The sequence below is a fragment of the Pseudomonas sp. JH-2 genome (genome assembly GCF_036231725.1).
Classification (GTDB): domain Bacteria; phylum Pseudomonadota; class Gammaproteobacteria; order Pseudomonadales; family Pseudomonadaceae; genus Pseudomonas; species Pseudomonas delhiensis.
This window is the reverse complement of record NZ_JAZAQP010000004.1, coordinates 111,823-209,655: the sequence shown is the minus strand read 5'-3', so window position 1 is coordinate 209,655 and position 97,833 is coordinate 111,823. Positions and strand designations below refer to the sequence as shown.

Annotated in this window: 87 protein-coding genes (1 of these 87 only partly in view); 31 read left to right on the top strand and 56 right to left on the bottom strand. The window is 66.8% G+C overall.

The features are described from left to right. The 3 genes from VV867_RS04855 to VV867_RS04845 all read left to right on the top strand — a co-directional run. Window positions 1-165: dTDP-4-dehydrorhamnose 3,5-epimerase family protein (locus VV867_RS04855; protein ID WP_328565754.1), on the top strand; the 165-nt coding region annotated here is incomplete at its 5' end. A 139-nt stretch (window positions 166-304) separates the two neighbouring features. Continuing rightward, entirely contained in the window at window positions 305-709 is a 405-nt protein-coding gene (locus VV867_RS04850; protein ID WP_328565751.1) for a YbaY family lipoprotein, read from the top strand. A 112-nt stretch (window positions 710-821) separates the two neighbouring features. After that, on the top strand, window positions 822-1,499 hold the full coding sequence (locus VV867_RS04845) for a DUF4197 domain-containing protein (protein ID WP_109934412.1): 678 nt from the start codon (window positions 822-824) through the stop codon (window positions 1,497-1,499). 373 nt (window positions 1,500-1,872) lie between these two features. Here VV867_RS04845 and VV867_RS04840 read toward each other — a convergent pair whose 3' ends face one another. Then, window positions 1,873-3,000, bottom strand: coding sequence for an aromatic ring-hydroxylating oxygenase subunit alpha (locus tag VV867_RS04840; protein ID WP_328565750.1), 1,128 nt, complete (start codon window positions 2,998-3,000; stop codon window positions 1,873-1,875). A 17-nt stretch (window positions 3,001-3,017) separates the two neighbouring features. Continuing rightward, window positions 3,018-3,617, bottom strand: a complete 600-nt coding sequence (locus VV867_RS04835) for a TetR/AcrR family transcriptional regulator (protein WP_109934414.1) — start codon at window positions 3,615-3,617, stop codon at window positions 3,018-3,020. Window positions 3,618-3,719: 102 nt separating this feature from the next. Between VV867_RS04835 and VV867_RS04830 the strand changes: the two genes are divergently transcribed. Next, a complete protein-coding gene (locus tag VV867_RS04830) occupies window positions 3,720-4,553 on the top strand; it encodes a crotonase/enoyl-CoA hydratase family protein (RefSeq protein WP_109934415.1) in 834 nt (277 codons plus the stop codon). A 585-nt stretch (window positions 4,554-5,138) separates the two neighbouring features. Here VV867_RS04830 and VV867_RS04825 read toward each other — a convergent pair. Both VV867_RS04825 and VV867_RS04820 read right to left on the bottom strand, forming a co-directional pair. Further along, window positions 5,139-8,210, bottom strand: a complete 3,072-nt coding sequence (locus tag VV867_RS04825; RefSeq protein ID WP_328565749.1) for an efflux RND transporter permease subunit — start codon at window positions 8,208-8,210, stop codon at window positions 5,139-5,141. 6 nt (window positions 8,211-8,216) lie between these two features. After that, the gene (locus tag VV867_RS04820; RefSeq protein WP_109934417.1) at window positions 8,217-9,320 is read right to left on the bottom strand and encodes an efflux RND transporter periplasmic adaptor subunit; all 1,104 of its coding nucleotides are present in this window, start codon (window positions 9,318-9,320) and stop codon (window positions 8,217-8,219) included. Between the two features lie 97 nt (window positions 9,321-9,417). On the opposite strand from VV867_RS04820, the gene VV867_RS04815 reads away from it, so the two are divergent. After that, window positions 9,418-10,050 (top strand): TetR/AcrR family transcriptional regulator, encoded by a 633-nt coding sequence (locus VV867_RS04815; protein ID WP_275628920.1) that lies wholly within the window; start codon window positions 9,418-9,420, stop codon window positions 10,048-10,050. Between the two features lie 449 nt (window positions 10,051-10,499). Here the strand turns inward: VV867_RS04815 and VV867_RS04810 are convergent, their stop codons facing one another. The 7 genes from VV867_RS04810 to ppc all read right to left on the bottom strand — a co-directional run bounded on the left by VV867_RS04810 (window position 10,500) and on the right by ppc (window position 17,689). Then, window positions 10,500-11,285 (bottom strand): class I SAM-dependent methyltransferase, encoded by a 786-nt coding sequence (locus VV867_RS04810; protein ID WP_328565748.1) that lies wholly within the window; start codon window positions 11,283-11,285, stop codon window positions 10,500-10,502. Between the two features lie 47 nt (window positions 11,286-11,332). After that, window positions 11,333-12,160: an isocitrate lyase/PEP mutase family protein gene (locus VV867_RS04805; protein ID WP_089391532.1), complete on the bottom strand. Its 828-nt coding sequence runs from the start codon at window positions 12,158-12,160 to the stop codon at window positions 11,333-11,335. Window positions 12,161-12,210: 50 nt separating this feature from the next. Further along, window positions 12,211-13,071, bottom strand: a complete 861-nt coding sequence (locus VV867_RS04800; protein ID WP_275630425.1) for a DUF72 domain-containing protein — start codon at window positions 13,069-13,071, stop codon at window positions 12,211-12,213. Next, window positions 13,068-13,418: a hypothetical protein gene (locus VV867_RS04795; protein ID WP_328565747.1), complete on the bottom strand. Its 351-nt coding sequence runs from the start codon at window positions 13,416-13,418 to the stop codon at window positions 13,068-13,070. Before VV867_RS04795 ends, VV867_RS04800 begins: the two co-directional genes overlap by 4 nt. A gap of 64 nt (window positions 13,419-13,482) precedes the next feature. Continuing rightward, on the bottom strand, window positions 13,483-14,157 hold the full coding sequence (tsaB, locus tag VV867_RS04790; RefSeq protein WP_328565746.1) for a tRNA (adenosine(37)-N6)-threonylcarbamoyltransferase complex dimerization subunit type 1 TsaB: 675 nt from the start codon (window positions 14,155-14,157) through the stop codon (window positions 13,483-13,485). Between the two features lie 87 nt (window positions 14,158-14,244). Then, window positions 14,245-14,892, bottom strand: coding sequence for an adenylate kinase (gene adk, locus VV867_RS04785; RefSeq protein WP_089391528.1), 648 nt, complete (start codon window positions 14,890-14,892; stop codon window positions 14,245-14,247). A gap of 160 nt (window positions 14,893-15,052) precedes the next feature. Beyond that, entirely contained in the window at window positions 15,053-17,689 is a 2,637-nt protein-coding gene (gene ppc / locus VV867_RS04780) for a phosphoenolpyruvate carboxylase (RefSeq protein WP_328565745.1), read from the bottom strand. A 194-nt stretch (window positions 17,690-17,883) separates the two neighbouring features. On the opposite strand from ppc, the gene VV867_RS04775 reads away from it, so the two are divergent. Further along, a complete protein-coding gene (locus tag VV867_RS04775) occupies window positions 17,884-18,231 on the top strand; it encodes a pilin assembly protein (protein WP_089391526.1) in 348 nt (115 codons plus the stop codon). A gap of 142 nt (window positions 18,232-18,373) precedes the next feature. Here the strand turns inward: VV867_RS04775 and cadR are convergent, their stop codons facing one another. Next, window positions 18,374-18,841 carry a Cd(II)/Pb(II)-responsive transcriptional regulator gene (gene cadR, locus VV867_RS04770; RefSeq protein WP_074985207.1) on the bottom strand — a complete coding sequence of 156 codons (468 nt, stop codon included), beginning with the start codon at window positions 18,839-18,841 and terminating at the stop codon, window positions 18,374-18,376. An 85-nt stretch (window positions 18,842-18,926) separates the two neighbouring features. Here cadR and VV867_RS04765 point away from each other — a divergent pair, with 85 nt between their 5' ends. The 3 genes from VV867_RS04765 to VV867_RS04755 all read left to right on the top strand — a co-directional run bounded on the left by VV867_RS04765 (window position 18,927) and on the right by VV867_RS04755 (window position 22,601). Next, entirely contained in the window at window positions 18,927-21,191 is a 2,265-nt protein-coding gene (locus VV867_RS04765) for a heavy metal translocating P-type ATPase (protein ID WP_328565744.1), read from the top strand. A gap of 183 nt (window positions 21,192-21,374) precedes the next feature. Then, window positions 21,375-21,776, top strand: a complete 402-nt coding sequence (locus VV867_RS04760; protein WP_328565743.1) for a DUF4398 domain-containing protein — start codon at window positions 21,375-21,377, stop codon at window positions 21,774-21,776. 45 nt (window positions 21,777-21,821) lie between these two features. Further along, the gene (locus VV867_RS04755; RefSeq protein WP_089391523.1) at window positions 21,822-22,601 is read left to right on the top strand and encodes an OmpA family protein; all 780 of its coding nucleotides are present in this window, start codon (window positions 21,822-21,824) and stop codon (window positions 22,599-22,601) included. A 343-nt stretch (window positions 22,602-22,944) separates the two neighbouring features. Here VV867_RS04755 and VV867_RS04750 read toward each other — a convergent pair whose 3' ends face one another. The 17 genes from VV867_RS04750 to VV867_RS04670 form a co-directional block, all read right to left on the bottom strand. Further along, window positions 22,945-23,463 carry an O-acetyl-ADP-ribose deacetylase gene (locus tag VV867_RS04750; RefSeq protein WP_328565742.1) on the bottom strand — a complete coding sequence of 173 codons (519 nt, stop codon included), beginning with the start codon at window positions 23,461-23,463 and terminating at the stop codon, window positions 22,945-22,947. 46 nt (window positions 23,464-23,509) lie between these two features. Further along, on the bottom strand, window positions 23,510-23,842 hold the full coding sequence (locus VV867_RS04745; protein WP_109935218.1) for a hypothetical protein: 333 nt from the start codon (window positions 23,840-23,842) through the stop codon (window positions 23,510-23,512). After that, on the bottom strand, window positions 23,839-24,759 hold the full coding sequence (locus VV867_RS04740) for an alpha/beta hydrolase (protein WP_328565741.1): 921 nt from the start codon (window positions 24,757-24,759) through the stop codon (window positions 23,839-23,841). Before VV867_RS04740 ends, VV867_RS04745 begins: the two co-directional genes overlap by 4 nt. 128 nt (window positions 24,760-24,887) lie before the next feature. Further along, on the bottom strand, window positions 24,888-26,192 hold the full coding sequence (locus tag VV867_RS04735; RefSeq protein WP_275628911.1) for a flavohemoglobin expression-modulating QEGLA motif protein: 1,305 nt from the start codon (window positions 26,190-26,192) through the stop codon (window positions 24,888-24,890). Beyond that, the gene (locus VV867_RS04730; protein WP_275628910.1) at window positions 26,189-26,752 is read right to left on the bottom strand and encodes a hypothetical protein; all 564 of its coding nucleotides are present in this window, start codon (window positions 26,750-26,752) and stop codon (window positions 26,189-26,191) included. The genes VV867_RS04735 and VV867_RS04730 overlap by 4 nt, the downstream gene beginning before the upstream one ends. A gap of 53 nt (window positions 26,753-26,805) precedes the next feature. Beyond that, window positions 26,806-27,519: a TetR/AcrR family transcriptional regulator gene (locus VV867_RS04725; RefSeq protein ID WP_089391517.1), complete on the bottom strand. Its 714-nt coding sequence runs from the start codon at window positions 27,517-27,519 to the stop codon at window positions 26,806-26,808. 599 nt (window positions 27,520-28,118) lie between these two features. Then, window positions 28,119-29,624, bottom strand: coding sequence for a lysine--tRNA ligase (gene lysS / locus VV867_RS04720; RefSeq protein WP_109935222.1), 1,506 nt, complete (start codon window positions 29,622-29,624; stop codon window positions 28,119-28,121). A gap of 81 nt (window positions 29,625-29,705) precedes the next feature. Further along, a protein-coding gene (gene prfB, locus VV867_RS04715) for a peptide chain release factor 2 (protein ID WP_109935223.1) occupies window positions 29,706-30,801 on the bottom strand; the annotation gives its coding sequence in 2 pieces (ribosomal slippage) (window positions 29,706-30,728 and window positions 30,730-30,801; 1,095 coding nt in all). Between the two features lie 78 nt (window positions 30,802-30,879). Then, entirely contained in the window at window positions 30,880-31,902 is a 1,023-nt protein-coding gene (locus VV867_RS04710; RefSeq protein ID WP_328565740.1) for a PleD family two-component system response regulator, read from the bottom strand. 36 nt (window positions 31,903-31,938) lie between these two features. Further along, complete coding sequence (locus VV867_RS04705; RefSeq protein ID WP_109935225.1) at window positions 31,939-32,946, bottom strand: chemotaxis response regulator protein-glutamate methylesterase; 1,008 nt, start codon at window positions 32,944-32,946, stop codon at window positions 31,939-31,941. Between the two features lie 267 nt (window positions 32,947-33,213). Then, entirely contained in the window at window positions 33,214-35,478 is a 2,265-nt protein-coding gene (locus VV867_RS04700) for a hybrid sensor histidine kinase/response regulator (RefSeq protein WP_328565739.1), read from the bottom strand. Beyond that, window positions 35,475-36,143: a chemotaxis protein CheW gene (locus tag VV867_RS04695; RefSeq protein WP_109935227.1), complete on the bottom strand. Its 669-nt coding sequence runs from the start codon at window positions 36,141-36,143 to the stop codon at window positions 35,475-35,477. Before VV867_RS04695 ends, VV867_RS04700 begins: the two co-directional genes overlap by 4 nt. Continuing rightward, window positions 36,136-37,377 (bottom strand): CheR family methyltransferase, encoded by a 1,242-nt coding sequence (locus VV867_RS04690; RefSeq protein WP_328565738.1) that lies wholly within the window; start codon window positions 37,375-37,377, stop codon window positions 36,136-36,138. The genes VV867_RS04695 and VV867_RS04690 overlap by 8 nt, the downstream gene beginning before the upstream one ends. Then, window positions 37,374-37,874 (bottom strand): chemotaxis protein CheW, encoded by a 501-nt coding sequence (locus VV867_RS04685; RefSeq protein WP_328565737.1) that lies wholly within the window; start codon window positions 37,872-37,874, stop codon window positions 37,374-37,376. Before VV867_RS04685 ends, VV867_RS04690 begins: the two co-directional genes overlap by 4 nt. Next, on the bottom strand, window positions 37,849-39,468 hold the full coding sequence (locus VV867_RS04680; protein WP_275628904.1) for a methyl-accepting chemotaxis protein: 1,620 nt from the start codon (window positions 39,466-39,468) through the stop codon (window positions 37,849-37,851). Before VV867_RS04680 ends, VV867_RS04685 begins: the two co-directional genes overlap by 26 nt. 173 nt (window positions 39,469-39,641) lie before the next feature. Then, the gene (locus VV867_RS04675; RefSeq protein ID WP_109935231.1) at window positions 39,642-40,385 is read right to left on the bottom strand and encodes a YkgJ family cysteine cluster protein; all 744 of its coding nucleotides are present in this window, start codon (window positions 40,383-40,385) and stop codon (window positions 39,642-39,644) included. 101 nt (window positions 40,386-40,486) lie between these two features. Beyond that, window positions 40,487-41,428, bottom strand: a complete 942-nt coding sequence (locus VV867_RS04670; RefSeq protein ID WP_275628903.1) for a class I SAM-dependent methyltransferase — start codon at window positions 41,426-41,428, stop codon at window positions 40,487-40,489. Window positions 41,429-41,641: 213 nt separating this feature from the next. Between VV867_RS04670 and VV867_RS04665 the strand changes: the two genes are divergently transcribed. Next, window positions 41,642-44,005 carry a DNA polymerase II gene (locus tag VV867_RS04665; protein WP_328565736.1) on the top strand — a complete coding sequence of 788 codons (2,364 nt, stop codon included), beginning with the start codon at window positions 41,642-41,644 and terminating at the stop codon, window positions 44,003-44,005. Window positions 44,006-44,065: 60 nt separating this feature from the next. On the opposite strand, the gene VV867_RS04660 is transcribed toward VV867_RS04665, so the two are convergent. The 9 genes from VV867_RS04660 to VV867_RS04620 all read right to left on the bottom strand — a co-directional run bounded on the left by VV867_RS04660 (window position 44,066) and on the right by VV867_RS04620 (window position 61,784). After that, window positions 44,066-51,139 carry a calcium-binding protein gene (locus tag VV867_RS04660; protein WP_328565735.1) on the bottom strand — a complete coding sequence of 2,358 codons (7,074 nt, stop codon included), beginning with the start codon at window positions 51,137-51,139 and terminating at the stop codon, window positions 44,066-44,068. Further along, window positions 51,132-51,653 (bottom strand): hypothetical protein, encoded by a 522-nt coding sequence (locus tag VV867_RS04655; protein WP_328565734.1) that lies wholly within the window; start codon window positions 51,651-51,653, stop codon window positions 51,132-51,134. Before VV867_RS04655 ends, VV867_RS04660 begins: the two co-directional genes overlap by 8 nt. 292 nt (window positions 51,654-51,945) lie before the next feature. Beyond that, window positions 51,946-52,464 (bottom strand): hypothetical protein, encoded by a 519-nt coding sequence (locus VV867_RS04650; RefSeq protein WP_146219622.1) that lies wholly within the window; start codon window positions 52,462-52,464, stop codon window positions 51,946-51,948. A 215-nt stretch (window positions 52,465-52,679) separates the two neighbouring features. Continuing rightward, window positions 52,680-53,192, bottom strand: a complete 513-nt coding sequence (locus tag VV867_RS04645; protein ID WP_328565733.1) for a hypothetical protein — start codon at window positions 53,190-53,192, stop codon at window positions 52,680-52,682. A gap of 77 nt (window positions 53,193-53,269) precedes the next feature. Then, window positions 53,270-54,685, bottom strand: coding sequence for an HlyD family type I secretion periplasmic adaptor subunit (locus tag VV867_RS04640; protein WP_109935235.1), 1,416 nt, complete (start codon window positions 54,683-54,685; stop codon window positions 53,270-53,272). Continuing rightward, window positions 54,682-56,838 (bottom strand): type I secretion system permease/ATPase, encoded by a 2,157-nt coding sequence (locus VV867_RS04635; RefSeq protein ID WP_328565732.1) that lies wholly within the window; start codon window positions 56,836-56,838, stop codon window positions 54,682-54,684. The genes VV867_RS04640 and VV867_RS04635 overlap by 4 nt, the downstream gene beginning before the upstream one ends. 39 nt (window positions 56,839-56,877) lie before the next feature. Then, window positions 56,878-58,101: a glycosyltransferase family 4 protein gene (locus tag VV867_RS04630; protein WP_328565731.1), complete on the bottom strand. Its 1,224-nt coding sequence runs from the start codon at window positions 58,099-58,101 to the stop codon at window positions 56,878-56,880. Between the two features lie 284 nt (window positions 58,102-58,385). After that, window positions 58,386-60,008, bottom strand: a complete 1,623-nt coding sequence (locus tag VV867_RS04625; RefSeq protein WP_328565730.1) for an MFS transporter — start codon at window positions 60,006-60,008, stop codon at window positions 58,386-58,388. Between the two features lie 117 nt (window positions 60,009-60,125). Next, complete coding sequence (locus VV867_RS04620) at window positions 60,126-61,784, bottom strand: GMC family oxidoreductase (RefSeq protein ID WP_328565729.1); 1,659 nt, start codon at window positions 61,782-61,784, stop codon at window positions 60,126-60,128. A gap of 116 nt (window positions 61,785-61,900) precedes the next feature. Here VV867_RS04620 and VV867_RS04615 point away from each other — a divergent pair, with 116 nt between their 5' ends. Then, window positions 61,901-62,809 (top strand): LysR family transcriptional regulator, encoded by a 909-nt coding sequence (locus VV867_RS04615; RefSeq protein WP_328565728.1) that lies wholly within the window; start codon window positions 61,901-61,903, stop codon window positions 62,807-62,809. Window positions 62,810-62,849: 40 nt separating this feature from the next. Here VV867_RS04615 and VV867_RS04610 read toward each other — a convergent pair whose 3' ends face one another. Beyond that, the gene (locus tag VV867_RS04610; protein WP_328565727.1) at window positions 62,850-63,428 is read right to left on the bottom strand and encodes a hypothetical protein; all 579 of its coding nucleotides are present in this window, start codon (window positions 63,426-63,428) and stop codon (window positions 62,850-62,852) included. Between the two features lie 167 nt (window positions 63,429-63,595). Between VV867_RS04610 and VV867_RS04605 the strand changes: the two genes are divergently transcribed. After that, entirely contained in the window at window positions 63,596-64,072 is a 477-nt protein-coding gene (locus VV867_RS04605; RefSeq protein WP_328565726.1) for a BRO-N domain-containing protein, read from the top strand. 355 nt (window positions 64,073-64,427) lie between these two features. Here VV867_RS04605 and VV867_RS04600 read toward each other — a convergent pair whose 3' ends face one another. The 4 genes from VV867_RS04600 to VV867_RS04585 all read right to left on the bottom strand — a co-directional run bounded on the left by VV867_RS04600 (window position 64,428) and on the right by VV867_RS04585 (window position 67,524). Then, on the bottom strand, window positions 64,428-64,970 hold the full coding sequence (locus VV867_RS04600; protein ID WP_328565725.1) for a topology modulation protein: 543 nt from the start codon (window positions 64,968-64,970) through the stop codon (window positions 64,428-64,430). A gap of 398 nt (window positions 64,971-65,368) precedes the next feature. Next, entirely contained in the window at window positions 65,369-65,851 is a 483-nt protein-coding gene (gene eco / locus VV867_RS04595; RefSeq protein ID WP_328565724.1) for a serine protease inhibitor ecotin, read from the bottom strand. Between the two features lie 129 nt (window positions 65,852-65,980). Next, window positions 65,981-66,706 (bottom strand): DUF533 domain-containing protein, encoded by a 726-nt coding sequence (locus VV867_RS04590; protein ID WP_328565723.1) that lies wholly within the window; start codon window positions 66,704-66,706, stop codon window positions 65,981-65,983. A 95-nt stretch (window positions 66,707-66,801) separates the two neighbouring features. Beyond that, window positions 66,802-67,524 carry a tellurite resistance TerB family protein gene (locus VV867_RS04585; RefSeq protein ID WP_328565722.1) on the bottom strand — a complete coding sequence of 241 codons (723 nt, stop codon included), beginning with the start codon at window positions 67,522-67,524 and terminating at the stop codon, window positions 66,802-66,804. A 353-nt stretch (window positions 67,525-67,877) separates the two neighbouring features. Here VV867_RS04585 and VV867_RS04580 point away from each other — a divergent pair, with 353 nt between their 5' ends. The 8 genes from VV867_RS04580 to VV867_RS04545 all read left to right on the top strand — a co-directional run bounded on the left by VV867_RS04580 (window position 67,878) and on the right by VV867_RS04545 (window position 76,878). Next, window positions 67,878-68,789: a LysR family transcriptional regulator gene (locus VV867_RS04580; RefSeq protein ID WP_089391497.1), complete on the top strand. Its 912-nt coding sequence runs from the start codon at window positions 67,878-67,880 to the stop codon at window positions 68,787-68,789. A gap of 164 nt (window positions 68,790-68,953) precedes the next feature. Next, window positions 68,954-70,420 (top strand): gamma-aminobutyraldehyde dehydrogenase, encoded by a 1,467-nt coding sequence (locus VV867_RS04575; protein ID WP_425343527.1) that lies wholly within the window; start codon window positions 68,954-68,956, stop codon window positions 70,418-70,420. A 119-nt stretch (window positions 70,421-70,539) separates the two neighbouring features. Next, the gene (ydcS, locus tag VV867_RS04570) at window positions 70,540-71,685 is read left to right on the top strand and encodes a putative ABC transporter substrate-binding protein YdcS (protein WP_328565720.1); all 1,146 of its coding nucleotides are present in this window, start codon (window positions 70,540-70,542) and stop codon (window positions 71,683-71,685) included. 143 nt (window positions 71,686-71,828) lie between these two features. After that, window positions 71,829-72,857 (top strand): ABC transporter ATP-binding protein, encoded by a 1,029-nt coding sequence (locus tag VV867_RS04565; protein WP_328565719.1) that lies wholly within the window; start codon window positions 71,829-71,831, stop codon window positions 72,855-72,857. Window position 72,858: 1 nt separating this feature from the next. Then, entirely contained in the window at window positions 72,859-73,809 is a 951-nt protein-coding gene (locus tag VV867_RS04560; protein ID WP_442965001.1) for an ABC transporter permease, read from the top strand. Continuing rightward, window positions 73,799-74,605 carry an ABC transporter permease gene (locus tag VV867_RS04555; protein WP_089391494.1) on the top strand — a complete coding sequence of 269 codons (807 nt, stop codon included), beginning with the start codon at window positions 73,799-73,801 and terminating at the stop codon, window positions 74,603-74,605. Before VV867_RS04560 ends, VV867_RS04555 begins: the two co-directional genes overlap by 11 nt. Window positions 74,606-74,884: 279 nt before the next feature. Continuing rightward, entirely contained in the window at window positions 74,885-76,309 is a 1,425-nt protein-coding gene (locus tag VV867_RS04550) for a gamma-aminobutyraldehyde dehydrogenase (protein WP_109935127.1), read from the top strand. Between the two features lie 92 nt (window positions 76,310-76,401). Further along, complete coding sequence (locus VV867_RS04545) at window positions 76,402-76,878, top strand: ester cyclase (protein ID WP_109935128.1); 477 nt, start codon at window positions 76,402-76,404, stop codon at window positions 76,876-76,878. A 261-nt stretch (window positions 76,879-77,139) separates the two neighbouring features. On the opposite strand, the gene VV867_RS04540 is transcribed toward VV867_RS04545, so the two are convergent. The 4 genes from VV867_RS04540 to VV867_RS04525 form a co-directional block, all read right to left on the bottom strand. Then, window positions 77,140-78,177: a zinc-dependent alcohol dehydrogenase family protein gene (locus VV867_RS04540; protein WP_328565718.1), complete on the bottom strand. Its 1,038-nt coding sequence runs from the start codon at window positions 78,175-78,177 to the stop codon at window positions 77,140-77,142. A 77-nt stretch (window positions 78,178-78,254) separates the two neighbouring features. Further along, a complete protein-coding gene (locus VV867_RS04535; RefSeq protein WP_109932211.1) occupies window positions 78,255-78,584 on the bottom strand; it encodes a hypothetical protein in 330 nt (109 codons plus the stop codon). 135 nt (window positions 78,585-78,719) lie between these two features. After that, window positions 78,720-79,826, bottom strand: a complete 1,107-nt coding sequence (locus tag VV867_RS04530) for an NADH:flavin oxidoreductase/NADH oxidase (RefSeq protein ID WP_089391489.1) — start codon at window positions 79,824-79,826, stop codon at window positions 78,720-78,722. Between the two features lie 96 nt (window positions 79,827-79,922). Beyond that, window positions 79,923-80,255, bottom strand: a complete 333-nt coding sequence (locus VV867_RS04525; RefSeq protein WP_275628891.1) for a ferric uptake regulator family protein — start codon at window positions 80,253-80,255, stop codon at window positions 79,923-79,925. A 197-nt stretch (window positions 80,256-80,452) separates the two neighbouring features. Between VV867_RS04525 and VV867_RS04520 the strand changes: the two genes are divergently transcribed. From VV867_RS04520 to VV867_RS04510, 3 genes are read left to right on the top strand one after another with little or no spacing between them, the layout of a single operon-like run. Next, window positions 80,453-81,622 carry a PepSY-associated TM helix domain-containing protein gene (locus tag VV867_RS04520; RefSeq protein ID WP_328565717.1) on the top strand — a complete coding sequence of 390 codons (1,170 nt, stop codon included), beginning with the start codon at window positions 80,453-80,455 and terminating at the stop codon, window positions 81,620-81,622. A gap of 5 nt (window positions 81,623-81,627) precedes the next feature. Next, entirely contained in the window at window positions 81,628-82,158 is a 531-nt protein-coding gene (locus VV867_RS04515) for a thiamine pyrophosphate-binding protein (protein WP_109932214.1), read from the top strand. Continuing rightward, window positions 82,155-82,463, top strand: a complete 309-nt coding sequence (locus VV867_RS04510) for a hypothetical protein (protein WP_328565716.1) — start codon at window positions 82,155-82,157, stop codon at window positions 82,461-82,463. The genes VV867_RS04515 and VV867_RS04510 overlap by 4 nt, the downstream gene beginning before the upstream one ends. A gap of 9 nt (window positions 82,464-82,472) precedes the next feature. On the opposite strand, the gene VV867_RS04505 is transcribed toward VV867_RS04510, so the two are convergent. Further along, a complete protein-coding gene (locus VV867_RS04505) occupies window positions 82,473-83,222 on the bottom strand; it encodes a helix-turn-helix transcriptional regulator (RefSeq protein WP_328565715.1) in 750 nt (249 codons plus the stop codon). 66 nt (window positions 83,223-83,288) lie between these two features. After that, window positions 83,289-84,179 (bottom strand): ATP-binding protein, encoded by an 891-nt coding sequence (locus tag VV867_RS04500; protein ID WP_328565714.1) that lies wholly within the window; start codon window positions 84,177-84,179, stop codon window positions 83,289-83,291. Window positions 84,180-84,260: 81 nt separating this feature from the next. Here VV867_RS04500 and VV867_RS04495 point away from each other — a divergent pair, with 81 nt between their 5' ends. The 8 genes from VV867_RS04495 (at window position 84,261) to cmoB (ending at window position 92,504) form a co-directional block, all read left to right on the top strand. Continuing rightward, window positions 84,261-85,067 (top strand): AraC family transcriptional regulator, encoded by an 807-nt coding sequence (locus VV867_RS04495; protein ID WP_275628887.1) that lies wholly within the window; start codon window positions 84,261-84,263, stop codon window positions 85,065-85,067. Between the two features lie 55 nt (window positions 85,068-85,122). Beyond that, window positions 85,123-87,522 (top strand): endopeptidase La, encoded by a 2,400-nt coding sequence (gene lon / locus VV867_RS04490; RefSeq protein WP_328565713.1) that lies wholly within the window; start codon window positions 85,123-85,125, stop codon window positions 87,520-87,522. A gap of 587 nt (window positions 87,523-88,109) precedes the next feature. Then, window positions 88,110-88,505 carry a protease inhibitor I42 family protein gene (locus VV867_RS04485; RefSeq protein WP_328565712.1) on the top strand — a complete coding sequence of 132 codons (396 nt, stop codon included), beginning with the start codon at window positions 88,110-88,112 and terminating at the stop codon, window positions 88,503-88,505. Between the two features lie 97 nt (window positions 88,506-88,602). Beyond that, window positions 88,603-89,265 (top strand): lysoplasmalogenase, encoded by a 663-nt coding sequence (locus VV867_RS04480; protein WP_328565711.1) that lies wholly within the window; start codon window positions 88,603-88,605, stop codon window positions 89,263-89,265. 7 nt (window positions 89,266-89,272) lie between these two features. Continuing rightward, window positions 89,273-90,022: a substrate-binding periplasmic protein gene (locus VV867_RS04475; RefSeq protein ID WP_328565710.1), complete on the top strand. Its 750-nt coding sequence runs from the start codon at window positions 89,273-89,275 to the stop codon at window positions 90,020-90,022. An 86-nt stretch (window positions 90,023-90,108) separates the two neighbouring features. Next, on the top strand, window positions 90,109-90,681 hold the full coding sequence (locus VV867_RS04470) for a hypothetical protein (protein ID WP_089391478.1): 573 nt from the start codon (window positions 90,109-90,111) through the stop codon (window positions 90,679-90,681). A gap of 117 nt (window positions 90,682-90,798) precedes the next feature. Continuing rightward, entirely contained in the window at window positions 90,799-91,539 is a 741-nt protein-coding gene (gene cmoA, locus VV867_RS04465) for a carboxy-S-adenosyl-L-methionine synthase CmoA (protein ID WP_328565709.1), read from the top strand. Then, on the top strand, window positions 91,536-92,504 hold the full coding sequence (gene cmoB / locus VV867_RS04460; RefSeq protein ID WP_328565708.1) for a tRNA 5-methoxyuridine(34)/uridine 5-oxyacetic acid(34) synthase CmoB: 969 nt from the start codon (window positions 91,536-91,538) through the stop codon (window positions 92,502-92,504). Before cmoA ends, cmoB begins: the two co-directional genes overlap by 4 nt. A gap of 365 nt (window positions 92,505-92,869) precedes the next feature. On the opposite strand, the gene pdxJ is transcribed toward cmoB, so the two are convergent. The 7 genes from pdxJ to lepA form a co-directional block, all read right to left on the bottom strand. Further along, the gene (gene pdxJ / locus VV867_RS04455) at window positions 92,870-93,613 is read right to left on the bottom strand and encodes a pyridoxine 5'-phosphate synthase (RefSeq protein WP_328565707.1); all 744 of its coding nucleotides are present in this window, start codon (window positions 93,611-93,613) and stop codon (window positions 92,870-92,872) included. Then, on the bottom strand, window positions 93,606-94,310 hold the full coding sequence (gene recO, locus VV867_RS04450) for a DNA repair protein RecO (protein WP_109936862.1): 705 nt from the start codon (window positions 94,308-94,310) through the stop codon (window positions 93,606-93,608). Before recO ends, pdxJ begins: the two co-directional genes overlap by 8 nt. Window positions 94,311-94,362: 52 nt before the next feature. Continuing rightward, entirely contained in the window at window positions 94,363-95,277 is a 915-nt protein-coding gene (era, locus tag VV867_RS04445) for a GTPase Era (RefSeq protein WP_371921190.1), read from the bottom strand. Further along, window positions 95,264-95,953, bottom strand: a complete 690-nt coding sequence (gene rnc, locus VV867_RS04440) for a ribonuclease III (RefSeq protein ID WP_009616452.1) — start codon at window positions 95,951-95,953, stop codon at window positions 95,264-95,266. Before rnc ends, era begins: the two co-directional genes overlap by 14 nt. Further along, window positions 95,950-96,327 (bottom strand): DUF4845 domain-containing protein, encoded by a 378-nt coding sequence (locus tag VV867_RS04435; RefSeq protein ID WP_089391471.1) that lies wholly within the window; start codon window positions 96,325-96,327, stop codon window positions 95,950-95,952. The genes rnc and VV867_RS04435 overlap by 4 nt, the downstream gene beginning before the upstream one ends. Before the next feature lie 138 nt (window positions 96,328-96,465). Continuing rightward, window positions 96,466-97,320 carry a signal peptidase I gene (lepB, locus tag VV867_RS04430; RefSeq protein ID WP_109936863.1) on the bottom strand — a complete coding sequence of 285 codons (855 nt, stop codon included), beginning with the start codon at window positions 97,318-97,320 and terminating at the stop codon, window positions 96,466-96,468. Window positions 97,321-97,325: 5 nt separating this feature from the next. Continuing rightward, window positions 97,326-97,833: the end of a translation elongation factor 4 gene (gene lepA / locus VV867_RS04425; RefSeq protein ID WP_109936864.1), read on the bottom strand. 1,292 nt of this gene lie beyond the right edge of the window; 508 of the gene's 1,800 nt are visible here — the last part of the coding sequence; the start codon falls outside the window, past its right edge; it ends in the stop codon at window positions 97,326-97,328.

Here is a 97,833-nt window from a genome sequence, read left to right as displayed (position 1 = left end):
AAGACCACCGATTATTACGCGCCGCAGCATGAGCGCTGCCTGGCCTGGAACGATGCCGAGGTGGGCGTGGACTGGATACTCGAGCGTCTCGATGGCATCGCTCCGCAGCTCTCGGCCAAGGACCAGGTCGGCAAGTCATTCAGCGACGCCGAATGCTACGACTGACCACTGGTTCCCCAAGCCCCGCCGCAACGGCGGGGCTGTTTGCCGCAAATCAGCGAAACCTGCGTTTACAACCCCCCTCGCAACCTTTGCGCCTAAGCTGTGTCGGATGACGCCCGTTCTATCCGGAAGGAATCCGCCGATGAAGCTCACCGCCCTCCCCCTCCTGCTCATGGCCGGCGTGCTCGCCGCCTGCGCTTCCAACTCGCCTTCGCAGCATGCTTCGCTCAATGGCGAGGTGTTCTACCTGCAGCGCATCGCGCTGCCGCCGGGTGCGCAGGTTTCGGTGAGCCTGCAGGATGTTTCCCTGGCCGATGCGCCGGCCGTGGAGCTGGCCTCGCAGACGCTGCCCGGCGGCCAGCAGGTGCCGGTTGCCTTCACGCTCGATTACGACCCGCAGCAGATCAAGCCTAGCCACAGCTATGCGGTCAGCGCGCGCATCGAGAATGCCGGCAGGCTGCTGTTCATCAGCACCGAGCGCCACGGCGTCAAGCTCGACGGCAGCGATCCGCAGCCGCTGCGCATCCGCGTCGACGCGGTGCGCTGATCCGTCGTCCCGCGGCCGGGTTCCGTTGCCGGCCTGGGCTCGCTAAGCTTGTCCCTTCGTCCTTCGCCGAGGCCCTCGGCGAAGGTTCCGCCCCGCCCCACAAGGAATCCCGATGCTGCGTTTCACCGCCCTGCTGGCCGGCGCCCTGCTGTCCGCCAATGCCTTCGCCCTGTCCCTCGCCAACCTCAGCCAGGCCGACGCCAGCGGCGGCCTCAAGGATGCCCTGAGCCAGGGCGCACAGATCGCCGTCAAGCAACTGGGCAAGCCCGGCGGCTTCACTAACGATCCGGCCGTGCGCATCGAGCTGCCGGGCAAGCTGGGCAAGGCCGCCAAGGTGATGAAGCAGTTCGGCATGGGCGCCCAGGTCGACCAGTTGGAAGCCAGCATGAACCAGGCCGCCGAGGCCGCCGTGCCGCAGGCCCAGGCGCTGCTGGTGGATGCGGTGAAGAAGATGACCGTGCAGGACGCCAAGGGCATCCTCGCCGGCGCCGACGATTCCGCCACCCAGTACCTGGAGCGCAGCAGCCGCGAACAGCTGCGCCAGCGCTTCCTGCCGATCGTCAAGCAGGCCACCGACAAGGTCGGCCTGGCTAAGCAGTACAACGCCTTCGCCAGCCAGGCCGCGGCCTTCGGCGTGGTCGATGCCAAGGATGCGAACGTCGAGGGCTACGTTACCGAGCAGGCGCTGGATGGGCTGTTCAAGGTGATCGCCCAGCAGGAGAAGGGGATTCGCGAGAATCCGGCGGGGGCGGCTACCAGTCTGGCGAAGAAGGTTTTCGGGGCGCTCTGAGGCCTGCAGAACTCGCGAAGGGTGTTTCCCGGTTGCATCGTCGTATCGGGTGGCTTCGCACCCTCTCCCCAACCCTCTCCCGCAAGCGGGAGAGGGGGCTGTCCTGAGCGGCCTGATAGACAGGCATCTATCCTGCTACAGCTGTGCGTCCCTGGAACCGTAGGAGCGGATTTATCCGCGATAGCCATGCACGGGCTCAGCCCATCGCGGACGGAGTCCGCTCCTACAGGTTGCCGGGAGGCGCGAGCGGACCTTGTCCGCGATAGCCAGACGTATCGGCGCGGATCGCGGATGAGATCCGCTCCTACGCTGCCCCACCCGCGCCATTCAAATGTAGGAGCGCGCCCTGCGCGCGAATCGCGGACAGTTGCTCCTACAAGCCCTGCTCCAGGCTCTGGTGGAACCACCGCAGCGCCACCTCGTAGGTCCCGTGCCACAGGCGTTCGCTGGCGCCGGCGCGGATGCCGTTCTGCACCCGCGTCGCCATGGCGAAGTCTTCTTCCAGGGCGGCGTAGAGGATTTCGTTGTTCTTCTCGAAATAGCGCCGCGCCTTCTCCGTCTGCGGCTCCTCCGGCAGCAGTGTGTGGCTGAGCACCCGCGTGGCCAGCGGGCCGTCGGGGAATACGCTGGAGAAGTCGATGTGGTCCGGCTCCACCAGCACCAGGGTGTTCGGCCACAGCAGGTACAGCAGGTTGCCGTGGCGGCGCAGGTCCCATTGCTCTTCCGGCTGCCCCTGCAGCTCGCGCAGGTTGCGTTTCACGTAGTAGTTGCGGATGTGCCGGCCGAAGCGCTCGAAGCTGCCCAGGTTGGGCCAGAACAGGTGGTCGATGGTGGCCTGGTGGGCCTTGGCCACGTGGTAGTTCTCCAGGAAGGTGTCCACCGTCAGCTTCCAGTTCACCGGGCGGCGGATGTCGCGCGGGTCGAAGAGCACGTGGTCGTCGATGGCGAAGCTGTCGAAGTCGGCGCACAGCGCTTCGCCGAAGAAGCTGTCCAGGTCCAGCGCCGGCCCGGGTGAAAGGCGCGCCCAGACCGCGCCGAAGCGCTCGGCCACCGGCAGTTCGGTGAGGTTCAGGCAGGCCCTGTCGACGCCTTCGAAGCCGTAGCCGTGGGGAATGCCGCGCAGTTGCCCGTCCGGGTTGTAGGCCCAGGCGTGGTAGGGGCAGACGAACACCCGGTTGCGCCCCGCCGCCTCGCCTACCAGTTGCGTGCCACGGTGCTTGCACACGTTCAGGAAGGCCCGCAGCCGCCCCTGCTCGTCGCGGGTCAGCAGCAGCGGCACCATCAGCTCGCGGGTGAGGAAGGCGCCCTTGGCGATCTCGCTGGAACGCGCCGCCAGCACCGGCTCGCGCAGCAGCACCTCGTCGCGTTCGCGACGGTAGCATTCCTCGTCCAGGTAGGCGGACACCGGTAGCGACGACGGCGCCGCCGCGCCATCGGAAACGCCCCGCTCGGCCAGGGCCAGGACCTTGCTCAACAGCTCCACCTGGGTTGCATGCTGCATGGAGCGACTCCTTCTGCTCAGTTCGACAGGGGCGCCAGCGCGCCGCGGATGAAATGCCACAGCTGCCGCGCCAGTTGCGCGGCCGGCGGCCGGGGCTGGCGCGCCAGGGCTTCCAGCAGGGCCTGGTGCAGGCCGCCGAGGATCATCGCCGAGACCAGTTGCGCATCCAGTTGTGCGTTGAGCTGCCCGGCGGCCTGGCCGCGGCGGATGTTGTCGGCGCCCTGGCGGATGTTCTCGGCGATGCGCTGGGCCTCCAGCGCGGCCACCTCGGGTTCGCGCGCCAGGCTGACCAGCACCAGCGGCGCCAGCGGTTCGGCATAGACGAACTCCACCGCGCGGCGCACCCGCTGCGCCTCGCGCTCGCTCCAGTCCTGGGCCTGGGGCAGCGGGTCGGCGGCCATCACCTGGGCCTGGTAGCGGTCGTAGAAGTCCTCCGCCACCGCCGCCAGCAGCCCGGCGCGGGAGGCGAAGTAGCGGTAGATCAGCCCCACCGAGACGCCGGCGCGCTCGGCCACCCGCCCCACTTCCAGGCCGCCGCCGAACTCCAGCAGTTCGGCGCGCGCGGCCTCCAGAAGGCTGGCGCGGGTTTTCAGGGCCTTGGCGGACAGGTCGGGCATGGCGGGGCTCATGGGGCTGGACAGAAAAAGTGAATTCAGTTTACTTATTTCTGCGAGCAAGCCAAGCCCCCATCCCAGGAAGCCACCACGAGAGCCCCGGCCATGAGCGAACCCTGCGTGCTGTACCGCGTCGACGGACGCGTCGCCACCCTCACCCTCAACCGCCCCGAGCGGCTCAACGCCATCGACGACCGCATGCCTGCAGAGCTGGAAGCGGCCGTGGCCCGCGCCAACGCCGACGACGCCGTGCACGTCATCGTCCTCACCGGCGCCGGGCGCGGCTTCTGCAGCGGCTACGACCTCAAGTTCTTCGCCGAGAACCCGCGCGGCGTCTACGGCAGCCAGGAAATGCCCTGGGATCCGATGCTCGACTACGCGCTGATGAAGCGGAACACCGAGCAGTTCATGAGCCTGTTCCGCAGCTACAAGCCGGTGATCGCCAAGGTCAACGGCCCGGCGGTGGCCGGCGGCAGCGACATCGCCCTGTGCTGCGACCTGATCGTCATGGCAGAGGAAGCGCAGATCGGCTACCCGCCGGCGCGCGTCTGGGGCTGCCCCACCACCGCCATGTGGGTCTACCGCCTGGGCCCGGAGAAGGCCAAGCGCATGCTGCTCACCGGCGACCTGGTCGATGGCCGCGAGGCCCAGCGCCTGGGGCTGGTCTACCAGAGCGTGCCGCTGGCCGAACTGGACGCCACGGTGGACGCCCTGGCCGCGCGCATGCAGGGCATCCCGAAGAACCAGTTGATGATGCAGAAGCTGATGATCAACCAGGCCTTCCACAACATGGGCCTGGAGACCACGCAGATGTTCGCCACCCTGTTCGACGGCATCACCCGCCACAGCCCCGAAGGCGTGCGCTTCAAGGCGCGTTGCGAGGAAGTGGGCTTCGCCCAGGCGGTGCGCGAGCGGGATTCGGGGGCGCCGATTCCCTGAGCCGCGACATCCCGCTCGTAGGGCGAATAACCGTTCGCGGTCATCCGCCGTCGGCCGTGCTACCGGGGCGCCCGGCGTGGCCGATGCCGATCGCGGACGGAGTCCTACAGGGAAATGCCACGCCTTCCGGCAACCTGTAGGAGCGAGCTTGCTCGCGAACGGACTCCGCAGCGGGGTTTATTCGCGAGCAAGCTCGCTCCTACGAAGAGCATTTCGGCGCGGGCCGCAAGACAGTCGCTCCTACGACCGTGCTTCCCAGGACCGTATCATCCGTCGTTGAAAACGGCGGATAACGTTTCCCGGTGACGTAGGCATTGGGGTCAAGAGCGCCCTCTCCCCAGCCCTCTCCCGCAAGCGGGAGAGGGGGCTGTCCTCTGCTGGAGGAAAGGCCGGCGTCAACCTCACACCTTCGCAATAGACAGTGCGTAGGGCGAATAACCGTTCGCGGTTATTCGCCGCTACACCGCGATCGACGGCCAACTCCACGGCCGAGCCCGAAGCGCCTCGCGATGGCGCTCCGAGGTCGATACCGAAGCGGCCTGGAGCCAAGGTCAATCGGCGTATGACCGCGAACGGTCATACGCCCTACGCAGGTTCCTTCTTGACCCTGAACCAGGCGGCGTAGAGCGCCGGCAGGAACAGCAAGGTCAGCGCCGTGGCGACGATCAGGCCGCCCATGATGGCCACCGCCATGGGCCCGAAGAACACGCTGCGCGACAGCGGGATCATCGCCAGCACCGCCGCCAGGGCGGTCAGCACGATGGGGCGGAAGCGCCGCACCGTGGCCTCGATGATGGCGTGCCAGCGGTCCAGGCCATGGGCGATGTCCTGCTCGATCTGGTCCACCAGGATCACCGAGTTGCGCATGATCATCCCGGCCAGGGCGATGGTGCCGAGCATGGCGACGAAGCCGAAGGGCTTCTGGAACACCAGCAGGAACAGGGTCACGCCGATCAGCCCCAGGGGCGCGGTGAGGAACACCATGGCCATGCGCGAGAAACTGCGCAGCTGGACCATCAGCAGGGTCATCACCACCACCAGGAACAGCGGGATGCCGGCGTTCACCGAATTCTGCCCCTTGGCCGAGTCCTCCACCGTGCCGCCCACCTCCAGCAGGTAGCCGTCGGGCAGCTGGGCGCGGACCGGATCGAGGGTCGGCGAGATCTGCTTCACCAGCGTCGCCGGCAGCGAGTCGTCATAGATGTCCGCGCGCACCGTCACCGTGGGCAGGCGGTTGCGCCGCCAGATGATGCCTTCCTCGAAACCGTACTCCAGGGTCGCCACCTGCGACAGCGCCACGCTGCGGCCGTTGTTGGTGGGGATGGCCAGGCTCGGCAGCTGCGACAGGTCCTGGCGCTCGCGGGCGTCGCCGCGCAGGAGGATCTCGATCAGCTCGTTGTCCTCGCGGTAGTAGCTGACGGTGGAGCCGGTCAGCGAACTCTGCAGGAACTGCGAGATGTCCCGGGTGCTCACGCCCAGGGCGCGGGCGCGGTCCTGGTCGACGTTGAGGAAGATCGCCTTGCTCGGCTCCTCCCAGTCCAGGTGCACGTTCACCACGTGGGGGTTCTCGCGCATCTTGTCCGCAACCTTGCGCGCCAGGGCGCGCACCTCGGCGAGGTGCTCGCCGGAAACGCGGAACTGCACCGGGTAGCCCACCGGCGGGCCGTTCTCCAGGCGGCTGATGCGGCTGCGCACCGTGGGGAAGTCCTCGGCCATGCGCTGGATCAGCCACTGGCGCACTTCCTCGCGGCTCTGCAGGTCCTTGGCCAGGACCACGAACTGGGCGAAGCTCGCCGCCGGCAACTGCTGGTCCAGCGGCAGGTAGAAGCGCGGCGAGCCGGTACCGACGTAGGCCACGTAGTTCTCGATGCCCGGGTGCCCGGCCAGCAGTTTCTCCAGGCGCTGGGCCTGCTCGGCGGTGGCGGACAGGGAGTCGCCCTCGGCCAGCTTCAGGTCCACCAGCAGCTCCAGCCGCGCCGACGGCGGGAAGAACTGCTGCGGCACCAGGCGGAAGGCGGCGATGGAGCCGACGAAGGCCAGCAGCGTCAGCACTATCACCGTCTTGCGGTAGCGCACGCACCACTCCACCAGGCGCCGGAAGCGCTGGTAGAAGGCCGTCGAGTAGGGGTCGTGGCCCTGGTCGCTGCCGCCGTGCTTCTCGGCGTAGCGCTTGGCCAGGTCCGGCAGCAGCTTGGCGCCCAGGTAGGGCACGAAGACCACCGCGGCGATCCAGGACACCAGCAGCGCAATGGTCACCACCTGGAACAGCGAGCGGGTGTACTCGCCGGTGCCCGACTGCGCGGTGGCGATGGGCAGGAAGCCGGCGGCGGTCACCAGGGTACCGGTGAGCATCGGGAAGGCCGTGCTGGTCCAGGCGAAGCTGGCCGCCTTGAGGCGGTCGTAGCCCTGCTCCATCTTCACCGCCATCATCTCCACGGCGATGATGGCGTCGTCCACCAGCAGGCCCAGCGCCAGCACCAGGGCGCCCAGGGAAATCTTGTGCAGGCCGATGTCGAAGTAGCGCATGCAGACGAAGGTCATAGCCAGCACCAGCGGGATCGACAGCGCCACCACCAGGCCGGTGCGCAGGCCCAGGGAGAAGAAGCTCACCAGCAACACGATGATCAGCGCCTCGGCCAGCACCCGGACGAACTCGCCCACGCCCTCGCGCACCGCCGCCGGCTGGTCCGACACCTTGCGCAGCTCCATGCCCGCCGGCAGGTTCTGCTGCAGGCGCTGGAACTCGTTCTCCAGGGCCTTGCCCAGGACCAGGATGTCGCCGCCGCTCTTCATCGACACGGCGATGCCGATGGCGTCCTCGCCCATGAAGCGCATGCGCGGCGCCGGCGGGTCATTGAAGCCGCGGTGCACCTCGGCCACGTCGCCGATGCGGAAGGTGCGGTCGCCCACGCGGATGGGGAACTGGCGGATGTCCTCCACCGAGTCGAAACGGCCGGTCACGCGCAGTTGCACGCGGTCGCTGGCGGTCTCGAAGAAGCCGGTGGCGCTCACCGCGTTCTGCTCCTCCAGGGCCTTCTGCACCGCGGCCAGGGGCAGGCCGAGGGTGGCCAGCTTGGTATTCGACAGGTCGATCCAGATCTTCTCGTCCTGCAGGCCGACCAGCTCGACCTTGCCGACGTCCTTGATGCGCTGCAGTTGCAGCTGGATGCGGTCGGCATAGTCCTTCAGCACCGCGTAGTCGAAGCCCTTGCCGGACAGCGCGTAGATGTTGCCGAAGGTGGTGCCGAACTCATCGTTGAAGAACGGCCCCTGGATGCCCTGCGGCAGGGTGTAGCGGATGTCGCCGACCTTCTTGCGGATCTGGTACCACAGCTCGGGGATGTCCCTGGACTTGAAGTCCTCGCGGGCGACGAAGGTCACCTGGGACTCGCCCGGGCGCGAGAAGGAGACGATGCGGTCGTAGTCGCCGGTCTCCATCAGCTTCTTCTCGATGCGCTCGGTGACCTGGCGCGAGACCTCCTCGGCGGTGGCGCCGGGCCAGTTGGTCTTGACCACCATGGCCTTGAAGGTGAAGGGCGGGTCCTCGCTCTGGCCGAGCTGGGTGTAGGACAACACCCCGGCGATGCCCAGCAGCAACATCAGGAAGAGTACGATCGGTCGGTTCTGCAGGGCCCAGGCGGAGAGGTTGAAGCGCATCCTGCGTCACTCCTTCGCCAGCAGCTTGACCGAACGGTTCTCGCGGTCGACCGGGCGTACCTGCTGGCCTTCGCGCAATACCTGGACGCCCGCGGCGACCACCCAGTCGTCGGGCTGCAGCCCTTCCAGCACCGGCACCCGGTCCTCGGTGTAGGGCCCGATGCGCACCGGCCGGCGGTGCAGGCTGGAATCCTTCGGGTCGACCACCCAGACGAACGGCTGGCCGCCCTCGGCGCTCACCGCCGCCAGCGGCACGGCCAGGGGCACGGCGCCCTCGTTGTGGATGTAGACGCGGGCGCTCTGGCCCAGTTCGGCCGGCACCTTGGCGTCGTCGAAGGCCACCCGCGCGGCGAAGGTGCGCGACTGCGGGTCGGCGGCCGGCGACAGCTCGCGGATGTGCCCGCTGAAGCGCTTGTCCGGCTGCGACCAGAGCTCGACGCTGACGCCCTCGCCGATGCGGAAGCGCTCGATGGCGTGCTCGGGGAAGCTGATCAGCACCTCGCGGTCGCCGTCGGCGGCAAGGGTGAAGACCGTCTGCCCGGCGGCCACCACCTGGCCCACCTCGACGCGCCGCGCCGAGATCACCCCGTCCTGCGACGCGCGCAGCACGGCGTAGTCGGCCTGGTTGCGCGCCACGTCGTACTCGGCGCGCACCTGCTTCATGCGCGCCTCGCCGGCGCGGTAGGTGTTCTCGATGTTGTCGAACTGCGACTGGCTGACCAGCTTGCGTTCCAGCAGCGTCTTGTAGCGCAGGTATTCCGAACGCACGGTCTGCAGGTTGGCCTCGGCGGCGGCGACCTGGGCGCGGTTGGCTTCCAGCTGCAGGCGCACGTCCTCGGGGTCGAGCTCGGCCAGCGGCTGGTCGCGGCGCACCCGCTCGCCGGTCTCCACCAGGCGCTTGGCCACCTTGCCGCCGATGCGGAAGGCCAGCTCCGGCTCGTGGCGGGCATGCACTTCGCCCGGGTAGGCCTCGGTGACCGAGCGCGCCAGTTGCGGCTGCACGACCATGGCCGGGCGCAGCGCCGGCTTGGCCGGCTCGCCGTTGCCACAGGCAGCGAGGGACAGGGAGAGGACCAGGGGAGCAGCGACGGACAAGACATGGCGGAACATGATGGATGACCTTTCGCGAAACGCAGTTGAATTTTTATACTTGTCGGTATAGTAAGAATACAAAACCAACCAGTCCAGTATTTGAATTGTAAAAAAAATGTCCCAGCCTCCCCTTTCCAACGGCCCCGGCCGCCCCAAGGACCTGGCCAAGCGCCAGGCGATCCTCGACGCCGCCAAGGAACTGTTCCTGTGCAACGGCTACGACGGCAGCAGCATGGAAGCCATCGCCGCCGAGGCCGGGGTTTCCAAGCTCACCGTGTACAGCCACTTCACCGACAAGGAGACGCTGTTCTGCGAGGCGGTGCAGGCCAAGTGCGCCGAACAGGTGCCGGAGCTGTTCCACGAACCGCCGGCCGACGCGCCCACCCGCGAGCTGCTGCTGAACATCGCGCGGGGCTTCAACCGCCTGATCAACAGCCCCGAGGCCATCGCCCTGAGCCGCCTGATGATCGCCCAGGGCGGGCAGAACCCGGCGCTGTCGCAGATGTTCTTCGACGCCGGCCCGCAGCGCGTGCTGGACCAGATGGAAAGGCTGATCGCCCAGGCCCAGCGCAAGGGCGAACTGCGCGAGAGCGACGCACGCAACGCCGCCGAGCACTTCCTGATGCTGGTGCAGGGCTGCCTGCACTTCCGCCTGCTGATCGGCTGCGTCGAGCTGCCGCCGGTGGAGGAAAGCGAAAGGCATGTGCAGGAGGTGGTGGAGTTGTTTTTGCGGGCTTATCGGCCTTGAGGCCTATGCCGTAGGCGCTTCTCCTGTAGGAGCGAGCTTGCTCGCGAATAGTACTCACCCGGGACTTCGGTGTTGTGGCTTGACTCCGCTCCCTCTCCCTAACCCTCTCCCTGAAGGGAGAGGGGACCGTTCGGTGTGCTTGGATGTTCTGGAGTTAGTCGGCAACTCCAGCGGTTTCCGGCTGAAACCATTCCTTGTCTCGGCACGGACATCTCCCTTCAGGGAAAGGGGGCCGTTCGGAGTGTTTGGATGTTCTGGAGTTAGCCGGCAACTCCAGCGGCCTCCGGCTGAAACCATTCCTTGTCTCGGCACTGACAAGCCCCCTCTCCCTTCAGGGAGAGGGCTGGGGAGAGGGGACAGACTTCGACATCGCTCCGGAGCAGGGCCTGACGCCATTGTTCGCGAGCAAGAGCTAGGCGCCCCCCTCGCTCCTACGAAAAGCCCACAGGTCAGGCTTTCAGCGACTTCAACGGATAGATGTCATACCGGCTCGACTTGCCTTCCAGGCTGTAGCTGGGCTTGGCGCCCTCGATGATCGGCGCCTTGCGCGGGCGCTTGACCACCACGCGGTGGCTGGCCAGGGCCAGCGCCGCCTGGAGCAGCGCCGGGGCGTCCTGGTCGTCGCCCACCAGGGGGCGGAACAGGCGCATTTCCTTCTTCACCAGGGCGCTCTTGTCGCGGTGCGGGAACATCGGGTCCAGGTAGACCACCTGGGGCGCCTCGCCCTGCCAGGCGCCCATCAGTTCGATGGCGTTGCCCTGCTGCAGCTGCATGCGCGCCGCTATCGGCACCACTTCCAGGTCGCGCGCGGCGCGGGCCAGGCCGTCCTCCAGCAGGGCGGCGATCAGCGGTTGGCGCTCGATCAGCTGCATCTCGCAGCCCAGGGTGGCGAGGACGAAGGCGTCGCGGCCCAGGCCGGCGGTGGCGTCGAGCACGCGCGGGCGTACGCCCGGCTGCACGCCCACCGCCTTGGCGATCATCTGCCCGCTGCCGCCGCCGAACTGGCGGCGGTGGGCGGCGGCGCCCTCGACGAAGTCCACGCGCACAGGCCCCGGCGAGTCCGGGCCCAGTTGCAGCAGTTGCAGGCCCTGCTCACCGACCTGCAGGGCGAAGTCCGCCACGCCCTCCTCCGCCAGTTCCAGGCCCAGGCGCTGCGCCCATTGCCCGGCGGCCTCGCGGCAATGCGGCGCCAGGGCCTGGACGATGATGCGGGGGGTGGCTGCGCTGGCGCTCATGCGGATCGATCCGGTACAAAAGCGCCGATTCTACCGCAGCCCCGGGCTCAGCGCCGGAACAGCGCGTTGAGGCGGGCGAAGGGCATGCCCTCCTGGGTCGCCTCCAGGTGCCCGCTGGCCAGCTCGGTGGCGGCGTGGAAGAAGGCGCCGTAGGCCACCCGCGCCAGGGACGAGCCCAGGCTGACGCGCTTCACGCCCAGCTCCGCCAGTTCGCTCAGCGACAGTTGCAGGGCCGGCGAGCCGACCAGCACGTTCACCGGCCGCGGCGCCACCGCGCGCACCACCGCGTCGATCTGTTCGCGGGTGGTCAGCCCGGGGGCATAGAGCACGTCGGCGCCGGCCTCGGCAAAGGCCACCAGGCGGCGGATGGTGTCGTCCAGGTCGTCGCGGCCGTGCAGCAGGTTCTCCGCGCGGGCCGCCAAGGTGAAGGGGAACTCCAGGGAATGCGCGGCCTGGACCGCCGCGCGCACGCGCTCCACGGCCAGCTCGAAGGGGTAGATGGGCGCGTCCGGGCGGCCGCTGGCGTCTTCGATGGAGCCACCCACCAGGCCGATGCTGGCGGCCAGGCGAATGGTCGCCACGCAGTCCTCGGGCGCATCGCCGTAGCCGTTCTCCAGGTCCGCGGCCACCGGCAGCGGCGTCGCCTCGACGATGGCGCGGGCGTTGGCCAGGGCTTCCTCGCGGCTCACCTCGCCCTCGGCGTCGCAGCGGCCAAGGGCGAAGGCCAGGCCGGCACTGGTGGTGGCCAGGGCCTCGAAGCCCAGGCCGGCGAGCATTTTCGCCGAGCCGGCATCCCAGGGGTTGGGCAGGACGAACAGGCCGTCGCGCCGGTGCAGGGCCTGGAAGGCCAGGCCGCGTTCGCGTTGGGTGGTCATGGGCGCACTCCGTGCCTGAGGGGAGCTTGCAGGTTAGCGCAACCGGGGCCTCAGAGCAGGCCCAGTTGCTCCACTTCCGGCTGCGGCAGCTGCAGCGCCGGCAACCCCGGCAGGCGCTCGCCCAGCAGGGCGTGGAAGCGCTGCGCCTGTTCGGCGGCGCGGTGGTTGTCCGGGGTGTGGAGGAACACGTGGGGCGTCAGGCCGTCCTCGATCCAGCCGGCCACCTTGTCCACCCAGGGCGTCAGGTAGGCCTGGTTGGCGTCCAGGTCCGGCCCGCCGATGAAGCGCACCTGCGGGCTGTCGCTGAAGGCCGCCGGGCGCACCGGAATCCTCGGTTTCTTCGATTGCGCGTGGCGCACCGCCGGGTCGTCGGAGCGGCAGGCGAACAGCGCCCGCGAATCCAGGCAGATGCGCTCCACGCCGCGCTCGTGGAGCAGGCGGTTGAGCACCCGTTCTTCCTCGCCCTTGTCGAAGAACGCCGGGTGGCGTACTTCCACGGCGATGCGCCGGGCGCCGAACTCATCCAGCCAGGCGGCCAGCTCGCCCAGGCGCTGCGGGCCGAAGCCGGCGGAAAGCTGCAGCCACAGCGGGCTCACCCGTTGCCCCAGCGGTGCCAGCAGGTCGAGGAAATCGCCGGTGGCGCCGAACTGCTCGCGCAGGTCGCCTTCGTGGCTGATGTCGCGGGGCAGCTTGGCGCAGAAGTGGAAGTCCGCCGGCATGGTCTGTGCCCAGCGCTCCAGCGTTTCGGCGCTGGGCCGGGCATAGAAGGTAGTGTTGCCCTCCACCGCGTTGAACACCTGGCTGTAGAAACCCAGGGTGTCGGCCGGGCGCAGGTCGGCGGGGTAGAAGCTGCCGCGCCAGGCGGGCTCGTTCCACGACGGGCAGCCCAGGTAGTACGGCAGGGCCATCAGGCGTAGAGGTCGATGCCCAGCACTTCCGGGGCGTCGTAGCCGCCCAGCGGCAGGTTGGCGGTGCTGCTGTAGCTGGCCAGGGCCTGGGCGGCGCGGTTGCTGACCGGGCGCTGGTAGGCCAGGACGTCGCTGAGGACGATGGGCAGGCTGCCGGTGCCGGCGTTGCCCGGCTCCACGTAGCGCGTCTGCGCCTGCTGCTCGAAGCCCTGGCTGGCGGCGATGGACGCCGGCTGCTCGCGACGCGCCTCGGCCTCGCGCATGACCTCGCGATAAGGCGTGACCGCGGTGCCGGAGCGGCTGCCGGAGTCGGGCGTGATGGAGTAGCTGGACAGGCCGTCGATGCGCATCTTTCAGGGCTCAGCGGGTAAGGATTTCACTCTAGCGAGCGCTCCCGGGCTTGGCAATCGCCGGTCAGCCGGCCTTGGGCGTGGCCACGTTGTCGCGCAGGTACACCGGCTGCGCCTGGTCCGCCGGCACGGCATCGCCGCGCTGCCAGGCGAACAGCGCCAGGTCCAGCAGGTCCTCGGCGTTGGGCAGCAGGCTGGCGTCCTCGGCCTGCACCTTCACCGCCAGGCGCTCGCGGTAGCCCCAACCGGTGCCGGCGCCGAACCAGTCGCCCCGGGCATCGCGCGGCAGCGCCACGTGCTCCGGCGGCAGCACCGCCTCGGCGCCGGCCAGGCGCATCTCGCCCTGCTCCAGGCGGTAGCTGCCCCAGTAGACCTCGTCCATGCGCGCGTCGATGGCGGCCGCCACCTGGCTGGCGCCATGCTCGCGGTGGGCGCGCTGGGCCAGCACGGCGAGGTCGGAGATCGGCAGCACCGGCTTGTCCAGGGCGAAGGCCAGGCCCTGCACCACGCCGATGGCGATGCGCACGCCGGTGAAGGCGCCGGGGCCGCGGCCGAAGGCGATGGCATCCACCGCCCCCAGGGCGATGCCGGCTTCGTCGAGCAGTTCCTGCACCATCGGCAGCAGGCGCTTGGCGTGCAGCCGCGGGATCACCTCGTGGCGGCTGAAACGCCGGCCGTCGTGCAGCAGGGCGACGGAGCAGGCTTCGGTGGAGGTGTCCAGGGCCAGCAGGGTGGGCATCGGGGTCTTCCGGCAAGCTGAAAAAGGGCGGGCATTATAAACGCCAAAGGCCCGCAAGCGGGCCTCTGGTGCAGGTCGGGCGGCGGCTCAGCTGAGCGCGGCCAGGACCTTGGCGGTGATCTGGTCGACCGAGCCGACGCCTTCGACGCGGCTGTACTTCGGGGTGCCTTCGACGGCGGCCAGCTTCTGGTAGAAGTCGACCAGCGGCTTGGTCTGGGTGTGGTAGACCGACAGGCGGTGGCGCACGGTCTCTTCGCGGTCGTCGTCGCGCTGGATCAGGTCTTCGCCGGTGACGTCGTCCTTGCCGGCGACCTTCGGCGGGTTGTGCTCGACGTGGTAGACGCGGCCGGAGGCCGGGTGCACGCGGCGGCCAGCCATGCGGCTGACGATCTCTTCGTCGTCGACGGCGATCTCGACCACGTGGTCGATGGTCACGCCGGCTTCCTTCATGGCCTCGGCCTGGGGAATGGTGCGCGGGAAACCGTCGAACAGGAAGCCGTTGGCGCAGTCGGGCTGGGCGATGCGCTCCTTGACCAGGTTGATGATCAGGTCATCCGAAACCAGGCCACCGGCATCCATCACGCTCTTGGCCTGCAGGCCCAGCTCGGTGCCGGCCTTGACCGCCGCGCGCAGCATGTCCCCGGTGGAGATCTGCGGAATGCTGAACTTCTCGGTGATGAAGCGGGCCTGAGTACCTTTGCCGGCACCGGGCGCCCCGAGCAGAATCACACGCATCGATATGCTCCTTAGTCTTGTTGAAAGCGAAATCCCGGATCTGCCTTATGGGGCCAATCTGAACATGCTTGAAATGGCGCAGGAATACGCCGAAAGGCTGATCAAGATACACAGCGCACCCTGAGCGCACAAGCCACCGGAAAGTCGTGGTCGGGGCCCCTCAGCCGGTGTTGCGCAGCCCCGCGGCGATGCCCGCCACCGTCACCAGCAGGGCCTGTTCCAGAGCGCCGCAGGCGTCGCCCTCGCAGCGTCTGGAACGGGCCAGCAGCTCCGCCTGGAGCAGGTGCAGCGGGTCCAGGTAGATGTTGCGCACGGCTATGGATTCGCGCGTCTCGGTGGCCTGCGCCAGCAGGCGCTGCTGGCCCGTCAGGCCGAGCACCACGCGCAGCGCCTGCGACAATAGGTCGCGTAAATGCGCACCTAATGGTCGCAGTTCCGATTGCACCAGACGTTCGTCGTAGAGTTGGGCGATCTCGCCGTCGGCCTTGGCCAGGACCATCTCCAGCATGTCGATGCGCGCGCGGAAGAACGGCCACTGGCTGCGCATGCGCTCCAGCAGGCTGCCTTCGCCGCGGTCGATGGCGTTGAACAGCGCGGTCTCCCAGCCCAGCCAGGCCGGCAGCATCAGCCGTGTCTGCGTCCAGGCGAAGATCCACGGGATCGCCCGCAGGCTCTCGATGCCGCCCTGGCGGCGCTTGGCCGGGCGGCTGCCCAGGGGCAGGCGGCCGAGCTCCTGCTCCGGGGTGGCCTCGCGGAAGTAGTCGACGAACTGCGGCGTCTCGCGCACCACCTGGCGGTAGGCGGCCAGGGAGTCGGCGGCCAGGCGCTGCATCTCCTCGCGCCAGGCCGGTTCCGGCGCCGGCGGCGGCAGCAGGGTGGCCTCCAGCACCGCGGCCAGGTAGAGGTCGAGGTTCTGCCGGGCGATGCCGGGCAGGCCGAACTTGAAGCGGATCATCTCGCCCTGCTCGGTGGTGCGGAAGCGCCCGGCCACCGAGCCCGGCGGCTGCGAGAGGATGGCCGCGTGAGCCGGGCCGCCGCCGCGCCCGACGGTGCCGCCGCGGCCATGGAACAGCAGCAGCTCGACGCCATGGGTGCGGCAGATGTCCACCAGCGCTTCCTGGGCGCGGTACTGCGCCCAGGCGGCGGCCAGGGTGCCGGCGTCCTTGGCCGAGTCGGAGTAGCCGATCATCACTTCCTGCGGCCCGGCCAGGGCTTCGCGGTAGGCGTCCAGGCCGAGCAGGCGGTCGATGCAGGGGCCGGCGTTGTCCAGGTCGTCGAGGGTCTCGAACAGCGGCACCACCCGCATCGGCCGGCGCAACCCGCACTCCTTGAGCAGCAGTTGCACCGCCAGCACGTCGGACGGCTGGCCGGCCATGGAGATGACGTAGGAGCCCAGCGAAGCCTGCGGCGCGGCGGCCGCCACGCGGCAGGTGGCCAGGACCTCGGCGGTGTCGGCGCTGGCCTGGTAGTCCGCCGGCAGCAGCGGGCGATGGTTGCCCAGCTCTTCCAGGAGGAATTCCTGGCGCACCGCCTCGTCCCAGTCCTGGTAGCGGCCCAGGCCCAGGTACTCGGTGATCTCGCTCAGCGCGGCGGCGTGGCGGCCGGCGTCCTGGCGGATGTCCAGGCGCGTCAGGAACAGGCCGAAGGTGGCGGCGCGGCGCAATGTGTCGAGCAGCGCGCCGTCGGCGATCACGCCCATGCCGCAGGCGTGCAGCGAGCGGTGGCACAGCTCCAGCGGTTCCAGCAGCTCGCGGTTGTCCTGCAGCACCGCCTCGGGTGCGACCTCGTCCTCGGCCAGCGCGCGTTCGGCCCAGGCCCGGGTGGCCCGCAGGCGCTCGCGCAGTTGCTTGAGCAGGGCGCGGTAGGGCTCGGCCACCGCGCCGGTTTCCGCCAGCAGTTCCTCGCTGGCCTGCTGCATGGAGAGGTCCGCGGCCAGGCTGTCGACGTCGCGCAGGTACAGGTCGGCGGCCATCCAGCGCGCCAGCAGCAGCACTTCGCGGGTGATGGCGGCGGTGACGTTGGGGTTGCCGTCGCGGTCGCCGCCCATCCAGGAGGCGAAGCGGATGGGCGCGGCTTCCAGCGGCAGGCGCTGGCCGGTGCCGCCTTGCAGGGTCTCGTCGACGTGGCGGAGGAAGTCGGGCACGGCCTGCCACAGCGAATGCTCGATCACCGCGAAGCCCCACTTGGCCTCGTCCACCGGCGTGGGCCGGGTGCGGCGGATCTCCTCGGTGTGCCAGGCCTCGGCCACCAGCCGGCGCAGGCGCCCGTCCACCTGCTCGCGCTCCTCGGGGAGCAGGTCGGCGTGGTCCTTGGCCGCCAGTTGCGCGGCGATGGCGTCGTACTTCTGGATCAGCGTGCGCCGCGCCACTTCGGTGGGGTGTGCGGTGAGCACCAGCTCGATGTCCAACTGCGCCACCTGGCGCGCCAGTTCCGCCGGCTCCACGCCGGTCTTGCGCAGGCGCCCCAGCAGCTCGCCCAGCACGCGCTGCTCGAAGGGCTGCGGCTCCTTCGGCCCGCGGCGGCGGATGCGGTGGTACTGCTCGGCGATGTTGGCCAGGTTGAGGAACTGGTTGAAGGCCCGCGCCACCGGCAGCAGCTCATCCTCGCCGAGACCGTCGAGGGCCGCCGCCAGCTGCCGCGCGCCTTCCGCCGAACCGCGCCGCGCCGCCTTGGCGCCCTGGCGGATCAGCTCGACCTTGTCGAGGAAGGCCTGGCCGTACTGGTTGCGGATGGTCTGCCCGAGCAGTTCGCCGAGCAGGTGCACGTCCTCGCGCAGGCGCGCGTCGATATCCGCCATGACGGGTTCTCCGTGTCTGTTCTACTTACAGTGCCGCCTGGCGACACCGGCTGACAAGCGTGCGACGAACGCCCGCGATCCTGCTCGGACAGCGTCTAGGCTGAATGTGATCCCGAAGGAATCGGGAAATTCTTCCCGGCGGCCCCAGAAGGGCCGTCTTCCACGCCGGCCACGAGCCGGCCCATGAGGTGAACATGAAGATCCGCGATCTGGTACGCCATTGGGAACAGAACGCCAGGGGGCGCATGACCAGCCACAGCTACAGCATCCCGCTGGACGTGGAAACCGCGGCGCGCCTGGCCGCGCTGCACGACATGTACCCCAAGCGCAGCGTCGAGGAACTGCTGGGCGAGCTGGTCGGCTCGGCCCTGGAAGAGCTGGAGGCGAGCTTCCCCTACGTGAAGGGGCAGAAGGTGGTGGCGCACGACGAGCAGGGCGACCCGCTCTACGAGGACGTCGGCCCTACCCCGCGCTTCCTGCAGCTGTCGCGCAAGTACCTGCACGAGCTGACGGGGCACCAGGAAGAACCGAGCCACAGCTGAGCCCATCCCGTAGGGCGCATAACGCCTCCGGCGTTTGGCCTTGGTCCCCGGCGGCTCCGGGACCAACCTTGGCGTTGACTTTGGCCTCGGTGTATCGGCGGATAACCGCGAACGGTTATGCGCCCTACGGCTGGAACGGGCTTCAATGCCTGCCATGCACCCCGGGCACGTGCAGGTGCCCGGCCTCGGCGCAGGCTTCCGGCACCGCCGAGGGCTCGGCGGGCAGCTGCAGCTCGCGGAGGATGCCGCAGTCCTCGCTGTTGCCGCTGCCGCTGCAGCGGGCGCGCAGGTCCTGTAACTGCTGGCGCAGCGACTGCAGCTCGGCGATGCGCACCTCGACGTGGTGCAGGTGCTCGTCGATCAGCCGGTTGGCGGTGCCGCAGTCGGACTCGGGGCGGTCGCGCAGGCCGAGGAGGATGCGGATTTCCTCCTGGGTCATGTCCAGCGAGCGGCAGTGGCGGATGAACGACAGCCGCTCGACGTGGGCGTTGTCGTACTGCCGGTAGTTGCCGCCCGTGCGCGCCGGTTCCGGCAGCAGGCCCTCGCGCTCGTAGTAGCGGATGGTCTCCACCGGGCAGCCGGTCAGTTTCGCCAGTTCACCGATCTTCATCAGCCTTTCCTCCCGGAACCGCTTGACTCTGTAGTTGCTACAGGGTGTGCAATCGCAAGCATACCGTCAAATGGGAACCGACCTGATGACCGACGCCAACAGCCGCCAGCCTGGATGCGGGCCCTGCTGCCACGACCACGCCCCCGCCGCCGCGCACCGCCACGAGCACGACCATGGGCATGACCACCACCACGAGCGCCCGCGCCACTCCGAGGCTGCGCTGGGCGCCGCCGCGGCCGCCGCCACCGGCGAGCTGCGCTGGAGCAGCCTGCGCATCGAGGCCATGGACTGCCCCACCGAGGAGCGCCTGCTGCGCGACGCCCTGGGCAAGCTGCCGGCGGTGGAGCAACTGGAATTCAACCTGATGCAGCGCCTGCTCAAGGTGCAGCATCGCTTCGACAGCCTGGAACCGTTGCAGAAGCTGGTGGCCTCCCTGGGCATGGAGGCCGAGGCCGTGGAAGACGGCCAGCCGCTGGCCAGCGCGCCGGTGAAGCACAAGCCCTGGTGGCCGCTGGCCCTGGCCGGGGTGCTGGCGCTGGCCGCGGAGGTCTGCGAATGGTTCGCCCTCGGCCCGCAGTGGCTGGTGGCCGGCCTGGCCGTGGCGGCCATCCTCGGTGCCGGCCTGCCGACCTACCGCAAGGGCTGGATCGCCCTGAAGAACCGCGACCTGAACATCAACGCGCTGATGAGCATCGCCGTGACCGGCGCCATGCTCATCGGCCAGTGGCCGGAAGCGGCCATGGTGGCGGTGCTGTTCGCCATCGCCGAGCTGATCGAGGCACGCTCCCTGGAGCGCGCGCGCAGCGCCATCCGCGGCCTGCTGCAGCTGGCCCCGGAACAGGCCACGGTGCTGCGCGACGGGCAGTGGCAGGACGTGCCGGCCAAGTCGGTGGCCGTGGGCGAGCGCGTGCGCGTGCGCCCCGGCGAGCGCATCGCCCTCGACGGCGAGGTGCTCGACGGCCGCTCCAGCGTCAACCAGGCGCCCATCACCGGCGAGAGCCTGCCGGTGGAGAAACAGGCCGGCGAGCCGCTGTTCGCCGGCAGCATCAACGGCGAGGGCGCGCTGGAGTACGCGGTGAGCCGCGGCGCCGACGACAGCACCCTGGCGCGGATCATCCACGCCGTAGAGGAAGCCCAGGGCTCGCGGGCGCCGACGCAGCGCTTCGTCGACCGCTTCGCGCGCATCTACACCCCGGTGGTGATCCTCATCGCCATCGTCACCGCGCTCATCCCGCCGCTGGCCTTCGGCGGCGCCTGGCTCGACTGGGTGTACCGCGCCCTGGTGCTGCTGGTGATCGCCTGCCCCTGCGCGCTGGTGATCTCCACCCCGGTGACCATCGTCAGCGGCCTGTCGGCGGCGGCGCGCGCCGGCATCCTGATCAAGGGCGGGGTGTTCCTCGAACTGGGCCGGCAACTGCAATGGCTGGCCCTGGACAAGACCGGCACCCTCACCGAAGGCCGCCCGACGCAGACCGACTTCCACGGCCTGCGCGGCGACGCGGCGCGCGCCCGTGCGCTGGCCGCCAGCCTGGCCGCCCGCTCCGACCACCCGGTGTCCCAGGCCGTGGCCCGCGCCGCCGAGGCCGACGGCCTGGCGCTGTATGCCGTCGACGCGCTGGAGGCCATCCCCGGCCGCGGCGTGAAGGGCGAAGTGGACGGCCGCCTGCACCACTTGGGCAACCACCGCCTGGTGGAGGAACTGGGGCTGTGCTCGGCGGCCCTGGAAGCCCGCCTGGACGCCCTGGAGCAACAGGGCAAGACCGTCATCGTCCTGCTCGACGACGAAGGCCCGCTGGCGCTGTTCGCCGTAGCCGACGCGGTCAGGCAGACCAGCCGCGAGGCGCTGGCCGAACTGCACGGCCTGGGCGTGAAGACGCTGATGCTGACCGGCGACAACCCGCACACCGCGGCCGCCATCGCCGCCCAGGTGGGCATCGACCAGGCCCGCGGCAACCTGCTGCCGGAGGACAAGCTGCGCGAGGTCGAGCAGCACCAGGCCGGCGGCGCGCGGGTGGGCATGGTCGGCGACGGCATCAACGACGCCCCGGCCCTGGCCCGCGCCGACATCGGCTTCGCCATGGGCGCGGCGGGCACCGACACGGCCATCGAGACCGCCGGCGTGGCGCTGATGGACGACGACTTGCGCAAGCTGCCGCAGTTCATCCGCCTGTCGCGCCGCACCCACGCCGTGCTGGTGCAGAACATCAGCCTGGCGCTGGGCATCAAGGCTGTGTTCCTGGCCCTCACCCTGGCCGGCCTGGGCACCCTGTGGATGGCCGTGTTCGCCGACATGGGCGCCAGCCTGCTGGTGGTCTTCAACGGCCTGCGCCTGCTCCGCCTGCGCTTCTGAAAGCCGCGCCGCAGACATGGCCGCCCTTCCGGGCGGCCATTTTTTTTGAACCCTCGGACAAGTCCTCAAGTCCCCAGTAGTACCTGGCAACCACGGGATAACGCCGCAGCGCAGGGCTGCGAACGGCCAGGCCGGGCATCGCCCGCTGAGAATCCGTGTTCCCCAGACGAGAGGACTCGACCAATGGAACTGAAAGCACACCAACCCCGCCTCGCATTCCTGCGCACGGGCCTGCTGATCGGCGCCAGCGCCCTGGTCCTGGCCGGCTGCGCCGGCAACCCGCCGAGCGAGCAGATGGCGGTCACCGAGTCGGCGGTCAACGCCGCGGTCAGCGCCGGCGGCCCGCAGTACGCGCCGGTGGAGACGAAATCCGCCCAGGACAAGCTCGCCCAGGCGCGCATCGCCCTCAACGACAAGGAGTACGAGCAGGCCAGGCGCCTGGCCCAGCAGGCCGAGTGGGACGCCCGCGTGGCCGAGCGCAAGTCGCAGGCAGTCAAGGCGCAGAACGCCGTCAAGGACGCCCAGCAGGGCGTGATGGAAATCCGCGAGGAAGGGCTGCAGAAGCTCCAGCAGCCACAGCAGTAGGCGCCCTTCCCCATTCCCCCCTCCGGATCATTAAGGACGACAGCCATGCGTAAACTCATCGCCCTCCCCGCCCTCTCCAGCCTGGCGCTGCTGCTGGCCGCCTGCGCCCACGAGCCCAACGCCAACCTGGAGAAGGCCCGCAGCGACTATTCCGCCCTGCAGGCGCAACCCCAGGCCACCCAGCTCGCGGCCCTGGAAACCAAGGACGCCGGCGACTGGCTGAGCAAGGCCGACAAGGCCTACCGCGACGGCGAGAAGCAGCAGGACGTGGACCAGCTGGCCTACCTGACGCAGCAGCGCATCAACCTGGCCAACCAGACCATCGCCCTGAAGACCGCCGAAGGGCAGCTGCAGAACACCGCGGCGCAACGCACCCAGGCCCGCCTGGACGTGCGCACCCAGCAGCTCAAGGACCTGCAGGCCAGGCAGACCCAGCGCGGCACCCTGGTGACCTTCGGCGACGTGCTCTTCGACCTCGACCGCGCCGACCTCAAGCCCGAGGCCAGCCACAACATCCAGCAACTGGCCAGCTACCTGCAGCAGAACCCCGAGCGCAAGGTACTGGTCGAGGGCTACACCGACAGCAGCGGCTCGGCCGGCTACAACCAGAGCCTGTCCGAGCGCCGCGCCGACTCGGTGCGCATGGCCCTGCTGGCCCAGGGCGTGGACCCGGCCCGAGTGACCACCCGCGGCTACGGCAAGGACTACCCGGTGGCGAGCAACGCCAGCTCCTCCGGCCGCGCACAGAACCGCCGGGTGGAAGTGACCATCTCCAACGACGCCAAGCCGGTGGCGCCGCGCTCGTCGGTGGATAGCGATTACTGACGCGGCTCTCCATGTAGGAGCGCGCCCTGCGCGATTCGCGGGCAGGGCCCGCTCCTACAGGTTACCGTGCAGCACATATCCCACCGTAGGAGCGGACCTTGTCCGCGATAGCCGGAACCACCGGCGCGCTTCGCGGATAAGATCCGCTCCTACACCGCCCCACCCACACCATTCCCATGTAGGAGCGCGCCCTGCGCGCGATTCGCGGGCAGGGCCCGCTCCTACATTGCCTGCCGGCGAGCATGGCTTTTCGTAGGAGCGAGCTTGCTCGCGAATAAACGCGGTGCCATGCGGTTCGCGAGCAAGCTCGCTCCTACGAAGAGCACCTCGGCGCAGTCGGCGCCTACACGCCACCCCGCAGCAGGCGCCGGTAGAGTTCAGCCATGTCCTCGGCGAAGGGCACCAGCAGCAGGCGTTGCAGGCTGCTGCCGGCGGGGCGCAGGCAGCGCAGTTCGCCGATGGCGATGCTGGCCGCCGCTTCCAGGGGATAGCCGTAGATGCCGCAGCTGATCGCCGGAAAGGCGATGCTTTCCAGCCTATGCGCTTCCGCCAGCGCCAGGCTGTTGCGGTAGCAAGCGGCGAGCAGCTCCGGCTCGCCGTGCCCGCCGTCGCGCCAGACCGGGCCGACGGTGTGGATGACGTGGGCGGCCGGCAGGCGGAAACCGGGGGTGATCTTCGCCTCGCCGGTCTCGCAGCCGCCCAGGGTGCGGCAATAAGCCACCAGCTCCGGGCCGGCGGCGCGGTGGATGGCGCCGTCCACGCCCCCGCCGCCGAGCAGCGAGGCGTTGGCGGCGTTGACGATGGCGTCGATGCGCAGGGTGGTGATGTCGCCCTGCCAGACGTGGATTTCGGGGTTGCTCATGGTCGCGCCCTCCGGGTTGCTCCCAGCCTAGCCCCGAACGCTGCCGTCAGTGCACCTGCTGCGGGGTTTCCTGGCCGGCGCAGCGCACGGCGTGCTTCTTGTTGTCCACCAGCACGCCGGAGAGGCCCTTCTGGGCGGTGTCGAACAGTACCAGCACGCCGTCGATGCATTGCGCGACCTGGGTGGCCGGCTCCAGGGACAACTTCACGTCCTCCCCGGGGATGCTCTTGAGCATGGTGAACTCGGCCAGCAGCAGGGCGTCCTGCTCCTTGGCGAAGTGCAGGTAACCGTAGTACCAGAGGGTGCCGACACTGACGATGATGCTGCCGATGGCGGTGAGGATGTACGGGATCATGTTGCGGTCGGTGCTGGTGGTCATGGCTTGCCCTGGGACTGGCTGGCCGGCTCGGCCGGCGGATCGGTGTTGGGGACTTCGGCCAGGCGGCGCAGGCCGCTGAAATGCTGCGGGTCATCGAGGAAGCGCAGCATCACTTCGCGCCAGGTCGGTTCGCCGAAGGTTTCCACGTGCCCGCCACGGGTCAGCTGGAAGACTTTCGGCGGCCGCGCCGCCTTGTACAGGCTCAGGCCGTTGTCCAGGGGCACGATGGTATCGTCGATGCTGTGAAAGAACAGCACGGGTGCGCCAGAAAGTCGCGGCATGGCGCGGATGGCGCTGTCGCCATCGGGCACCAGCCAGGACAGCGGCACCTGCAGCGGCCAGGTCAGCCAGGCGTTGCCCAGGGTGTAGCGGGCCACCTCGCGGTAGCTGGCCGGCACGCCGTCGAGCACCACCGCCTTGAGCTGCTTCACCCGTTCGGGATGCTGCGCCAGGTAGTGCACGCCCATGGCGCCGCCCAGGCTCTGGCCGAGCAGGACCAGCGGTTTGCCCTGGGCTTCCGGGGCCTTGTCCAGCCAGGCGAAGGCCGCGTCTATGTCGCGGTAGACATCCGGCAGGCGCGGCTCGCCCTGGGAATGGCCATAGCCGCGGTAGTCGATCATCAGCACCTGGTAGCCCTGTTCCGGCAGCCAGAAGGTGCCGCCCAGGTGCCAGGCCATGTTGCCGCCGTTGCCATGCAGGTGCAGCACCGTGCCCTTCACTGGCACGCCCGGCTTGGCCGGCAGCCACCAGCCGGCGAGCTTCACGCCGTCGGCGGTGGTGATGCTGACGTCGCGGTAGTCCAGCTTGGCCCGCTGCGGGGTGATGGCCACGTCGGGGCTGGGGTAGAACAGCAGCGAGCTGCAGCCGCCGAGGAACAGCAGCAGGGACAGCGCGGCGGCCTTGAAGCGGTGGGTCATGGTCGGGTCATCCTTGGGGCCGGGAACGCACGGCTTTTCGTAGGAGCGAGCTTGCTCGCGAATGGGCCCCGCTGCGGAGTCGGTTCGCGAGCAAGCTCGCTCCTACGAAGGGCATTTCGGCGCGGTCCCTAGAGGATATTCGCGTAGTCCGCCTCGATGCGGTCCAGGCTCAGGTGGTTGAGGAAGTTGGAGAAGCACATCCAGGCCGACAGCGCGTTGAGGTCGCGGAACTGCGGCGGCAGGTACTTCGGCGGCACCACCAGGCCCTCGTCGACCAGTTGGCGCAGGGTGCGCATGTCTTCCAGGGTGGCCTTGCCGCAGAACAGCAGCGGGATCTGCTCCAGCTTGCCCTTGCGCACGGCCAGCTGGATGTAGTTGTAGATGAGGATGAAGCCCTTCAGGTACGACAGGTCCTTGGTGAACGGCAGCCCGGCCGGGGTCGAGCCGCGGAACACCCGGCTGGCGTTCTGGTAGCTGCTTTCCTGGCTGTAGCCCTGCTCGCGGTAGAAGTGGAACACCTCGAGGAAGTCCGCGCCCTCCTCGGCCATGTGGATGGCGCGGGTGCGATTGGTCAGTTTGCGCAGGCGCGTGGGGTAGGAGGCGAAGGCGATCACCTCCATGAGGATGGCCAGGCCTTCCTGGGTCACGGTGGAGGACGGCGGGCCCTTGGCCAGGAAGGTGCAGATCGGCTGGTTCTGCCCGTTCAGGGTGGTGCCCACGTGCACCAGGCCCTCGTGGACCTCCAGGGCGCGCACGTCGCGCTCGTTGAACATGGCGTCCGCCCGCACCTTGATGTAGTCGGCGCCGGCCGCGGCGTCGGCGACTATGCCGTCGGACTCGAACACGCGGATGGTGTCCTCGGCCTCGCCGAAGGTCTTGTTCAGGCGCTCCTGCAGCATGGCCACCGCTTCCTTGGCGGTGAGGGTCTTGGGCTCGTCCTTGAGGTCGCCGCGGTCGGCGATGTTGTTCAGGTAGTCCGAGAGCATCAGGCCGAGGTCGGCCAGGGTCGGGTCACCGGCGTGGAAGGCGTCGGAGGCCGAGCCGTAGAGCTCCTGGGAGATCAGCCCGAAGTCCTGGGTGCCGCGCGCCTCGAGCATGCGGATGACCATGCGGTACTCGCGGCACATGCGCCGCATGATCTGCCCCACCGGGTTGAACTGGCCGAGCTGGCGGGTGATGTCGCGCTCCAGGTTCTGGAATTCCTGCTTCTTGGCATCGCCGTCGAAGGCCAGCGGGCGGCCGTCGTAGTAGCCGCGGTCGACCTTGGGCGCATGCTTGCCGCGGCCCTTGAGGAAGTCCGCGCGCACGCTGTCGTCCCACTTGATGGCGTCGAGCACGCGGATCGGCGTCTGCGCCTCCACCAGGCGGTCGGACAGGCCGCGGATGATCTGCTGGTACTCGCTGGGCGTGGCCTTCTTGCGCCGCGGGTTCATGGGCGTTCTCCCGGAGTCACTCGCTGGAAGCGTAGCGCTTCGCTGAAGACTTCGGCGTTGGCGGGGTCGTCCAGGTAGGCCAGGACGTCGCCCAGGGGGCTGGCCACCAGGGCACCGGCGCCCTGCTCGCTGTCCACCTTCTGGCCCTGCAGGGTGCCCTTGGCCATGGCCTGGAGGATTTGCTCGACGTCCAGCGAGTAGACCACCAGCTCGTCCTTGTCGGTGATCTCGAAGCCGGCCAGCACGTAGTTGCCGCCCTGGCTCTTGGGCAGCCCGGCGGACAGGTACCAGCGCTGGCCGTGGTGAGCCACGGTGAAGGGCAGGTCTTCGGCGCTGTCGGTGTTGCCGCTGTCGTCGTAGTAGCTGAAGGCGCGGTACAGGCCCTCGCCGGTGCGGCTGATCTCGAGGAACTGTTCCTCGCCGTACTCGTCGATCCGCGACCACTGGCCGAGCAACTGCGTGGGCGCGGCCTCCTTCGCCGGGATCGGCTCCTTGAAGGTCACCAGGCAGCCGCCGAGCAGGAGGATGCTCAACAGCAGCAAGGCGCGCCAGGCTTTCATCGAAGTCTCCTCAGGGGCCGCGGGCGGCACGCCATATGGGGTCGTCGGCGGGCTCAGAGGCCCAGCACCAGGTACAGGTAGCGGGTCAGGATGGCGCGCATCTCCACGGTGTCCAGGTGCTCCACGCCATCCAGCAGGCCCTGATACTCCATCTGCAGGATGATGGCCGTCAACACCTTGGCATCCTGTTCCGGCTGCTGCGAGCCGAGCACCTCGAAGAAGTGCACCACGCCCAGGGAGAGGATGCGCCTGTGGCTCTGCGCCAGCTGTTCCAGGCGCGGGTTGAGCAGCGCCTCCTGGCGGAACGCCTGCTCGGCCAGCAGGTGCTCGCGGCGCTCGGTGAGCTGCACGCGCACGTACTGGATGGCCAGCTCGGCGATGCGGTCGGCCAGCTCGCGGCGCGCCTCGGGGCTGCCGGTGAGGCCGGCGGCCAGGGCCTGCAGGTCGCCCTCGACGCTGGCCCAGAAGGCCGACAGGGCCTCGGCGCTGCGTTCGACGAAGAGCGCGAAGGTGTCGGTGATGAGGTCGTCGATGTCCTTGAAGTAGTAGGTGGTGGCCGACAGCGGCACGTCCGCCTCGGCCGCCACCGCCCGGTGGCGCACGGCCCGCACGCCCTCGCGGACGATGATGCGCATGGCCGCGTCGAGGATCGCCTGGCGGCGCTGCTCGCTGCCCTGGCGGGCGGCCTTGCGGCCCTGGTACCGGACACTCTCGGCCACCGCGCTGGCGGCCTGGGCGGCGCTGTCTCTGGGAACTGCTCGGGGCACGGTGTTTCCTCCGCTCGCGGGCGATGGCGCATTGTTCGGGCTTTTGCGCGGGGAATCAATTGGTGGCCCGCTGGCGGATGGAGAGGCGGGTTTTGTAGGAGCGCTCGCGAACGAGTCACCCGGTAACTCTGTTATTGCGCCGACCTCCGTTCCCTCTCCCTAACCCTCTCCCTGAAGGGAGAGGGGACCGTTCGGTGTGCTTGGATGTTTTGGAGTCAGCCGGCAACACGGAGGGTTTCCGGCTGAAACCATTCCCTCTCTCGGCACGGACAAGCCCCCTCTCCCTTCAGGGAGAGGGCTGGGGAGAGGGCGCTCTCAAACCCAGCGCCCAAATCCCCGGCAAGCACCGTTCGCGAGCAAGTTCGCTCCTACGAAGAGCCTTGCCCTCGGGCACGAAAAAGCCGCCCTAAGCAGGCTGTGTGAAAACCTCAGGATCGGTCCCGCTGGTTAAAAAACAACCTGGATTTCGCGTTTCTACGTGGATTCTGGATTGGCTGAATAGCCAAGCCTCTTCAGATTTCACGTAGGAACGCGCTCTTCGAAGAGCCGCTCGGTTTTTCACACAGCCTGTAAGGCGGCTTCTTCTATTGCTCCAGCGCTTACGCCTGCGGGCGCATGTGCGGGAACAGGATCACGTCGCGGATCGACGGCGAGTTGGTCAGCAGCATCACCAGGCGGTCGATGCCGATGCCTTCGCCGGCGGTGGGCGGCATGCCGTATTCCAGGGCGTTGATGAAGTCGGCGTCGTAGTGCATCGCCTCGTCGTCGCCGGCGTCCTTCTCCTTGACTTGCAGCATGAAGCGCTCGGCCTGGTCCTCGGCGTCGTTCAGCTCGGAGTAGGCGTTGGCGATCTCGCGGCCGCCGATGAACAGCTCGAAGCGGTCGGTGACGCTCGGGTCCTGGTCGTTGCGGCGGGCCAGCGGGGAGACCTCGAAGGGGTACTGGGTGATGAAGTGCGGCTGTTCCAGCTTGTGCTCCACCAGCTCCTCGAAAATCATCACCTGCAGCTTGCCCAGGCCTTCGTGGCCGAGGACCTTGGCGCCGGCCTGCTTGGCGATCGCGCGGGCCTTGTCGACGTCCTGCAGGTCAGCCGCGGTGATGTCCGGGTTGTACTTGAGGATGGCGTCGAACACCGACAGGCGGGCGAACGGCTCGCCGAAGTGGAAGACCTTGTCGCCGTAGGGCACGTCGGTGGTGCCGAGCACCGCCTGGGCCAGCTCGCGGAACAGCTCCTCGGTCAGGTCCATGTTGTCTTCGTAGTCGGCGTAGGCCTGGTAGAACTCGAGCATGGTGAACTCGGGGTTGTGCCGGGTCGAGACGCCTTCGTTGCGGAAGTTGCGGTTGATCTCGAAGACCTTCTCGAAGCCGCCGACCACCAGGCGCTTGAGGTACAGCTCCGGGGCGATGCGCAGGAACATGGCCATGTCCAGCGCGTTGTGGTGGGTGGCGAAGGGCTTGGCCGCGGCGCCGCCGGGGATGGTCTGCAGCATCGGGGTTTCCACTTCGAGGAAACCGCGGTCGCTGAGGAAGCGGCGGATGTGGGCGATCACCTGGGAACGCACGCGGAAGGTGTGGCGGGTTTCCTCGTTGACGATCAGGTCGACGTAGCGCTGGCGGTAGCGCTGCTCGGTGTCGGTCAGGCCGTGGTGCTTGTCCGGCAGCGGGCGCAGCGACTTGGTCAGCAGGCGCACGTCGTGCATGTCGACGTACAGGTCGCCCTTGCCGGAGCGGGCCAGCACGCCTTCGGCGCCGATGATGTCGCCCAGGTCCCAGGTCTTGATCTCGGCCAGGGTCTCTTCGGGCAGGGTCTTGCGGTTGACGTACACCTGCAGGCGGTCGCTGCTGTCCTGCAGGACGATGAAGGAACCGCGGTTGAGCATGATGCGACCGGCGACCTTGACCGGGATGGCTGCGGCTTCCAGCTCTTCCTTGGTCTTGTCGGCGTACTGTTTCTGCAGGTCCGCGAAGTAGCTGTCGCGGCGGAAGTCGTTGGGGAAGGCGATGGCCTTGGCCTCGCGCACGGCGGCAAGCTTTTCCTTGCGCTGGGCGATCAGCTTGTTTTCTTCCTGCTGCAGTTCGTGCTGGTCGAGTTGTTGGTCGCTCATGGTCGTTCTATCTGCCTGGCGTATCTTCAATTTGGGTTTGTGGCGGGAACGGGCGGTCCCGTTCCCGCGAGGCGGGACGGGTCAGAGGCCCTGTTTCAGGCTGGCTTCCAGGTACTCGTCCAGGTCGCCGTCGAGCACCTTGTCGCAGTCGCTACGCTCGACGCCGGTGCGCAGGTCCTTGATCCGCGACTGGTCGAGCACGTAGGAGCGGATCTGGTGGCCCCAGCCGATGTCCGACTTGCTGTCTTCCAGGGCCTGGGACGCCGCGTTGCGCTTCTGCATCTCCTGCTCGTACAACCGGGCCCGCAGCATCTTCATGGCGGTGTCCCTGTTGGCGTGCTGGGAGCGTTCGTTCTGGCACGCCACCACGGTATTGGTCGGCACGTGGGTGATGCGCACCGCCGAATCGGTGGTGTTCACGTGCTGGCCGCCGGCGCCGGAGGAGCGATAGGTGTCGATGCGCAGGTCCGCCGGGTTGATCTCGATCTCGATGTTGTCGTCGATCTCGGGCGACACGAACACCGCGGTGAACGAGGTGTGGCGGCGGTTGCCGGAGTCGAACGGGCTCTTGCGCACCAGGCGGTGCACGCCGATCTCGGTGCGCAGCCAGCCGAAGGCGTACTCGCCCTTGATGTGCACGGTGGCGCCCTTGATGCCGGCGACCTCGCCCTCGGACAGTTCGACGATCTCGGCATCGAAGCCGTGCTTGTCGGCCCAGCGCAGGTACATGCGCAGCAGCATGTTGGCCCAGTCCTGGGCCTCGGTGCCGCCGGAGCCGGCCTGGATGTCCAGGTAGGCGTTGTTCGGGTCCATCTCGCCGCTGAACATGCGGCGGAATTCCAGCTTCTCGAGGATCTCGCGCAGGCGCTCGACTTCGGTCGCGACGTCGTTGACGGCGCCTTCGTCGTTTTCCTCGACCGCCATGTCCAGCAGGTCGCTGGAGTCGGCCAGGCCACCGGTCAGCTCGTCGAGGGTCTCGACGATCTGCGCCAGGGTGGCGCGCTCGCGGCCCAGGTTCTGGGCGTATTCGGGGTTGTTCCAGACGGCCGGGTCTTCCAGCTCGCGGTTCACTTCGACCAGACGATCATGCTTCAGATCGTAGTCAAAGATACCCCCGAATGGACTGGGTGCGGTCGGAGAGGTCCTTGATGCTGTTGAGGATCGGGTTGATTTCCATGACGGTCAGCACTCACGGGTAATGGCGTGGAAAAACCCGGAAGTATACCCGAGAAAGCCGCCCGTGGGCGGCTATGCGTCAGCCGGTCGGGCCGCCGTCCACCCCGACCTGGTTGCGCCCGCCGTGCTTGGCATTGTAGAGCGCGCGGTCGGCGTGCTCGATCAGCCGCAGGCAGCTTTCGCCCTGCCCCGGGGTGAGGGTCGCCACGCCGACGCTGACCGTCAGCACCGCGCCGGAATCCGGCTCCTCGTGGGCGATGCCCAGGGCCTGCACGGTCAGCCGCAGCTTTTCCGCCAGCAGCCGCGCGCCGCCCGGCGAGGTGCCCGGGAGGATGATGGCGAACTCCTCGCCGCCGTAGCGCGCCGGCAGGTCGGAGGAACGCGCGCAGCTCTCGCGGATGGTGCCGGCGACGCGGCGCAGCGCCTCGTCGCCGGCGACGTGGCCGAAGGTGTCGTTGTAGGCCTTGAAGTGGTCGACGTCGATCAGCAGCAGCGACAGCTGGCTCTGCTCGCGCAGGGCGCGGCGCCATTCCATTTCCAGGTACTCGTCGAAGTGCCGGCGGTTGGACAGCCCGGTGAGGCCGTCGGAGTTCATCAGGCGCTGCAGCACCAGGTTGGTCTCCAGCAGCTTCTGCTGGCTCTCGCGCAGGGCGCGGTAGGCCTCGTCGCGCTGCTGCAGGGCCAGGTAGGAGCGCGAGTGGTAGCGCACCCGCGCCACCAGCTCGATGGCGTCGGGCAGCTTGACCAGGTAGTCGTTGGCCCCGGCGGCGAAGGCGGCGCTCTTGACCTGCGGCTCCTCCTTGGTCGACAGGACGATGATCGGGATGTCCCGCGTCTGCGGGTGGCGGCGGTACTGGCGCACCAGGTCGAGGCCGTCGGTGTCGGGCATCACCAGGTCCTGGAGGATCACCGTCGGGCGGATCTGCAGGGCCTGCTCGATGGCCTGGGTGGCGTCGGAGCAGAAGTGGAAGTCGATGCTGCCGTCGTCGGCCAGGGCGCGGCGCACGGCCTCGCCGATCATGGCCTGGTCGTCGACCAGCAGGACCATGACCGCGGTGTCGTCCGGGGTGATCAAGGGCTTCTCGCTATGGTTGGGATTCATCGTCGTTCTGGCGCCGCTGGCGCTCCCTCCGGAATGTCAGCCGTACAGTTCGCCCAGGCGCCGGGCGATATCGCCCAGGGCGCGGATCTCGGTGGCGGCGCCGATCGCCGCGGCGGCCTTGGGCATGCCATAGACTGCGCTGCTGGCCTGGTCCTGGGCCAGCGTCAGGAAGCCGCGCTCGCGCATGTGCTTGAGGCCCTGGGCGCCGTCGCGGCCCATGCCGGTGAGCAGCACGCCGGTGGCCTGGCCCACCCAGTTGTCGGCCACGCTGTCGAAGAACACGTCGATCGAGGGCCGGTAGATGTGCCCGCAGGGTTCGGCGGTGTAGGCCAGCTCGCCGTTGCGTTGCAGGCGGATGTGGTCGTTGGTGCCGGCCAGCAGCACGCAGCCGGGCTGCGGCACCTCGCCGTTGCGCGCCAGGCGCACCGGGATGCTGGCCTGGCTGGCCAGCCATTCGGCCATGCCGGCGGCGAACACTTCGTCCACGTGCTGCACCACCACCATGGCCGCGGAAAAGCTCGCCGGCAGTTTGCCCAGCAGTTCGGCCAGGGCCGCCGGGCCGCCGGCCGAGGCGCCCACGGCCACCAGGCGGCGGGCCTTGGCGGGGTTGTCGCGCACGGCGACCTCGCTGCGCGGCCGGGCATTGCCCGGGGCCGACAGCCAGGCCAGGTTCTGCAGCTTGCGCAGCAGCGGGCGGGCCGCCTCCAGGGAGTCGCCGACGCCCAGCGCCGGGGTGTTCACCGCGTCCACCGCGCCGCAGCCCATGGCCTCGAACACCCGCGAGAGGTTCTGCTCCAGGTCCACGGTGACCACGATGATGGCGCAGGGCGAGGCGGCCATGATCCGCCGCGTGGCCTCGACGCCGTCCATCACCGGCATCAGCAGGTCCATCAGCACCACGTCGGGGGTCTGCGCAGCGCACATCTCCACCGCCTCGGCGCCATTGCCGGCCACCCAGAGCACGCGGTGCGAGGGTTCGAAGGCCAATGCGCGGCGCAATGCTTCCACGGCCAGCGGCATGTCGTTGACGATGCCAATTCTCATCTTAGGGTCGGCTCCCGTTTCGGCGCGAGCCGCGTTGCCGCGACAAATCACGCCAGGCTAGGCGCGGGACGCAGGCAATGGTCGCTCCCTTGGCAAGTCCCGCAACGACGCATGGCGTGATTTGCCGCGCAACCCGAAGGGACGGGCCGCATTTTGCGCAGCGCCGCGTTACTCGTCGTTCATTTGGAATAACCAAACCTCTCTCCTCGCGCCTTGCTCTGCGCAAAATGCGGCTCCGTCGCGGCCGCGCCGAAACGGGAGCCGACCCTACGCACCTCCGATCAGATCGACCACCGCATCCAGCAGGGCCTCGTCATGGAAACTGGCCTTGGCCAGGTAGTAGTCGGCGCCGGCATCGAGCCCGCGGCGGCGGTCCTCCTCGCGGTCCTTGTAGGACACGACCATGACCGGCAGGGCCTGCAGGCGGGCGTCGCGGCGGATCAACCCGACCAGTTCTATACCGTCCATGCGGGGCATGTCGATATCCGTGATGACCAGGTCGAAACGCTCCGAGCGCAGGGCGTTCCAACCGTCCATGCCGTCCACCGCCACCGCCACGTCGTAGCCGCGGCCGGCCAGCAGCTTGCGCTCCAGTTCGCGCACCGTCAGCGAGTCATCCACCACCAGCACGCGCTTGCGCAGCATCGCGCCCTGGCGGTTGCCGGCGTCGATGCGTTCCAGGCGGCCGCTGGCCAGCAGCTTGTCCACCGAACGCAGCATGTCCTCGACGTCGAGGATCAGCACCGGGGTGCCATCGTCCAGCACGGCGCCGGCGGACACGTCCCGGACCTTGCCCAGGCGCGCGTCCAGCGGCATCACCACCAGGGTTCGCTCGCCGATGAAGCGCTCCACCGCCACGCCGTACAGGGTGTCGCGCTCGCGGATCAGCACCAGCGGGATGTCGCCTTCCGGCGCACGGCCTTCCGGGCGCTGCAGCAGCTGGTGCGCCGCCACCAGGCCGACGTGCCGGCCCTCGTGCCAGAACTGCTGGCGGCCCTCGATCTGCACGATCTCCTTCACCGCCAGGCTGCGCATGCGCTCGATGTGCGCCAGGGGGAAGGCGTAGGCCTCGCCGCCGATCTCCACCACCAGGCTGCGCACCACCGAGAGGGTCAGCGGCACCTCGATGTGGAAATGGCTGCCCTGGCCCTGCACCTGCTCCATGCGGATGCCGCCGCGCAGCTGGCGCACCATGTGCTGCACGGCGTCCAGGCCGACGCCGCGGCCGGAGACCTCGGTGACCTGCTCGCGCAGGCTGAAGCCGGGCAGGAAGAGGAAGGCCAGCAGCTCTTCCTCGGACATCCGCGCGGCGGTGTCCGCGGTGGACAGGCCGCGGCGCACGATGCCTTCGCGCAGGCGCTGCAGGTCGACGCCGGCGCCGTCGTCGCGCAGGTCCAGCACCAGCATGCCGGCATGGTGCCGCGCCAGCAGGCGGATCAGCCCCTGCTCCGGCTTGCCGGCCCGGCGCCGCGCGTCCGGCATCTCGATGCCGTGGTCGACGGCGTTGCGCAACAGGTGCGTCAGCGGCGCCTCGAGTTTTTCCAGGACCTCGCGGTCCACCTGGGTGGACACCCCGTCCACCTCCAGGCGCACCGGCTTGCCCAGCTCGCGGCCGAGGTCGCGGACCATCCGCGCCTGGCCGCCGAGCACGTCGGCGAAGGGCCGCATGCGGCAAGCCAGGGCGCTGTCGTAGAGGGTCTGGGCGCGCTGCGAGGTGGTCCAGGCGAATTCGTCCAGCTCGGCCATCTGTTCGCCCAGCAGTTGCTGGCATTCGCCCACCAGGCGCCGCGCATCGGCGAGGAAGGCCTGGGCCTGCGGGTCGAGGGTGGCGCCGGCGGCGTCGCGGGCGCCGTCGAGCAGGCGGCTGGCGGTGGCCTGCAGGCGCTTCAGGCGCTGCATCGAGGCCAGCTGCGGTTGCAGGCGCTGGGAATCGACCAGGGCCTTGCTGGACAGGTCGAGCAACTGGTTCAGGCGCTCGGCGGTGACGCGCAGCACCCGCCCCGTGCCCTCCTCGCCCGGGCTGCGCGGGTTCGCGACTGCGGCCGGTTCGGGCGGCGGCTCGGCGGCCTCGGGCGGCTGCGGCACCGGCGGCGCGGCTTCGGCGGGAGCGGGCGGCGCCTTGGCTTGCGCCGGCTCCCCGCCCAGCAGGCCCTGCAGGCGCAGCACCAGGTCCGGCACCGCCGCGCGCGCCGCGGTGGCCCGCTCGGGCTGGACGTCGGCGATGTGCAGCAGGATGTCGGTGCCGGCCAGCAAGGCATCTATATGCTCCGCCCCCAGCAGCAGGCGGCCGTCCTGGGCGGCCACCAGGCATTCCTCCATGACGTGGGCCACTTGCACGCCTTCGTCCAGGCCGACGATGCGCGCGGCGCCCTTGAGCGAATGCGCGGCGCGCATGCAGGCTTCCAGCTGGGTGGCCTGGCGCGGCTCGCGCTCCAGCGCCAGCAGGCCCTGGCCGAGGGCCTGGGCCTGGGCTTCGGCCTCCAGGCGGAAGAGCTCCAGCAGCGAGGCGTCCTTCATCTGCTCGGGGGTCATGCCAGGCTCCGGGCGGCGGCGGCCAGCAGGGCCTGGTGGTCGAGCAGGCGCACGCTGCGCTCGCGCCACTTCAGCACGTCATGGGTGAAACGGCTGCCGGCCGCCGCGGCGGCGCGCGCCTGGCCCGGCGCCAGCGGGTGGATGCCGTCCACCTCGTCCACCGGCGTCAGCACCGGCCCGCTGTCGGTGGCCAGCACCAGCATGCGCGGCCGGCGGCGCCCCTCGTCCTCGCGCGGGGCGGAGGGCGCCAGGCCGAGCAGTTCGGCCAGCGACAGGCAGGCGACGAGGGTGCCATGGACGTTGGCCACGCCCAGCAAGACCGGCGAGCGCTGGTGCGGCAGCGAATGCACCGGGCAGTTCGGCGCCACCTCCGTCAGCGCCAGGGTGCGCAGGGCCAGCCACTCCTCGCCGATGCGGAACAGCAGGTAGGCATCGCCCGGCGGCGCCTCCTCGCCGACGCTGGCGACATGCTCGCTCTCCGAGCCCAGGGCGTAGCGGTCCAGCAGGCGCACGGCGGCGCTGGCATGGACCGGGCAGTTGCGGCAGTGGATGTGCTCGGCCAGCCGCGGGCAGGACTTGTCGCCGCGGATGCCGATGCGGTTCCAGCAGTCGTCCACGGCCTGGCCGGCCGCCTCGGGGTGCAGGTGGTAGCGCTGCTCAGGCATCGCGCTTCACTCCTCGCGCGGCGCGCTCCTGCAGGCGCCGCGCACCTTCCAGGTCGCCACGTGCGGCCAGCAGGGCGGCCAGTTGCAGCAGGCTCTCCTGGTGGTCGGGCTGCAGGTACAACGCCTTGCGGTAGTAGCCCTGGGCCTGTTCGCCCTGCCCTTCGGCGTCGGCCAGCAGGCCCAGCCAGTAATAGGCCTGGGCCGCCGGGCCGTGCTGGGCGAGGTAGGCCTCGCAGGCGGCGCGGGCCTGGGCCGCCTGGCCCTGGTTGGCCAGTTGGGCGATTTCCGCCAGGCCCTGTTCGGCGCCGCTCGGCACCGCGGCCGGCACCGGCCTGGCCGGCGCGGGTGGCGGCGTTCGCCGTGGCGATGGGCGTGGCGACACGGCCACCGGCGGCGGGCGCGGGGCGCTGCGCGGCCTGGGCGCCGGCGCTTCGGGCTCCGCAGCCATGCGCAGGAAGGCGAAGGATTGCGGCACGCCCAGCGCGCGCAGCCCCGTGCGCGACATCAGGCTGGCCTCGGCCGGGCCGATGAACAGCGCGCCGTCCTCGCGCACCAGGCGCAGCAGCACCTGCACGGCGCGTTCCTGGGTGTCGCGGTCGAAATAGATCAGCAGGTTGCGGCAGAACAGGAAGTCGTAGGGCGATTCCTCGGCCAGCAGGCCGGGCGCCAGCAGGTTGCCGCGGCGCAGGCGCACGCGGCGGCGCACCCGTTCGTCGAGCCGGTAGTCGGGCCCCTCGGCGTGGAAGTAGCGGTCGCGGAAACCCAGTTCGCTGCCGCGGAACGAATTGCGCCCGTACATGCCATGGGCCGCGCGCTCCAGCGAGGCCGGGCTGACGTCCAGGGCGTCGATCTGGAAGGCCGCCTCCGGCAGCCCGGCGTCGAGCAGGGCCATGGCGATGGAGTACGGCTCCTCGCCGGTGGAACAGGGCAGGCTGAGCAGGCGCAGCGGCCGCGCGCCGGCCAGTTCCAGTTGCCGGCGCAGGGCCAGGCGGCCGAGGGCGGCGAAGGATTCGGGGTAGCGGAAGAACCAGGTCTCCGGGACTATCACCGCCTCGATCAGCGCCTGCTGTTCCTCGGTGGAGCCCTGCAGGCGCTGCCAGTAGGCCTCCAGGTCGCCGCCGCTGGTGCGGTTGGCGCACTGGCGCACGGCGCGGGCGATGACCGCATCGCCCACCGACTCCGCATCCAGGCCGATGCGTGCCTTGAGCAACTGGCTGAAACGGGCGTCGCTCATGGCCGTTCACCTTCGGCCAGGAGCCGCTCGCGCACGTGCTCGGGCAGCAGTTCGTCCACCTGCACGCGTTGCAGCAGGCCCTCGGCGTCTTCCAGCACCGGCCCCAGGTAGCGGGCCTCGCCGCGCTCCAGGCCGTAGTCGCGGAAGGCCGCCGGGTCGCGGCGCAAGGTCTGGCTGGCCTGTTCCAGGATCAGCCCCAGGCGCCGCTGCGGGCCGCTGCCGGCGAAGCGGTAGTCGACCAGCACCAGGCGCGTGCTGGTGTGCCGCGGCGCCGGGCGGCCGCAGGCGATCTGGCTGAGGTCGAGCACCGGCAACAGCTCGCCGCGGTGGACGAACAGCCCGGCCACCCAGGCCGGCGCCTCGGGCACCTGCTTGAAGCGCTGCAGCGGCAGGATCTCGACGATCTCGCGCACGTCCAGCGCATAGCGGTCGGCGCCCAGGCGGAACTGCAGGTAGAGCCGCCCGCCGGCCTCAGACCTTGAAGCGGGAGACGCCATTGCGCAGTCCATTGGCCACAAGGTTCAGCTCGTCGATGGCGAAACCGGCCTGGCGCAGCGACTCCACGGTCTGCCCGGTTGCCTCGCCCAGTTGCACCAGGGCCTGGTTGATCTGCTCGGCGCCGGTGGCCTGCGCCTGCATGCCTTCGTTGACCATCTGCACCCGCGGCGCCAGGGCCTGTACCTGCTGGATGATCTGCGACAGTTGCTCGCCGACCTGGCCGACCTCGGCGATGCCGCGGCGCACTTCCTCGGAGAACTTGTCCATGCCCATCACCCCGGCGGACACCGCCGACTGGATCTCGCGGACCATCTGCTCGATGTCGTAGGTGGCCACCGCGGTCTGGTCGGCCAGGCGGCGCACCTCGGTGGCCACCACGGCGAAGCCGCGGCCGTACTCGCCGGCCTTCTCCGCCTCGATGGCGGCGTTGAGCGACAGCAGGTTGGTCTGGTCGGCGACCTTGACGATGGTGGTGACCACCTGGTTGATGTTGCCGGCGCGCTCGTTGAGGATCGCAAGCTTGGCGTTGACCAGCTCGGCGGCGCCCATCACCTGGTGCATGGTCTCTTCCATGCGGGCCAGGCCCAGCTGGCCGGAGCCGGCCAGGGTGGAGGTCTGCTCGGCGGCGCTGGACACCTCGGTCATGGTGCGCACCAGGTCCCGCGAGGTGGCGGCGATCTCCCGCGAGGTGGCGCCGATCTCGGTGGTGGTGGCCGCGGTCTCGGTGGCGGTGGCCTGCTGCTGCTTGGAGGTGGCGGCGATCTCGGTGACCGAGGTGGTGACCTGGATGGCCGAGCGCTGCGCCTGCGCCACCAGGGCCTTGAGTTCCTCGGCCATGCCGTTGAAGCCGCTCTCGATCACCCCGAACTCGTCGTTGCGCGCCAGCGCCAGGCGCGCGGTGAGGTCGCCGCCGCTCATGGTCTGGAGGGTCTTCACCACCTGCTCCACCGGGCCGGTGATGGCGCGCATCAGCAGCAGGCCGAGGACGCCGGCGGCGAAGATCGCCAGCAGCAGCGAGACCAGCATGGTGACCTCGGCCACCTCGACCTGGTGGACGATGCCGATGGCAGCGGAATCGGCGATCTGCTTGTTCAGCGAGATCAGCTCGTTGAGCGTCTGCCGGCCCTTCTCCCAGGCCGGCAGCAGTTCATTCAGCAGGGCGCGGCGGGCGGCCTCGTGATCCTTGTCGTAGAGGTCCAGCAGTTGCTCCAGCTGCCCGTGGAAGTCCACCGCCTGCTGCTTGTAGCGGTTCAGCAGCTCACGGTCGGACGACTCGTGCACGGTGGATTCATAGGCGGCGATGCGCTGCTGCAGGGTCTCGTGCAGCTCGCGGAAGCCCTGGCGGCCGGCGGCATCCAGCGGCTTGCCGTCGCCCAGGCCGACCAGCGCCTGGGTGCGCAGCATGGTGTCGGTCCAGGACGAACGCACCGTGGTCAGGGCATAGGTGCCCGGCATGGCGTCGGAGCTGACGCGGCGCGAATCGCGCTCGACGGTGAGCAGGGTGATGTAGGAAACCACCACCATCAGCAACATGATCGCGATCACGACCGCGAAGCTGGCCAGGATACGTCGGCGGAGCGTCCAATTCTTCACAGCAATCCCCTGGTGGTGGCCGGCTATCTGACAGGCAAACCTTCAGATGAAGGCTGATCGGAGTCAGCCTTCTCTTCAGTTCTAGCGGAAAAACGCCGCATATATTATCCGTAACGGCTAATTTTCGGCGTCATTATTCCGAAGCGACTAATACCCGGCCAGCCCCTCCCCCATCAGGCCGCGCGCAGGGGAATGAAGGCGCAGTCGTCGGCCAGCAGCGCGGCGATCATCGCCCCGGTTTCCGCCAGTTGGCGGGCCAGGTCGTCGGTGGAGACGTGCAGCTGCCAGTCCGCCGCGGAACTGGCCGGCGCCTGCGCGCGCACCGCGTCCAGGGCCGCGAGGAAGGCCTTGCGCTGCGGCAGGTAGGCGGTGAAGCCGTCGCCCTTGAGCGCCGAGACGCTGATGCCCAGGCGTTCGCAGATGGCCGCCTTGGCGGCGATCTCCTCGCGGTCGGCCTGGCGCGAACGCTCGATCAGCGCCGCCAGCTCGGTGTCCACCAGGCGGCCGCCGACGATCAGCTCGGGGCCCTCTTCCCAGACCTGCGGCGGACAGTCCTTGGCCTCCGCGCGCAGGGGGATGTGCGGGTTGATCTCCATGGGGTAGATGCGGCACACCAGCGGCCGCCGCTCGTAGATGCCGCAGCGCATGTCGCTGCCCAGGTGGCGGCAGGCGCCCTGGTTGAAGGCGGCAAAGGTGATCGCCAGGTGCGCCCGGGTGCTGCCGCAGCGCACCGGCAGCGAACGCCGCAGCACGTGCTCGCGCTGCTCATCCGGCAGGCTGGCGCCATCGTCCAGCACCGCCTCCAGCAGGACGATCAGGCTGCCGCCGTCGGCCACCCAGTCGCGGGATTCGTCGAGGGTCAGGGGTACGTGGTGGTCATGGCAGCATTTGCCGCAACCGTTGCAGGAAAAGCGCATGGGATTCGCTCCGTGGCCAGGGGGTGACGGAAAACCGGCGTTTTCCGTGCCATGGCCGATGCGGAGCAGATTGTGTGCCAGGTGTTGCCCGGGGGCGGGGCTCAGCCCGCACGGGCGAACACCAGCGCCTTGAGCGCCGCGTCCGCATCGACGTCGGCGAACTCCGGCGGGTTGTCCAGCCGCTCGACGAAGACCAGTTCCGGCGCCTCGGCCGCCATGCCCTCGATGAGGAAGGCCGGGGTCACGGACGGATCGTTGACGCAGGCCAGCACCCGGCCGCCGGGGGCCAGCAGCTCGGGCAGGCGACGCAGGATGCGCGGGTAGTCCTTGCCGAGGGCGAAGCTGCCCTTCTGGAACGACGGCGGGTCGATGATCACCAGGTCGTAGGGGCCGCTCTTCTTCACCTTGCCCCAGGACTTGAACAGCTCGTGGCCGAGGAACTCCACCCGCGACAGGTCGTGGCCGTTCAGCCGGTGGTTGTCGCGCCCGCGGCTGAGCGCGGCGCGTGCCATGTCCAGGTTGACCACGTGCTCGGCGCCGCCGGCGATGGCCGCCACCGAGAAGCCGCAGGTGTAGGCGAACAGGTTGAGCACCCGCTGCCCGGCGGCCCGGGCCTGCACCCACTGGCGGCCCAGGCGCATGTCGAGGAACAGCCCGTTGTTCTGCTTGCGCCCCAGGTCCAGCAGGTAGCGCAGGCCGTTCTCGCTGACCACGCGTTCCTCCGGCACCTCGCCGAGCAGGGCCTGCATGGCGCTGTCCGGACGGTAGCGGTGCTGCAGCAGCAAGGCCTCGGCGCCGCTGGCGCGCCATTGCGGCGACTCGCCGAGGCTCAGCAGCAGGCGCTCCAGCGCCGCCAGTTCGGCGGCTTCCGGCTCGCGGAACAGCGACACCAGCAGCACGCCCTGCAGCCAGTCGGCGGTCAGGTGCTCCAGCCCCGGCCAGCGCCGGCCGCGGCCGTGGAACAGGCGGCGGACCTCGGCGGGCGGCGCTTCCAGCGCGGCCAGCAGGTGTTGCAGGAGGACATCGAGGGCTTGGGCGTTCATGGCGACGGGGCGGAAGCGGCGAAAGGGGGCGCCATTCTGGACAGGATCGGTGCAAAAGAGAATCGCCGGGCGGCTCTTCGCAGGATGGGTTGAGCCTCGGCGAAACCCATGCGGCCATGGCGATGGGTATCGCTTCGCTCAACCCATCCTACGACGGTGCTTGGTCCGGACCTGTAGAATGAACGCCTGAAAGATTCTTCCCAGGGGTTCCCGGTGGCAGCACAACACGGCTTCGTCCTCACCCGGCATTGGCGCGACACGCCCGCCGGCACCGAGGTGGAGTTCTGGCTGGCCACCGACGCCGGCCCGCGCCGGGTGCGCCTGCCGCTGCAGACCTCGGTGGCCTTCCTGCCCGCCGCCCAGCGCGAGGCGGCGCAGCGCCTGTTGCAGGGCGAGGCCGGCGTGGAGCTGCGCCCGCTGCAGCTGCGCGATTTCGAGCAGCGCCCGGTGCTTGGCCTGTACAGCCGCCAGCACCGCCAGCTGATGGACCTGGACAAGCGCCTGCGCGGCGCCGGCATCGAGTTGCTGGAAGCCGACATCCGCCCGCCGGAGCGCTACCTGATGGAGCGCTTCATCACCGCGCCGGTGACCTTCGACGGCGAGCCCGACGCCGACGGCGTGCTGTGCGAGGCCGTGCTCAAGCCGGCGCCGGACTACCGGCCGCAGCTGAAGCTGGTGTCCCTGGACATCGAGACCGACATCCACGGCAACCTCTACTCCATCGCCCTGGAGGGCTGCGGCCAGCGCCAGGTGTACATGCTCGGCCCGGCCAACGGCGACGCCAGCTGGCTGGACTTCGACCTGGCCTACCGCGACAGCCGCGGCGAACTGCTGGAAAGCCTCAACCAGTGGCTGGCCGAGCACGACCCCGACGCCATCATCGGCTGGAACCTGGTGCAGTTCGACCTGCGCGTGCTGCGCGACCACGCCCAGCGCCTGAAGATCCCCCTGCGCCTGGGCCGCGGCGGTGACGAGATGGGCTGGCGCCAGCACGGCAGCGGCAGCAACCACTACTTCGCCGCGGCGGCCGGACGGCTGATCATCGACGGCATCGAGGCGCTGCGCTCGGCGACCTGGAGCTTCCCCTCCTTCAGCCTGGAAAGCGTGGCTCAGACGCTGCTCGGCGAAGGCAAGGCGATCGACAACCCCTACGACCGCATGGCCGAGATCGACCGCAAGTTCGCCGAGGACAAACCGGCCCTGGCCCACTACAACCTCAAGGACTGCGAGCTGGTCACGCGCATCTTCGCCAGGACCGAGCTGCTGCACTTCCTGCTCGAACGCGCCAGCGTCACCGGCCTGCCCGCCGACCGCAGCGGCGGCTCGGTGGCGGCCTTCACCCACCTGTACCTGCCGCCCATGCACCGCCTGGGCTTCGTCGCCCCCAACCTGGGCGGCAAGCCGCCGGAAGCCAGCCCCGGCGGCTTCGTCATGGACTCGCGGCCGGGCCTGTATGAATCGGTGCTGGTGCTGGACTACAAGAGCCTGTACCCGTCGATCATCCGCAGCTTCCTGATCGACCCGGTGGGCCTGGTGGAAGGCCTGGGCCAGCCGGACGACGAGCACTCGGTGGAAGGCTTCCGCGGCGCCCGCTTCTCGCGCACCCGGCACTGCCTGCCGGCCATCGTCGAGCGCGTGTGGCAGGGCCGCGAGGCGGCCAAGCGCGAGGGCAACAAGCCGCTGTCCCAGGCGCTGAAGATCATCATGAACGCCTTCTACGGCGTGCTCGGCTCCAGCGGCTGCCGCTTCTTCGATCCGCGCCTGGCCTCCTCCATCACCCTGCGCGGGCACCAGATCATGCGCCGCACCCGCGAGCTGATCGAGGCCGAGGGCCAGCAGGTGATCTACGGCGACACCGACTCCACCTTCGTCTGGCTCGGCGGCGCCCACGCCGAAGCGGACGCCGAGCGCATCGGCCGCGCCCTGGTACAGCACGTCAACCAGTGGTGGAAGCAACACCTGCGCGAGGAATTCGGCCTGGAAAGCGCCCTGGAGCTGCAGTACGAAACCCACTACCAGCGCTTCCTGATGCCCACCGTGCGCGGCGCCGAGGAAGGCAGCAAGAAACGCTACGCAGGCCTTGTGCGCCGCGCCGACGGCAGCGAGGAGATGGTCTTCAAGGGCCTGGAGACGGTGCGCACCGACTGGTCGCCGCTGGCCCAGCGCTTCCAGCAGGAGCTGTACGAACGCATCTTCCGCCGCCAGCCCTACCAGGACTACGTGCGCGACTACGTGCGCCGCACCCTGGCCGGCGAGCTGGACGACCTGCTGGTCTACCGCAAGCGCCTGCGCCGGCGCCTGGACGACTACGAACGCAACGTCCCGCCCCACGTCCGCGCGGCCCGCGCCGCCGACGACTACAACCAGAGCCAGGGCCGCCCGCGGCAGTACCAGCACGGCGGCTGGATCAGCTACCTGATCACCGTGGCCGGCCCCGAGCCCCTGGAAAACCGCAGCGCCCCCATCGACTACGAGCACTACCTGACACGCCAGCTGCAACCGGTGGCCGACGCCATTCTGCCCTTCGTCGGGGATGACTTCGGGCGGCTGATCGATCGGCAGATGGAGTTGTTCTGAAGGCCTGAAAAGAATGGCCCCTCGATTCACATCGAGAGGCCTTGTCGCAACGAGAAGCAATCAACCGCCGGCAGCAAGCACCAGTTCGAGCCTGTACCGCTGATCGAGTCCGGCACCGGATTCTGCCGGATTCGGTACACCGAAGGCGGCCATGTTATCTATCAGGTATTGTGTCTTGCCCTCCAGCGAGGCAACGGCATCGCTCAGCGACGGTGAAGACAGAGGGACGTCTTGTACCGCAGGTGTTTCGCTCGGCAAGGAGCGAGGCTTTTCGCTCCTGCTTGCCGATCCGCCTTGAAGTAGCGATTTGACCTGTTCAATGCCCCAGATGGTACCGTCGGAGAAACGAATCTCCTCCAAGCGATAATTGCTGTTGCCATTGCTGTAGAAGTAATTGCCAAGGGTGATCCGATCCTCGCTACCTTTCAGGCTCAGGATCAGGTCATTGCCACTGCGGCTCATCTGGATATCATCGGCACCAATGTCCGCACCGAACTCGATGGCGTCGGTCTTGTTCGTGCTGGTGTCATAGTTGTCGATACGGTCCTGGCCCCAACCCCGCTCGAAGCGATACACATCGCTACCTTGGCCGCCAGTCAGGTAGTCATTACCAGCTCCTCCCACCAGAGTGTCATTACCGGCTCCGCCATCGAGCATGTCGTTTCCCTCCTCACCGTAAAGGTGATCGTTGCCGGCCTCGCCGTAGAGCTGGTCATTGCCTTCATTGCCGTACAGGCGATCATTGTCGGCGCCTCCACTCAGGTAATCATTGCCAGCCCCACCAGCCAGATGGTCGTCACCACCATAGCCATACAGTGTGTCATTGCCGGCCCCACCACCCAGGGTATCGGCCGTGGCGTAGCCATACAGGCGGTCCGCGCCCTCCGTGGCCTGCTGGACCAACCACTTGACCTGATCAGTATTCCAAACCGCACCGTCGGCGAAACGGATTTCCTCCAGTCGATAATGACCGGCTGCATCCTTGTTGAAGTAGTTGCTGACCGTAATCCAGTCGGCGCTGCCTTTCAGACTCAGGATCAAGTCATCGCCACTGCGGCTCAGCTGGATATCATCGGCACCAATGTCCGCACCGAACTCGATGGCGTCGGTCTTGTTCGTGCTGGTGTCATAGTTGTCGATACGGTCCTGGCCCCAACCCCGCTCGAAGCGGTATACATCGCTACCTTGGCCGCCAGTCAGGTAGTCGTTGCCGGCGCCACCGATCAGAGCGTCATTGCCGATGCCGCCATAGAGGCTGTCGTTACCAATGCCACCCTCAAGCCAGTCATTGCCGGCCCCCGCATCGAGCCGATCATTGCCGGCGCCACCACTCAAGCGATCATCACTGGCGTAACCGGTAAGGATGTCATTGTCCTCGCCCCCTTGTAGCAACATAGTCTTGATACGCTCGATGTCCCAGGTGGTGCCATCGGCGAAGCGAATCTCCTCCAGGCGATACTGGCTATTGCCGTCATTGGAGAGGTAATTGCTGAGAGTGATCCGGTCGTTACTGCCCTTCAGGCTCAGGATCAAGTCAGAGCCCAAACGGCTCACAAGAATGTCATCGGCGGCAATGTCCAAGCCGAACTCAAGAGCATCGGTCCTGTCGGCGCCCCTGTCGTAATTGGACACCGTGTCCTGGCCCCAACCCCGTTCGAAGCGGTACACATCACTACCTTCACCACCGACGAGGTAGTCGTTGCCGGCGCCACCGATCAGAGTGTCATTGCCGATGCCGCCATAGAGGCTGTCGTTACCAATGCCACCCTCAAGCCAGTCATTGCCGGCCCCCGCATCGAGCCGATCATTGCCGGCGCCACCACTCAAGCGATCATCACTGGCGTAACCGGTAAGGATGTCATTGTCCTCGCCCCCTTGTAGCAACATAGTCTTGATACGCTCGATGTCCCAGGTGGTGCCATCGGCGAAGCGAATCTCCTCCAGGCGATACTGGCTATTGCCGTCATTGGAGAGGTAATTGCTGAGAGTGATCCGGTCGTTACTGCCCTTCAGGCTCAGGATCAAGTCAGAGCCCAAACGGCTCACAAGAATGTCATCGGCGGCAATGTCCAAGCCGAACTCAAGAGCATCGGTCCTGTCGGCGCCCCTGTCGTAATTGGACACCGTGTCCTGGCCCCAACCCCGTTCGAAGCGGTACACATCACTACCTTCACCACCGACGAGGTAGTCGTTGCCGGCGCCACCTACCAGGGTGTCATCACCGGCATCACCGTACAGACTGTCATTACCGGCCCCCCCCTCGAGCCAGTCATTGCCGGCACCTGCATCGAGCCGATCATTGCCGGCTCCACCACTCAAGCGGTCATCACTGGCGTAACCGGTAAGGGTATCGTTGCCTGCTCCACCCTGCAGTAACAGAGCTTTTATCCGTTCAATGTCCCAGACCGTGCCATCAACGAAACGAACCTCCTCCAGGCGATAATAACTACTACCTTCTTTGTATAAATAATTACTGATCGTGATCCGGTCATCACTGCCTTTCAAACTGAGGATCAGATCATTGCCCTTTCGGCTGAGCTGGATATCGTCGCTAGAAATGTCGACCCCGAATTCGATGGCGTCGGTTTTGTTCGTGCTGGAATCATGATTGTCAATGAGGTCCTGGCCCCAGCCACGCTCGAAGCGGTATATGTCACTGCCATGGCCACCGCTGAGATAATCATGGCCAACGCCACCGATCAGGGTGTCGTTACCATTACCACCGTAGAGCCTGTCATTGCCCCTACCACCGTCGATCCAATCGTTGCCTGCTTCGCCGTAGAGCGTGTCGTTGCCTGCACCGCCACTCAGTTGGTCGTCCCAGAAATATCCCCTGATGCTGTCATTCGTATCACCACCCTGCAGCAATAACTTCATGACATCAAACATGCTCCAGACTGTTCCATCAGCGAAGCGAACCTCCTCCAGACGATAATAATTTCCCCCATCGTTTTGGAAGAAATTATCAACAGTAATCTGATCATTACTGTCCTTCAGGCTCAGGATCAGGTTGCTGCCCTTTCGGCTCAGCTGGATATCTTCGGCGGCGATGTCCGAACCAAACTCAATGGCATCGGTCTTGCCCGTGCTGATGTTGTTGTAGTTATCAATCCGATCCTGTCCCCACCCTCGCTCGAAGCGGTACACATCGCTGCCTTCACCACCGACGAGGTAGTCGTTACCGGCTCCACCGATCAGAGTGTCATTGCCGATGCCGCCATAGAGGCTGTCGTTACCGATCCCCCCCTCTAGCCAGTCATTGCCGGCACCTGCATCGAGCCGATCATTGCCGGCTCCACCGCTCAAGCGGTCATCACTGGCGTAACCGGTAAGGGTGTCGTTGCCTGCTCCACCCTGCAGTAACAGAGCTTTTATCCGTTCGATGTCCCAGACCGTGCCATCAACGAAATGAACCTCCTCCAGGCGATAATAACTACTGCCTTCTTTGTATAAATAATTACTGATCGTGATCCGGTCGTCACTGCCTTTCAGACTGAGGATTAGATCATTGCCCTTTCGGCTGAGCTGGATATCGTCGCTAGAAATGTCGACCCCGAATTCGATGGCGTCGGTTTTGTTCGTGCTGGAATCATGATTGTCAATGAGGTCCTGGCCCCAGCCACGCTCGAAGCGGTATATGTCACTGCCATGGCCACCGCTGAGATAATCATGGCCAACGCCACCGATCAGGGTGTCGTTACCATTACCACCGTAGAGCCTGTCATTGCCCCTACCACCGTCGATCCAATCGTTGCCTGCTTCGCCGTAGAGCGTGTCGTTGCCTGCACCGCCACTCAGTTGGTCGTCCCAGAAATATCCCCTGATGCTGTCATTCGTATCACCACCCTGCAGCAATAACTTCATGACATCAAACATGCTCCAGACTGTTCCATCAGCGAAGCGAACCTCCTCCAGACGATAATAATTTCCCCCATCGTTTTGGAAGAAATTATCAACAGTAATCTGATCATTACTGTCCTTCAGGCTCAGGATCAGGTTGCTGCCCTTTCGGCTCAGCTGGATATCTTCGGCGGCGATGTCCGAACCAAACTCAATGGCATCGGTCTTGCCCGTGCTGATGTTGTTGTAGTTATCAATCCGATCCTGTCCCCACCCCCGCTCGAAGCGGTACACATCGCTGCCCTCGCCCCCGCGGAGATAGTCGTTGCCGGCTCCGCCAATCAGGGTGTCATTACCGGCATCACCGTATAAGCTGTCATTACCGACCCCACCCTCAAGCCAGTCATTGCCGGCACCCGCATCGAGCCGATCATTGCCGGCGCCACCACTCAAGCGATCATCACTGGCGTAACCGGTAAGGGTGTCATTGCCTTCTCCACCCAGTAGCAGCAGCGCTTTGACACGCTCGACGTCCCAAACGGTGCCATCGGCAAACCGGATTTCCTCCAGGCAGTAGCCGCCCTTGCCATCGTCATGGAGGTAGTTGCTGATGGTGATTCGATCGTCGCTGCCTTTCAGCCTCAGGATCAGGTCGGAGCCCCAACGCCCCACAAAAATGTCATCGGCGGAGATGTCCGGACCGAACTCGATGGCATCGGTCTTGCCGGTACCTCTATCGTAGTTATCAATGCGATCCTGGCCCCAGCCGCGTTCGAAGCGATATACATCGCTGCCTTGGCCACCCGTCAGGTAATCATTGCCGACTCCACCGACCAGAGTGTCATTACCGACGCCACCATAAAGGCTGTCGTTGCCGGAGCCCCCCTCAAGCCAGTCATTGCCGGCACCCGCATCGAGCCGGTCATTACCCGCACCACCACTCAAGCGGTCATTGCTGGCGTAACCGGTGAGGGTGTCATTATTCTCTCCGCCCAGTAGCAGCAGCGCTTTGACCTGCTCGATATCCCAAGTAGTGCCATCTGCGAAACGAATCTCTTCCAAGCGATACTGGTTGTTGCCGTCATTGAAGAGGTAATTGATCAGGGTGATCCGATCATCACCGCCCTTCAAACTTAAGATCAGGTCACTGCCACTGCGGCTGAGTTGGATTTCCTCAAACGATATGTCCGATCCAAACTCGATGGCATCGATCTTGTCGTTACTTCCATCATAGTTGTGGATACGATCCTGTCCCCAGCCTCGCTCGAAGTAGTAAACATCACTTCCATTACCTCCATGAAGGTAATCGTTACCTGCACCGCCAACCAGCGTGTCATTTCCCTGCCCACCGCTCAGGCTCTCATTATCAGGTACACCTAATAGCAGGTCGTCGGTATCAGTTCCACTCAGGAGCCCGTTATTAGAGCCTCCTACAACCAGATTCGCCCCTAGAGCCGCAAGAGCAACACCTAAGATCCCACCAAGCGAGCCTCCAGACTTGCGTATCTCCTCAAATATCTGGAACCCGAAACCTGTTTTCAACTCCTTGAGATTCTTCGCAAACTCCCCGACAAATCTAAGTCCATCGCCTTCATTTTTCTGATATTCAGCTTTCAACGCATCAAGCAGAAGTGAAACATCCAGTTTGAACTGGCCACTAGCCTCGTCAAAGGACAAGCTCACACGCTCATAAAGATGTTTGAAGCTTGATTGAGCCAATAACTGAGTGGAAACATAGTCCTTGAGTTTCGAGTATGCTTGCGCCAGCAGACCAGCGGCATTGGGTCCCAGCCCTCCACTCTGCCATTTGTTCACATACTGCTCGCCAAGAAAACGCTCTAGCGCTGCTAACTTTCGGGCATCGTCCAACTTATACTTGGTAACACCACGATCATTGGGGTCGACATCCTGAACACCCGCCCACATATAAATCAAAGAATCGAGAATCTCCGATTTTCTAGAAAAATCCTTTTCCGCAACATATTTGTCGAGCAACTCCTTGAGCTTGCCAGTGGAGTCCCTGGAAAGAGCCTGATTCAAATCAGAGACATTCCCGAAACCGGCAACATTGGGTAAACCTGAAAAGTCCGCCCCCAGATCCAGCTTATTTTTATCTTGAGTGTTTGCACTATCGAAAGTGAACCAGACGTCGTCCATCGCCTGGGTATTGCCATTCAGATCGACATAGCCACCCTGCTGGAGAATCTTGTTGCCATGTTCATCCACCTTGTTCTGATTGGAGAACCCGGTCGACAGTTTCCCAACGCCCGCATCCTCCAGCGTCAATAATTCTCCTTCATCCACCTTTCCATTACTGTTGCTATCCTTCCAGACTCTCAGTTGAGAAAAGGCTTCGTCACTGGCGTCGATCCAGCCATCTCCATTGCTGTCTAGGTCCGCGAGGGCCAGGAAACCATTGGTTGCCTTTCCGCCATCGGCGAGATCCGTGTTATTGCCGAACAGTTCACTCCCGTCGTCGATCTCGCCATTGCCATTTCGATCGAGCACCAGCAGGCCATCATCCTTGCCAACCCAGCCGCTCAGTTCGGCAAAGCCGTTGCCATCATGGTCGAAATGAATGCCAGCATCCTTACCAATGGTCTCAACACCATCCCCATCGAGGTCAAGGATCAAGGGGGAGGCATTCTGCTCAGAGTCTTTAAAATCCTTCTGCAACTCTGTAATCAGAATGGGAAGGCAGGACTTTCCTCCATCTATATATCCCCTCTGAATATCCTCCCAAGTCCAAAGAGGTCGGGAGGAGACCATTTTATCCCAATCATTTGGTGAAACCTCATTGCTATACTTCTTCTGTAGCCCCGCAATGGCGTCAAACAAATCCGAAACCGCCTGTGCCACTTGGCGATCATCACCATCAAGAGAAAGAGCATAAATTCCTAACCCGATAGCAGCAGCAACAAATAAAGCAGCGGCTGCAGGTCCTGAGGCTACAAGTGCTGCAGCACTAGCCAAAGACCCCAAGGCGGAAACCAGGGACCGATCGGAAGCCACCCCATCACGCTTTACATCATTATAAACAGACAAAGCACTTGATAATGCCGACGCCGCAACAGCCGACTTCGCTAAAGGAGAAAACGATAACGCGGCCGAGGCTGCTGACGCACCAGCCGAAACGGCTGAAATTTTATCAAGCTCTCCAGACTTCTTATAATCCTTAATCACGAGATGAGCATCTTTTGCTGAGTTAGCCGAACCACCAGCCCCTGAAAACTGATTAGCCAAATGCTTAGCAAGCCCTCCCGCCAAGCTCGACACAGACGAAATATTAGACATCTAACTTCCTCCCAAACCCAATTCTATAGAATACATAAGCAAGCGCAGCTAGACCGATAAAAAGAATGGAGAAAAACCTTCCAAAACCGGTATATCCGGCACGCAATCTACACTCCATCACACTATTACATTTAGGCCTACACACCTCCTTGCCTGAATGAAAGCAACTGACAATCCGTCCACGGTCCAAGCGAAAATGCATTTCCTTCCCCCTATATAAATCAAAATCAAATCCAGACAAATCTACATATGCTTTTGATGCAAAGTAACTTCTATAACCTCCATTCTTAGCTACAACAAAAATTTTTCCAGCCACACCACCACGATCAACATAATAGAGAACCCCCACCTCTTCCCTGAACTCTCCAGAAATATCTATAGACTGGAAGACCTCATGAATTTCGAACAAGAAAAACACAAAAGAGAAAATCAAGAAAACTCTAGCCCCCACAAGAAATTCATTTCCCTGAAATAACTTTACAACCTCAAGACCAACCCTAGATAACATAGCCATCCCACACCCCCTGAAGGCAGCTCAGAAAAATATAAAAATCACTATTTCTTAACCCCTCATAGCAGCACCGAGCCCCACATGCAGAAAAAATGACGCTCCTTGAACAGTCCTTCTCACAAATTATCCCCAGAATAAATACCAGTTAAAAAATTAAAGGATATCTAGAAATAACCCCCCATAATTCTCACACTACCTTTCCAAACTGAAAACTAAAAAACCTTCACTTTCAAAACTTCTTAGCCATTCCTATTCAGTCCAAACCATTTCTGTCAGACGCAAGCCCGTATTAGTATTAATGCTTTCTTCTTTCGTATAAAACATGAGTCCCCAAAAGCATCATCGAGAACAAAAAAGCAAAAGCCGATGGAACCCATCCATCACCATATAACTTCAAAAGTCGCTCTCGACACTCATTTACATATAGACATTTAGGCTTGCACAAAAACTCTCCATTGCGACTACAGCTAACTATTCGATCCTCATCAAGAACAAAATCAAACTCCTCTCCTTTATATGGACCAGACCTTAAAGACAGCGCATCAACATATACCGAATAAGCATACAATTTCTTATAACCCCCATCGTCATCTTTCAAAATCAGCAATTTATCCAAACTTCCCCTACCAGGCTCTACATAAATCAATCTACCGACTTCTTTTCGAAAACTCGTCGAGGAATTGAATTTTTTATCCTCTTCAAAAAGCCAAATCCAAAAAAACAAAAAAGAAAGAAGCAACAACACACATCCAGCAACAAGAAAAGAATTAAGGCCAAAACGCCTTAAATACCCCCAAAAAGCTCTAATCCACATATATCCCCCAAAAACCCAAGAAAAAACCCTGAAGCAAAAAATCTCTTACCCAAGCCACATAAGCCCAATAGAATCATCTCACTACACATGTCTCATGTAGGCTCCGATAATTTTCTATGCTGAAATCTTTGAAAAGGTCAACGACGACTGCGCACTATTCTTTTGACGCAAACCTAATTAACACTCTGCCGACCAAGCCTGCAGCAGAGAAAAATTTAGGCACCACTGCACTCTCTACTTCTTATTTTAAAAATTAAAAACGAAGAAACTGTAAAAATCGTCAAAACAGACAGCATCCAGACCGTTCCCAAAGCTGAAGCCTTCCTATTTTGACAGTCAGTCAAACCAGAGCACTTCGAACCACAAACCTCTCGCCCCTTATACGTACAGGAATACAATGTCCTACCAATGGAATTAAAAACCAACTCCCTCCCTTTGTAGTTCTTCAGCCCAACAGCACTTACATATCTAGGATCCGCATATAATTTTCGATATCCATCACTCCTAAAAACCACGGTACTACCCACCGTAGACCCTGGGCTGACATAATACAAAACACCAGAAAAGCTATTCACCTCCCCTTCAATTTTTCTATCGGTCAAAGTATCAACAAAGTAGAAAACAGAAAAAAACACCAACAAAACAATCCCAACCCTACTTCCGACAAGAAACTCATCACCGCGAAATAAATCCCTCACTTGACGAAAAAACCCAATTAGCACACTCATCGTCCTTGCCCCTCCGCCATATAAAACTTTTTTAAAAACTCCAACGTCCGTCTATAAATCAGCCTCATAATTTGTTATTACCTCTCCCCCAAACTCTCACTCACATACTGTTTAAGCGGACTCAGGAAATACTCGATAACCTTTCTCTTATCCGTCTTCACCTCCGCACTCACCGCCATCCCCGGTGTCAATGGAATGTTCCGGCTTCCCACTCGGATATGGTTCTGCTTCAAGCGAATTCGCATGCTGTAAAACAAGCCGCGCTTTTCATCTTCGATGGCATCGTCGGAGATGCTGATGACTTCGCCCGGCACCACGCCGTACTTGGTGAAGGTGAAGGTCTCGACCTTGATTTCCACTTCCTGCCCCGGCCAGACGAAACCGATGTCCTTGTTTTCCAACATGGCTTCCACTTCCACCGGCTGGTCCCTGGGGACGATGGCCATCAGCGGCTGGGCCGCAGTGACCACCCCGCCGCGGGTGTGGATGGCCAGTTGCTGGACGGTGCCATCCACGGGGGCGGTCAGGCGGGTCAGTTGGTCGCGTTGCTCTGCCTTGCGCAGTTCCTGGGCGAGGGCGGCGGCCTTCTGTTCGGATTGCTGTTGCAGGTCGAGCATGGCCCGACGGGTCTGTGCGATCACGCCTTCTCGGCGTTGCTCGGCTTCGCGCAGGGAGGCGCGCAGTTCCAGCAGTCGGGCCTGCTGTACCGACAGTTCGCGGGTCTGTTCGAGACGGGCTTGTTCCTTTTCCAGCCAGGCGTGCTTGGCGACGAAGCGGCGCTCCATCAGGCGCTTGTAGTCCGCCGCCAGTTGTTCGGCGATGGGTAGGGTGATGTGCAAGGAATTGACAGTGGCTTGGGCCGCCTGGATTTCTGCGCGGCGTTGCTCGATCGATGCCTGGGTCTGCTCGATGTTGCTGCGCAATTCCAGGTATTGCCCCAGTAGCCAGCGCTGGGCGCTTTGCAGCTGTTCTTCGCTGGCCTGTGGCAGGCGCTCCTTCAGGGAAGCGGGTTCGACGCCATCACGGATAGCGTCGAGCATGGCGCCGGCACGGGCGCTGTCCACCTTGGCGGCGAGCAGGTCGGCCTTCAAACGCTCCACGTCGGCCTCGGTCTGGCTCGGGTCCAGTTCCAACAGCAGGTCGCCCGCCTTCACCTGCTGCCCGTCGTGGACGTGTATGGCCTTGACCACCGCCACTTCGCTGGGCTGGATGACCTTGGTCTTGCCGCTGGGGACGATCTTGCCGCGGGCGGTGGCGACCACGTCTATTTCGCCGAGGCAGGCCCAAAGAACGGCGAGGGCGGCGAAGGCCATGATCGACCACTTGATATAACGCACCAACGGGCTGACCGGCTGCTCCTGCAAGGCCAGGGCCGCGGGGAGGAACTGCACCTCATGGGGCAGCCGCTGCGGCGGATCCATCGACTGGCGGTTGCGCCAGGCCCGGCGCCAGGCGCTGCGGTAGCGTCGCAGCAGATCGCGGCGGGCGCTCATGGCACACCACCCTGCTGCAGGCGGAACAGGCGCGAATAGTGCCCGGCCTGGTGGGCGAGCAGTTCGGCATGGCTGCCCTGTTCGACGATCTGGCCACGGTCCATCACCACGATCCGGTTGGCCTCGCGCACCGCACTCAGGCGGTGCGCGATGATGATCACAGTGCGTCCCTTGCAGATGGCCCTCATGTTCTGCTGGACCACGCGCTCGGACTCGTAGTCCAGGGCGCTGGTGGCCTCGTCGAAGATCAGGATGCGCGGTTTGCCGATCAGTGCGCGAGCGATGGCGATGCGCTGCCGCTGGCCACCGGACAGCGACGAACCATGCTCGCCAACCAGCGTGTCGTAACCTTCGGGCAATTCGAGGATGAATTCATGGGCCCCAGCCAGGCGAGCCGCCTGGATCACGGCCTCCATCGGCGCACCAGGGTCGGTCAGCGCGATGTTCTCGCGAATGCTGCGGTTGAACAGCAGGTTGTCCTGCAGCACCACGCCGATCTGCCGACGCAGCGAGGAAACGTCCACCAGGGCCAGGTCCATGCCGTCGACCAGCACCCGCCCGCGTTCCGGCACATATAGCCGTTGCAGCAGGCGTGTCAGGGTACTCTTGCCAGAACCGGAACGACCGACGATGCCGACCACCTCTCCCGCGGCGACGCTCAGGTTGATGCCGCGGAGCACTTCCGAACCGTCCGGGCGATAGCGGAAGTGCACCTGGTCGAACTCCAGGCGTCCTTTCAGCGCGGGCAGGCTGCTGCGCGAGGCTTGCGACAGCTCCGTCCGGGTGTTGAGGATGTCCCCCAGGCGCTGGACCGATACGCCGGTCTGCTGGAAGTTCGTCCACAACTGAGCCAGGCGCATGATCGGCTGCGATACCCGGCCGGCAAGCATGTTGAAGGCGATCAACTGGCCTACCGTGAGCTGCCCTTCGATGACCAGGCGCGCCCCCAGCCAGAGCGTGGCGACCGTGACCAGCTTGCCGATGAGCGAAACGCCCTCGTTGGCCAGCATGGACAGGTTCTGCGTCTTGAAACCGGCGGCCACGTAGGCCGCCAACTGGTTGTCCCACTTGCGGGTGGTCTGCGGTTCGACGGCCATCGACTTGAGGGTATCGATGCCGTTGATGGTTTCCACCAGGAAGGCCTGGTTCTCGGCCCCGCGGTTGAAGCTTTCCTGCACCCGGGCGCGCAGCAGTGGCGTAACGAACAGCGACAGCAGGAAATACAAGGGCAGCGACAGCACCACCACCAGGGTCAGCCAGCCGCTGTAGAAGAACATCACGGCGATGAACACCACCGAGAAGAGCACGTCGAGCAGCAGGGTGATGGCATTGCCGGTGAGGAAGCTGCGGATGTTCTCCAGTTCCCGCACCCGTGCCACGGAGTCACCGACGCGGCGAGCCTGGAAGTAGGCCAGCGGCAGGGTGACCAGGTGGCGGAACAGACGGGCACCGAGTTCCACGTCGATGCGGCTTGCGGTATGCGCGAAGACATAGCTGCGCAGGCCACTGAGCAGGCTCTCGAAGAGCATGATGCCAAGCAGGCCCACGGCCAGTACGTCCAGTGTCGACAACCCCCGGTGCACCAGCACCTTGTCCATCACGACCTGGAAGAACAGGGGCGTCAGCAAGGCGAATATCTGCAGCACGAAAGACGCGACCAGCACCTCGCCCAGCGGCTTTCGATACTTGACGATGGCGGGGATGAACCAGGTGAAGTCGAAGCGCGACAGGCCGGCCGCCTCCGATGCCTGGGAGCGGACCAGGATCAGCTCTCCGCTCCAGCGCTCGGCCAGCGCCTCCAGGGCGAGCACCTCGGGGCCCGCAGCCTTCGGAGCCTGGACCAGTACCTTGTCCTGGTCGCTCCTGGCGATGAGGAAGAAATCGCCGTCGTGGGAACGAGCGATAGCGGGGAACGGCGTGCGTGCCAGGCGCTCGACGGAGCTGCGTACCGAGCGCGCCTTCAGGCCCAATCGACGCGCGGCCAGGAGGATTTCCGCAATGCCGAAGGCCGCGCCCGGCGGCCGGAGTTCGTGGGCCAGTTGCTCGGGAGAAACCGCCACCTGGTGAAAGCGCGCCAGCATCACCAGGCAGGCCAGCCCACTGTCCAGCTCCATGGTTTCCCCGGTTGCTGCGTCGGTGTTTTCCTGGGACATCGAATTTCCTTGTGCTTGCGCGTGCCCTTAGAGCGCGCTTCAACGAATGCCTGCCGCCTCACCGAGGGCATCGGCCAGCAGTTGGCCGTATGCCTTAAGCCCATTGCCGACGCTGTAGCCTTGTGCCGTGGCCCTGGCCTGCTGGCGCAGTTGCCAATGGGCAGCCGGCCGTTCGACGGCATCCAGTACGCGGCTGGCAATCGAGGACGGGGAAAAGAAGTCGACGAGGTGGCCGTTGCGCCCGTCCTCGATCACCTCGCGAACCGGAGCGGTATCCGAGCCGACGACCAGGCAGCCGCTGGCCATGGCCTCCAGCAGCGACCAGGAAAGAACGAAGGGATAAGTGAGATAGACGTGAACGGCGGAAACCTGGAGAACGCGCCTGTAGGTTGCATAGGGCACCTTGCCGAGAAAGTGCACGCGTTCGAGGTCCAGGGAAAGCTCCCCCAGCAGCTTGCTACGCCAGTTCGGCGCGTCCCCGGGCAACCTGCCATAGCTGCAGCCATCGCCCCCGACTATGACCACCTGGACCTGTCGATTGCCGGACAGGATCGACGGCAATGCGCGCATGAAGCTGTGGAACCCCCGGTAGGGCTCCAGGTTGCGCGCCACGTAAGTCACCACAGGCTGCCCGGCACGCAGCACACCGCCACAAGGTAGCGGCAGGCAGGCCAGGGGGTCGGGACCCAACTCGTTGACGGGGATGCCCTCGTGGGCGACGCGGATCTTGCCGCGATAGACCTCGGGGTGCAGGGAATGCTGCCAATACGTGGGGGTGACGCCCCAGTCGCACTGTTCGAGATTGAGCAGGTGCAGGGTGTTGCGCAACCGCAGCCGCGCCGAGTCGTCCAGCGTCATGGGAAACTCGGGGTCGAAACCCGCGTCGGCGCCCTGGGTCTGGTAGTAGTACTCGCAGAAGTGGATCAGCGGTGCGTCAGGAAATACGTCCTTGAGAAAGAGCGTTTCACCCCATCCGGGATGGCCGAGGATCACATCGGGCCGATAGCCCCGGCGACGCTGCTGCAGAAGGATGCGAGCCACCTGCTGCCCGTGCAGGACCGCGTTCTCCAATGTGTGGAGATAGCCATGGGCCTGCGTGGCAGGGGCACGCCTGGGCCGGTAGCGGGACAACTTCACGCCAGGCAACCCTGGGGCGCTGTCCAGCCCGAGTGCGCGGACCTCGCAACCCTCCCGGCCTGCCAGGGCATGGGCCAGGTAGCGGAACTGGCCGGGGAAGTTCTGGTGCAATAGCAGGAGCTTCATCGCGCGCCTGCCGCTCGTTGCGGGTAATCGCCGAGGATGGGCAGGACCATTGCGTTCCTGCTGGATGATGGACGTCGCATGTTTCGCTCCCTGCTGGCCATGGATAGCAGGGAGCTTTTTAGTTTTTGCTCTTTAGGATGTATGCAGCTTGATTCCTACAGGCATTCCTCTTTTTTCCTGATTCCTGCAGGAAAGAGCCTTTTTCAGAAAACCCTCCAAACTGGTCACGGCCCGGCAAATGAAACGGCCCGCACGAGGCGGGCCGTCTTGGTCTTGCCGCACGCTCAATCGGCATGAATGTCGTTATGCCGCGTCTCGCGCAGGAACAGCAGCGAGCACACCAGGCTCACGCCGGTGACCAGCACGGGGTACCAGAGGCCGTAGAAGATGTTGCCGGTGTACACCACCAGGGCGAAGGAGATGGTCGGCAACAGGCCGCCGAACCAGCCGTTGCCGATGTGGTACGGCAGCGACAGCGAGGTGTAGCGGATGCGCGTCGGGAACAGCTCGACCATCAGCGCCGCCAGCGGGCCGTAGCAGCAGGTGGCGATGAAGATCAGCGCCACGATGATGGCGATCACCATCGGCCGGTTCACCAGCGAGGCGTCGGCCTGGGTCGGGTAGCCGGCCTCCTTCACCGCGGCGCCCAGGGCGGCGGAGTCGAAGCCCTCGATGCGCTTCTCGCCCACGCTCACCACCAGCTCGCTGCCGGCCGGCGCGGCCTGGGTGCTGTAGGGCACGCCGCCCTTCACCAGCAGGGTCTTGGCCTTGTCGCAGGGGCTGTCGAATTTGGCCTTGCCCACCGGGTCGAACTGGAAGGTGCAGGTGGCCGGGTCGGCCATCACCACCACCGGGGCCTGGCGCGTGGCCTGGTCGATCTGCGGGTTGGCGTAGTGGGTCAGGGCCTTGAACAGCGGGAAGTAGCACAGCGTGGCCAGCAGCAGGCCGACCACCAGCACCGGCTTGCGCCCGACCTTGTCGGACACCCAGCCGGCCAGCACGAACAGCGGCGCGCCTATCACCAGGGAGATGATCAGCAGCACGTTGGACAGCGCCGGGTCGACCTTGAGCACCTGGGTGAGGAAGAACATTACGTAGAACTGCGCGGCATAGAAGGTCACCGCCTGGCCGGCGTTGATGCTGAACAGGGCGATCAGCACGATCTTCAGGTTGCTCCAGTTGGTGAAGGACTCCTTCAGCGGCGCCTTGCTGACCTTGCCTTCGGCCTTCATCTTCAGGAACGCCGGCGACTCCTGCATCGACAGGCGGATCCAGGTGGAGATGCCCAGCAGCACGATGGACAGCAGGAACGGCAGGCGCCAGCCCCAGCTTTCGAAAGCCTCGCCGGTGAACTGGCGGCAGCCCCAGATCACCAGCAGCGACAGCAGCAGGCCGGCGGTGGCGGTGCACTGGATCCAGCTGGTGTAGGCGCCGCGCTTGTTGGCCGGGGCGTGCTCGGCGACGTAGATGGCCGCGCCGCCGTACTCGCCGCCCAGGGCCAGGCCCTGCAGCAGGCGCAGGGCGATGAGGATGATGGGCGCGGCCACGCCGATGCTGGCGTAGGACGGCAGCAGGCCGACGCAGAAGGTCGACAGGCCCATCAGCAGGATGGTGACGAGGAAGGTGTACTTGCGCCCGATCATGTCGCCCAGGCGGCCGAACACCAGGGCGCCGAAGGGCCGCACCAGGAAGCCGGCGGCGAAGGCCAGCAGGGCGAAGATGAAAGCGGTGGTGTCGTTGACGCCGGCGAAGAACTGCTTGCTGATGACCGCCGCCAGCGATCCGTAGAGGAAGAAGTCGTACCACTCGAACACGGTACCGAGCGAGGAGGCGAAGATCACCTTGCGCTCTTCGCGGCCGCTGGAGCGCCCCCGCTCGAACGACTGGGGCTGTGCTAGATCGGTCATTACGGCTCTCCTGCCCCTCGTGGGGGCTCTTATTGTTGTTTCAGCCTCGACCGCCACGGCCCGGGGGCCGCGCGACGCTGTCTTCTGTCGAACCTGTTCGTCCCGCCGGGGTGGCCGTCAGGACAGGGCCTTCTCCTCGCGCCCGCTGATAGGGATGACCTCGGCGCTGCACGAGGGTTCGGCAAGAATCATCCGCGCCGCCTTCTCGGCGATCACCAGCACCGGCGAGCAGCTGTTGCCGGAGGTGAGCGCGGGCATGATCGAGGCGTCGGCGATGCGCAGGCCGGGGATGCCGTGCACGCGCAGCTGGCTGTCGACCACCGCGTTCGGCCCCGAGCCCATGCGGCAGGTGCCGGCCGGGTGGAAGATGGTGGTGCCGATGTCCGCCGCGGCGCGCTGCAGGTCTTCCTCGGTCTGGAAGTCCGGGCCGGGCTTGTATTCCTCCGGGCGGAAGCGCGCCAGGGCCGGCGCGGCGGCGATGCGGCGGGTCAGGCGGATGGCGTCGGCGGCCACCCGCAGGTCTTCCGGGTGGCTCAGGTAGTTGGGCTGGATCAGCGGCTTGGCGCGCGCATCGCTGCTGCGGATGCGCACGCTGCCGCGGCTCTGCGGGCGCAGGTCGCACACCGAGGCGGTGAAGGCCGGGAAGGCGTGCAACGGCTCGCCGAAACGCTCCAGGGACAGCGGCTGCACGTGGTATTCGAGGTTGGCCGAGGCCTGGCCGGGATCGGATTTGGCGAAGGCGCCCAGCTGGCTCGGTGCCATGGACAGCGGGCCGCTGCGCTTGAACAGGTATTCCAGGCCCATGCCGACCTTGCCCCAGGGCGTGGCGGCGATGCGGTTCAGCGTGCGGGTGCCCTGGATGCGGTAGATCAGCCGCAGCTGCAGGTGGTCCTGGAGGTTCTCGCCGACGCCGGGCAGCTCGTGGCGCACGCCGATGCCCAGTTGCTCCAGCAGGGGCCGCGGGCCGATGCCTGAGCGCTGCAGCAGGGCCGGCGAGCCGATGGCGCCGGCGCACAGGATCACCTCGCGGCGCGCCCGCAGTTCGCGGCGGGCGCCCTGCCAGTCCACCACCAGGCCGCGGGCGCGGCCGTCTTCGAGGATCAGCTGCTGCGCCTCGACGTGGGTCAGCACCATCAGGTTCGGGCGCTGTTCGACCGGGCGCAGGAAGGCCTTGGAGGCATTCCAGCGCACGCCGCCGCGCTGGTTCACCTGGAAGTAGCCGCAGCCTTCGTTGTCGCCGCCGTTGAAGTCGTCCACCGAAGCGATGCCGGTCTGCGCGGCGGCCTCGCGGAAGGCATCGAGGATTTCCCAGGACAGCCGCTGCTGCTCCACCCGCCATTCGCCGCCGCCATGGTGGATGGCGCTGTCGCCGGCGAAGTGGTCCTCCATGCCGAGGAACAGCGGCAGCAGGTCGTCCCAGCCCCAGCCGGGGTTGCCCTCGGCGGCCCAGCCGTCGTAGTCGCGGGCCTGGCCGCGCATGTAGATCATGCCGTTGATCGAGGAGCAGCCGCCGAGCACGCGGCCACGGGGGTACTTGATGGCGCGGCCGTTGAGGCCGGGGACCGCTTCGGTGTCGAAGCACCAGTCGGTGCGCGGGTTGCCGATGCAGTAGAGGTAGCCGACGGGGATGTGGATCCAGGGGTAGTTGTCCGGGCCGCCGGCCTCGATCAGCAGCACGCGGTTGGCCGGGTCGGCGGACAGCCGGTTGGCCAGCAGGCAGCCGGCGGGGCCGGCACCGACGATCAGGTAGTCGAACGAGTCCAGTGCCTGGGGCATGGGCTGACCTCTTGTTGTTCTTATCGATGCGTCGCTTGAGGCTAGCCGCTCATTCGCGATAAAAAAACGAACATTTCGAGTCAGCTGCTGATCGTTTTCTAACAACGGAGCCCGCCATGTTCGACTGGAACGACCTGCGCTACTTCCTCGAACTGCACCGCAGCGGCCGCCTGCTGGCCACGGCGCGCAAGCTGAACACCACCCATGCCACCGTGGCGCGGCACATCGAGAACATCGAGCGCGACCTGGGCACCCAGCTGTTCGCCCAGCACACCGGCGGCTACCAGCTGACGCCGGCCGGCCTGGCGCTGCTCAGGCACGCCGAGGCCATGGAGAACACCGCCCTCCTCGCCCAGGAGGAAATGAGCCAGAGCATCAGCCCCCTGGGCCAGGTGCGCCTGGGCGTGACCGAGGGCCTGGGCACCATGTTCCTCGCCCCGCGCCTGGGCGAGCTGATGCGCCAGTATCCGGGCCTTGAGCTGGAACTGGTGTCGGTGCCGCGCTTCGTCAGCATCACCAACCGCGAGGCCGACATCGCCATCACCCTGGAAAGGCCCAACGCCGACCTGGTGATCAGCCGCCGCCTGACGCGCTACCGCCTGAGCCTGTTCGCCAGCCCCGCCTACCTGGAAAAGGCCCCACCGCTGCGCGACCGCGACGACCTGTGCAAGCACCAGTGGATCGGCTACGTGGACGACCTGCTGTTCAGCCAGGAACTGATGTTCCACCACAGCTTCTGCCGCCACCCCCAGGTGGTGTTCCGCAGCACCAGCGTGGTGGCCCAGCAGCAGGCCGCGCAAGCCGGCGTCGGCCTGGCCATCCTGCCCCAGTTCATGGGCCTGCACGACCCGCTGCTGGTGCCGGTGCTGCCGGGGGAGTTCATCGAGCGGGAGTACTGGATGTGTACGCGGCGGGAGTTGCACCGGTCGGTGAGGTTGCGGTTGGTGTGGGATTTTCTGCTGGGGCTGTGCGAGAGGGAGCAAGGGGTCCTAATGGAAGGAAAACTGGAATCTATAGAGATTTAAGTAGCAATGAACAATAGAGAAACGACTAGGATTTTTCAATTCACCCTTTCCCTTCGCTCAATAAGCTCACGTCACTAAACCATCGCTCGGCTTTCAAAGGGTATTTTTCAATAACCTTACAGTATTTAAATTCATTTCCGCCAAGAAGATTCCCTTCAATCATCTTCGACACCTCAACCGCCGAATACACTGCCGACCTCGCCATCTCGACGGTTGCAAGCGCCGACTCTTTATGCACCGTTGCATTACGTCTTCGTGCTAACAACAACGCTGACTTGTATGGTTCTACCGTTAGATCGAAAGGCGAACCTACCAATACTACGGGCCAGTTCTTAAATGCCGCCGTGAAACTTGCCCCCCTGTATTTTGGGTCTAACATCGATTTCCTCTCTTGAGCCTTACTCAAGATCTCGTCCACACAGCTGAAAAACATTATTTCAACCAAACTATGCGCAGCTAACAAAACCATTTGGGCAAGAGCCCCATGATGAACCTCAGCCTTATATTGAAAATCCGGCAACTCATTAACTAGCAACCACCTAGCCCCTACATAAGTCTCCGACCAAGCATCAAGACTCAGCCACTTTGAGGAAATAGATTTTTTTATTTGCTCTCTCATACCTAATAACCTAGTAAAGACAAGATAATTTCAATCCGTAGAATCGCTTGCTATTCAGTTAACCAACCAGTCCCTATTCACTATTTTCAAATCTCGGTGCTGAACACACCCTCACGACGGAATACATGCCCGTCAGCATGGAGCGTATCTGAAAGGACGCAACATCCATGTCTATTTCCACGACTTCTGTCCAGTCCCAGTTCATCCCCACCCACTTCTACCGCCACAAACGTCGCCTCCGTGCCCTGCTGATCGAAGGCCAGCCCTGGTTCGTCGTGCGCGACCTGAGCAAGTTGATGAATGCCTTTCTGCAGGATCGCCTGGCGCGCAATCTCGATCCGGATCAGTTGCGTCGCGCCATGCTGCGCAATGACAACGGCTTGGCCGAAGAGGTGGAGTTGCTGAGCGAATCCGCGGTGTATGCCGTGCTGATTCTTTTCCACCATCCGGAGAACCGCGGCATTCGCCAGTGGATCAGCAATTCGGTGGTGCCGAGCCTGCGTGATGCGGCTGAGCCGGCGCAGGGCGAGGTGCCGCAGCGGCGATTACTGCGTTGGGAGCAACAGCAGTTGAGCGTGTTGGATTGGCAGGGGCAGGTTTGGGTGCCGTTGCCGGAATTGGCGCGGGCGATGCGCTTGGACTGAGGTCGGCACTCCGTGGCCTGGGCTGCGGGGTGCTTTTGTAGGAGCGAGCTTGCTCGCGAAGGGAGTATCCCGGTCATGCCGGTGCCAGGCATGAGAGCGCCCTCTCCCTAACCCTCTCCCTGAAGGGAGAGGGGACCATTGGGCAGAAACGGGAACTCTGGAGTTAGCCGGTAATTTCGGTGTTATCCGGCTGAAACTGACCTTTCCGCCGGCACGGACAAGCCCCCTCTCCCTTCAGGGAGAGGGCTGGGGAGAGGGGACGGATTCAACTGAAAACACCAGAGTCGCCGGCGAGCCCCCTTCGCGAGCAAGCTCGCTCCTACCAGTGCGGTACTGGCGATTCAGGTCTCTGCACTCAGAGGTTGTGTTTCGCTGTCGCAGACGGATTCCAGTCCAACTCCCGGAGAAACTGAATGACCTCGCGCCGCGAGCGCAGATGGACGATGCGCCTCCCCTGCCGGTGCGCGTCCAGCAACGCCATCACCTTGGGGCGGCTGCGCTTCGGGTAGTTCCATATCCAGCTCAGGAACGCCGGGTCGGGCAGTTGCTCGGGGCAGCCTTCGGCCATGTCGGGGCGGACCTGGCCGCGATAGCGGAAGCCGCGACGCAGGGCGCGCCACAGGCAGAGCAGCGGTGGCAGGTCGAGGAAGATCACGGTGTCGCAGGCGGCCAGGCGCTGCGCCAGGGTGCCGGAGTAGTTGCCGTCCATCACCCAGCGCTCGCCCAGGCAGAGCGCCTCCACGCGCACCTGCCAGTCAGGCTTTGCCGGTTCCACCCAGCCGGGCTGCCAGTACAGCGCGTCCATGTGGATGACCGGTAGAGCCAGGCGTTGGCCGAGAGCTGCGGACAAGGTGCTCTTGCCGCTGCCACCGGAGCCGATGATCAGGATTCTTTGCACAGAACGCTCCCTGTTGGCCTGCTGTGGGCCGCGTATTGTGCGGCAACCCTGCCGCTGGCGTTAAGAGAGACCAGGCGAGCTGTCTTGCAGGCCGAGCCACGGCGCTCTTCGTAGGATGGGTGGAGCGAAGCGATACCCATCGCCGTGCTCGGCCGAGCACCGGCCTTGCCGGCGGGATCGCGGACGGAGTCCGCTCCTACAGGTCGCCGGGAAACACGGTATTCCTTCCCCGTAGGAGCGGACCTTGTCCCCGATCGCCGGAGGTTTCGACGCGGATCGCGGATAAGATCCGCTCCTACGCTGCCCCACCCACGCCATTCCCCCTGTAGGAGCGCGCCCTGCGCGCGAATCGCGGGCAGGGCCCGCTCCTACAGGATGCATGGGCTTGGTCGAGGGGGTTATTCCGCGCGGGCGTGTTCGACCTTGTCCGAGGCGGACCAGATGCGGTAGCGGACTTCGACGTCCTTGGGCGCGTAGATCACGATCGGCAGCTTGCTGTTGTAGCGCAGCAGGAAGCCGTCGCCGACCACCGGTACGAAGTCTTTCCTGCTCTTGCCTTGCGGGCAGGCCATCAGGGTGCTGGCCGGGCCGCTGACCTTGTCCAGGCGGTAGTAGGGGTAGCCCCAGCCTTCCAGGGTCTTTTCTTCCAGGCTGCCGCCCAGGCGCTGGCGGTTGCAGTCGACGGTCAGGGTCTTGCCGGCCAGGACCTCGACCTTGAAGTTTTCTTCCTGCGCCTGCTTGGGCAGGTGGATGACCTGCCGCACGAAGCCGTCCTCGGCCTTGGGATAAGGCGCTACGTCCTCGAGCTTGGCGGCGTTGGCCAGGGTGGCGGTGGCGCTGAGCAGCAGCGCGGTGGAGAGGGTGAAACGGGTACAGGGCATGACGCCTCCTTGCCGGTTGAAGGACGAACGCAACGCGCGGATGCGTTCGTCCGGATTGCTTGCGTCCCTTCGACAGCCTGAATGTGCGAATGCTCCTACATGTACGCCCTCAAGCCGTGCCAAGTTGTTTCAGGCTACTTCACCGCCGCTCTTGGCCTGCTGCTCCAGGTGGGCCTGCAGTTCCGGGTCGAGCTGGAGCTGGTAGGCCAGTTCGTCCAGGTAGTTGCGTTCGCTTTCCTGCTGGTCGTCCACCAGCATCACGCTGGCCAGGTACATTTCCGCGGCCTTGCCGGGGTCGCCCTGGGCGGCCCGGGCCACGTCGGTGGCTTCGAGGGGTTTGCGCACCTCGTTGTCGAGCCAGGCCTGCAGTTCCGGCTCGCCGGCGTGGCGGGAGATTTCCGCGTAGATCGCCTGCTTCTCCTTGTCGTCGATGCGGCCGTCGGCCTTGGCCGCGGCGATCAGGGCGATGAGGATGGCGTGGCTGTGGGCTTCGGCTTCGTCGCCGGAAAGCTGGTCGACGGTGGTCGGTGCCTGTTGCGGCGCGGCGGCGGCCTGTTGCTGCTGCCAGTTCTGGTAGGCCTGGAAGGCCATCATGCCCAGGGAGGCGAGCATGGCGTAGTTGACCCCGCCGCCACTGGAGCGCCCCTGGCTGGCCGGGGCGCCGCCACCGAGCATGCTGCCCAGCACACCGCCGAGGCCGCCCAGGCCACCGGCCGATGCGCCACCACCGGTGGCGCCGCCGAGCAGGCCGCCGAGCAGCCCTCCGAGGCCGCCCAGGCCGCCTGCGCCGCCTTGTTGCGCCTGCGCGCCCTGGCCGGCCCGCAGCAGTTGTTCCAGCAGATCCGTGGTGTTCATGGCAGCGCCCTCGGCGTGGTTGCGGTCAGGCAACGATAGTCCCGGTGGCGGATTCCGCCAATGCCGTCCGGGACTATTCAGGGGCGCGCTGAGAATCAGGCCGGCAGGGCCTGCAGGGCCTTCTGCGCCTGGGTTTCCAGCTCGGCCTTGAGGCCGGGGTCGAGGCTCAGCTGGCGGGCCAGTTCGTCGAGGTAGGCGCGCTCCATGTAGTTTTCCTCGTCCACCATCAGCAGGCTGGCCAGGTACATCTCGGCGGCCATTTCCTCGCTCTTGGCGGCGCGCGCCACTTCCTGCGGGTCCAGCGGCTTGGCCAGTTCGCGGTCGAGCCAGCCCTGCAGCTCCAGGTCGCCGGTGAGCTTGGCGATCTCGCCGTCGATCAGCTGGCGCTCGCGGGCGTCGATGTGGCCGTCGGCCTTGGCCGCCGCCACCAGGGCGCGGAGGATGGCGTGGCTGTGGGCTTCGGCCTCCACCGGCGGCAGGCGGTCGACGGTCTGCGGCTCGCCGCGCGGCGCACTGGCCTGCTGGCGCTGCCAGTTGCCGTAGGCCTTGTAGGCGATCACCCCGAGGGCGGCCAGGCCGCCGTAGGTGACTACCTTGCCGCCCATCTTGCGCGCCTTCTTGCTGCCCAGCAGCAGGCCCAGCGCGCCGGCGGCCAGGGCGCCGCCACCGGCGCCGGAGAGCAGGCTGCCGATGTCCAGGCCGCCCTTGCCGGCGCCCTGCCCGGCCTGCGGCTGGCCGCCGGCCTGGGCGAGCCCCTTGTTCTGCAGGAGTTCCTGGCCGGATTTGAGCAGTTGGTCGAGCAGGCCACGGGTGTTCATGGCGGTCTCCTGGGTCGGTTGGGGGGAAACTTCGACTCTAGCGCCCGCCCACGGGGGCACGCAGGTGCAGAGTGCTTCGGGATATTGCTGAGCCGGCGTCCTGTGTGCGAATCGCGGACGGAGTCCGCTCCTACGCCACCACCGCTGCCCCATCTGTAGGAGCGCGCCCTGCGCGCGATTCGCGGGCAGGGCCCGCTCCTACAACTGCAGGAGAACCCCATCGCCATGGCCGCATGGGTTTCGCCGGGGCTCAACCCATCCTACGAAGAGCATCCTGTGCTTGCGCCTTCCATTCGATTTAAAAGAATGTTCCTATGGATTTTCGATAAAGCACAAAGCCATGGCCCGCCACCATGATGACCCTGCGCCAGATCCGCCATTTCATCGCCGTCGCCGAGACCGGCTCGATCTCCGCCGCCGCCCAGGCGGTGTTCATTTCCCAGTCCACCCTGACGCTGGCCATCCAGCAACTGGAGGAGGAGATCGGCGTGCGCCTGTTCGAGCGCCACGCCAAGGGCATGACGCTCACCCACCAGGGCCACCAGTTCCTGCGCCAGGCGCACCTGATCCTGGCCACGGTGGAGAACGCCAAGCGCAGCCTGCAGCAGAGCACCGACAAGGTGGCCGGCAGCCTGACCATAGGCGTGACCAGCCTGGTGGCCGGCTACTACCTGGCCGACCTGATCACCCGCTTCCAGCGCGCCTACCCCAACGTGCAGACCCGCGTGGTGGAGGACGAGCGGCCTTATATAGAGCACCTGCTGGTGAGCGGCGAGATCGACGTGGGCGTGCTCATCCTCTCCAACCTGGAGGACCGCCACGCCCTGCAGACCGAGGTGCTCACCCACTCGCCGCACCGCCTCTGGCTGCCGGCCCAGCACCCGCTGCTGGAGCGTGACAGCATCGGCCTGGCGGACGTCGCCGGCGAGCCGCTGATCCAGCTCAACGCCGACGAGATGGGCCTGCACACCCAGCGCATCTGGTCGCGCGCCGGGCTGGCGCCGCAGGTGACGCTGCGCACCGCCTCGGTGGAGGCCGTGCGTAGCCTGGTGGCCGCCGGCCTGGGCCTGTCGATCCAGCCGGACATGACCTACCGCCCCTGGTCCCTGGAGGGCGACATCATCGAGGCGCGCCCGCTGGTGGACCTGGGCGAGCCGCTGGACGTCGGCCTGGCCTGGCGCCGCGGCACGGCGCGGCCAGCGCTGGTGGACCCGTTCCTCACCGTGGCCCGCGAACAACCCAACGCCAAGCGGCCATCGATCTAGCAGCTTTCGATTTAATCGAATGCTGCTTTCAGTATTTAGAATTTGTCGACCTCAAGCCCGGAATCTAGTCTCTCGCTTCATACAAAAGGGCCGGTTCCGGGCAGCCCCTCCGGAGCACGCCAATGGCCCCCGAAAACAAGACCGAGAAGAAAAGAGCCGCGAAGATGAACGCCCTTGCGAGCACCCCGACCCTGTACACCGAGCTGCTGATCGACGGTCAGCTGGCGGCCGGCCAGGGCCTCGCCGAGGCCATCCTCAACCCCGCCAGCGGCGAAACCCTGGTCAGCGTCGCCGATGCCTCCCCCGAGCAGATCGAGCGGGCCATCGACGCCGCCCAGCGCGCCTTCCCGGCCTGGTCGCGGACCACCCCCGCGCAACGTTCCGCCGCCCTGCTGGCGATCGCCGACGCCATCGACAAGCGCGCCGACGCCCTCGCCCGCCTGGAGGCCCTGAACTGCGGCAAGCCGCTGCACCTGGCGCGGCAGGACGACATCCCGGCCACCGCCGACGTGTTCCGCTTCTTCGCCGGCGCCGTGCGCTGCCAGCAGGGCCAACTGGCCGGCGAGTACGTGCCCGGGCACACCAGCATGGTGCGCCGCGACCCGGTGGGCGTGGTGGCCTCCATCGCGCCCTGGAACTACCCGCTGATGATGGCGGCGTGGAAGATCGCCCCGGCCCTGGCCGCCGGCAACACCCTGGTGTTCAAGCCGTCCGAGCACACCCCGCTGTCGATCCTGGCGCTGGCCCCGGCGCTGGCGGACATCCTCCCGCCCGGCGTGCTCAACATAGTCTGCGGCGGCGGCGAGAACGTCGGCAGCCACCTGGTCGGCCACCCGCGGGTGCGCATGGTGTCGCTGACCGGCGACATCGTCACCGGGCAGAAGATCCTCCAGGCCGCCGCGCGCACCTTGAAGCGCACCCACCTGGAGCTGGGCGGCAAGGCGCCGGTCATAGTCTGCAACGACGCCGATATCGAAGCGGTCGTCCAGGGCGTACGCACCCACGGCTACTACAACGCCGGGCAGGACTGCACCGCCGCCTGCCGCATTTACGCCCAGGCCGGCATCCACGACCGCCTGGTGGCCGAGCTGGGCGAGGCCGTCAGCAGCATCCGTTTCGCCCGCAAGCGCGATCAGGACAACGAGATCGGCCCGCTGATCAGCGCCCGCCAGCGCGACCGCGTGGCCAGCTTCGTCGAACGCGCCCTGGGCCAGCCGCACATCGAGCGGGTGACCGGCGCCGCCGTGCATTCCGGCCCCGGTTTCTACTACCAGCCCACGCTGCTGGCCGGCTGCCGGCAGCAGGACGAGATCGTCCAGCGCGAGGTGTTCGGCCCGGTGGTCACCGTGACCCGCTTCGAGCAACTGGAGCAGGCGGTGGACTGGGCCAACGACTCCGAGTACGGCCTGGCCTCCTCGGTGTGGACGCAGAACCTGGACAAGGCCTTCCAGATCGCCAACCGCCTGCAGTACGGCTGCACCTGGATCAACACCCATTTCATGCTCGCCAGCGAGATGCCCCACGGCGGCCTCAAGCGCTCGGGCTACGGCAAGGACCTGTCCAGCGACTCGCTGCAGGACTACAGCGTGGTGCGCCACATCATGGCCCGCCACGGCGACCGCCTGGACTGAACCACCCGGCGGGCCCGCCCGCCGGTACATAAGAAGCGCCCCGGCGGTACGCCGCGCGAGGGCCGTTGCTCGATTGACACTGCCCCACCAATAGAGACAACAAACGAGGGAGACATCGCATGCGCAAGACCGCACTGCTCAGCGCCATCACCACCGCCCTGCTGGCCAGCGCCGGCGTACAGGCCGCCGATGCCATCAAGGCGGTCGGCGCCGGTGAGGGCCGCCTGGACATCATCGCCTGGCCCGGCTACATCGAACGCGGCCAATCCGACAAGGCCTACGACTGGGTCACCCAGTTCGAGAAGGACACCGGCTGCCAGGTCAACGTGAAGACCGCCGCCACCTCCGACGAGATGGTCAGCCTGATGGCCAAGGGCGGCTACGACCTGGTCACCGCCTCCGGCGACGCTTCCCTGCGCCTGATCTACGGCAAGCGCGTGCAGCCGATCAACCCCGAGCTGATCCCCAACTGGAAGAACATCGACGCGCGCCTGAAGGACGCGCCCTGGTACACCGTCGCCGGCAAGACCTACGGCAGCCCGTACCAGTGGGGCCCGAACCTGCTGATGTACAACACCAAGGTCTTCCCCAAGGCGCCGGACAGCTGGAGCGTGGTGTTCGAGGCGCAGAACCTGCCCGACGGCAAGCCGAACAAGGGCCGCGTGCAGGCCTACGACGGCCCCATCTACATCGCCGACGCCGCGCTGTACCTGAAGAGCACCAAGCCGGAACTGGGCATCCAGGACCCGTACCAGCTGACCGAGGCGCAGTACGCCGCCGTGCTCGACCTGCTGCGCAAGCAGCATTCGCTGATCCACCGCTACTGGCACGATGCGACCGTGCAGATGAGCGACTTCAAGAACGAAGGCGTCGCCGCCTCCAGTTCCTGGCCGTACCAGGCCAACGCGCTGAAGGGCGAGAAGCAGCCGATCGCCACCGTGTTCCCGAAAGAGGGCGTCACCGGCTGGGCCGACACCACCATGCTGCACGCCGAGGCCGCGCACCCGAACTGCGCCTACAAGTGGATGAACTGGTCGCTGGAGCCCAAGGTGCAGGGCGACGTGGCCGCCTGGTTCGGCTCGGTGCCGGCCGCGCCGGAAGGCTGCAAGGCCAGCGAGCTGCTCGGCGGCGAAGGCTGCGCCACCAATGGCTTCGACCAGTTCGAGAAGATCGCCTTCTGGAAGACCCCGCAGGCCGAGGGCGGCAAGTTCGTGCCGTACAGCCGCTGGACCCAGGACTACATCGCGATCATGGGCGGTCGTTGAGCACGAGGCTTCGCCTCGCGCCTGACCGGCTCCCCTCTCCCTGAAGGGAGAGGGGGCGTCCAGCCCACCATCCGTTTCTGATCCACCCGATTTTTCCGGGCAGGGCCTTCGCACGCCGATTTCCTGCCCCTGGAGCGTGCCCCATGACCACCCCCGCTGTTCAATTCACCCAGGTCTCCCGCCAGTTCGGCGAGGTGAAAGCCGTCGACCGGGTGTCCATCGACATCAAGGACGGCGAGTTCTTCTCCATGCTCGGCCCCTCGGGTTCGGGCAAGACCACCTGCCTGCGCCTGATCGCCGGCTTCGAGCAGCCCAGCGCAGGCTCCATCCGCATCCACGGCGAGGAGGCCGCCGGCCTGCCGCCGTACCAGCGCGACGTCAACACGGTGTTCCAGGACTACGCGCTGTTCCCGCACATGAACGTGCTGGAGAACGTCGCCTACGGCCTGAAGGTGAAGGGCGTGGCCAAGGCCGAGCGCCTCAAGCGCGCCGAAGAGGCCCTGGGCATGGTCGCCCTGGGCGGCTACGGCGGCCGCAAGCCGGTGCAGCTGTCCGGCGGCCAGCGCCAGCGCGTGGCCCTGGCCCGGGCCCTGGTGAACCGCCCGCGCGTGCTGCTGCTGGACGAGCCCCTGGGCGCGCTGGACCTGAAGCTGCGCGAGCAGATGCAGAGCGAGCTGAAGAAGCTGCAGCGCCAGCTGGGCATCACCTTCATTTTCGTCACCCACGACCAGGGCGAAGCGCTGTCCATGTCCGACCGCGTGGCGGTGTTCAACAAGGGCCGCATCGAGCAGGTGGACACCCCGCGCAACCTGTACATGAAGCCGGCCACGCCCTTCGTCGCCGAGTTCGTCGGCACCTCCAACGTGCTGCGCGGCGACCTCGCCCAACAGCTCACCGGCAACGCCCAGCCGTTCTCCATCCGCCCGGAGCACATCCGCTTCGCCAGCGGCGAGCGCGCGGCCTGCGACCTGGAGATCAGCGGCCTGCTGCACGACATCCAGTACCAGGGCGCCGCCACCCGCTACGAGATCCGCCTGGACAACGGCCAGAACCTCTGCCTGAGCCAGGCCAACAGCCAGTGGGACGCCGCCGCCGTCGCCCACCAGCCGGGGCAGCGCGTGACCGCGCGCTGGGCGCGCGAGGCCATGGTGGCGCTGAACGAGGGCGCCTGAGATGGAACTGACGATGAACGCGCCGGCGCCTACGGCCGGCAACGGCCCACTACGGCGCCTGTCCAACCTGCTGTACCGCAAGCCGACGCTGTACCTCTCGCTGCTGCTGGTGCCGCCGCTGCTGTGGTTCGGCGCGATCTACCTGGGTTCGCTGCTGACCCTGATGTGGCAGGGCTTCTACACCTTCGACGACTTCACCATGACGGTGACGCCGGACCTGACCTGGGCCAACTTCGCCGCCCTGTTCACCCCGGCCAACTTCGACATCATCCAGCGCACAGTGCTGATGGCGGTGGCCGTGTCCATTGCCAGCGGCGTGGTGGCCTTCCCCATCGCCTACTACATGGCGCGCTACACCAGCGGCAAGACCAAGGCGTTCTTCTACATCGCGGTGATGATGCCGATGTGGGCCAGCTACATCGTCAAGGCCTATGCCTGGACCCTGCTGCTGGCCAAGGGCGGCGTGGCGATGTGGTTCGTGCACCACCTCGGCCTGCAATGGCTGCTGGACCTGCTGATGGACGTTCCCGGCGTGGGCGGCAACACCCTGTCCACCTCGCACCTGGGGCGCTTCCTGGTGTTCGTCTACATCTGGCTGCCGTTCATGATCCTGCCGATCCAGGCCTCCCTGGAACGCCTGCCGCCGTCGCTGCTGCAGGCCTCGGCCGACCTCGGCGCGCACCCGCGGCAGACCTTCTTCCAGGTGATCCTGCCGCTGTCGATCCCGGGCATTGCCGCCGGCTCGATCTTCACCTTCAGCCTGACCCTCGGCGACTTCATCGTGCCGCAGCTGGTGGGTCCGCCGGGCTACTTCATCGGCAGCATGGTCTACGCCCAGCAGGGCGCGATCGGCAACATGCCGATGGCCGCCGCCTTCACCCTGGTGCCCATCGTGCTGATCGCCCTGTACCTGTCCATCGTCAAACGCCTGGGGGCCTTCGATGCACTCTGACAAAGCTTCCTGGGGCCTGAAAGCGGCCGCCTGGGGCGGGCTGGTGTTCCTGCACTTCCCGATCCTGATCATCTTCCTGTACGCCTTCAACACCGAGGACGCCGCGTTCAGCTTCCCGCCGCAGGGCTTCACCCTGCACTGGTTCAGCGTCGCCTTCGCCCGCCAGGACGTGCTGGAGTCGATCACCCTGTCGCTGAAGATCGCCTGCGTCGCCACCCTGATCGCCATGCTCCTGGGCACCCTGGCCGCGGCCGCGCTGTACCGCCGCGACTTCTTCGGCAAGGAAGGCATCTCGCTGATGCTGATCCTGCCCATCGCCCTGCCCGGCATCATCACCGGCATCGCGCTGCTGTCGGCGTTCAAGACCCTCGGCATCGAGCCGGGCTTCCTGACCATCGTCATCGGCCACGCGACCTTCTGCGTGGTGATCGTCTACAACAACGTGATCGCGCGCTTCCGCCGCACCTCCCACAGCCTCATCGAAGCCTCGATGGACCTGGGCGCCGACGGCTGGCAGACCTTCCGCCATGTGATCCTGCCGAACCTCGGCTCGGCCCTGCTGGCCGGCGGCATGCTGGCCTTCGCGCTGTCCTTCGACGAGATCATCGTCACCACCTTCACCGCCGGCCACGAGCGCACCCTGCCGATCTGGCTGCTCAACCAGCTGACGCGCCCGCGCGACGTCCCGGTGACCAACGTGGTGGCCATGCTGGTGATGCTGGTGACCATGCTGCCGATCCTCGGCGCCTACTACCTGACCAAGGGTGGCGAAGGCGTGGCGGGGAGTGGGAAGTGACAGTCAGGTGCCATGCGACCCTCTCCCCCCGCCCTGACTGCGCACCCCGCTCCGAAGGGAGAGGGAGCCCGTCCGGCAAGTGTGGATATCACCGCGCTCGCCGGAAAACACGGAAGGCAGCACGGCACGAGCGTCCCCTCTCCCTTCAGGGAGAGGGCTAGGGAGAGGGGAAAGCCCCCGCTCCGACATAACAGAACCCCTCAGGACTGCCGTAAACGGCGGCCCCATAAAAGAAACCCCAACGAATACCTGCAAGCTCCTGACCAAGAGGACCTACCAATGCAAACCAAACTGCTGATCAACGGCCAACTGGTCGCTGGCGAAGGCGAGAAGCTCGCCGTACTCAACCCGTCCCTGGGCACCCCCCTGGTGGAGATCGCCGAGGCCTCGCCGGCCCAGGTCAACGCCGCGGTGGAAGCCGCCGACGCCGCCTTCGACAGCTGGTCGCAGACCGCACCGAAGGACCGCTCGCTGCTGCTGCTGAAACTGGCCGACGCCATCGACGCCAACGCCGAGGAGCTGGCCCGCCTGGAATCCAGCAACTGCGGCAAGCCCTACAGCGCGGCGCTGAACGACGAACTGCCGGCCATCGCCGACGTGTTCCGCTTCTTCGCCGGCGCCAGCCGCGTGCTGCAAGGCTCCGCTGCGGGCGAGTACCTGCCCGGCCACACCTCGATGATCCGCCGCGACCCGGTGGGCGTGGTGGCCTCCATCGCGCCCTGGAACTACCCGCTGATGATGGCCGCCTGGAAGCTGGGCCCGGCCCTGGCCGCCGGCAACACCGTGGTGCTCAAGCCCTCCGAGCAGACGCCGCTGACCGCCCTGCGCCTGGCCGAGCTGATCGCCGAAATCTTCCCCGCTGGCGTGGTCAACATGGTCTTCGGCCGCGGCCCGAGCGTCGGCGAGCCGCTGACCACCCACCCGAAGGTGCGCATGGTCTCGCTGACCGGCTCGGTGGCCACCGGCAGCCGCATCATCGCCGGCACCGCCGATACCGTTAAGCGCATGCACATGGAACTGGGCGGCAAGGCCCCGGTGATCATCTTCGACGACGCCGACATCGACGCCGCCGTGGAAGGCATCCGCACCTTCGGCTTCTACAACGCCGGGCAGGACTGCACCGCCGCCTGCCGCATCTACGCGCAGAAGGGCGTGTACGCCAGGTTCGTGCAGAAGCTGGGCGAAGCCGTCGGCAGCATCCGCTACGGCGAGCAGGACGACCCGGACACCGAGCTCGGCCCGCTGATCACCGAGCAACACCTGCAGCGCGTCGAAGGCTTCGTCGAGCGCGCCCGCCAGGTGCCGCACATCCAGGTGGTCACCGGCGGCAAGCGCGCCGACCGCCCCGGCTTCTTCTTCGAGCCGACCGTGCTGGCCGGCGCCCGCCAGGACGACGAAGTGGTGCGCCGCGAGATATTCGGCCCGGTGGTCTCGGTCACCGAGTTCGACGACGAGGCGCAGGCCCTGGCCTGGGCCAACGACTCCGACTACGGCCTGGCAAGCTCGGTGTGGACCCGCGACGTCGGCCGCGCCCACCGCCTGGCGGCCCGCCTGCAGTACGGCTGCACCTGGGTCAACACTCACTTCATGCTGGTCAGCGAAATGCCCCACGGCGGCGTGAAGCATTCCGGCTACGGCAAGGACATGTCCATGTACGGGCTGGAGGACTACACCGCCGTCCGCCATGTGATGTTCAAGCACTGAGGCAAGTCGCTGGGCCCTCGCGTTCGCGGGGGCCCAGCGCCTCGGGCCACCCGGCCCACAACCCCGCGGGCGCGCCCGCAACGGAGGCAAGCATGCGTCACCTCGTCAGAGCGTTCTACCTGCTGTCGCTGTTCACCCTCGCCGGCCTGGCCCAGGCCGCGGAGAGCCCTAAACAGATAGTCGACGCCTACATGGCCGCGTGGAACGCCCACGATGCCGAGAAGGCCGCCGGCTACCTGGCCAAGGACGCGGAGTACTTCGACGTCACCGTCGGCACCCCGCAGAAGGGCCGCGAGGCCGCGCGCGACAACGTCATCAAGGTCTTCGTCGGCGCCGTGCCGGACCTGAAGTGGAAGATGAACGGCACGCCCATCGTCAGCAAGGACGGCATCGCCTTCCAGTGGACCTTCAGCGGCACCAACACCGGCGCCTGGGACGCCCAGACCCCGGCGACCAACAAGCCGCTGTCGTTCGACGGCGTGAGCTATGTGAAGGTCAAGGACGGCAAGATCGTGTACCAGGGGGACTATTACGACGCCCTGGGGTTGCATAAGCAGTTGGGGTGGTGAGGTTGGCCTGGGGCTGTTGGTGCTATGCCCACCAGCCCTCTCCCCCCGCCCTCTCCCTGAAGGGAGAGGGAGCCTTTGAAGCGCAACATCGATGCTCGCCGGCGAGCACCGCCCATTCCCACTGGCACGGACAGCCCCCTCTCCCTTCAGGGAGAGGGTTGGGGAGAGGGAAAGGAGTCCCCCCCGATACACAACAGCCACCGGTAAACACCCTTCGCGAGCAAGCTCGCTCCTACGAAAATACGAAAAGCCCCCCCGCCATCAAACCTCGATGATCACCTTCAACGCCTTGTTCTGCGCCGCCTTGCCGAAGGTCTCGTAGGCCCCGAGGATATCGCCCAGGGCGAAGCGGTGGGTGATCAGCTGCTCGGGCTGCAGCTTGCCGGCCTGCACGCTCTTGAGCAGCATCGGCGTGGTCACCGCGTCCACCAGGCGGGTGCGCAGGGTGATGTTGTGCGACCACAGGCGCTCCAGGTGCAGTTGCACCGGCACCCCGTGCACGCCGAGCACGGCGATGTCGCCGCCGGGGGCGATCAGTTCCTCGCACAGGCTGAAGGTGCTGGGCACGCCCACCGCCTCCACCGCGCTGTCCACGCCCAGGCCGTCGGTCAGCGCGCGGACTTTCTCCAGCAACTGCGGGTCGCCGGCATTGAAGCAGTCGGTGGCGCCGAAGCCCCTGGCCACTTCCAGGCGGTTGTCGTCCAGGTCGATCATGATGATCCGCGCCGGCGAGTAGAACTGCGCGGTGAGCAGCGCGGCCAGGCCCACCGGGCCGGCGCCGACGATGGCGACGTTGCCGCCGGGCTGCACGCGGCCGTTGAGCACGCCGCACTCGAAGCCGGTGGGGAGGATGTCGCTGAGCATCACCATGGCCTCCTCGTCAACCCCGGCGGGCAGGTGGTAGAGGCTGGTGTCGGCATGGGGGATGCGCACCTTCTCGGCCTGGGTGCCGTCGATCAGGTGGCCGAGGATCCAGCCGCCGGTGCGGCAGTGCGAGGTCATGCCCCTGCGGCAGAAGTCGCACTTGCCGCAGGCGCTGATGCAGGAGATGAGCACGCGGTCGCCGGGCTTGAACTGGCTGACCGCCGAGCCGACCTGCTCGACCACCCCCACGCCCTCGTGGCCGAGGATGCGCCCGGGTTTGCAGGCCGGCACGTCGCCCTTGATGATGTGCAGGTCGGTGCCGCACAGGGTGGTGCGGACCAGGCGCACCACCGCATCGCCGGGGGCCTGCAGGGTGGGGTCGGGACGCTCTTCCAGGGCGATGTCGCCGACACCGCGGTAGACCAGGGCTTTCATGGCCGGGCTCCTTTCGGGGAATGGTCCGGACAGGCTAGTCCCGCCCCGGCGGCCGGGGCCTGATCCCGGTCAAAGGCTCATTCGGCGGTGGGCAGCTCGGTGATGTGGATTTCCGTCAGCAGCGGTTCGGGCTTGAGCTGGCTGCGCTTGAGCAGCGGGCAGAAGCGCGCCAGGCTGCCGATCAGCTCCCACTGGGTCTCCAGGTCGCCGGCCAGCCGGGTGATGTCGTTCAGGGCGCGCTGGCCGACCTGCTGCAGGTGCGGGTCGGTGCTGCGGCCCAGCTCCAGGGACAGCTGGCCGATCAGGGTGCTGAGGGCGGACATGTTGCGCGTCGCCAGGGCCAGGATGTTCGCCAGCAGGGCGATCTCCGACTCCGGCACGGCAGAGGGTGAGGTGTGTGCGTCCATGCGTCTACCCGTGGGGAATGCGTCGTCCTGACGCGTCGCAGCGGAGCATAGCAGCAAAAGGCCTGCATGCGACCCATTTCACATTTCGTTGCGGCAAGCCCCGGCGCGCCGCCCGATGGGCGGCGCGCCACGGCCTCAGGCTTCGCCCAGGGGCTTGCGCGCCGGCGTGCCGCGCTGGGCCGCGCGCAGGTACTGCGGCGGCCAGGGCACCTGCTGGCCGCCCAGTTCGTCGGCGGCGTTGAGCGGCCAGTAGGGCTCGCGCAACAGCTCGCGGGCCAGCAGGATCAGGTCGGCCTGGCCGGTGCGCAGGATGTGCTCGGCCTGCACCGGCTCGGTGATCATGCCCACGGTGCTGCTGGCGATCTCGGCCTCCTTGCGCACGCGTTCGGCGAACTGCGTCTGGTAGCCCGGCCCCACCGGGATCTCGGCGTTCACCGCGGTGCCGCCGGAGGACACGTCGATCAGGTCCACGCCCAGGCCCTTCAGGCGCCGGGCCAGTTCCACCGTCTCGTCGGGGTTCCAGCCGTCCTCCACCCAGTCGGTGGCCGACAGGCGCACCAGCAGCGGCAGTTCCTCGGGCCATACCTCGCGCACCGCCTGGGTCACTTCCAGCAGGTAGCGGATGCGGTTCTCGAAGCAGCCGCCGTACTGGTCGCGGCGCTGGTTGGACAGCGGCGAGAGGAACTGGTGCAGCAGGTAGCCGTGGGCCGCGTGCACCTCCACCACCTTGAAGCCGGCCACCAGGGCGCGCTCGGCGGCGCGGACGAAGGCCTGGGTGACTTCGGCCATCTGCTCTTCGCTCAGCGCCGCGGGGGTGGTGTGCTTGGGATCGAAGGGGATGGCCGACGGCGCCACCGGCACCCAGCCGCCCTCGGCCACCGGCATGCTGCCCGGCTTGCCCAGCCAGGGCGCATAGGTGCTGGCCTTGCGGCCGGCATGGGCCAGCTGGATGCCGGCCACCGCCCCTTGGGATTCGATGAAGCGGGTGATGCGCCGCAGGGGCTCGACCTGCTCGTCCTTCCACAGGCCCAGGTCGCGGTCGGTGATGCGCCCTTCCGGGACCACCGCGGTGGCCTCCACTATGACCAGGCCGGCGCCGCCCACGGCGCGGCTGCCCAGGTGCACCAGGTGCCAGTCGTTGGCCAGGCCGTCCTCGGCCGAGTACTGGCACATGGGGGAAACGCCGATGCGGTTGGGCAAGGTCAGTTGGCGCAGGGTCAGGGGCTCGAACAGCTGGCTCATGGCTACACTCCCTCAGGTTCTTTCAACGAATGATCGACACTTCAACTGTAGACCGGGTTGGCCGGCCAACACGCCAATCGTTCGTCCGCGAACCCTTCAGCCCGGCGCCGGCAGCTCTAGCTCCAGGCCGTAGCGGCGTTGCGCGTCGCGGCGCAGCACGCCGCTGGCATGCAGGCGCCGCAGGGTCTGGCGCACGCAGTTGGGCGAGATGGGCGCGGCTTCGTCCAGCAGGCGCTGGTGCAGCGCCGAAACGCTGTAGAAACCGCCGGTGCAGAGCACGTCCAATACCTTCAGGCGCGGCAGGCTGCAACGCAGGCCGGCCAGTTCGAGCAGCTTGCGCGCCGGGCGCAGCTCGCGGCGCAGCGCCAGCGGCGGGACTTCGGGCCGGCCGCCGGCGGCCGCGTCGGGGAAGCGATGATGGAGGGTCACGAAAGGGTCCTTTTCCGGGCCGCCATTGCGGCTTTCTCCTATAGAAGACGAACGAGCGGGGCAAAACCGGCAACCGAGGCGACGAAACAATTTCTTGCAAAGCCCCATTGCCGGTTTTTCCTTCTCGCCCGTCCTACTCCATAGAATCCCTCGTCGAGCACGAGGCCCTTCCCCGCGTGTAAAGCCTGAAGCCCCCCATGTCCAAGAAATCCCGCGCCAGGAGCTGGTTCCTGGTCCACAGCTGGCTGGCCTTGCCCATCTGGTTCTTCGTCTTCCTGGTGTGCATCACCGGCACCCTGGCCACCGTCAGCCAGGAGATCGTCTGGCTGGCCAACCCGGCCATCCGCGCCAACGCGCCGCCGGGCGACGCCCCGCGCCTGGGCTACGACGCCCTGCTGGCCGCCGTCCAGCGCCAGCAGCCGCAGGCCCACGTGCAGGGTCTGCGGCTGCCGGGCGAACAGCATTTCGCCGTGGAAGCCCAGGTCAGCTACCCGGACGCGCGCAACGCCACCCTCTACGTCAACCCGTACAGCGGCGCCATCCAGGGCGAGGCGCCGCTGTTCGACTTCCGCAACTTCACCCGCGCCCTGCACGGCTGGTGGCTGGTGCCCTTCAGCCACGGCTACAGCTGGGGCTGGTACCTGGTGACGCTGCTGGGCCTGCCGATGCTGGCCTCGCTGGTCACCGGGCTGGTGGTGTACAAGCGCTTCTGGCGCGGCTTCCTCAAGCCGCGCCTGCGCCTGAACCAGGGCGCGCGCATCTTCTGGGGCGACTTCCACCGCCTGGCCGGCATCTGGTCGATCTGGTTCATCACGGTGATCGCCGTCAGCGGCACCTGGTTCCTGGTCCAGGCGGTGCTCTACGACAACGCCATTTCCATCTCCAGCGAGGGCGTGCCGGCCATCATCCAGCCCGAGCAGGTGCCGCCCGGCGTCGACGGCGGGCCGCCGCCGCGCATCGGCCTGGACCAGGCGGTGGCCACCGCGCAGGGCGAAATCCCCGGCTTCGAGCCGCGCTACCTGGCGCTGCCGGGCGACGCCTTCGCGCCCATCGGCCTGCTCGGCCACGGCTGGTTCCCGCTGCTGTTCGAGCGCGCCCAGGTCAACCCCTACGACGGCAGCCTGACCGCGGTCCGGCGCCTGGGCGACCGCAGCGGCCTGGAGTTCTTCAGCGAATCCATGCGCCCGCTGCACGTGGGCGACTTCGGCGGGCTGTGGGTGAAGCTGATCTGGTTCGCCTTCGGCCTGCTGCTCAGCCTGATGGTGCTCAGCGGCCTGCAGATCTGGAGCAAGCGCACCCTGCTGGCCACCGCCAAGCAACTGAAGAAGAAACGCGCCCCGCAGCGCACCGCGGCCCTCACGGAGTGAACGCCATGCCCGGACGTAAACCTTCGCGCCTGCGCCGCCACTGGCTGCGCTGGCGCTTCCACCTCAGCGCCCTGCTGGTGCTGATCCCCCTCGGCTACCTGCCGGCGTTCCTCCACGAGGCCCGCGTCGACCGCGGCCTCACCGGCCTGGGCGAGCGCGAGGTCGGCGAGCTGCAGGTCGGCCCCTGGCGTGCGCGCCTGGCCGAGTGGGAAGTCGGCGACCCCGAGGACGAAGGCCGCGCCGGCCACCTCAAGGCCTTCACCCTGGCCTGGTGCCAGGGATGCGAGCAGCGCATCCGCGCGGCCTACCTGCGCATCGGCCGGCCCTACAGCCTGAGCGCCCCCGGCGCGCTGCTCAGCGGCAGCCCGTACCAGCAGTTCACCGAAGTGGCGGTACCGCCGCGCGCCCGCGCCGACGACCAGCTGTGGCTGACCGTCGAAGCCTGGGACGGCAGCGTGCACCAGGCCAGCCTGCCCCTCGCCGAGGCCTCCCCGTCGCTGGTGGCCTGGCTCGACCGCCAAGGAGCGTCCCGATGAAAGCCCTGTTCCCCCTCCTGCTGCTGGGCCTGAGCCCCCTGGCCCTGGCCCACGCGCCCTTCCTCGAATGCAAGGCCCTGGACGCCGAGCGCATCCGCTGCCTGGGCGGCTTCAGCGACGGCAGCCAGGCGGCGGGGGTGAAGCTGCGCGTCCTCGGCCACGACGGCCAGACGCTGCTGGAAGAACGCCTGGGAGCCGACTCCAGCCTGACCTTCCAGCGCCCGGCGGTGCCCTACTTCGTGCTCTTCGACGTCGGCCCCGGCTACCGCGCCGAGGTCGACTCCCGCGACATCGCCGGCCCCTGAGGCGGGCGTTCAGCCGCGGCGCAGCGCCCCGGGGGTGAGCCCCAGGTAGCGGCGCATCGCCGTGGTCAGGGCGCTCTGGCTGGAGAAGCCGCACTCCTCCGCCACCCGCACCAGCGCCAGGTCGGTCTCGCGCAGCAGGCGCGCGGCGGCGTCCAGGCGCTGCTTGAGCAGGTACTGGTGCGGCGTCAGGCCGACGCTGTCCTTGAACTGGGCGTGGAAATGGCTGGGGCTCAGGCAGGCCACCTGGGCCAGTTCGGCCACCGTGATGCGCCGCGCCAGGTGGCTGCGGATGTGCCCGTCCAGGCGCTGCATGTCCAGCGGGCCGGTGGCGGGCCGCGGCGTCTCGCCGAACAGGCGCAGGTGCAGGGCGCGCAGCAGCACGTTGCCCAGCGCCCTGGCCAGCAGCGGGTCGCTGCCGTAGCGCGCCAGTTCCGCGCCGGCGTAGCCGAGCAGGTTCTGGAAGTCGGCATCCAGCGTCGGGTAGCGCGGCGCCTCGAACAGCCGGGCCAGCAACTCGCGGTCCTCGTCCGACACGCCCTGCGGCGGCAGGTCGAGGATCAGCATGCGGTTGTCGCCGGTGCCGGCGAAGGCATGCCGGGCGTCGCCCGGCACCAGGCAGGCGCGCATGCGGCAGACCTCGCCGCCGCACCCGTCGACCTCGAACTCGGCGCGGCCGGCCAGGGCCAGCACCAGTTGGTGATGCTCGTGGTCATGGGCGTGGGACTGCTCGGGCAGGTGGGCGAGACGGGCGTGCAACATCGGCAGGGGCGTACGAGGGTTTCCCGCACTCTAGCGAAGTTGCGCGCCCCTGCCCAGCCGCGCCGGTCAGGGCGCCTGGCGCCCGGCATAGTCGCGGGCGAACTGCGCGGCGATGCGCCCGGAGCGCGAGCCGCGGTGGGTGGCCCAGCGGATCGCCTCGGCGCGGCTGGCCTCGATGGCCTCCTGGCCCAGGCCGTGGGACTGCAGCCAGCGCGCCACCGCCTCCAGGTACTCATCCTGGCTGAAGGCGTAGAAGGAAATCCACAGGCCGAAACGCTCGGACAGCGAGATTTTCTCCTCCACCGCCTCGCCCGGGTGCAGTTCGCCGTTGTCGCCGCGGGAAAAGGCCAGGTTGTCCGCGGCGCGCTCGGCCAGCAGGTGGCGGCGGTTGGAGGTGGCGTAGATCAGCACGTTGCCGGCCTGCCCCGCCACCGAGCCGTCGAGCACCGTCTTCAGGCCCTTGTAGCCGGTCTCGCCGTCCTCGAAGGAGAGGTCGTCGCAGAACAGGACGAAGCGCTCCGGGCGCAGGCGCACCAGCTCGATGATCCGCGGCAGGTCGCCCAGGTGCTCCTTGTCCACCTCGATCAGGCGCAGGCCCTCGGCGTGGAAGGCGTGCAGGCAGGCCTTCACCAGCGAACTCTTGCCAGTGCCGCGGGCGCCGGTGAGCAGCACGTTGTTGGCCGGGCGGCCCTGGACGAACTGGCAGGTGTTGCGCTCGACCAGGGCCTTCTGCCGGTCGACGTTGCGCAGGTCGTCGAAGGCGATCAGCGCCGGCTCGTGTACTGGCGTCAGCTGCGCCTGGGCCACCCCGGCGTGGGGGCGGTATTCCCAGAGGTAGGCGATCACCTCCGGCCGCAGCGCCTGGGCCGGCTCCGGCGGCAGGCTGCGCTGCAGCAGGTCGGCGATGCGGGTGAGCTGTTCGGTGAGCGGTTGCAGGGCACTGGCGAAGTCGGACATGGGAAAAACCGGACGCAGGGGGATTGGCGAAGATGCTAGTGAGCGGCGAGACTGGCCGTCTAACGCAAAATGGGCGGTGATATGCGAGAAGCGGACATTCCTTCCATCCACGGCGACGAGCACGCCGCCAATCCGGTGACCGCCGTCGCCCTGGACTACGCCGACGGCCACCAGGTGGCCAGCCACAGCCACCAGCGCGCGCAGCTGCTCTACGCCGTGCGCGGGGTACTGGTGGTGGGCAGCGCCAGCGGCCTCTGGGTGGTGCCGGACAACCGCGGCCTGTGGATACCCGCCGGCATCGAGCACTGGACGCGGATGGTCGGCGAGGTGCACGTGCGCACCCTCTACATCGAGCCGGGCAGCGCGCCGCACCTGCCCGCCGAGTGCACGGTGCTGGCCGTCTCGCCGCTGCTGCGCGAGCTGATCCTGGCCGCCGTGGGCATCGCCGGCGAGGCCCCGGCGGACAGCCGCGACGGCCGCGTGCTGCGCCTGCTGCTCGACGAGCTGACCAGCGAACCGGCGCTGCCGCTGCACCTGCCGCTGCCCAACGAGCCACGCCTGCGCCGGCTGTGCCGGGACATGGGCCTGGATGCCGGGCTGGAAGCCTGGGCCGCGCGGGCCGGGGTCGATACCAAGACGGTGCGCCGCTGGTTCCTGCGCGACACCGGGCTGACCTTCGGCCAGTGGCGCCAGCAGGCCCGCCTGCTGCGCGCCCTGGAGCTGCTGGGCAGCGGCGCCAGCGTGCTGGAGGCGGCCCTGGAGGTCGGCTATTCCACGCCCAGCGCCTTCAGCGCCATGTTCAGCCGCCAGTTCGGCCGCCCGCCGATCGACTTCCTGCGCCCGCCGCGGGAAACCTCCGGCAACAGGCCACGCTCGTCGGGGAATTGAAAGTCGCCGGCCGATTCCCCATCTAGACTGTCATGTTCAATCAGTCAGGTGCCTCATGAGCGACCACGACGAGATCCACGACATCCACAGCGCCGAGGAGGTCAGCACGACCAGCCTCGTGCTGCCCGGCCAGAAGCTGCCGACCACCGTCTACGTCATCCCGATCCACAACCGCCCGTTCTTCCCCGCGCAGGTGCTGCCGGTGATCGTCAACGAGGAACCCTGGGCGGAAACCCTGGAGCTGGTGGCCAAGACCGACCACCACTGCCTGGCGTTGTTCTTCATGGACAACCCGCCGGACGACCCGCGCCACTTCGACCCGGACAGCCTGCCCGAGCATGGCACCCTGGTGCGCGTGCACCACGCCAGCCGCGAGGGCGGCAAGCTGCAGTTCGTCGCCCAGGGCCTGTCGCGGGTGCGCATCCGCGGCTGGATCAAGCGCCACCGCCCGCCCTTCCTGGTCGAGGTGGACTACCCGCACACGCCCAGCGACGCCAGCGACGAGGTGAAGGCCTACGGCATGGCGCTGATCAACGCGATCAAGGAGCTGCTGCCGCTCAACCCGCTGTACAGCGAGGAGCTGAAGAACTACCTGAACCGCTTCAACCCCAACGATCCGTCGCCGCTCACCGACTTCGCCGCGGCCCTGACCACCGCGCCCGGCAACGAGCTGCAGGAGGTGCTGGACACGGTGCCGATGCTCAAGCGCATGGAGAAAGTCCTGCCGCTGCTGCGCAAGGAGGTCGAGGTCGCGCGCCTGCAGAAGGAGCTGTCGGCCGAGGTCAACCGCAAGATCGGCGAGCGCCAGCGCGAGTTCTTCCTCAAGGAGCAGCTCAAGACCATCCAGCAGGAGCTGGGCATCACCAAGGACGACAAGAGCGCCGACGCTGACGAGTTCCGCGCCCGCCTGGAGGGCAAGATCCTTCCCGAGCAGGCGCGCAAGCGCATCGACGAGGAGCTGAACAAGCTGTCGATCCTGGAGACCGGCTCGCCGGAATACGCGGTCACCCGCAACTACCTGGACTGGGCCACCTCGGTGCCCTGGGGCGTGCTGGGCAAGGACAAGCTCAGCCTGCCCCATGCGCGCAAGGTGCTGGACAAGCACCACGCGGGCCTCGAGGACGTCAAGGACCGCATCCTCGAGTTCCTCGCCGTGGGCGCCTTCAAGGGCGAGATCGCCGGCTCCATCGTACTGCTGGTGGGCCCGCCCGGGGTGGGCAAGACCAGCATCGGCAAGTCCATCGCCGAGAGCCTCGGCCGGCCGTTCTACCGCTTCAGCGTCGGCGGCATGCGCGACGAGGCGGAGATCAAGGGCCACCGCCGCACCTACATCGGCGCCCTGCCGGGCAAGCTGGTGCAGGCGCTGAAGGACGTCGAGGTGATGAACCCGGTGATCATGCTCGACGAGATCGACAAGCTCGGCGCCAGCTACCAGGGCGACCCGGCCTCGGCGCTGCTGGAAACCCTCGACCCGGAGCAAAACGTCGAGTTCCTCGACCACTACCTGGACCTGCGCCTGGACCTGTCCAAGGTGCTGTTCGTCTGCACGGCCAACACCCTGGACTCCATCCCCGGGCCGCTGCTCGACCGCATGGAGGTCATCCGCCTGTCCGGCTACATCGCCGAGGAGAAGCTGGCCATCGCCAAGCGCCACCTGTGGCCCAAGCAACTGGAAAAGGCCGGGGTGCCGAAGGAGCGCCTGTCGATCAACGACGCTGCCCTGCGCGCGGTGATCGAGGGCTACGCCCGCGAGGCCGGGGTGCGGCAGCTGGAGAAACAGCTCGGCAAGCTGGTGCGCAAGGCCGTGGTCAAGCTGCTGGAAGACCCCGAGGCCAGGCTGAGGATCGGCGCCAAGGACCTGGAGGAATACCTCGGCATGCCGGTGTTCCGCACCGAGCTGCTGCTTTCCGGCGTCGGCGTCATCACCGGCCTGGCCTGGACCAGCATGGGCGGCGCCACCCTGCCCATCGAGGCGACGCGCATCCACACGCTGAACCGCGGCTTCAAACTCACCGGGCAACTGGGTGACGTGATGAAGGAATCGGCGGAAATCGCCTACAGCTACATCACCGCCAACCTGAAGAAGTACGGCGGCGACGCCAATTTCTTCGACCAGGCCTTCGTCCACCTGCACGTGCCCGAGGGCGCCACGCCCAAGGACGGCCCCAGCGCCGGCGTCACCATGGCCAGCGCCCTGCTGTCCCTGGCGCGCAACCAGGCGCCGAAGAAGGGCGTGGCCATGACCGGCGAGCTGACCCTCACCGGCCAGGTGCTGCCCATCGGCGGCGTGCGCGAGAAGGTGATCGCGGCGCGCCGGCAGAAGATCCACGAGCTGATCCTGCCGGAAGCCAACCGCGGCGACTTCGAGGAACTGCCGGACTACCTCAAGGAAGGCCTGACGGTGCACTTCGCCAGGCGCTACAGCGACGTGGCCAAGGTGCTGTTCCCGGCCTGAGGCCGCTGCCCCCGTAGGGCGCATAACGCCTACGGCGTTATCCGCCGTTGGCCGTGCCACCGGGGTGTCCGGCGTGGCCGGTGAATCCAATCGCGGACGGAGTCCGCTCCTACGACCGTGCTTCCCTGGAACTGTAGGAGCGGACCTTGTCCGCGATGGCTGGACGATCCGGCGCGATTCGCGGATGAGATCCGCTCCTACGCCGCAGGCCGGCACGGCTTCTCGTAGGAGCGAGCTTGCTCGCGAACAGACTCCGCTGCGGGGCATCAGGTTCGCGAGCAAGCTCGCTCCTACAAAGAGCATCTCGGCGATTCCCCTCTACCACCCACGCCATTCCCACTGTAGGAGCGCGCCCTGCGCGCGATTTCGCGGGCAGGGCCCGCTCCTACAGGTTGCCCCGAGGCACGGCATTCCTACCCGTAGGAGCGGACCTTGTCCGCGATAGCCGGACGATCCGGCGTGATTCGCGGATGAGATCCGCTCCTACGAAGAGCCCCCACCCACGCCGTTCCTTGGGGATGCATGGCCCCACCGCAGCGGACCTTTGCGATATCCTCCCGGCTGTCCGGACCGTCCGAGGAGTCGTCATGCCGTCGCCCCGCCCCCTGCTCGCCCTGCCCCTGCTGTTGCTCGCCGCCTGCGCCAGCCGGCCCGACCCCGTGGTCAGCCTGGAAAACGACAAGGCCTGCAAGCCCCTGGAACTGCACCAGGGCCAGGAACTGGTGCTGATGCTGCCGAGCAACCCCACCACCGGCTTCCGCTGGGAAGTGCGCAACCCCGCCGGCCGGGTGCTGGCCAGCCTGGGCCCGGAGGTCTACAACAACCCCGAGGACAGCGGCCTGGTCGGCAGCGCCGGCGAGTCCACCTGGCGCTTCCGCGTCACCGCCAGCGGCGAGGACCACCTGCAACTGGCCTACCGCCGCCCCTGGGAGGCCGACGTCGCCCCCGAGCGCACCTTCGACTGCGCGCTCAAGGTCCTCTGAGCGCGGCGCCAAATACCACCCGAACTGACGTCCGTGGCCTGGGGCCGCGGCGACGGCTGCGGCACAGTCGGCGCATCTTCCCGCGGAGAATCGACAGATGCGCTGGCTCTTGCCCCTGGCCGTCCTCGGCGGCCTCGCCTGCCTGCTGGGCATTGCCCTCGACCTGCCCTGGCTGCGCATGCTGTGCAAGCCGCTGCCGATCATCGCTCTGCTGGGCTGGGTCGGCGCCTCGCCGGCAACGCCCTACCGCCGCTGGATCGCCCTTGGCCTGGCGCTGTCGCTGCTCGGCGACGTGCTGCTGGAATGGCCGCTCGATGCCTTCGTTCCCGGCCTGTGCGCCTTCCTCCTCGGGCACCTGGCCTACCTCGCCGCCTACCTGGGCGAGACGCGGCGCCCGGCACTGCTGGCCCTGGCCTGCGCCGCGGTGCTCGGCGGCGGGCTGTTCCTGCTGCTCGACCGGCAGGGCCTGGGACCGCTGCGCCTGCCCATCGCGCTGTACAGCCTGGTGATCGCCAGCATGCTCTGGCGTGCCCTGGCCCGCCTGCCGCAGGCCTCACCCAGTGCACGCCTGGCCGCCGTCGGCGCCCTGCTGTTCGTGGTCTCCGACGGCATGATCGGCATCAACCGCTTCGTCTCGCCCTTCGCCGGCGCCGGCTACGCCATCATGCTCTGCTATTGGCTCGGCCAGTGGGGCATCGCCGCCTCGGTTAGTGCGCGCCGTACGCCTCTGCCATACTCCCAGGCGAACCCCGCCGCCTGAGAACGACATGCTGCGCTCCACCCTCACCGCCCTGTGCTGCGCGGCCGCCCTGGGCGCCACCGCCGAGCCGCTGCGCCTGGGCGGCGACGACTGGTGCCCCTACCTGTGCCCGCAGACGCCGGAGCAACCCGGCTACCTGCTCGAAGGCCTGGGCCAGGCCCTGCCCGAGCCGCCGCAATTCGAGAACCTGCCCTGGTCGCGGGCCCTGCAGATGGCCCGCGAAGGCTTGATCGACGGGGTGATCGGCGCCTACGCCGAGGAAAGCCAGGGGCTGCTGATCGGCCGCGAGCCCATCGCCTGGGCGGACATGCACCTCTACACCCGCGCCGACAGCGACTGGCACTACCGCGGCCCGGCCTCCCTGGACGGGCTCGCCGTCGGCCTGGTACAGGGCTATTCCTATGGCGAGCAACTGGACGCCTGGCGCGACCGCAACCTGCACGACCATGAGCGGGTGCAGGTCCTCAGCGGCGAGCGCGTGCTCGAACGCAACCTGCAGAAGCTGCTGCTGGGCCGCGTCGACGTGGTGGTCGAGGACCGCCGCATCGTCGACCGCTACCTCAGGCGCCAGGGCCTCGACGGGCAGGTCCGCAGCGCAGGGGAACTGCCCAGCCCGCGGCCGATGTACGTCGCCCTGAGCCCGCACCTGAAGGACGCCGACGCACGCCTGGCGCAGCTCGACGAGGGCCTGCGCCAGCTTCGCGAAGACGACGCCTGGGCACCGCTGATGCGCGAATACCTGGTCACTGTCGACTGACATATTCGCCCTGTAGAAAAGTCCGGCAGGCACAGCCGCCATCGTCTATAGATCAAGTACCAGGGAGTATCGAATGGAGAGGTTTCATGCGTGCTGAAGTCCGTTTGCTGGGGATGCTTGGAACCTGTGCGATGCTTTCCGCCTGCGGCAGCCTGCTGCCCAGCGAACGCGCCGAGGTGCAGTCTCCCTTCATCGACTACCAGGACGCCGAGCACCGCTACGAACAGGTGGTGCCGGGCAGGACCACGCGCTCGCAACTGCTCAGCCTGGGCTTCGACCCGCTGACCCAGGGCAACGCCAAGATGCTCTCGTTCATCGACGTGCGCCTGCTCTTCGTGCAGCCGAACATCCCCATCGACTACCTGCCCGACGGCCTGGTGACCTGCCTGCAGGCCAAGGACCGCTGCATCGGCTACTCCTTCGACTTCAACAAGACCGACAGCCAGCGCATCGGCAGCTTCTGGGCCGACATGTTCAACTTCCGCAAGCGCCGCCAGGTCCAGGGCTGGTCGTTCCGCCCGGTGTTCGTGCTGATCGACGACGTGGTGGTGCACAAGGTCAGCAACGGCGAGCCGAACATCCGCCGCGTGGAAGACAAGAAGAACCCCCTGGGCCCGCTGCAGGGCGCCGGCGAATACTTCTCCGACAAGCTCAAGTGAAGCGCCGGGCTCGTCGCCCGGAGGTTGGGGCGCCGCGCCCCGCTCGGCTACAATGCGCACCCCGGCGCCTCAGGCAGGCGCCGGCCGTCCGCACCACCCGTACCGAGGCCCCACCGCGTGAGCGAGTCTGACCGCATCTTCGCCCAACCCCTGGAACACGTCGCCGATTTCACCTTCAACGAGGACGTGGCGCGCGTCTTCCCGGACATGATCAAGCGCTCGGTGCCGGGCTACCCGACCATCGTCGAGAACATCGGCGTGCTCGGCGCCCGCTTCGCCCAGCCGCACAGTCTGATCTACGACCTGGGCTGCTCGCTGGGCGCGGTGACCCAGGCGTTGCGCCGCCACGTCAGGGCCGACGGCTGCCGGGTGCTGGGGGTGGACAACTCCGCCGCCATGCTGGCGCGCTGCCGCGAATACCTCAGCGCCCAGGACGCCATGTACCAGGAACTGCTGCCGGCGGACCTGCTGGAAGCGGACATCCTGCGCCAGGACTTGCAGCCCTGCTCGCTGGTGGCCATGAACTTCACCCTGCAGTTCATCGAGCCCGGCAGGCGCCTGGAGCTGCTGCAGCGCATCCGCCAGGCCCTGTTGCCCGGCGGCGCGCTGATCCTCTCGGAGAAGCTGCGCTTCAGCGATGCCGCCGAGCAGGAACTGCTGAACGAACTGCACCTGGACTTCAAGCGCGCCAACGGCTACAGCGAACTGGAAATCGCCCAGAAACGCACCGCCATCGAGAACGTGATGCGCCCGGACACCCTGGAAGAGCACCGCGAACGCCTGGCCCGGGCCGGCTTCTCCAAGGTGGTGCCGTGGTTCCAGTGCCTGAACTTCACCTCGCTGGTCGCCCTGCCATGATCGAACGCTTCGCCCTCGACGGCCTGTGCCGGGAACTGGCCGGCACGCCCCTGCAAGCCTGGAGCGAATCCCTCGCCGCGCAGCTCGCGGCCAAGGTGGAGGACGGCCACGGCGACCTGGAGCGCTGGCTGGCCGCCGTCGACCAGTTGCCCGGACTGCGCGCCGAAAGCGTCGAGCTGGCCAGCCGTTTCGCCCTGGAAGGCCCCTGCGACGACGCCACCCGCGCCGCGCTGAAGACCGCCCTGCAAGGGCTGATCCCCTGGCGCAAGGGCCCCTTCGACGTGTTCGGCGTGCACATCGATACCGAGTGGCGTTCGGACTGGAAATGGGAGCGCGTCTCGCCGCACCTGGACCTGGCCGGCAAGCGCATCCTCGACGTCGGCTGCGGCAACGGCTACTACCAGTGGCGCATGCTCGGCGCCGGCGCCCGCAGCGTGGTGGGGGTGGACCCGAACTGGCTGTTCTTCTGCCAGTTCCTGGCCATGCGCCGCTACCTGGCGGACCTGCCGGCCTGGCACCTGCCGCTCACCCTGGAGGAGCTGCCGGAGAAGCTGGAAGGCTTCGACACGGTGTTCTCCATGGGCGTGCTCTACCACCGCCGCTCGCCCATCGACCACCTCTTCGCGCTCAAGGACTGCCTGCGCCGCGGCGGCGAGCTGGTGCTGGAAACCCTGGTGGTGGAAGGCGACGTCACCACCGTGCTGGTGCCGGAGGACCGCTACGCGCAGATGCGCAACGTCTGGTTCCTGCCCTCGGTGGCAGCCCTGGAGCTGTGGCTGCGCCGCGCCGGCTTCACCGACGTGCGCTGCGTCGACCAGAGCCGCACCACGGTGGAGGAACAGCGCTCCACCCAGTGGATGCGCTACCAGTCGCTGCCGGAATTCCTCGACCCGCACGACCCCACCCGCACCATCGAAGGCCTGCCGGCGCCGCTGCGCGCCACCCTGGTGGCGCGCAAGCCCTAGGCCTGCGCACGCGCCCTGCGCGCGATTCGCGGCCAGGGGGAATGCCGTGGGTGGGGTTGTGTAGGAGCGGATCTCATCCGCGAATCGCGCCGGGACGTCCGGCTATCGCGGACAAGGTCCGCTCCTACGGTACGGGCAGGCCCGGCTTCTCGTAGGAGCGAGCTTGCTCGCGAATAAGCCCCGCAGCGGAGTCTGTTCGCGAGCAAGCTCGCTCCTACGAAGAGCGCCCCGGCGCAGCCGGCAAGACAATTGCTCCCACGACTGGGTCGTCCCAGGAAACGTAGGGCGTATAACCGTTCGCGGTTATACGCCGATACACCGCGGCCTTCACCAACGCCGAGGCCACGCCCGGAACCACCTTATGCTCAGCGCTTGGCAGCCGCCACGATCAGCGCCTTCATTTCCGCCACCGCCGCCTTGAAGCCGACGAAGAGCGCGTGGGCCACCAGGGCGTGGCCGATGTTCAGTTCGTTGATCCCGCGGATCGCCGCCACGGGCTCGACGTTGTGGTAGTGCAGGCCGTGGCCGGCGTTGACGATCAGGCCGTGGGACAGGCCGGCCTCCACGCCGTCGCGGATGCGCGCCAGTTCCAGCGCGGTTTCCGCCACGCCGTGGGCGTCGGCGTAGCGCCCGGTGTGCAGTTCGATGGCCGGGGCGCCGACGCGGGCGGAGGCCTCGATCTGCCGCGGGTCGGCGTCGATGAACAGCGACACCTCGCAGCCGGCGGCGGCCAGGCGCTGCACCGCGGCGTGGATGCGCGCTTCCTGGCCGGCCACGTCCAGGCCACCCTCGGTGGTCAGTTCCTGGCGGGTTTCCGGGACCAGGCAGACGTGGGCCGGGCGGATCGCCTCGGCGAAGGCCAGCATTTCCTCGGTCACGCCCATCTCGAAGTTCATGCGCGTCTGCAGCACCTCGGCGAGCACGCGCACGTCGCGGTCCTGGATGTGCCGGCGGTCCTCGCGCAGGTGCACGGTGATGCCGTCGGCGCCGGCTTCCTCGGCGTCCAGCGCAGCCTTGACCGGGTCCGGGTAGCGGGTGCCGCGGGCCTGGCGCAGGGTGGCGACGTGGTCGATGTTGACGCCGAGGAGGATGCGGTTGGCTTCAGTCACGGGGAGGTTCCTTGCGATTCATGAAGAGTTCGCGGCTGACCAGCGGTCGGCCGCCGAGATGCGGCGCCAGGGCCTGGCGCATCAGGCGCTTGGCCGCGGCCAGGGCGCCGGGGGCGCTCCAGTCGGCCTCGGCCATGGCCAGCAGGTCGGCGCCATGGAACAGGCCCGGCTGGAAGCCGCCCACCGGTTCCAGGCCGGCATCGGGCAGCAGGCGGTACAGGCCGCCGGGGACGATATCTTGTCCGACAATATCGCGATCGAGGGCGAAACCATAGCCCAGCTCGTCCAGCAGCCGCCATTCGAAGGCGCGTAGCAAGGGCTCCAGCGGGCGCCCGGCGGCAAGCAGCGGCAGGGTCGCGCGGTAGTGCTCGAACAGCGGCGGATGCGGCACCTCCGCTGGCAGCAGACGGATCAGCAATTCGTTGAGGTAGAGGCCGCTGAACAGCGCGTCGCTGGCCAGCAGGTTGGGGATGCCGGCGGCTTCCAGGCGGCTGACGTTCTTCAGCTCGCCGCGGCCGCGGAACTCCGCCTCCAGCGGCACGAAGGGCCGCGCCAGGGCCCCGGACTTGCCGCGCGCGCCGCGCAGCACGGCGCGCAGGCGGCCTTCGGGGGTGAAGAAGTCCACCAGCGCGCTGGTTTCCTTGTACGGGCGGCTGTGCAGGATGAAGGTCGGCAGGGGGACGCTGACGAGGCTCATGCGCGGGTGCGGCCTTCAGGCGGCCCGCCTCAGCGGGCCGCGTGGGTGGGTGTCAGAGGTCGCCGTAGCCGAGCGAGCGCAGGGCGCGTTCGTCGTCGGACCAGCCGCCCTTCACCTTGACCCAGAGGTTGAGCATGACCTTGGAGTCGAACAGCACCTCCATGTCCTTGCGCGCGCTCTGGCCGATGCTTTTGATGCGCTCGCCCTTGTCGCCGATGATGATCTTCTTCTGCCCTTCGCGTTCCACCAGGATCAGCGCGTGGATGTGCAGCACGCGGCCTTCCTGCTTGAACTCCTCGATCTCCACGGTGATCTGGTAGGGCAGCTCGGCGCCGAGCTGGCGCATGATCTTCTCGCGCACCAGTTCGGCGGCGAGGAAGCGGCTGCTGCGGTCGGTGATCTGGTCTTCCGGGAAGAAGTGCTCGCTTTCCGGCAGGCGCTCGGCCACCAGTTGCTCCAGCACGTCGAGGTTCTGCCCATGCTGGGCGGAGATCGGCACCACTTCGGCCTTGGGCAGCAATCCGGTGAGCCATTGCAGGTGCGGCAGCAGCTCGGCCTTGTCTTCCAGGCGGTCGACCTTGTTCACCGCGATCAGCACCGGGCAGCTGACGTGCTGCACGCGGTCCAGGACCATCTGGTCCTCGTCGGTCCAGCGCAGGCGGTCGACCACGAAGATCACCACGTCCACGTCCTTCAGCGCGGCGCTGGCGGAGCGGTTCATATAGCGGTTCAGCGCCTTGTCGTTGTCCTTGTGCAGGCCGGGGGTGTCGACGTACACCGCCTGCACCGCGCCTTCGGTCTTGATGCCGAGCAGGGTGTGGCGGGTGGTCTGCGGCTTGCGCGAGGTGATGGCCAGCTTCTGCCCGAGGATGTGGTTGAGCAGCGTCGACTTGCCCACGTTGGGGCGGCCGACGATGGCGACGTAGCCGCAGCGGCTGGTGTCGTCGAGTTGTTCAGTCATGGCCATTCTCCACGCCCAGGGCCACCAGCGCGGCGGCGGCGGCCACCTGCTCGGCGATGCGGCGGCTGCCGCCGTGCCCATGGGTCTTGTCGTTCAGCAGGGCCACTTCGCACTCGACGAAGAAGGTCCGGCAATGCGGTTCGCCCTGGATGTCCACCACGTCGTAGCGCGGCAGCTCGCAGGCGCGCGACTGCAGGAATTCCTGCAGGCGCGTCTTGGGGTCCTTGTTGGTGTCCACCGGGGTCAGCTCGCGCAGTTGCGGGCCGAGCCAGGCGAGGATGCGCTCGCGCGCGGAGTCCATCCCGGTGTCCAGGTAGATGGCGCCGATCAGCGCTTCCATGGCGTCGGCGAGGATCGACTCGCGGCGGAAACCGCCGCTCTTGAGCTCACCCGAGCCCAGGCGCAGGTAGTCGCCCAGTTCGAAGCCACGGGCCAGCAGGGCCAGGGTCTCGCCCTTGACCAGCCGTGCGCGCAGGCGCGACAGCTGGCCTTCGCGGGCCTGCGGGAAGTGGCTGAACAGGGCTTCGCCGATGACGAAGTTGAGGATGGCGTCACCGAGGAACTCCAGGCGCTCGTTGTTGCGCCCGGCGAAGCTGCGATGGGTCAGGGCCAGGACCATCAGGTCCTGGTCCTTGAAGGTGTAGCCGAGCTTGCGCTCGAGTCGATCCAGGGTATTGCTCACGGCGTTCTTACACGGAATTCTTTGTCGAAGTGGACCACCAGGTCGAGGTTCTCGATCAGCGGCTCGCGTTTTTCATACTTCAGGTGCGCGCGGAACTCGTTGTTGTCCTGTTCCACGGTCAGCGCATCCTGCAGCTTCAGGTCGCGGATGTTGTTGATGGTCAGCGCCTTGTCCACGTAAGAGTAGAACTCCGGGACGCTGCGCACATCCGCCGCCTTGTCGGTTTCCACCGCCTTGATGGCCTTCTCGATGGCGTAGTAGTCGAGGTAGTGCGGAATGATCTTGAACGCGGTACTGGCCAGGAAGGCCACAATGGCCAGCACTACCAGCCAACCCAGCAACGACATCCCCTTCTGCGAACCTGCGTACTTCATGCTGACCTCATGTCGGTATGGTTCTCATCCCCCGCCACCGGCGGTTCCAAGTGCAAGCGGGGCGGACCCGCTCCCCGCGCGCCGCCCCGCCCTTCGTTCTAGCACCGACCGGCGGCCGGCGCTCGACGCAGCTCACATTCAGTGAATCACGCCGACCCGCGAGAAGTTCGGCAGGTTGCGCAGTTTCGGGTCCGGCCAGCTCATCCACACGGCGAAGGCCTTGCCGACGATGTTGCGGTCCGGAACCATGCCCAGCAGCTCCTTCGGGATCTTCGGATCGTTCCAGTAGCGGCTGTCGTTGGAGTTGTCGCGGTTGTCGCCCATCATGAAGTAGTGCTCGGCCGGGACCGTCCACTCCTTGCCGGGCTCCACGCGGTAGCGCGTCATTTCCTTGCGGATCAGGTGCTCGGCCTCGCCCAGCTTCTCCTTGTACAGGGTCACGCTGCCCAGGCTGCCCGGCTCCTCGCCGACCAGTTGCTCGGCCACCAGCTGGTCGTTGACGTACAGGCGCTTGTCGCTGGTGTAGCGCACGCGGTCACCCGGCACGCCGACCACGCGCTTGATGTAGTTGATGTTCGGGTCGCTGGGGTAGCGGAACACCATCACGTCGCCGCGCTGCGGGTCGCCGACCGGGATCACCTTGGCGTCCAGCACCGGCAGGCGGATGCCGTAGGCGAACTTGTTGACCAGGATGAAGTCGCCGACCTCGAGGGTGGGCTTCATCGAGCCGGAGGGGATCTGGAACGGCTCGACCAGGAAGGAACGCAGCACCAGCACGATGAACAGTACCGGGAAGAAGGACTTGCCGTACTCGATCAGCACGGGTTCCTTGTTCAGCTTGTCCAGCACCTCCGGATCGGGCTCGGCGACCGAGCCCTGGTAGGCGGAGATGGCGGCCCGGCGGCGCGGCGCGAAGAGCACCAGGTCGACCAGGGCCAGGGCGCCGCACAGGGCGACGGCTATCACCAGCAACAGCGGGAAATTCAGCGTCATAGAATCTAACTGTCCACTTTGAGCACGGCGAGGAAGGCTTCCTGGGGAATCTCCACGCTACCGACCTGCTTCATCCTTTTCTTACCGGCCTTCTGCTTCTCCAGCAGCTTGCGCTTACGGCTCACATCACCGCCATAGCACTTGGCCAGCACGTTCTTCCTGAGCGCCTTGACCGTCGAGCGGGCGATGATCTGCCCGCCGATGGCCGCCTGAATCGCGACGTCGAACATCTGACGCGGGATCAGTTCCTTCATCTTCTCCACCAACTGGCGCCCCTTGTAGGGGGCGTTGTCGCGGTGGACGATCAGGGCGAGGGCGTCCACCTTCTCGCCGTTGATCAGCACGTCGAGGCGGACCAGGTTGGCCGGCTCGAAGCGGTCGAAGCTATAGTCCAGCGAGGCGTAGCCGCGGCTGGTGGACTTCAGACGGTCGAAGAAGTCCAGCACCACCTCGTTCATCGGCATGTCGTAGATCACCTGGACCTGGCCGCTGAGGAAGTGCATGTCGCGCTGC

Coding starts and splice junctions, on each gene's coding strand:
- VV867_RS04850 (WP_328565751.1), top strand. CDS start 305: ATGAAGCTCACCGCCCTCCCCCTCCTGCTCATGGCCGGCGTGCTCGCC.
- VV867_RS04845 (WP_109934412.1), top strand. CDS start 822: ATGCTGCGTTTCACCGCCCTGCTGGCCGGCGCCCTGCTGTCCGCCAAT.
- VV867_RS04840 (WP_328565750.1), bottom strand. CDS start 3,000: ATGCAGCATGCAACCCAGGTGGAGCTGTTGAGCAAGGTCCTGGCCCTG.
- VV867_RS04835 (WP_109934414.1), bottom strand. CDS start 3,617: ATGCCCGACCTGTCCGCCAAGGCCCTGAAAACCCGCGCCAGCCTTCTG.
- VV867_RS04830 (WP_109934415.1), top strand. CDS start 3,720: ATGAGCGAACCCTGCGTGCTGTACCGCGTCGACGGACGCGTCGCCACC.
- VV867_RS04825 (WP_328565749.1), bottom strand. CDS start 8,210: ATGCGCTTCAACCTCTCCGCCTGGGCCCTGCAGAACCGACCGATCGTA.
- VV867_RS04820 (WP_109934417.1), bottom strand. CDS start 9,320: ATGTTCCGCCATGTCTTGTCCGTCGCTGCTCCCCTGGTCCTCTCCCTG.
- VV867_RS04815 (WP_275628920.1), top strand. CDS start 9,418: ATGTCCCAGCCTCCCCTTTCCAACGGCCCCGGCCGCCCCAAGGACCTG.
- VV867_RS04810 (WP_328565748.1), bottom strand. CDS start 11,285: ATGAGCGCCAGCGCAGCCACCCCCCGCATCATCGTCCAGGCCCTGGCG.
- VV867_RS04805 (WP_089391532.1), bottom strand. CDS start 12,160: ATGACCACCCAACGCGAACGCGGCCTGGCCTTCCAGGCCCTGCACCGG.
- VV867_RS04795 (WP_328565747.1), bottom strand. CDS start 13,418: ATGCGCATCGACGGCCTGTCCAGCTACTCCATCACGCCCGACTCCGGC.
- tsaB (WP_328565746.1), bottom strand. CDS start 14,157: ATGCCCACCCTGCTGGCCCTGGACACCTCCACCGAAGCCTGCTCCGTC.
- adk (WP_089391528.1), bottom strand. CDS start 14,892: ATGCGTGTGATTCTGCTCGGGGCGCCCGGTGCCGGCAAAGGTACTCAG.
- ppc (WP_328565745.1), bottom strand. CDS start 17,689: ATGGCGGATATCGACGCGCGCCTGCGCGAGGACGTGCACCTGCTCGGC.
- VV867_RS04775 (WP_089391526.1), top strand. CDS start 17,884: ATGAAGATCCGCGATCTGGTACGCCATTGGGAACAGAACGCCAGGGGG.
- cadR (WP_074985207.1), bottom strand. CDS start 18,841: ATGAAGATCGGTGAACTGGCGAAACTGACCGGCTGCCCGGTGGAGACC.
- VV867_RS04765 (WP_328565744.1), top strand. CDS start 18,927: ATGACCGACGCCAACAGCCGCCAGCCTGGATGCGGGCCCTGCTGCCAC.
- VV867_RS04760 (WP_328565743.1), top strand. CDS start 21,375: ATGGAACTGAAAGCACACCAACCCCGCCTCGCATTCCTGCGCACGGGC.
- VV867_RS04755 (WP_089391523.1), top strand. CDS start 21,822: ATGCGTAAACTCATCGCCCTCCCCGCCCTCTCCAGCCTGGCGCTGCTG.
- VV867_RS04750 (WP_328565742.1), bottom strand. CDS start 23,463: ATGAGCAACCCCGAAATCCACGTCTGGCAGGGCGACATCACCACCCTG.
- VV867_RS04745 (WP_109935218.1), bottom strand. CDS start 23,842: ATGACCACCAGCACCGACCGCAACATGATCCCGTACATCCTCACCGCC.
- VV867_RS04740 (WP_328565741.1), bottom strand. CDS start 24,759: ATGACCCACCGCTTCAAGGCCGCCGCGCTGTCCCTGCTGCTGTTCCTC.
- VV867_RS04735 (WP_275628911.1), bottom strand. CDS start 26,192: ATGAACCCGCGGCGCAAGAAGGCCACGCCCAGCGAGTACCAGCAGATC.
- VV867_RS04730 (WP_275628910.1), bottom strand. CDS start 26,752: ATGAAAGCCTGGCGCGCCTTGCTGCTGTTGAGCATCCTCCTGCTCGGC.
- lysS (WP_109935222.1), bottom strand. CDS start 29,624: ATGAGCGACCAACAACTCGACCAGCACGAACTGCAGCAGGAAGAAAAC.
- VV867_RS04710 (WP_328565740.1), bottom strand. CDS start 31,902: ATGAATCCCAACCATAGCGAGAAGCCCTTGATCACCCCGGACGACACC.
- VV867_RS04705 (WP_109935225.1), bottom strand. CDS start 32,946: ATGAGAATTGGCATCGTCAACGACATGCCGCTGGCCGTGGAAGCATTG.
- VV867_RS04700 (WP_328565739.1), bottom strand. CDS start 35,478: ATGACCCCCGAGCAGATGAAGGACGCCTCGCTGCTGGAGCTCTTCCGC.
- VV867_RS04695 (WP_109935227.1), bottom strand. CDS start 36,143: ATGCCTGAGCAGCGCTACCACCTGCACCCCGAGGCGGCCGGCCAGGCC.
- VV867_RS04690 (WP_328565738.1), bottom strand. CDS start 37,377: ATGAGCGACGCCCGTTTCAGCCAGTTGCTCAAGGCACGCATCGGCCTG.
- VV867_RS04685 (WP_328565737.1), bottom strand. CDS start 37,874: ATGGCGTCTCCCGCTTCAAGGTCTGAGGCCGGCGGGCGGCTCTACCTG.
- VV867_RS04675 (WP_109935231.1), bottom strand. CDS start 40,385: ATGCGCTTTTCCTGCAACGGTTGCGGCAAATGCTGCCATGACCACCAC.
- VV867_RS04670 (WP_275628903.1), bottom strand. CDS start 41,428: ATGAACGCCCAAGCCCTCGATGTCCTCCTGCAACACCTGCTGGCCGCG.
- VV867_RS04660 (WP_328565735.1), bottom strand. CDS start 51,139: ATGTCTAATATTTCGTCTGTGTCGAGCTTGGCGGGAGGGCTTGCTAAG.
- VV867_RS04655 (WP_328565734.1), bottom strand. CDS start 51,653: ATGGCTATGTTATCTAGGGTTGGTCTTGAGGTTGTAAAGTTATTTCAG.
- VV867_RS04650 (WP_146219622.1), bottom strand. CDS start 52,464: ATGTGGATTAGAGCTTTTTGGGGGTATTTAAGGCGTTTTGGCCTTAAT.
- VV867_RS04645 (WP_328565733.1), bottom strand. CDS start 53,192: ATGAGTGTGCTAATTGGGTTTTTTCGTCAAGTGAGGGATTTATTTCGC.
- VV867_RS04640 (WP_109935235.1), bottom strand. CDS start 54,685: ATGAGCGCCCGCCGCGATCTGCTGCGACGCTACCGCAGCGCCTGGCGC.
- VV867_RS04635 (WP_328565732.1), bottom strand. CDS start 56,838: ATGTCCCAGGAAAACACCGACGCAGCAACCGGGGAAACCATGGAGCTG.
- VV867_RS04630 (WP_328565731.1), bottom strand. CDS start 58,101: ATGAAGCTCCTGCTATTGCACCAGAACTTCCCCGGCCAGTTCCGCTAC.
- VV867_RS04625 (WP_328565730.1), bottom strand. CDS start 60,008: ATGACCGATCTAGCACAGCCCCAGTCGTTCGAGCGGGGGCGCTCCAGC.
- VV867_RS04620 (WP_328565729.1), bottom strand. CDS start 61,784: ATGCCCCAGGCACTGGACTCGTTCGACTACCTGATCGTCGGTGCCGGC.
- VV867_RS04615 (WP_328565728.1), top strand. CDS start 61,901: ATGTTCGACTGGAACGACCTGCGCTACTTCCTCGAACTGCACCGCAGC.
- VV867_RS04610 (WP_328565727.1), bottom strand. CDS start 63,428: ATGAGAGAGCAAATAAAAAAATCTATTTCCTCAAAGTGGCTGAGTCTT.
- VV867_RS04605 (WP_328565726.1), top strand. CDS start 63,596: ATGTCTATTTCCACGACTTCTGTCCAGTCCCAGTTCATCCCCACCCAC.
- eco (WP_328565724.1), bottom strand. CDS start 65,851: ATGCCCTGTACCCGTTTCACCCTCTCCACCGCGCTGCTGCTCAGCGCC.
- VV867_RS04590 (WP_328565723.1), bottom strand. CDS start 66,706: ATGAACACCACGGATCTGCTGGAACAACTGCTGCGGGCCGGCCAGGGC.
- VV867_RS04585 (WP_328565722.1), bottom strand. CDS start 67,524: ATGAACACCCGTGGCCTGCTCGACCAACTGCTCAAATCCGGCCAGGAA.
- VV867_RS04580 (WP_089391497.1), top strand. CDS start 67,878: ATGATGACCCTGCGCCAGATCCGCCATTTCATCGCCGTCGCCGAGACC.
- VV867_RS04575 (WP_425343527.1), top strand. CDS start 68,954: ATGAACGCCCTTGCGAGCACCCCGACCCTGTACACCGAGCTGCTGATC.
- ydcS (WP_328565720.1), top strand. CDS start 70,540: ATGCGCAAGACCGCACTGCTCAGCGCCATCACCACCGCCCTGCTGGCC.
- VV867_RS04565 (WP_328565719.1), top strand. CDS start 71,829: ATGACCACCCCCGCTGTTCAATTCACCCAGGTCTCCCGCCAGTTCGGC.
- VV867_RS04560 (WP_442965001.1), top strand. CDS start 72,859: ATGGAACTGACGATGAACGCGCCGGCGCCTACGGCCGGCAACGGCCCA.
- VV867_RS04555 (WP_089391494.1), top strand. CDS start 73,799: ATGCACTCTGACAAAGCTTCCTGGGGCCTGAAAGCGGCCGCCTGGGGC.
- VV867_RS04550 (WP_109935127.1), top strand. CDS start 74,885: ATGCAAACCAAACTGCTGATCAACGGCCAACTGGTCGCTGGCGAAGGC.
- VV867_RS04545 (WP_109935128.1), top strand. CDS start 76,402: ATGCGTCACCTCGTCAGAGCGTTCTACCTGCTGTCGCTGTTCACCCTC.
- VV867_RS04540 (WP_328565718.1), bottom strand. CDS start 78,177: ATGAAAGCCCTGGTCTACCGCGGTGTCGGCGACATCGCCCTGGAAGAG.
- VV867_RS04535 (WP_109932211.1), bottom strand. CDS start 78,584: ATGGACGCACACACCTCACCCTCTGCCGTGCCGGAGTCGGAGATCGCC.
- VV867_RS04530 (WP_089391489.1), bottom strand. CDS start 79,826: ATGAGCCAGCTGTTCGAGCCCCTGACCCTGCGCCAACTGACCTTGCCC.
- VV867_RS04520 (WP_328565717.1), top strand. CDS start 80,453: ATGTCCAAGAAATCCCGCGCCAGGAGCTGGTTCCTGGTCCACAGCTGG.
- VV867_RS04515 (WP_109932214.1), top strand. CDS start 81,628: ATGCCCGGACGTAAACCTTCGCGCCTGCGCCGCCACTGGCTGCGCTGG.
- VV867_RS04510 (WP_328565716.1), top strand. CDS start 82,155: ATGAAAGCCCTGTTCCCCCTCCTGCTGCTGGGCCTGAGCCCCCTGGCC.
- VV867_RS04505 (WP_328565715.1), bottom strand. CDS start 83,222: ATGTTGCACGCCCGTCTCGCCCACCTGCCCGAGCAGTCCCACGCCCAT.
- VV867_RS04500 (WP_328565714.1), bottom strand. CDS start 84,179: ATGTCCGACTTCGCCAGTGCCCTGCAACCGCTCACCGAACAGCTCACC.
- VV867_RS04495 (WP_275628887.1), top strand. CDS start 84,261: ATGCGAGAAGCGGACATTCCTTCCATCCACGGCGACGAGCACGCCGCC.
- lon (WP_328565713.1), top strand. CDS start 85,123: ATGAGCGACCACGACGAGATCCACGACATCCACAGCGCCGAGGAGGTC.
- VV867_RS04485 (WP_328565712.1), top strand. CDS start 88,110: ATGCCGTCGCCCCGCCCCCTGCTCGCCCTGCCCCTGCTGTTGCTCGCC.
- VV867_RS04480 (WP_328565711.1), top strand. CDS start 88,603: ATGCGCTGGCTCTTGCCCCTGGCCGTCCTCGGCGGCCTCGCCTGCCTG.
- VV867_RS04475 (WP_328565710.1), top strand. CDS start 89,273: ATGCTGCGCTCCACCCTCACCGCCCTGTGCTGCGCGGCCGCCCTGGGC.
- VV867_RS04470 (WP_089391478.1), top strand. CDS start 90,109: ATGCGTGCTGAAGTCCGTTTGCTGGGGATGCTTGGAACCTGTGCGATG.
- cmoB (WP_328565708.1), top strand. CDS start 91,536: ATGATCGAACGCTTCGCCCTCGACGGCCTGTGCCGGGAACTGGCCGGC.
- recO (WP_109936862.1), bottom strand. CDS start 94,310: ATGAGCCTCGTCAGCGTCCCCCTGCCGACCTTCATCCTGCACAGCCGC.
- era (WP_371921190.1), bottom strand. CDS start 95,277: ATGGCCATGACTGAACAACTCGACGACACCAGCCGCTGCGGCTACGTC.
- VV867_RS04435 (WP_089391471.1), bottom strand. CDS start 96,327: ATGAAGTACGCAGGTTCGCAGAAGGGGATGTCGTTGCTGGGTTGGCTG.
- lepB (WP_109936863.1), bottom strand. CDS start 97,320: ATGACGCTGAATTTCCCGCTGTTGCTGGTGATAGCCGTCGCCCTGTGC.